The organism is Streptomyces sp. SD15 (genome assembly GCF_054462255.1).
Window position 1 is genome coordinate 1 of sequence record NZ_JBTLMO010000036.1, and the last position, 98,415, is coordinate 98,415.

Sequence of the window (98,415 nt, forward strand, 5' to 3'; positions counted from 1 at the left end):
TCGGCAACCGACGACAACGCCGCAGATCGGCGTGCCGGACCCCGCGTCTCCGGCATGATCCGCCGGACAGGCCCTAGCTGGCTAGATGTACTGATCACGAGCGGAGTGATGCGGCCGCCGTTCCGGTGCGGACGGCGGCACGCGCGTACCCCGGTTGGCATTCCGTCAGGTGAGCCAGCCGGTGGAGCTGTTCCCCGGGGGAAGGGAGGGGGGAAGGGCGCGGGGGCTCTGGGCCGAAACCCCGGGGGGCCTGGGGAGGAGACCGCCCGATGCGGGGTCCGTGTTGATGATCCATTCGAGTTCCCGCTGGAGCCTGCGGGCTTCGTTGCGGACCTGTAGCGGTATGTCCCCGCGTTCGGAGATCAGTTGGGCGTAGATCGGTGCGTCGTGCACGGGTGGCGCTTCTCCTCGGGTCTGGTGCCTTGCCCCTACGGTAAGGCCGCGGCGGCGCCGCGGTGGTCATCCTCCCAGTTCGGCCAGAACCGGAAGCACACGACCATGGAATGGCACCTTCCCCGCGATCCCCTTGCCCGCAGTCCCCTCCGGGCCCTCTCCCTATGAGGCGTTGCGGCTCGACGGGCCGAAGATCTCGATCTCGGCTATGGAGACCTGCTTGTCCGCGGCGGCACCGTAGGCCGAGCGGATGATGAATCGGACCGCGGTGGCGTCACCCGCGCGCCATGCGCGGCGCTGACCGCCGGCACTCTGGTCGAGCGTGATGAAGCGGGTGCTCGTCCTGCCGTTAGCGGTGGTGATGCGGACCTCTATGCGGTGCGGGAGCGCCGGTCACATCCGGATCCGACGGCGGGAGAGCAGGGCAACTGAGGCGGGTCTCCCGCCGACGGAGCACGTGTCGCGTCTCATGACGTGAGCCGCCCGTCCGGGGCGTGGAGCTCTGTCGGCGTTTCCCCTGGTCGGTTCATCCGGAACTCGTCCGCGTTGAGCACACCGGCGCCGCCGAGACGGAGTCGTGGCTGAGCTGTGGTTCAGCCCCGATGGGCACGCAGCGCGGCGAGGGCCCGGTCGGCGTGGGCGCTCATCCGGATTTCACTGCGCACGACCTCCAGGACCGTGCGGTCCTGGGCGAGCACGAAGGTGACCCGCTTGGTGGGGGCCAGGGAGAAGCCGCGCTTCACTCCGAACCGCTCCCGGACACTCCCGTCGGTGTCGGACAGCAGGGGGAATCCGAGGGTGTGACGCCCGGCGAACTCCTGCTGCCGGTCGACGGGATCGCCGCTGACGCCCACCGGCCGCGCGCCCGCGTCGGCGAACTCGGCCGCCAGATCACGGAAGTGACATGCCTCGGCCGTGCAGCCGGGGGTGAGAGCGGCGGGATAGAAGAACAGCACCACCGGTCCGGCCTCGAGCAGATCGGACAACTTCCGTTCCACGCCGGTCTCGTCCGGCAGGACGAAGTCCTCGACCTTGTCGCCCACATCCACACCACGTGTCATGACCGTCCCTCTCCACCCTTGGCGATACCCCGGGCCCACAGTACAAGGGGTACCTGCAGCGGCAGCCGCGCGAGGGCGGCGGTTCTGAGAGGCGCGGGACGGTGACGCCAGTCCACGGCCATCTGGACGTTGGCGGGAAACACCCCGACGAAGAACGCGGCCGTGGCGAGCGCGGACACCCGCCGGGTGCGGGGCAGCGCCACCCCGGCGGCCAGGGCCAGTTCGGCGACCCCGCTGCCGTACGTCCAGGCCCGGGGCGCCCCCGGCAGCGCCCGCGGAATGGTCGCGTCGAACTGCCGTGGCGACACGAAGTGAGCGACCCCCGCGGCGGCCAGCAGACCGGCGAGCAACAGGGGCGAGCGTTCCGACCGTGGCACGGTTCCTCCTCGAAGGGATCTGCCGCGCGATATTACTGGACAGTAGAAGGAAGGGGAGGGCGATGATCGGCGAAGAGGCTTGTCGGACCGGTGCATGACTCCGAACGGGCGACGCCCTCACCCGACTCGGTGAGCGGCCGCGGAGGCGGCGTACCACCGGCGCACACGCGGACGTTGTCCCGTCATGGACAGCACTCACACGGCCCGGCGGCGCCGTCCGGAACCCGACGTCGTGGGCCGGTCGTACGCGGAACTGACGGATGGACGACAGGGCCATCCGCCGATCTACGCCCAGTTGGTCGCGGAGTGGCACGCCAAGGGCCGGGTGATTCCGGAGCGCCGCGAGGTGTTCGAGGTGCTGTGGGCTTCCTTTGCCGCGTCCGGCCCGCTGGAAGGCGAGCTGTGGCCGGTGGACTCCTGGGCGGACGGCCCGCGGGTGGGACCCCCGGCTCAACCGTCGGGCCCCGAGCGGGAGCGAGTGGTGCGGGATCGCGAGCGCGCGGCACGGGATACGGAGGCCGGTCCCGTGCCCGCCATCCCGGTGCCCCGGGGCCTGCTGGGTTGGTGAACCGCGCCGCGCGGGCGGGGACGCTCACCGCTCGTGCAGGGGGGCCAGGACGGCGAGCGTTCCGTTGGCCTGTTGCAGTGCCAGCTCCAGGGTGGGGGCGGGGTGCAGGGCCCCGGTCCCATCGGGCGGAATGATCCATTCCAGGAACCGCGCCGCGCGGTACGGCGGTGGTACGGCGACCCATGAGCCCTTGCCGGCGCAGCGGAGCCCGGATCCGATCCAGTGGCTTCCCGGGTCCGGGGGCAGGAAGAAGCCCACTCTGCGGGCCGAGGTGTCCATCAATGTCGGCCCCGGCGCGTGCAGGGGGTCGTGCCACAGGATGTCCAGGGCGAGCAGTCCGAGGTGCTCGGGCACGCTGAGCACGTCCCAGAACCGCCCGGCCTCCATGAGTACGGTCCCCGGTCCCTGATCCCACTCCCGCTTGCACGTCCGAGGGTCCGAGGCGGCTGCGGCGAGCCACTCGACACCTCGCATCCACATCGCATTCGGCATGGCCAACTCCCGCACTTGGACGCCAACTCGGCGTGTTCATGCTGGTAGATATTTCTATCCGGCGGAAGGGGTGGCGTGGTCTGGCGTTTACCTCCAGGTCGTTCGATGATCGCCCCCGTGTTCGTGGGTGCCCTGATCAGCGATGCCGTGACGGATCGCCGTAGCGTCGGTGAAGCATGTCGGCGACATGGAAAACAAAATTGTTGACAATCTTGTTGGCTTAGATTTACGTTCGACAGGCACTCAATCAGGGAGGGCGCGATGCCGAAGGAAGCCCGTCCAGGCACCGGCGAGCAGGCCAAGCGGCATGTACTCGTGCGGCTGCGGCAGGCGATTCTGCGGGGCGAGATGGCACCGGCCCAGCGGCTGGTGGAGAACGAACTCGCCGAGCAGTTCGGTGTCACGCGGGCCAGCGTCCGGGCAGCGCTGATCGAGCTGGAATCGGAGGCACTGGTCGAGCGGATCCGCAACCGCGGCTCGCGGGTGCGGGTGGTGACGGTCGAGGAAGCGGTGGCCATCACCGAGTGCCGCATGGTCCTCGAGGGGCTGTGCGCGGCCAAGGCAGCCGTCGAGGCCAGTGAGGAGCAGCTCGACGAGCTGACCGACCTGGGCACCGCGATGTCGAAGGCCGTCGCCGGCGGCGAGCCGGTGCTCTACTCCGAGCTCAACCACGAACTGCACGACCGGATCAGGGAGATCTCCGGCCAGCAGGTCGCCGTCGAGTTGCTGGAGCGGCTCAACGGACAGCTGGTGCGCCATCGTTTCCAGCTCGCGCTGAGACCGGGTCGCCCCCAGCAGTCCCTGAGTGAGCACCTGGCCATGATCGAGACGATCAGGGCCAGGGACCCGCAGGCGGCCGAAGCGGCCGTCCGCACCCACCTCGCGGGTGTCATCGACGCACTGCGCGCCTGACGCCGCACGGGTGGGCCAACCGGCCTGTCCACCAAGGAGATGTGAGTAATGACGCACGGCAACGCGCCCGCTACCCCACGATCCACGCTCGTCGTCACCGCGCACGCCGGAGACTTCGTCTGGCGGGCCGGCGGAGCCATCGCCCTCGCCGCCTCCCGAGGGGAGAAGGTCACCATCGCGTGCCTGACCTTCGGCGAGCGCGGCGAGTCCGCCAAAGCGTGGCGCGAGGGCAAGAAGCTCGAGGAGATCAAGGCGATCCGCCGTGAGGAGGCCGAGAAGGCCGCCGCCACCCTCGGTGCCGAGGTCCGCTTCTTCGACGCCGGCGACTACCCGCTGATCGCCACGGCCGAGCTGACCGACAAACTCGTCGAGGTCTACCGCGACACCCAGCCCGACGTCGTTCTCACACACCCGACCGAGGACCCGTACAACGGCGACCACCCGGCTGCCAACCGGATGGCGCTGGAGGCCCGCGTGCTGGCCCAGGCCATCGGTTACCCCGGCCCGGGCGAGATCATCGGCGCCCCGCCGGTCTTCTTCTTCGAGCCGCACCAGCCCGAGATGAGCGGCTTCAAGCCCGAGGTCCTCCTCGACATCACCGATGTCTGGGAGGCCAAGCGCAAGGCGATGGAGTGCCTCGGCGCCCAGCAGCACCTGTGGGACTACTACACCGACCTTGCCGTCCGCCGCGGTGTTCAGCTCAAGCGCAACGCCGGACCCAACCTGGGCCTGGCGCACAAGACCATGGCCGAGGCGTACATGCGTCCCTACCCGCAGATCGCGAAGGAGCTGGCATGAGCGGCGTGATCGTCACCAACCCGCCGAAGGCGGACGCGAAGGACGTCGAGGCGCTGGCGGGCTTCGGCGTCGCCACCGTGAGCGAGGCGATGGGCCGCACCGGCCTGCTCGGCCCCGAGCTGCGCCCGATCCAGCAGGGCACCCGGGTCGCGGGTACCGCGGTCACGGTGCTGAGCTGGCCCGGCGACAACCTCATGATCCACGCTGCCGTCGAGCAGTGCGGCGAAGGCGACATCCTGGTGGTCACCACCACCTCGCCCTCCACCGACGGCATGTTCGGCGAGCTGTTCGCCACCGCGCTGCAGCGGCGCGGCGTGCGTGGCCTGATCACCGACGCGGGCATCCGGGACACCCAGGAGCTGCGCGAGATGGGCTTCCCCGCGTGGTCCCGGGCCGTCTCGGCGCAGGGCACCGTGAAGGCCACGGGCGGTTCGGTCAACGTGCCGATCGCCATCGACGGCCGGGTGATCCGCCCCGGCGACGTGATCCTCGCCGACGACGACGGTGTGGTGGTCGTCCCCCGCGAGAGCGCCCGCCGGACCGCCGAGACGTCCGAGGCCCGCGAGAACAAGGAGGCGCTTGCCCGCGCCGCCTTCATCGAGGGCCAGCTGGGTCTGGACCGGTACGGGCTGCGCGAGACGCTGGTACGCCTGGGCGTGACCTACCGGACGTACGACGAGTACGTGCGGGACGGAGCAAAGTCATGACCGGGTCCGTGGAGGTGCGCTGCATGCTCATGCGCGGCGGCACTTCCAAGGGCGCCTACTTCCTGGCCGAGGACCTGCCTGCCGACGCCGCCGCACGCGACGACCTGCTGCTGCGCGTCATGGGCAGCCCCGACCCGCGCCAGATCGACGGCCTGGGCGGGGCGCACCCGCTGACCAGCAAGGTGGCCGTGGTCTCGGCCGCGGACGATCCCGAGGCGGACGTCGACTACCTGTTCCTGCAGGTGGGCGTCGACCGGCCCGAGGTGTCCGACCGGCAGAACTGCGGCAACATCCTGGCCGGGGTCGGCCCCTTCGCCGTCGAACGCGGACTCGTGCCGCCCGGCGAGGGCGAGACATCCGTACGGATCCGCATGCTCAACACCGGGGAGCTCGCCGTCGCGACCTTCCCCACCCCCGGCGGGCGCGTCGACTACACCGGCTCCGCGGAGATCTCCGGCGTGCCGGGGACCGCCGCACCGGTGGTGATCGAGTTCCCGCAGGGTGCGAGCCCGCTGCTGCCCACCGGGAACGTCCGCGACATCGTGGCCGGTACGCCGGTGACCTGCGTGGACAACGGGATGCCGACCGTCCTGATCCCGGCCTTGGCCCTGAACGTCAAGGGTGACGAGGCCCCCAAGGACCTGGAGGAGAATCTGGCGCTCGCCGACCGTCTGAGGGAGATCAGGCTGGAGGCCGGCAAGCTGATGGGCCTCGGCGATGTCGAGGGCACCACCGTGCCCAAGCTCAGCCTGCTCGCCCCGCCCCGCAATGGCGGCGCCGTGATGACCCGCACCTTCATCCCGGTGCGCTGCCACACCTCCATCGGCGTCCTGGGCGCCGCGAGCGTGGCGGCCGGGCTGCGTATCCCCGGCAGCGTGGGGGAGGGGATCGCGGAGCTTCCCGTACAAAGTGACCGAATTCGCATCGAACATCCAAGCGGATTCATAGAAATCGACACTAGCGTCGACCCCGGCTCGGGCGAGACCGCACCGGTGGCTCGCTGCACCGCCGTGGTGCGTACCGCACGAAAGATCTTCGACGGCACCGTCTTCCCCCGGTCCGCCGACACCGCCCCCACGCCCGCACACGGCCGTTAAGGAGGAGCCGCTGATGACTCCGCCCCTTGGAGATATCGCCCACCTCGGGCACGTCGAACTGCTCACCCCGGACCTGGATGGCAGTCTCAAGTTCTTCACCGAGTACCTAGGTCTGACGGTCAACGGCCAAAGTGGCGACTCGGTCTATCTGCGGACCTGGGACGACTACGAGCACCACAGCCTCGTCCTGACCGCGCACGAGACCTCCGGCATACGCCGCACCGCGTTGCGCGCCTCCAGCGAGGAGGCTTTGCAGCGCAGGGTCAAGGAGCTGGAGGCCGCGGGCCACGACGGTCGCTGGACCGAGGGCGAGCCGGGCCTTGGCCCGCTGTATGTGACCACCGACCCCGACGGCCATGAGATCGCCCTGTACTGGGAGTCCGAGTGGTACGAGGCCCCGGACGCGCTCAAGCCGGGCCTGAAGAACCAGCCCCAGGCCAAGCCGGGTCACGGTGTGGGCGTACGTCGCCTGGACCACATCAACTACCTCGCCGCGGACGTCGCCGCCAACGCCGACTTCCATCAGCACCTCCTCGGTGCCCGCCCGACCGAGCAGGTCCAGCTGGACACCGGCAAGATCTCCGCGAAGTGGCTGACGTTCACGAACAAGTCGTACGACGTCGTCTATACCGAGGACTGGACGGGTTCGCGCGGACGCCTGCACCACATCGCGTTCGCGACCGACACCCGCGAGGACATCCTGCGCGCCGCCGATCTCGCCATCGACACCGGCGTGTTCATCGAGACCGGCCCGCACAAGCACGCCATCCAGCAGACGTTCTTCCTGTACGTCTACGAGCCGGGCGGCAACCGCATCGAACTGTGCAACCCGCTCACCCGCCTGGTGCTGGCCCCGGACTGGCCGCTGGTCACCTGGACGCAGGCCGAGCGTGCCAAGGGGCAGGCGTGGGGCCTGAAGACCATCGAGTCCTTCCACACCCACGGCACACCGCCTGTCTGCTGAATCGAGCCGAACCGGGGGGTGAGGGCACACAGCCAGGTGCCCTCACCCCCCTTGCTTTTACTGCGTCCGAGGCCGGTCCGCCGCTGTCCGATGCCTGAAGGTGGATTGTTGCTGAGATTGTTGACAAAAGTGTTGACACTCTCGGAACGGATCCTTAGCGTCTAGCGCACACCGGGTCAGCCGCACGAGCCGCGTCGACCCGCCCCCAAGCTCTCGGCTCCGCTCGAGCAGGGGGACCCCCAGAACTGATCCCCTCCAGGGACCGCCTTTCCTGGACGAGAGGAAAACAAAGATGTCCTCCTCCCCCTCCCTGTCAGCTCGCGGGAGCAGACTGGCCATTCTGGTCGTCGGTCTGTGCTGGCTGGCCGTGCTCTTCGACGGCCTCGACATGTTCATCTACGGCTCCGTGCTGCCCCACATGCTCGAGACGAAGGCGCTCGGCATCACCCCGGACCAGGCCGGAGACCTGGGCAGCTACGCCACCTTCGGCATGCTGATCGGCGCCCTCACCGCGGGGACGATCGCGGACCGGATCGGCCGCAAGAAGCTGATGGTCGCCTGCGTCACGCTCTTCTCGCTGGCCTCCGGCCTGTGTGCGATGTCCTCCAGCGTCGAGGTCTTCGGCCTCGGCCGGACCCTCGCCGGCATCGGCCTCGGCGGTCTGCTGCCCACCGCGATCAGCATGGTCTCCGATTACGCCCCGCGCGGCCGCGCGGCCCTCACCATCGGCATGCTGATGACCGCCCACCACGCCGGCGGCATCCTCTCCGCCTACGTGGCCAAGTGGCTGGTGGAGCCCGTCGGCTGGCGCGCCGCCTTCTGGGTCTGTGTGGTCCCGCTGCTCTTCGCCCCGGTGCTGGCCAAGTTCCTGCCCGAGTCGCTGAGCTTCCTGGTCGCCAAGGGCCGCACCGAGGAGGCCCGCGAGCTGGCCGAGCGCTACGAGGTCGAGCTGCCCGCCCAGGCAGGCAAGAAGGCCCCCGCCGACCGCTGGAACGCCCTCACCAACCTGTTCCGCGGCGGTGAGTGGATCCAGACCCTGCTGTACTGGCTGGCTTCCTTCGGCGGCCTGCTGCTCGTCTACGGCGTCGCCACCTGGCTGCCCACCCTGATGCGCAGCGAGGGCTACAACCTCGGCTCTGCCCTGACCTTCGTCGTCATCTTCAACCTCGGCGGCATCGTGGGCATGCTGGTCGCCGGCCGGGCCTCCGACCGCTTCGGCGCCCCGCGCATCTCGGCGATCTGGTTCGCGCTGACCGCCGCCGGAGTCTTCCTGCTCAGCGTCCACATGCCGCTGGCCGTCACCTTCGTCGTCGTCTTCTTCACCGGCGTGTTCCTCAACAGCGCCCAGACCATGATCTATGCGACGGTGTCGATCCGCTCCATCCCCGAGAACCGCGCCACCGCCGTCGGCTGGACCTCCGGCATGGGCCGCTTCGGCGCCGTGTTCGGCCCGTGGCTCGGCGGCCAGCTGCTCGCCGCCAACCAGGGCGACTGGGGCTTCACCGCCTTCGCGTTGGCCGGACTGTCCTCCATGGTCTTCATCGGCATCGCGGCCCTGCGGAGCTCCAAGCAGGCGCCGCGCAGCGCCGCCGAACAGGAGCTGATCAGCGTCCACTGACGGGCAGATCCGCGCCTGGTCGGGCAGTACCCCGACGCAGGGAGACGAGGACGAACGCCGGCCGCCGCAGGGGATGCGGTGGGCGGCGTTCGGCGTCATAAGCCACCCTCACGGAATCCGTCGGCGGGCTCGCGGGGTGCTCGAACTGTCGGTACAGGAGCCCTGGGAGGGCTGGTGAGGCGCTCGGGCGGCTCGCGGGGACTTTGCTCGCAAAGCCTTCGGGCGGGCTCTCGGGGGCGGGACGGCTGGTGATGCGCGCTGGGCCCTCGTGTCGGCGCGGGGCCCCTCGGTGCCGGATGCCCGCCCCGGTCGGGGCGCCGCGCCGTTGTCGCGTGCCGTTCGGCCCAGGGCGTGCGAGGCGCCGCCCGGCCCTGGCAGCCCTGGGGGAACTCATGCCGAACGCCCGGCCGTCACCGAGGACTGCCGGGCGCACGTATGCGTCAAAGGGCCGAGTACGCCTATGAGTTCACCCCATCTGGTCCTCGACCGAAAGGTGTTCCACCGTCTTGCCGGTTGCCGTGAACGTACGGGTCACATGGCCCGACGAATACACCCACAGGATGCGCAGCGGGCGGTCGCCGATGTTCCGGAACAGGTGAGGAATGGGGGACGGAACATACGTGGTGTCGAACTGCTCCAGTTTCGTCACCTCGCCGTCCACCACCACCTCCGCCTCGCCCTCGAGGATCGTCACGTGCTCGTCGCAGTTGTGCGAGTGCAACGGCGCCCCGGAACCGACCGGATACACGCTCATCCCACTGGTGATCCGGTTCTCCCCGGCCGCGGACAACGTGGTGACCAGCGGCGTCGTCACAACCGAGCCACCTCGGTCGAGCAGGGGCACGGACGCGGCCTTGATGATCGTGGTCATCCGGAAAATCCTCTCCAGCTTCACGGTGATACGCCGACCGACGTTAGGCCGTCCCCCGGCGAATGGGTGCCCTCCGGCGTGCAGCTTTACCTTGCACTCCGAGAGGGGTGAGCTTCGCGAACCCGGCTGTACCGTCGGCTGGCATCGCACGGCGTCCCGTTCCGTGCCCGAAACGCGGCGGAAAGAAAAGGCAGGTATCGGCCACATGAGGCTCCCCGTTCTCGCCGAAGAGGAAATGACTCCCCGCCAGCAGGAGTTGGCCGCCCGGATCGCCGGCCGCCGAGGCGCTGTCCGTGGCCCGTTCCGGGTCTGGCTGCACAGCCCGGAGATGTGTGAACGCGCCGAGTCCCTCGGTGCCTTCGCCCGCTTCGACTGCAGCCTTCCCAAGCACCTGCGCGAGCTCACCCTGCTGATGGCCGCGCGCAACTGGGACGCGCAGTACTCCTGGAACGTGCATGTGCACCAGGCGATCGAGGCCGGCATCCCGGAGGCCGCCGTCAAGGCCGTCGCCGAGAAGCGCGAGGCGGTCTTCGAGGACGAGGCGGACCAGGCCTTCTACCAGTTCTGCCGGGAGATCCTCGAGGAGCACTTCGTCTCCGACGACACTTTCGCCCGCGCGCTCGAGCACTTCGGCTCCAAGGGACTGGTCGACACCATCGGCGCGCTCGGCAACTTCACCATGCTCGGCATGTGCCTGAACACCTTCCAGGTGGACCTCCAGGCCGACCGCGAGCCCCCTTTCCCGGACATCCGCGGCTACGAGCGCGTCACGCCCGACGGGGACGGGCCGCGGCCGTGACGGCCACCAGGGACCGGAGCACGCAGGAAGGCACTGACGTGACCCCCATGAAACCCCCCGCGGCCGGCAGCACCGCCGGTACGCGGCCCGAAGCCGTGCTGCGCGTACGAGGCGTCACCAAGACCTTCGGCGGGGCGGCCGCGCTCAAGGGCGTGGATCTCGACCTGTACCCCGGCGAGATCCACGCGCTGATGGGCATGAACGGAGCCGGCAAGTCGACGCTGGTGCAGGTCCTCTCCGGGATCCACCAGCCCGACGCCGGCACCATCGAGGTCAACGGACACACACAGTCCGGGCTGACCGTGCGCAAGGCCCGCCGGCTCGGCATCGCCTCGGTTCCCCAGCGCCGCGAGTTGGCGATGGGCCTGACCGTGGCCGAGAACGTCATGCTGGGCGATCTGCCCACCCGGCGCGGCACCGTGCACTGGAAGGCGGTCAAGGACGAGGCGAACAGAGCGCTGTCCGACCTCGGCATCGACATCGACGTGGAGCGCGTCGCGGGCTCCCTCACCGTGGCCGAGCAGACCATGGTGGAGGTGGCCCGGGAGGTCCGGCGCGGCGGCCGGATCCTGATCCTCGACGAGCCGACCGCCTGTCTGAGCGCGGAGGCCGCGAACCAGATCAGGACGCTGGTGCGCACCCTGCGCGACGAGGGCGTCGCCGTCGTCTACATCTCGCACTACATCGACGAGGTCATGGCCGTCGCGGACCGCCTCACCGTGCTGCGGGACGGGAACGTGGTGACCTGCGTGTCGGCCACGGAGACCGACCCCGCGGGACTGGTCCGCAGCATGGTCGGCCGGGACGTGGTCTCGCATCGCCCCGAGCGCCCCGCGCCCAAGGACGAGAGGGGCCTCGCCGTACGCGGCCTCAGCCACGGCCGGGCCGTCCAGGACTTCACCGTCGAGGTGCGCAAGGGCGAGATCGTGGCCGTACTCGGGCCCGCGGGCGACGCCCAGTCACGCCTGTTCGACCTGCTCTCCGGACGGCAGCGCCCGGACGCCGGCGAACTGAGCGTCGACGGCCGGGCCGTTCCCTTCGGCCGGGTCCAGGCCTCGCTGGCCAGCGGTCTGCGCTGTGTCACGGGTGACCGCCGCACCCTGGGGCTCGTCCAGGGGATGTCCCTGGACGAGAACCTGATGCTGGCAGGCGACCGCTTCGCACGCCGCAGGCTGCACCGCCGTACCGAACTCGCCCGTCGTGCCGCGCCCCTGCGCGGCAGCTACGGCGTGGTCGCCCTCACCGGCAATCCGCCCGTGGGCGCGCTGTCCGGCGGCAACCAGCAGAAGGTCCTGCTGGGCAAGTGGCTGGAGACCGAGCCGGTCGCCTGCTTCCTCGAGGACCCCACCAACGGCGTGGACGTCGCGGCCATGGCCGACATCCACACCCTCGTCGACGACCTTGCCAACCGCGGCGTGGCCGTGCTGCTCGCCTCCTCGTCCGCCGAGGAGGTCATGCGCCTCGCCGATCGTGTCGTCGTCGTCAGCGGCGGCCGCATGATCGCCGAACACGCCATCACCGCCATCACCCGCGACGAGCTCGTCGCCACTGCACTCGGAGGTCAACCGCAGTGAGCCTCAAGACCCCCTCCGCCTCCACGGACGCCGTGGCCCGTCCGCCCGAGCGCACCTCGTCCCGGCTGACGGCCCAGGCCCTGCTGCGGATCCCGCACGGCGGGCTGATCGTCGTCCTCGTCCTGGTGTGCGTGTTCACCGCCCTCAACGCGGACTCCTTCACCAGCTCGCAGAACCTGCTCAACGTGCTGAGGCAGATCAGCGTGACCGCCGTCATCGCGGCCGGGCTGACCCTGCTGATGACCGCCGGCGGCATGGACTTCTCCATGGGCAGCAACGCGGCCGTCACCGTGTCGGTGGCCGCGCAACTGCTGTCGGGCGGCCATTCCACGCCCGTGACGGTGGTTCTCACCCTGCTCCTCGCCACCCTGATAGGCCTGGTCAACGGTCTGGTGGTGACCTTCACCAGGGTCGCTCCGTTCGTCGCCACCCTTGCCTCCGCGATGCTTCTCGACGGCGTCGCCCTGCTCGTCCTCAATGGCATGAGCATCACCATCGGCGACAAGATGTTCGCGCTCGGAAACTCCAAGTTCCTCGGCATTCCCTACCTGCTGATCGTGGCGCTCCTGGTCCTCGTCGTGATCGGCCTGGCCATGCGGTTCACCACCTTCGGTCGCGACGCGTTCGCGATGGGCGGCAACGAGCACGTCGCCCGGCTGAGCGGCATCAACGTCTCGGGGCGCAAGCTCGCCCTGTACGCCCTCGCCGGCGCGCTCGCCGGTCTGGCCGGGCTGATGCTGCTCTCCCGGCTCGGCGCCGCCGCCCCCAACACCGGTGGTCTGCAACTCCAGTTGACCGCCGTGGCCGCGGTGGTCATCGGCGGTACCTCGCTGGCCGGAGGCCAGGGAAGCATTCCCGGCACGATCCTCGGCGTGGTGCTGCTCGGAGTCGTCGCCAACGCCCTCAACCTCCTCCAGGTCAACAGCTACTACCAGTACGTCGTCACCGGCGGAGTGCTGCTGGTCGCCGCCATCGTCAACGAGTTCCAGCGGAAGTCCTCACCAGGCCATTGAGGTCGCATCCATACGTTCTGCAAACGCACCTTCTCTTCAAAGATGCAGGAAAGGCGTAATCCATGAAGTCCACAGCCCGCCCCCGCCGTACAGTCGCGGCCTCGCTCGTCGGCGCCGCCGCCCTGGTGCTCTCCGGCTGCGGCTCGGAGTCCGACGGTGCGGGCGCCGCCGGCTCCGTCTCCCTCGGATTCGTCAACGGCGCCAACACCCACTTCCACACCTGTCTGCTCAAGTCCGTCGAGCAGACGGCCAAGGCGCAGGGGGCCACGGTCTACACGGCCAACTCCAAGCAGGACGCCGGGACCGAGCTGTCCAACATCGAGGACATGATCGCGCGGAACGTGGACGCCCTGATCGTGCAGACCGTCAATGTCGACGCCCTCGAGGGCGACATAGCCAAGGCCAAGAGCGCGGGCATCCCGATCTATCTGACCTCCGTGGCCACGGACGACATGTCGGACGTCCTGGGCGTCGCCAAGGTCGACCTGAAGAAGCTCGGCAGCCTGGACGCCGGCTGGATCGAGAAGGACGCCGCCGGTAAGAACGTCAAGGTCGGCATCGTCGCCGGAGCCCCGGGCGCGGCCTCCGACCTGATGGTGGGCGGTTTCACCGACGCCCTGCCGTCGACCGCCAAGGTGGTCGCGAACCAGCCCGGCATGTTCAACCCCGCCAAGGCGCAGGACGTCGCCGAGAACATGATCCAGGCAAACCCCGACCTGGACTACGCCTTCGTCGCCAACGAGGAGATGGCCTTCGCCGTTCGCAAGGCGTTCGACGCGGCCGGCGCCAAGGATGTCAAGATCGTGACCGCCAATGGCACCGAGGACGGCCTGGTCGCGGTCAAGAACGGCAGCTTCTCCGCCACCGTCGCCAACTCGGCGATGACCATCGGTCAGACAGCGGTCAAGAACACGATCGGACTACTTGACAAGAACAAGGACGTTGACAAAATTGCCAACATTCCACTTGTCTTGGTCACCAAGGACAACGTGAGCGAGGCACCTCAATACTGCCCTGAGTAGCAGGGTCTGCTTGGGGAGGGGTGCCCGCCTCGCTGCGTTCTGAGCCGCCCGACCGCCGCAGGTAGTGCCGGAATGTCCTGATAGAGCCGCTATGAGGGCCTTCCGGTGCGGCGCGACCGCACGCCGAACCGTTTGTGAAACCCGTTCCGCGGGCGGATGCACCACCCGCACATCCCGTACGACCGGCACCGCCGCCGGGGCCCACCCCTGGTGAGGTGGGCCTCCGGAGGAATCATGGATCGTCTGCTCCTCATGCACAGCTTCGTCACCGTCGCACAGGCGGGCAGCTTCAGCGGAGCCGCCAAGAAGCTGGGCTCATCGGGCTCGCTGGTGTCACGACACGTCGCCGAGTTGGAACGGCAGGTGGGCGTCCGACTGGTCAACCGCACCGCCCGTTCGGTGAGCCTCACCGAACCCGGCCAGCGGTACGCCGAATTCGCCGCGCGCATACTCGAGGAAATCGACGCGGAGGACGCCGTACTGTCGCACCTCCACGACCGCGCCGAAGGATCGCTCAGCATCATCTGTCCCAAGTGGATAGGAAGTCTGGACCTCGGAGACGCGATCGCCGCGTTTTCCGCGGCACATCCGAAAATTCATGTCCGCTTCGAGCTGGGCGGCATGTCCGACCGCACCTACGATTTCCTGGACAGCGGATTCGACGTCGCCTTCCATACACGGGACCTGCGGGACTCCAGCGTCCGGCTCAAGAAGATCGCCTCGCTGCCCTTCGTGCTCTGCGCGTCGAAGGAGTACCTGGACCGGAAGGGCCCGCTCACCGAGCCGAACGGTCTCGCACACCACGACTGCCTCGTGCACGTCAACGACCCCGTCTGGCGCATCGGGCACGGACACGCCTCCACCCTGCACAAGATCCGTAACGTGGCGTTCTCGTCCAACTCCTACATCGCCCTGCAGAAGGCCGCCGTGCACGGCCTCGGTATCGGCCTGCTGCCGCAGCGGCCGGCGTACGACGACCTCATGTCCGGCGCGCTGCGGGTCCTGCTCCCCGAGCTCGCGGTGCCGGACCGCCCGCTCTACGCGATCTACGGCCCCGGTCAGGCCACCCCGAGGAAAGTCACCGTATTCCTCGACTTTCTCACCGAGTGGTTCTCGGGCAATCCCATTCCGGCGATGGATCGGTGATCTGACCCTGTCCGGTCAGGACCGTGAGCAAACGACCCAGAGCGCAACTAACGATTGCAATGCCTGCGCGACCAGGCTGTTGAGGCCGCCGAAGCCGCAAACCTACGATCGCGGGGAACCGGTGACCGCACGAGCACCGCAGGCGCGATCTGCGACTAGGGCCTGTCCGGCGGATCAGGTCGGAGGGAAGCAACGGCGCCTTGTCAGCGCACCAGACCCCGCGTCTCCGGCATGATCCGCCGGACAGGCCCTAAGCGAGGAATCCATGGGAATCCAGAGAATCGAATCGGTCACCTACACCATCGACGATCTCGACGAATGCGTCCGGTTCTTCGACGACTTCGGACTCTTCCTGCTGGAGCGGACCGACGAGCACGCGGTCTTCGAGACCCTCACCGGGCAGACCCTCCAGCTGGACACCGACCCCGGCCCGCTGCTGCCACCCCCGGTGGAAGCCGGCCCCACCTTGCGTGAGGTGGTCTGGGGAGTCGACACCCCGCAGGAGTTGGAGCGGCTGGTGACGGCGGTGGGCCGGGACCGTGAGGTCCGCGAGAGCGCCGACGGCGTCCACCACACCGTGGACGAGACCGGATTCGGGGTGGGACTCACCCTGGCCCGGCCGAAGTCCGCGGACGTCACACCCCGGCCCGCCAACGCGCTCGGCAGCGTGAACCGCTGGAACACCGGGCTGGAGCCCATCACCCGGATACGCCCGCTGCGCATGTGCCACGTGGCCCTCAACATCCTCAAGGAGGGGCGCAAGGAAGCCGTCGGGTTCTACGTGGACCGCCTCGGCTTCCGGCCGACCGACGTCGTCGAGCCCATGGGCGTGTTCATGCAGGCCCCGGGCGACGACGACCAGCACACCATCCTGCTGTGCCACCGCCCCGACCGGGCCGGCGTCAACCACATCGCCTACGAGGTCCCGGGCTTCGACGACGTGGTGGAGGGCGGCAACTACATGATCGACCACGGCTGGCGGGAGGCCCGCCGGCTCGGCCGCCACACCGTCGGCTCCAACGTCTTCCGCTTTCTGCACGCCCCGTGCGGCGGCCGCGTCGAGTACGCCGCCGACATGGACCGGGTCGACGACACCTACGAGACCCGTTTCCACGAGACCACCCCGCCGCACCACATCTGGGCGCTGCGCACCAACCGCGACCAGCAGGACGCCCCCGCCTCCTGACCCACCATTCAGCCAGCCTGAAAGGGCACCCATGAGCACCGACCACGGCTACCCCGCCGTCCGCATGTACATCGCGGGCGAGTGGTGCCAGGGCGGCACCGGACGTACCGCCCCGATCGTGAACCCGGCCACCGAGGAGGTGATCGGAGACGTACCGCTGGCCACCACCGACGACCTGGACCGCGCCCTCGACGCGACCGCCGAGGGATTCCGGACCTGGCGCGACACTCCGATCGCCCAGCGCACCGCCCTCCTGCACGCCGCCGCCGACCTGCTCACCGAGCGCAGCGCGGAGGTCGGCCGGATCATGACCCTGGAGCAGGGCAAGCCGCTCGCCGAGGCGACCGGAGAGGCCCGCCGGGTCGCGGACACCCTGCGCTGGCACGCCGACGACGCCCGGCGTGCGTACGGCCGCATCATCCCGTCCGCCCCCGGCACGCTGCTGTCCGTACGCCGCGAACCGGTGGGCCCCGTCGCCGCCTTCGTCCCGTGGAACTTCCCGGCGGGCGGGCCGATGCGGAAGATCTCCTCCGCGCTCGCCGCCGGCTGCTCCATCGTCATCAAGGCCTCGGAGGAGACTCCCGCCACCGCCGGCGCCCTGGTGCGCTGCTTCGCGGACGCGGGCCTCCCGGCCGGAGTACTCAACCTCGTCTTCGGCGAACCGGCCGAGGTCTCCGCCCACCTGATCGCCTCCCCGGTCATCCGCCTCGTCGCCTTCACCGGCTCGGTCCCCGTCGGCAAGCTGCTCGCCGCCGCCGCAGGGGAGGTCATGAAGCCCTCCCTGATGGAACTGGGCGGCCACGCTCCCGTGATCGTGTGCGCCGACGCCGACCCGGCGAAGGCCGCCCGTCGCGCCGCGCAGGCCAAGTTCGCCAACGCCGGGCAGGTGTGCACCTCGCCGAGCCGGTTCCTGGTCCACGAGAGCCTCGTCGAGGACTTCACCGCCGAGTTCGTGAAGGCGGCCGAAGCGGTCGTCGTCGGTGACGGCCTGGCCGAGGGCACCACCATGGGACCGCTCGCCAACGAGCGCCGGCTCCAGGCGATGCAGCGGCTGACCGCCGACGCCGTCCGCCGCGGAGCCACGGTGCGCACGGGCGGAGAACGCCTGGACCGCGCCGGTTACTTCTTCGCGCCGACCGTCTTCACCGACGTACCGGCGGACGCGGAGCTCCTGCACGAGGAACCGTTCGGCCCGATCGCGCCCATCGTGCCCTTCAGCGACGTCGACGCGGCGCTCGCGACCGCGAACGCGCTGCCGTACGGGCTGGCCGCGTACGGGTTCACCGAGTCCGCCGCCACCGCCGAGCACCTCGTGCGCGAGCTGGAGGCCGGGATCCTGTCCGTCAACCACTGCGGCGGCTCCGTCAGCGAGGCCCCCTCCGGCGGCGTCAAGGAGAGCGGCTACGGCAGGGAGGGCGGCCCCGAGGCCCTCGACGCGTACCTCATCACGAAGCGCGTCTCCCACCTGTTGGTGCCATGAGGTACACCCGCCTCTCGGTCGGCGGACGAGCGGTGTGGGGCCGCGTGGGGGAGGAGGACATCGAGCTGCTGTCCGAGTCCCCCCTCGATGGCGATCCCACGGTCATCGGCACGGTGCCGCGCGCCACCGCGACCTGGCTGCCCGTCGTCGTCCCGCCCGTGTTCTATGCCGTCGGCTTCAACTACCCGCGGCACATCGAGCACGCCGGCGCCGACGTCCCCACCCGCCCAGAGGTGGGCTACCGGGCCAACAACGCGCTGACCGGCCACCTTTCCCCCATCGTGAAGCCACAAGAGGGAGCGGGCCGGTTCGAGGCCGAGCCGGAACTCGTCGCGGTCATCGGCCGCACCCTGCGACACGCCACCCACGAGGAAGCCCGCAAGTCCGTCTTCGGCTGGACGATCGGCAACGACGTCAGCGCCCGCGCCTGGCAGCACCAGGACCGTACGTTCTGGCGCAGCAAGAACAGCGACACGTTCAAACCGATGGGGCCGTGGATCGAGACCGATGTGGACGCCCTGGCGCAGACGACCACGCTCCGCGTGAACGGGGAGGACCGCGCGTCGTTCCCGACCGGTGACATGGTCTTCGACCCCTTCGACTACATCGTCGAGATCACCAAGCACATCACCATGCACCCCGGCGACGTGCTGTGGATGGGCGCCGAATCCACCTGCCAGATCCAGGCGGGCGACACCGTCGACGTCGAGATCAGCGGTATCGGCGTGCTCTCCAACCCCGTACATCCAGAAGGGAACCACGCATGAGCAACGCACCCCGCTACATCCACCACGTCAACTTCCCCACCACCGACCCCGACCGGACCGCCGAGTGGTACACCAGGGTCTTCGGGATGAAGCGGATCATGCCGAAGTCGAACACCCGCGTGGTGCTGATGACCCGCGGCAACTTCGACCTGCACTTCACCCCTGTCGAGGAGATGGAGCGCATGGCGCCCTATCACTTCGCGGTCGAGGTCGACGACTGGGACGACTTCCTCGCCCACCTCAAGGAGCTGGGCATCCGGCACACCCGCCCGATCGAGCGCCCCGAGAACCAGTCCAAGTTCTGCTACATCCACGACCCCGACCACACCATGATCGAGCTGGTCTGGCACGGCAAGCGCCCCAACTGACCACGCGCCGACCGGAGTTCATTCCCAGCACCGCTAGGAGTTCATCCCCATGCCCATCGCCGACTCCGACGGCACCTCCCTCTACTACGAGCGCCACGGCAACGGTCCGGCGATCCTGTTCGTGCACGGCAGCGGCGGTCACCATGCCGCCTGGTGGCAGCAAGTGGCCGCGCTGCGCCAGGAGTTCACCGTCGTCACCGTGGACCTGCGCGGCTTCGGCAACTCCGACTCGTCGATGCCCGAGTTCGACGGGCAGGACTTCCCCGGCGACGTGGTCGCCGTGCTCGACCAGGAGGACCTGACCGACGTCATGCTCGTCGGCCAGTCCATCGGCTCCGTCGCCGCACTGCGAGCCGCCCTCCTGCGGCCCGAGCGCGTGTCCTCGGTCGCCCTCGGCCACTCCCTGGGCGGCATCAGCCACCCGGAGCTGAAGGAACTGGCCGCCGCGGACCGCGCCGAGGCCGTCAAGCTTCCGGTCATCGACCGGCTGCTCACCAAGGCGTTCCAGCAGGAGCGCGCCGACCTCACCTTCCTCTTCCAGCAGATGGGCACCTTCAACGTCGCGAAGATGGCCGACCTGCGCAACCTCGACACCAACGGCCCGTCCCTGGAGGACATCCAGGCCTCGGGCGTCAAGGTCGCCTTCCTGGCCGGGGAGAAGGACGCGGTGCTCAGCGTGAAGACCGTGACCCGCGCCCACGAACTGCTGCCCGGATCGCACCTGGAGATCGTCCCGGACGCCCCGCACTCCATGTACTGGGAGACGCCCCAGAAGTACAACGCGGCCGTCGCCCACCTGCGCCGCACCCTCACCGCACCGAAGGAAGCCGTATGAGCAGCCTCACCCTCGACGCCGCCGACGAGATCATCGACGCGGCCCTCAAGCGCGCCCACTCGCTGGGGAAGGCGGTGAGCGTCGCCGTGGTGGACGCGGGCGGCTTTGTCGTCAGCGTCCGCCGCTCGGACGGGGCACGTCCGCTCACCCCGGACATCGCCCGCGCCAAGGCGTACACCGCGGCCGTGATGCAGCGGCCCGGCAAGATGCTGAAGAAGTGGCAGGAGAGCCAGCCGGTGTTCTTCTCCCAGCTCTCCCAACTGCCCGGCGCGGCCCTGCCGATCATGGCCACCGAGGGCAGCGTCACGATCAAGAAGGACGGCGAGATCATCGGCGGTCTCGGCATCGCCGGCGGCACCGCGGACGAGGACCAGCAGGTCGCCGACGACGTCCTCGAATCCCTCGGCTACGAGCTGGAGTTCGCCGCCTGGGGCGTCGCGGGCAAGCCCGCCGGGGACACCGGAAAGGACGCCTGAGCCATGGCGGATACGTTCAACTACCGCATCGACCACCACGGCAGCCTGGTCCGCCCCTCCGAGCTCCTCGCCGCGCGGGCGGCGGGGGACCCCGAGGCCCTGCACGCGGCCGAGGTCAAAGCGGTCGAGGAGGCGGTGGTCCTGCAGCGCAGGCTGCGCTCCACGGTCGTCACCGACGGGGACTTCCCCCGCGAGGACTTCCGCGGCGCCGTCTTCGACGCGGTCTCCGGATTCCGCCGTACGGAGGAGGAAACCCCCGACGGCCTGACCCGCTGGGTGGCGGAGTCCCTGCCGAAGGCGAACGGCCCGCTGGTGGCCGACTGGGCCGGCCGGCTGTCCGAGCTGACGGTGATCGCCCCCAAGGTCTCCCTGCCGTCCCCGGCCTATCTGGCCGCCACCACCTTCGCACCCGAACTGGCCGCGTCGGGCGGCCCCGCCTCGGCCCGTGAACTCGGCGAAGCACTCGCGGAGATCATCCACGCGGAGATCGAACTGCTGGTCTCCCGCGGCGTGCGCCTGATCCAGCTGAACAACCCGCTCCTGCTCGGCCACATCGCCGCGGACCCGTCGGTCCCCGGCGTGCTCTCCTTCGAGGACGCGCTGGCCGTCGAGGCCTTGGCGGTACGACTGGACGAGCGCCCGGAGGGCGTACGGATCGGCGTCTCGCCCGGCTGGGCGGCCCCCGCCGCGGTGGACCGGGCCCGGGCCGAGCGCCTGTACGGCGAGGTCCCGGCGGACCGGTGGGTCCTGCCGTACGACCAGGGCACCGAGGCCGAACTCGATCTCCTCAAGGCCCTGCCCGAGGACCGGGACGTGTGCCTGGGCGTTGTGGACGCGACCGTGCCCGCACTCGAGGACATCGACACGGTGATGGCCCGGATCGACGCCGGTGCCGAGTTCAAGGACATCGAGGACATGGCCATCGCGCCGTCCCGCGGCTTCGCCGACTCGGCGGCCCGGCCACTGCTGAGCGCCGAGGACCAGCGCCGCAAGATGGTCCTGGTGGAGACCCTCGCCCGCTACTGCTGGGGCAACGAGTTCTGATCCAGGGCCGACGAAGAGCCGGGAAGCGCATCCGCGCTTCCCGGCAGGGCTTTCAGAGCACCTCGGCTTTCAGAGCACCTCGGCTCTCAGAGCACCTCTGCTCAGAGCACCTCGGCTCTCAGAGCACCTCGGCGAACGTCACGGTCCGCTCCGCCAGCAGCGGCAGCACGCACCCCACGATGAGCTCCGCGAAGTGATCCGTCGCCTTGTGCGCCTCGAAGCCGGCCCGGTCGGTGTACTGCTCGTAGAGCACGTACGAACCCGCCTGGTCGGCCTCGGCATGCACCTCGTAGGCGAGGTTCGCGGGCTCGGTCGGCGTGAGGTCACGCATCTTGAGCAGCGCTGCGCGCACGGTGGCCTCGTCGGCGGGTGCGCACCGGTAGTGGGCGACGACAGCGAACGCCATGTCTTTCCTCCGGATGGGTTGTGCGGTAGGGCCCGCCGATTCCAGCACGAATCCCCTGATGAGCGACCCGCGCGGAGCGAAAGCAATGTCTGCCCCCGCGGGGCTGGTCGCCCAGGTCCCTCTTCGTGTGTTGTCAGTCTGGCCCCCTGGCCGTCCCATCTGGTTGACCGCGGCCCGCACCGCGGCAGACGAGAGAAGTGATCTTCATGCGAACCCTGGAAGCGCTCTCCGGCGGAGAGTGGGTGGCGACGGGCGAGTGGATCGACGTCCACGACCCCTCCGACCTGCGCACCCCCGTCGCCCGCGTTCCCGCGCTGAGCGCCGCCGACGTCACCCGCGCCTACGACCACGCGGAGCGCGGCTTCGCCGTCTGGAAGCGCACCAGCCCCTTCGAGCGCGCCCGGATCATGACCGAGGCGGCCCGGCTGCTGCGCGAGCGCGTCGCGGACATCGCCGAGGACCTGGCCACCGAGATGGGCAAGACCCGCGCCGAGGCGACGGTGGAGACGGTCAAGGCCGCCGACTTCCTGGAGTACTACGCGGGCATCGCCCGCCAGGGCTACGGGACCCTGTTGCACGACGCCCGCCCCGACACCCGCACCAGCTTCCAGCGGGAGCCGATCGGCGTCGTCCTCGCGATCACCCCGTGGAACGACCCGCTGATCACCCCGGCCCGCAAGCTGGCTCCCTGCCTCGCGGCGGGCAACGCGGCGATCCTCAAGCCGGCCACCGACACCCCGCAGGCCGCCCTGCACTTCGCCCGCGCCCTGCACGACGCGGGCCTGCCGGCCGGTGTCCTCAACGTGGTCACCGGCCGGGGCTGGGAGATCTCCGAGGCGCTGATCTCCGACCCGCGCCTCGTCGCGCTCACCTTCACCGGCAGCAACGAGGTCGGCGAGGGGCTGCGCGCCCAGCTCGCCCACACCGGCGTCCGCTTCCAGGGCGAACTCGGCGGCAAGAACGCCACCGCCGTCCTCGCCGACGCCGACCTGAACGCCGCCGCCAAGGCCGTCGCCGCCGCCGGCTTCGCCCAGGCCGGGCAGCGCTGCACCGCGACCAGCCGGGTGATCGTCGAGCGGTCCGTGTACGAGGAGTTCACCCGGCTGCTGCTGGCCGAGGCCGCCGCGCTGCGGGTCGGCCCGGGTCTTGCCGAGGGCACCACGATGGGGCCGCTGGTGAGCGCCCGGCAGCGCGACAGCGTCCTGTCCGACGTCGAACGCGCCGTGAAGCAGGGCGCGACGGTCCTGGCCGGCGGCGACCAGCCGAAGGACCAGGCGCTCAGCCACGGCTGCTACGTCAACCCCACCGTGCTCGGCGAGGTGACCCCGAACATGGACATCTGGCGCGAGGAGGTGTTCGGCCCCGTCGTCGCCCTGTTCCCGGTGGACTCCTTCGAGGAGGCGGTCGACGCGGTCAACGACTCCGTCTTCGGCCTCGCCGCCGCCGTGTTCACCCGGGACCTCGGCGCCGCGTACCGCTTCGCCGACGAGGCCGAGTGCGGCCAGATCGCGGTGAACACCACCACCTCCGGCTGGGACGTCCACCACCCCTTCGGCGGCTTCCGGGACTCCGGATCGCCGTTCAAGGAGCAGGGCGAGGAAGCCCTGCGCTTCTACACCCGCGTCAAGACCGTCGCCGTCCACTTCGGCGCGTGACGCTCGCGCGAAGGGTCGCGCGAACGGTCGTGCGAACGCTCTCGCGAGCGGTCGCGCAAGGAAACTCGCAAGGAAAGGAGGATGCCGATGGCTGACGAGACGATCGGCATCGTCGGCGCCGGCATCGTGGGCCTGGCCACCGGCCGTGAGATCGCCCTGCGCCGCCCCGGCACCCGGGTCGTGGTGCTGGAGAAGGAGCGGGAGGTCGCCGTCCACCAGACGGGGCACAACTCGGGGGTGGTGCACGCCGGGATCTACTACAAGCCCGGCAGCCTCAAAGCCCGACTGTGCACCAAGGGCATGGCGATGATCCGCGAGTACTGCCAGGAGCGGAACCTGCCGTACGACGAGTGCGGCAAGCTGGTCGTGGCGGTGACCGACGACGAAGTGCTCCGTATGGAGGCGCTGTACGCCAACGCCCTGGAGAACGGGGTGCCCGGCGCTCGCAGGGTCTCGGCCGGTGAGATCCGCGAGATCGAGCCGTACGCCATGGGCCGGGCGGCCATCCACTCCCCGCGCACCGCCATCACCGACTACACCGCCATCGCCCAGTCCTTCGCCAAGGACATCGAGGAGTCCGGCGGCGAGGTGCGGCTCGGCTTCCCGGTCACTCGCGTCACCCGGCTCACCGGCGGCGGCATCGAAGTCGCCTCCGGGGCCGAGACCCTGAAGGTGGACCGTCTCGTGCTCTGCGCGGGACTGCACAGCGACAGCGTCGCCCAGCTCGCCGAAGACGGCTCCGATCCGCGGATCGTTCCGTTCCGCGGCGAGTACATGACGGTCGCCCAGGAGAAGGCACACATGGTGCGGGGCCTCATCTACCCCGTGCCCGACCCGCGCTACCCCTTCCTCGGCGTGCACTTCACCCGCCGAGTGAACGGGGAGGTGGAGGTCGGCCCCAACGCGGTGCTCGCCCTCTCCCGCGAGGGGTACCGCCTCACCGACATCGACCTGCGCGAACTCGGGCGCATCGCCGCCTTCCCCGGCATCTGGCACCTGGCGAGGCAGCACTGGCGCACCGGCATCAAGGAGATGCGCGGCTCGCTGTCGGTGCGGTCCTACATGAAGGCAGCCAAGGCGTACGTCCCCGACATCGACGCCTCGGACGTGGTGCGCGGCGGAGCCGGCGTACGCGCTCAGGCGCTCGGCAGGGACGGCTCGCTCGTGGACGACTTCGCCATCCATCGAGTGGGCGCGGTCACGGCCGTACGCAACGCGCCCTCGCCCGCCGCGACCTCGTCCATGGCGATCGCGGAACACATCGCCGACACCGTTTTCGACTCCGCCGCCGCAACCTGAAAATGCCCTGCGTGCAGCGCTGTTTCGCGCAACTAGTGCTTGCATCCCCAGGGCTCGGCAAGGGCGCACGGCCCGCCTAGCGTTCCTTTCGCACCACCGCAGACCACACCCCCCGACGAGAGAGAGCTCACGCCATGTTCGTTGTCGACACGCAGATCCACATCTGGCTGGAAGAGACCCCGGACCGTCCCTGGGTCCCGGGCGCCCGGGAGCGGATCCGCCTCAACGGCCACCGCGAGGAGGCCTTCTCCTACGAGGAGGCCCTGGAGCTGATGGACGAGGCCGGCGTCAACCGCGCGCTGATCCTGCCGCCGTCCTGGGAGGGCAACCGCATCGACTACGCCCTCGAGGCCTGCGAGGCGCACCCGGACCGCTTCGGCATCATGGCCCGCGTCCCCCAGGACAACGAGGTCGAGGGCACGGCCATGCTGAAGGACTTCGCCCAGAACCCGCACATCAAGGGCACCCGCCTCACCTTCCACCGGCCGCAGGACCGCAACTGGATGATCGACGGCACCAACGACTGGTACTGGCCGATCGCCGAGGAGCTCGGCGTCCCCACCATGGTCCACGCCCCGATCTGGAAGCGTGAGCTCGGCCAGATCGCCGCCAAGCACCCCGGTCTGAAGATCATCATCGACCACATGGGCATCATGGCCCGCTGCGTCGACGACGCGATCGGCTACTGGGTCCAGGAGACCGCCGACCTGGCCGTGCACCCCAACATCTACGTCAAGGTCTCGGCGCTCCCCGGCTACTCGACGCAGCCCTTCCCGAACAAGAACATCGAGAAGTACGTGCGCGAGATGGTCGACAAGATGGGCCCGCAGCGCTGCTTCTACGGCACCGACATCACCCGTCTGCTCGGCCACGGCATCACCTACACCGACACGATCGAGCAGTTCACCAAGCACTGGGACTTCACTCCCGAGGAGCTTGAGTGGATCATGGGCCGCGGCATCAGCGAGGTCCTGAACTGGCCGATCGAGGGCTGAGGAACCACCAGAGATGAGTGACAGCAAGAACACACCGGGCAGTGACGGCGGTGAGGCCCTCGTGTCGGCCTTCAACGCCGTCGGTGCCGACTACCTCTTCTGCTCGTCGGGGTCCGAATGGGCCCCGGTGTGGGAGTCCCTGGCCCGGCGTCACCGGGACGGTGACCCGGCGCCGGAGTACCTGGACCTCACCCACGAAACGGTGGCGGTCGGCATGGCCACCGGATACGGCCTGGTCAAGCGGCGCCCGCAGGGCGTGCTGCTGCACGCGGCCCCCGGGCTGCTGCAGGGCTCGATGGCGGTGCACGGCGCGCTCCTCGCCGGCGTCCCGATGGTGGTCACCTCCTCGGAGTCGAGCACCTACGGCGACGGCCCGGGGCAGGACCCCGGCGGTCAGTGGTACCGCAACCTGTCGATCGTGGGCGGCCCGCACAACATCGCGACCCCGTTCACCAAGTGGTCCAACGAGGCCGCCAGCGTCCACACCCTGCCCACGATGATCACCCGGGCGGCGGAGCTGTCCTGGCGGGCCCCCACCGGTCCGGCGTACCTCAACATCCCGCTGGAGATCCTCCTGGAGGAGTGGGACGGCCGCGAGGCCAAGCCCATCGTCCCGCCGGGCTCCACACACAGCTCACCCGAAGAGGTCGACCCCGTCGCCCAGATGATCCGCGAGGCCGTCAACCCCGTGATCGTCACCGAGACGGCGGGCCGCGAGGCGGGCGGCTTCGAAGCCCTCGTCGCCTTCGCCGAGGCGTGGAACATCCCGGTCGTCGAGCCCGACTCCGCGGTGTGCGGCAACTTCCCGCGCACCCACCCGCTGCACGCGGGCAGCGACATCGGCCCGTGGATGGACGAGGCGGACCTCATCCTTCTCGTCAACTGCCGCGTCCCGTTCTACCCGCCCAGCCGGCGCCCGTCCAAGGCGAAGATCGTGGTCATCGACGAGGTGCCCCAGCGCCCGCACGTCGTCTACCAAGTCCTGTTCGCGGACCGGTACTTGGAGGGAAACGTCGCCAACACCCTGCGCCAGCTCGCCAAGCGCGCCAAGGATCTCGACGGGGTCGCGGTGACCGCGCGGCGGGGAGCGCAGGAGGAGCGGCACGCCGACGAGCAGGCCGCGATCGCCGCGGCCGAGGCGAAGGCGGCGCGGGCCGACGGCATCGACCCCGTGCTCGTCGCCGCGACGCTGCGCGGGCTCCTCGACGGCTCGGACGCGATCGTCGTCGACGAGACCATCACGCACAGCCGGGTCGTCAAGCGCCATCTCCAACAGGACGCCCCCGACTCGTACTTCTACGTGCAGGGCGGACTCGGCCAGGGCATCGCGGTGGCGCTGGGCGTCAAACTCGCCGCCAAGGAGCGGCCCGTGGTCCTCACGATCGGCGACGGCGCGTTCACCTACAACCCGGTCCTCCCGTCGTACGACGCCGCCAAGGCGTACAACCTGCCGGTGCTGATCGTGGTCTTCAACAATCGCGTCTACAAGTCGATGAACCTCAACCACCGCAGGTTCTATCCCGAGGGCGCCGCCGCCGAGACCGGTGAGTGGCTCGGTACCGACCTGCACCGGCTGCCCCGACTCGCGCAGTTCGCCGAGCCGTTCGGCATGCACACCGAGACCGTCGACGCGCCGGACGGGCTCGCCCCCGCCCTGGAGCGTGCCCTCAAGGCCGTGGCGGAGGGCACCACCGCCGTCGTCGACGTTCTCGTCACCCGCTGACCCAGGAGGCACCCGCCACCATGACCGACACTCCAACGCCCAAGCCGGGCAAGGTACTTGTCCCAGCCGAGGAGCTGCGCACCTTCGCCGCGGCCCTCCTCGAGAAGGGCGGCCTCAGCCCCGAACACGCCCGCACCACCGCCGACGTGTTCGTCTGGGCCGCGCTGCGCGGCGTCGACTCCCACGGCACCGCGCGTGTCCCCGCCTACCTGGAACTGCTGGCCAAGGGCGTGGCCAACGCCAAGCCCGAAATCAAGGTCGAGTCCGGCACGTCCGCCGTCGCCGTCCTGGACGCCGACCGGGCGCCCGGACCGGTGGCCCTCACCGCGGCAGCGGAGGAAGCGGTGACCCGGGCCAGGGTGAGCGGTGTCGCCGCCGTGGGGGTGCGCCGCACCGTGCACACCGGCGCCATCGGCTACTACGTGTCGAAGATTGCCGAACAGGGCCTGGTCGGCATCGCCTTCGTCGCCGGGATGCCCAACATGGGCTACACCGGAGTCAAGGGTGCCGCCGTGGCCACCAGCCCGCTCGCCATCGCCGTGCCCGCCGAGAGCCACGCCCCGCTGCTGCTCGACATGGCCACCGCCACCATCGCCCTGGGCAAGATCCGCCAGGCGAAGGCGAGCGGCACCCCGCTGCCGGAGGGCGCCGCCGCCACCGAGGACGGCACCCCCACCACCGATCCTTCGCTGGCGGTCATGCCGCTGCCGTTGGGGGGTGCCAAGGGGTCCGGCATGTCGATCGCCTTCGAGCTGCTCACCAGCGTGCTGGTCGGGGCGCCGATCTTCGCCGCCTTCCACTCGGACGATCCCCAGGGCCGCAAGCACCGCCAGAACGCCCTGATCATCGCGATCGATCCGGCGGCCTTCGGGGACGCGGCCGGCTTCACCGCGGCCGTCGACGCCACGCTGAACACCCTCAAGGGGCTGCAGCCGGCGGACGGCGCGGCGGGCGTGTTCTATCCCGGCGAGCGCAGCGCCTCCGTGGCCGTGGAGCGTGCCGCGAAGGGCGTGCCGGTGGCGCCGAAGGTGTGGCGCGAACTGACGGAGAGCGCGGCCAAGCTGGGCGTCACACCGCCCGAAGCCCGACAGCGGGGCTGACAGGTCTCCATGAAGGGGGATGGAGGGACAGGTGGCGGGGCGCCCGAGGTATGACGGCCGCCCCGGCCGCCCAGTCCGCTCCGAAGCGCCCGCCGCCCACTCGACCGGCGCCCGGGAGCCCCGGCGTCGGGCAGCCTCGTCAACCGGCGCCGGGCGCCCCGGCGTCGACGGCCCGCCGCACCTGCCGGGCGATCAGGGCGTAGACCTCCCGGGCCTTGACGTCGTCGGTGCCGTCGTAACCGTGGTCCGCTTCGGTCACGTCGTAGTGCTGGACCAGCGCGCCCGCCCGCTGCAGGCGTCCGGCGTAGCGCTCGCCCTCCGCCTTGAGGAGGTCGAACTCCGCCGTGACCACCAGGGCCGGGGCGATGCCCTTGAGATCCGCGGTGTCCGACGGATGGGCGGGGGACACCAGCCGGTCGGCGCGCTCGCGCGGGTCGGGCACATACGAGGAGTCGAAGACCTCCGCCATCCAAGGGCGCAGCACCGGCTTGGGGATGGCGGCACGCTTGTCCTTGGCGCTCGTCACGAGGTCCAGCGGCGGGTAGTGGAGGACCTGCAGCGCGATCGAAGGTCCGCCTTCCTCGAGCGCCTGGCGGGCCACCGCCGCCGCGAGAGCGCCTCCGGCACTCTGGCCACCCACGGTGAGCCGGCTGCCGTCCCAGCCGTGCTCCCCGCCGTGCTCGGCGATCCACCGTACGACCTCGAAGGCCTGCCGCGTCGGTGCGGGGAACGGGTGTTGCGGGGCGACGACATAGTCCACATTGATCACGGCCACACCCGCCTCGGCGGCGAGGCAGCGGCACAGCGGATCGTCGATTTCCGTCAGGGGTATGACGTAGCCACCCCCATGGAAGTTGACGTGAACCGGCGGAGGTGCGCCCTCGGTCGCGGGCATGTACACCACGACCCGGGCCGGAGCGACCGAGGTGGGGACCGTCAGTTCGCGTGCGTCGCGGGGGAATTCCGGGAACCGGCCGTGCAACGAAGCCGCGGAGCCGCGGCCTTCGGCACGCCGGCTCGCGAACACGGTGAGTCGCTGGATCGACTTGGCTGCGAAGGCGGCCACGGACGGCCGGGCGAGGAGAGACATGCGGTTCCATTCGTCGAGCCGTGGCGCCCATCGACAGGATTCCTGTCAATTGGGTGGGGCGATGCTAGCACGGGCCGGTGAAGCCTCCTAGGTGATTGCCGAACCGGACAGGCGGCTTTCACCGCATGACGGCTCTCCAGTGATCTGCGTTCGGCACACTGAACCGCCCCGGGGCTGATGGAGGCTAGATTCTCTGAGAGGGTCGAGTCATGGCCCGTCCATCTTCTGCCCTGCCGAGCTTCGGGAGCGTGCGGTGCGCATGGTCGCGGAGGTCCGCCCCAACTACCCAACCGAGTGGGCCGGGATGAAGGCGGTCGCCGCGAAGCTGGGGATCGGTGCGGCGGAGAGGCGGGCTGCTCGCCGGCGGTGCCGTCGATGGCTTCGCGGAGGAGATCCGCGTGGCCGACGTGGCGGGTGTACTCCTCGATCACGTGCCAGAGGACGAACCGCACTTGGGTGTCGCCGAACTACGGGTTCGGCACGATGCGCGACGGGTCCTCGGTCACCTGCGCGAACACCTGCCGCGACTCCTCGCACGCCTTTAGGTAGTCCGCGTAAGCCTCGGTGGCCGGCGTAGGGTCCGACTCGTCGTACCACTCGTCACCGGAAGCAGTGACGTAAGTCCGATAAGGGAAGAACCGAGGCGTCGTACCTGCCGGCGTCCGCTGGAACCAGGCACGCTCGACCCCCTGCAGATGGCGCATGAGCCCCCAGCAGGGTCAACGCCGAGGAACGCACGGGCCGTTGCCGCAGTTGCGTGTCCGAGAGACCCTCGCACTTCCACAGGAAGGTCGTCCGGTGGTAGTCGAGGTTGCGCCGGGTGCAGCGTCGCTCGTGCCCGGCCGGTCGTTGGCCAAGCTCCGGTCTCCCCTTCCACTGTCTCTTGGATTGGAGGGGAGGCGCTCACTCCTCGTGAGGCCGAGGCGGGGCTGCCCGGCGGTGCGCCATGGGGCGGCGTGCCGACGCCGGCGTTCCCATGCCGGGGCTGGTTCATACGGCCGCGAGGGACACCTCGGTCGACTTGATCAGGGCGGTGGCGGAGGAACCAGCCCCCAGACCGAGATCGGTGACGGCACTTCGCGGACGTCCTTGGCCTGTTCCCGATGACTTCGCACGTGGAGTGTGGCGATTCTTGAACCTGGTCAAAAGGGCACTGAGCTGCGGGTTCCGCTGCAGGGCGACGGTCTGCCCGACCTGTTTTCAGACAGCCGTCACGTGGGAGCCGTCACGATCCATTCCCCCCTCGAACAGGGGCGGTGCACTGGTGCTTTGCGGCCGTGTCTTTTTGGTGGCGCAGGTGTTGACGTGACTCCGAATGGTGCTGGAATCTCTGTGAGCCGACGCCCCGAGCCATGCACCGTGGCCGACGGCCTTGGAGGACGGCGCCCAGAACCGATGACTATATGACCTGGGACGACGCGTCGGCTTGCAGATCCCGCGAAGGTGACTGAGCCTATGCGAGTTCCTTCCGCATCAACGTGCACATCGTTTCGTAGCGGCGCAACGATCCGTCAGGGGCTTGCTCGTCCCACGAGTCCGGCTGACGGTCGTACGCGACATAACCTAGCCTTTCGTATAGCGCACGTGCCCGGGGGTTACTTTCCTCCACAGCCAGCTCGGCCTGCCGCAGACCGCGGTTCCTGATCCGCAGTTCTGCGGCTTCAACAAGGAACGTGCCGATCCCACACGACTGCAATGCGGGGTGGACGGCCAGCTGCCACAAACTGCCGACGCCCTCCTTGACCTGGTAGTCGACGCCCCCCTTCGCCACAGGGATGTCCGTTGCAGGGCAGACCGCAAGGTAGTCGACCTCGCCGATCCGGGCACGTTCCAACTGCTTGGCGACGCCGGCCAGGTGGTGGTCAGACCCTGCCCACCCGCACGACGCCAGGTCCGCATGTACCAGATCACGGGCTGACAGCTTCAACACAACGTTGATCATCTTCAGTACCTCCGGCGAGCCAGCATCCACGCCGAACACACGGGGCGCAAAGCCGTTCCCTCAGCCCACACTCCTGGCTCACGGGCCCCGCTACTCAAGCAATCAGACGAACGCTGCTACGGAAAGCGAACGAAGCCAGCCGCGTGAGGCCACCGCGAATGGCCGGCAGCTGAGATGATCTTGCTGTGTCTGGTGTGATCACGGCGTCCGAGCCGTCCTGGACAGCCCCGTTCACCGGGCTCAGCCCGCGGCAGTTCGGCAAGCTGGTCGCCGCGCTGCGGCGCGAAGGTGCGGACCCGGTTCGCAAGGGTCGCCCGTGGAGCCTGCCGCTGCAGGACCGGGTCCTGCTGGTCACCGCGGCCGGTTGCAGCATCGCGACGGCGTCCTGCGGTGCGGGGAGCGCGCCGTATCCGTCGTCGTACGGAGTGGCAAGGCGGTGGGCGTAAGGACAGCCGGCGGCGAGACCGTCGGCGCGCAGCGCGACGTCCTCGCAGACGCATCGGCGCCGGCCCTGTACCGGGAGCTCGTGGGCGAGGAACACCTTCCGTCCCGCCTCTTGCGGGACCTGGAACGCTTCCAGTGGGGTTTCGCGACCTTCAGGTCGACTGGGCGCTGACCGGCCCGGTGCCGTGGACGGGGCCGCAAGCCTCCGGCGCGGGGACGGTCCACGTGGCCGACGGCATCGACGGCCTGACCCGGTTCGCCTCGCAGATCGCCATGGGACAGGTCCCCGACGAGCCGTTCGCCCTGTTCGGTCAGATGACCACGGCGGATCCCAGCCGCTCACCCGTCGGCACGGAATCGGCGTGGGCCTACACCCACGTCCCGCAGCACATCACCTCCGACGCCGGCCCCGACCGTGTCACCGGCCGCTGGGACGCCCGCGAACAGGAAACCATGGCGGACCGCATCGAGGCCCAGGTGGAACGGTTCGCGCCCGGCTTCTGTACACGTATCCTCGCCCGCCGGATCCTGGCCCCCACCACCCTCCAGGCCATGAACGAGAACCTCCACAACGGCGCCATCAACAACGGCACCACCGCCCTGCACCGACAGGCGATCTTCCGCCCCGTCCCCGGCACCGGCCGACCCGAGACCCCCCGTCAAGGGCCTCTACCTCGCCTCCGCGGCCGCCCACCCCGGCGGAGGAGTCCACGGAGCCCCCGGAGCCAACGCCGCCCGAGCCACGCTACGACCGTACGGACTGCACACCCTTCTCCACCGTGCCCAACGAATGTGAACCGCCCGACACAACATGCTCGACGCGTTCATCGTCCGGACGCGTCCGGTCCCCGCTCTGGTGCGCGTACTCCAGCATGCCGCCCGGTGACTGCCGCGCTTCCCGCAGCCCCTCGTCATCGGGGGAGGCGTCCGCGCGCCTGCTGTCACCGATCCCGGGGAGTCGGTGACAGCATGGCAGGCCGCGTAAGGCGATCACCAGTAGTGGCGTCGACCGGCGATGGCGTGTCCCATCCCGCCGAGGATCCACAGGATGGCTCCGACGACCAGCAGGATGACCCCGATGGTCCACAGGATGGATATCGAGGTGACGAAGCCGACGACGAGAAGAATGATGCCCAGGATGATCATGATCTCTCCATGGGGGAGTGGTGCCAATGCCCCTGCGAACGGGGAGAGACCGCAAGGGGGGTGGGCACGGGGGATGGTTGGACTCCTCCTTACTCCGTGCGGTGCGGTTTGTGGCCGGCGACCTGCAGGCGGACCTCGGTGGGCATGTGAGGGGAGCCGGTGGACCGACGGGCGGTTCGGAGGGGGCCTTCGCACAGGGCATCGAGGACGGTGCCGGGTGCCGCCTGAGAGGTGAGAACGAGTCCGACGCGGGTGCGAGGGTGGGCAGGGCGGCCAGTGATGCGTACGGCCGTATGCTCAACGCCTGGCAGGGCACTGGCTTCGGCGGCGATCGCGTCGCTGAGCGCGCGGTCGCGCAGTTCGACGCCTTCCTGCGGGGGTGTGCCGCCGACGGGCAGCGCTCCGGGGCGGCGTCGGCGCAGTTGGGCGAGCAGCCACCACAGGGCGAGCAGGGCGACGAGGGCGAGGGCGGCGATGACCGCGGGCCACCACCAGCCCTGGCTGCTCCAGCGGGCCCGGTCGGCGGCGCTGAGCAGGACGTCGTCCGGAGTGGTCAGGGGCCAGCCGACGGGCGGGACCAGATCGTGTCGCCGGTAGACGTCGAGCCCGGCGAAGAGGATCAGCAGACCGCCGCCGAGCAGTACCAGCCCGGCGAGGGCCAGCAGACTGCGGTTGACTACGGGACGCGGCGTCATGGTGCGGGCTCCGGTACTGGTGGTTTTCGGTCAGTCGGTGCGTCGCCGTACCCGTACGACGATGCGGGGAGGACGGGCGAGGGCGAGCTGGTCGCACTCGTCGTCGAGGACGGCGGTGAGGTCGTCCTTCACCTGTTGGGTGTCGCGGAAACGGACGTTCGCAAGGGCTTTGGCGCGGTGGCGCCGCACCCGGATGCGAGCCTTACTGACCCCGGGTACCCGCATGGCGGCGTCGCGCATCAGATCGGCGGCACCGTCTCGGTCCAGGGAGGCCCGCAGCCCGGGCGCGGGGGAGCGCAGGGGCAACCAGTGGCGCAGGCCCGGAGTGAGGGCCAGCAAGAGCAACCAGACGCCGACGGCGGCCGCCACAGCGGCTCCCGTGAGCATCCACACGTCGTCCACCGGGCGGCTGGCCAGTTCGCCGGCCAGGTGCCGGCGCCAGGCTGCCGCAGGGCGTCCCGCCCGTACGGCGACGACGTCGACCAGCGCCGCGCCCGCCGCCACGAGAATCACCAAGGCGACCAGCGCGGCCGGAAGGCGGCGCGCGGACCATGGCCGGTGTGTTTGGTGCCCTCTGTCATGTTCACCGGCCGTCAGGTTCGGTGGGGGCACGTCGTGTTCTGGCGGACCGGGTTCTGTCGGCTCCCTCGGCTCCTCTGGCTCCTTCGCCAATGGCACTGTGGCAGGGCGCGCGCGTGGCGCGGAGCTGCGGATGGGAGGGTCCGGGTCGGGTGTCATTCCGGTCCTCCTTCTTGCGTGGCGTGACCGGCGGCCCCGGCCGCGCGGCGGCTCACCGGACCCGTCCCTGGTTCGCGCCGGCGGCGGTCACCAGCCGCCGGACGGTGAGCGTGACCTCTCCCACCTTCAAACCGGTCAGTTGAGCCACCCGTTCGGCGACGTCTTGCCGTATCCGCTCGCAGGCCTGGGGGATGTCGGAGGGGTAGGGCAGGTCCATGGCCAGGTGCAGGCGCACCGATCCGGTACGGGTGGCCGCGGAGGCGGCGGGCGCCGCCGGTCCGTTGCGGTCGGGCGGTATGGCGGCGCGCCGGGACTGGGCCGTGCGTGCAGCTTGGGCGGCGATACGGGCGACCACCCTGTCCGGTATGACGGTGGCGCCCCGCTCGGCCGGGGGCGGTAGGCCGGCGGCCCGCGCCGGTGGGCTGGACCCTTCGCCGAGGGGCGGGGAACCGGGCCGGGTGTTCACCGCTGCCTCCGCCCATGGAGGTCGAGGTCGCCCTGCACGACGAGGCCGAGGATCAGCCCCGCCGTCCCCAGGACGAGAACGAGCAGGAATGCCCAGAAGCCGCCGAAGTAACCGGCGAAGCCCAGGGCCATGCCGGCCACGAGGCCCGTCGTCGCTGTGTTCATCATGCACTCACCCGTCTCGCGAGCGTCCCTTTCGCCGTGATCACCCGCTCATGCCCGAGGACGCGGCGGTGGTCACGACAGCGGTCACCTCACGCGGCCCTCGTCCGGTTCGGTCTGCTCCTCCTCGTCGGGGAGGTGGACGTCGTCGACGACGATGTTCACCTCGACGACCTCCAGCCCCGTCATCCGCTCCACGGCGCTGATCACGTTGGTGCGTACGCCGCCGGCGACGTCGACGATGGAGACGCCGTACTCGACGACGACGTCCAGGTCTACCGCGGCCTCGCGCTCGCCTACCTCGACCTTGACTCCGCGCGTGACGCCTCCGCCTGCGCCGGGGACGCGTTCCCGCATGGCGCCCAAGGCGCGGGCCATTCCTGCTCCCAGGCTGTGGATGCCCGGTACCTCACGGGCGGCCATGCCCGCGATCTTGGCCACCACGCCGTCTGCGATGGTGGTCTTCCCTCGTGTCTCGGCCGGAGTCCCGGCCCCGGTACGACCCTTCAGCGCGCTCACGCCCGCATCGGGCCGGCCGCCCCCGCCGACGCTGGTGATGTTGTCCGTCATGGCGGTCGCCTCGATCGTTCGGTAGGAGACACCTGCGTGGTGCCGACCAAAAGGTTGGACACACGTGGCGGCGCACTTCTCACACCCATCGAGTGTGACGTGCATCACATGTCTGTGTGGGGGTACACGCTCGTTCTGAGCCCTGTGCGGGAGTTGTCATGATCGAACGCACTGCTTCCCCACGGCTGGAATGCGACCTGCCGGACGGACTGCTGGCCGTACGGGCGGCCGAAGGAGACGAGGACTCCTTTGCCGTTCTCGTCCGACGGCACAGCCGGTCCCTCCTGAGCCTGGCCCGTTGCATGCTCGACAACCCCCAGGACGCCGAGGACGCTGTCCAGGACGCCTTCGTCAGCGCCTGGCGGCGACTTCCGGAATACCGTCATAGCGCAGAGTTCCGTACCTGGATGTACCGGATCACCGTCAACCGCTGCCTGACCATGCGCCGGCGCCGGCTGCCGCCCCTCTCCCTTAACACCGTCGTCGAACCCGCGGCGGGCGACGCGTGGAGCCAGCCCGCCCGGTCCGCCGAGCTGGACGCGGCCACCGCCGCCCTGACCCGCGCGCTCGCCGAGCTGGACGCCGGGCAGCGGATCTGCTGGATCCTGAGGGAAGTGCAGGGCCTGCCCTACAAGGAGATAGCCCACGAGACGCGGACCAGCGAGCCGACGGTGCGCGGCAGACTGTTCCGGGCACGCCGATCCCTGCAGGAGGCGCTGGGCCCATGGCGCTAGACGACCCGCACACGCGGCCTCCCGAACCGCCCGGAGCCGACGGGCCCCGCACCGGATCGGCCGCCGCCCACGTGCCCCCGGAGCCGGTCACCGTCACGGTCACCGTGACCCGTATCGCCGCCCCATACGACGCGTCATGAGCGCCGTGGGCGACGGCCCCGCGGACCGTCAGCAGAGCGTGGCCGACCCGGCACCCCTGCCGCGCTGGAAGGACTCGCTGCTCCCCTGGCTGGGCGGTCGTCCAGTTGGCGTGAGGCGTCCGGAACGCGGCGCCTGGCTCCTCGGGGATCAGCTGTCCGGGCCTGTTGTTGAGGACGAAGCTCCGGTGGTGCGTGAAACGCCGGCCGCTGGCTCGTCGCGGTGGATGTCGGTCGGACCGAGGCGACCGTCTCGGCTCCGGCCAGATCGGGTGGGAGGAAACTGGTGACCACTTTCCCTGCCCGATCCGGTCAGGGAGGCGCTGACCTGTTTCAGGGCCGTGCGGGTGGCCGAGAAGCCGGCGGCGGGGGAGAGGTATGAGGACTGTGGCTATGCGCTCGTGGCGGTCCTGACCTGTAGGTTTCCGTGACACCTCTTGACCACGTCGCCCAGCACGAACTCGACATCGGTAACGCCCGCGTGGGTGCCGATGGCGCGCTTGTGCTGGGTGGGTGACAGCTCGATCGCGGTCATGCGCGCACCGTGGGCACGGGCCAGGTGCACGGCGTGGTGGCCGGCCCCGGAGCCGATGTCCAGCACGCGTTGTCCGGCGATCTCACCGAGGATCTCGGCCCCGGGACCGACGCCCTCCCACGGAGTCCAGTTCAACTGCTCCGGGACGGGCGGCATGAACTGACGGTTCAGCTGGCGTTGGCCGTAGACGGTCCAGGCATCGGTGTTGAGGTCCTCAACAGACACGGAACTCCCCTAGGTGTTGGGCGGGTTGACTATTTGGTTCATGGGCTACGGGCCGGTCACGTGATAGTTCGGGCCCTGGTCGCGGCGCGCACGCTCGATAGCGTCGAGGCGGGCGAAGGGCACCTCGCCCATCAGCCGCTGCCACTCGTCAAGATCGTGGATGGCCCGCATGTCGTGCTCGGCCGGGTCGAGGCGGATCTGGCGCAGCTGGTCAGAGCCGAGCCGGCCGCCGTCGAAGATGAACCCGATCTTGCCCAGTGGCCAGCGGGGGCGGGGGTGGATGTAGTGCGTCAGCAGCAGGCGAGGTGCTCCCTGTCCGAGGTCGAGCCCGGTCTCCTCGGCCGCTTCGCGGCGTGCGGTCTCCAGCGGGTCTTCCCCGCCGTCGGTGTTGCCTCCGGGGAACTGCCACAACCTGCTGCCGCACACCGAGCGCAGCTGCACCGGCCGATCCTGCTCGTCGCGTACGTACAGGCAGCCGTACACCGTGTGGTGGGGCGCCGTCTGTACGTACTCCGTAGGCGTCATCGGCAGGGGATGGCCGGGCCGTCCCGGACGGTGGTCGAACTCGAACGCCAGGGGGCCGAGCGCTTCCTTGTCCGGCGGGTAGATGCGGTGGAGGTTGACGAGCTGCTCGGCGCGCGAGGCGTCAGGATCGATGCGTGCCGGCCCTCGACCTGCGCATGTCCTTCGGCGGCGTCAAGCAGAGCGGCATCGGGCGTGAGTTCGGCACGGCGGGCTTGAAGGAGTACGTGGAGGAGCACTCCATCCGCCTGCTGAAGTAGCGGCGTTGCCACCCCCGTCAGCCCTCCGCAGACGGCGGGCTGACGGGCAGCGATCGTCAGGCCGACTACCGGCCATCTCCACCAGGGCGACCGCGCTCCCGCAGCGAGCCGTAGGACGGCCGCGTCGTCGCGGTCAGTCCCTGAGCCGGTCGATCTGGCGGATCTTGTTGGTCGCATCCAGGGCGGCGACCTTGTAGGACTCGGCGAGCGTCGGGTAGTTGAACACCGCGTCGACCAGGTAGTCGACCGTGCCGCCACAGCCCATCACCGACTGACCGATGTGGATCAGCTCGGTGGCCCCGGTTCCGAAGCAGTGCACGCCGAGCAGTTTGCGGTCCTCCGGGGAGACCAACAGCTTGAGCATGCCGTGCGAGTCGCCGATGATCTGCCCCCGGGCCAGTTCGCGGTAGCGGGAGATACCGACCTCGAAGGGCACGCACGCCTCGGTGAGCTGGTCCTCGGTCCGCCCGATGAAGCTGATTTCCGGGATGGTGTAGATGCCGATCGGCTGGAGGTCGTGCATCGGGTGCACCGGCTCGCCGAAGGCGTGGTACGCCGCCGTACGCCCCTGCTCCATCGAGGTCGCCGCCAGTGCCGGGAAGCCGATGACGTCCCCGACGGCGTAGATGTGCGGCACCTCGGTGCGGTAGTGCTCGTCGACCTTGATGCGGCCGCGCGGGTCGGCGGACAAGCCGGCCTTGTCCAGGTCGAGTTCGTCGGTGAGGCCCTGCCGGCCCGCGGAGTACATCACGGCGTCCGCGGGGATCTTCTTGCCGCTCTCCAGGATGGTGAGGGTGCCCCGGGGATGACGTTCGACCGCGGCGACGGTCTCTCCGAAGCGGAAGGTGACTGCCAGGTCCCGCAGGTGGTACTTCAGCGACTCGATCACCTCGACATCGCAGAAGTCGAGCATCCCGGACCGCTTCTCGACCACCGTGATCTTGCTGCCGAGGGCGGCGAACATGGAGGCGTACTCCATGCCGATCACGCCGGCCCCGACGATGACCATGGAACGCGGCACCCGCTCGAGATTGAGCACGTTGTCCGAGTCCATGATCGTCCGTCCGTCGAACTCGACGGTCGCCGGCCGCGCCGGTCGGGTGCCGGTGGCGATGACGATGTGCTCGGCGCTCAACAGCCTTTCGTGGCCGTTCACTTCGGACAGGGCGACGGTGTGGTCGTCCACGAAGCGGCCGGTGCCGGCGAAGAGGGAGACGTGGTTGCGGGACAGCTGACTGCGGATGACGTCGACCTCGCGGCTGACCACGTGCTGGGTGCGCGCGGTCAGGTCGGCGACGGTGATGTCCTCCTTGAGGCGGTAGCTCTGACCGTACAGATCGCGCTGAGTGAGGCCGGTGAGATAGAGGACCGCCTCGCGCAGCGTCTTGGAGGGGATGGTCCCGGTGTGGATGGAGACCCCACCGACCATGTCGGGGCGGTCGACGACGGCGACCCGGCGGCCGAGCTTGGCCGCGGCGATGGCGGCCTTCTGGCCGCCCGGGCCGGAACCGATGACGAGCATGTCGAAGTCTGGCACCCTCCGGAGTCTGTCAGGCCGAAGTCCTCCCCCGAAAGGGTGAATTGGCAACGGTTGGCTCCGAACCGCCGCTCCCTGACTAACGGACAAGGCAGGGCCGCTTGCCGTCGAACTTCCAGCCGGGGACGAGGTAGCGCATCCCGATGGCGTCGTCACGCGCCCCCAACGCCTTCTCCCGGTAGAGCTCGTGGGCCGCGAGGAGCCGGTCCATGTCGAGTTGGACTCCCAGGCCGGGGGCGTCGGGGACAGCGATCTCGCCGTCGACGATGCGCGGCGGAGCGGTGGTGAGTCGCTCCAGGCCTTCCTGCCAGATCCAGTGCGTGTCCAGGGCGTTGTAGGCGCCCGGGGCCGCGGCCCCGCAGTGGGTCACCATGGCCAGTGAGATGTCGAAGTGATTGTTCGAGTGACAGCCCCAGGTCAGACCCATCGCCTCGCACAACTGAGCCACCCGCACCGAGCCCTGCATGGTCCAGAAGTGCGGATCGGCGAGCGGGATGGACACCGACTGCAGGGCCAGGGCGTGGGTCAACTGCCGCCAGTCGGTGGCGATCATGTTGGTCGCGGTCGGCAGACCCGTGGCGCGGCGGAACTCGGCCAGGATCTCCCGCCCGGAGTAGCCGCCTTCCGCCCCGCAGGGGTCCTCGGCATAGGCGAGCGTCCCGACCAGGGGCGTACACAGCTCGATCGCCTCGCGCAGCGACCACGCGCCGTTCGGATCGAGGGTGATCCGCGCCTCGGGGAAGCGGTCCTTCAGCGCCCGCACGGCTTGGACCTCCTCCACGCCCTCCAGGACACCCCCCTTGAGCTTGAAGTCGCGGAAGCCGTAGAGCTCGTAGGCGGCCTCGGCCTGCTGGACGATCGCCTCGGGGGTCAGGGCCTCCTCGTGCCGTATACGGTGCCAGTCCGCGGTCGCGTCGGGTTCACGGACGTACTCCAGGTCGGTGCGGTCGGGGTCACCGATGTAGAACAGATATCCGAGGAACCGTACGGAGGTCCGCTGCTGTCCGTCGCCCAGAAGCGCCGCGACGGGAACCTCGAGATGCTGCCCCAGGAGGTCGAGCAGCGCCGACTCGACGGCGGTGACGGCGTGGACGGTGGTCCGCAGGTCGAAGGTCTGGGCGCCGCGTCCGCCCGAGTCCCGGTCGGCGAAGCGGTCGCCGATCTCCCGCAGGACGCGCTTGTAGTCGCCCACCCTCGCCCCGAGGACGAGGGACTCGGCGTCCCGCAGCGTCCGGGCGATCGCCTCACCGCCCGGGACTTCGCCCAGACCGGTACGACCCTCGGAGTCCTTCAGTACGACCACGTTGCGGGTGAAGTAGGGGCCGTGCACGCCGGAGAGGTTCAGCTCCATGCTGTCCCGGCCGGCGACCGGGTAGACGGAGAACGCCGTGATGGTCGGCTGGCTCATGCTCTCGGCCTCCGCACTGAACCGTGTCATGGAATGCGTCCTCATATGTAGATGGTATCCATGTATGAAGATGGAGGCTAAGTTGGTGAACCGGTGAGGTCAACCAATGCGGGGCACGACGGCCCGAACGTCGTCCGTCCCATGGACATGGGAGGGGCCGTCGGCGCGCCGGTACGGGCCTGTAGGGAAAGTTGCGGTCGTCTCCGACATGCATGCGAACGTGGCGGCGCCGACCGCGGTCCTGGCGGAGACAGAAGAGGCCGACGTCGATCTGGTTGTCTCCTGCGGCGACCTGACCTGGGGCGCCGAACCGGACCGCAGGGTGGCGCTGATGACCGGGCTGCCGCGGGCCCTCTTCGTGCGGGGCAACGGTGAACGCGCGGTCAGGACGTGCGCCGCGGCCCCCGGCGGCCGAGCACCGCACGGGAGGCGCGGGTGCCGCGGCAGCACTTGGACACGAGTGTCGAGTTCGTAGCCGGCATCCCCTTCAGCGTGGTGGTGGACGTCATCGGCCTGGGGCCGGTGCGCTTCTGCCGCGGATCGCCGCGCAGCGACACGGAATTGGTCACGCCCGCCACTCCCGCCGAGCGCTTCGCCGCACTGGCGGCGGACGTCGAGGAGTAGGTGATCGCCACCGGGCACACCCACCTGCAGTTCGACCGCACCGTCGCCGGACGGCGCAGCGTCAATCCGGGAAGCGTGCGCTACCCAGGGCTTCCACAGCCATCAACCGGCTTACGACGCACCGCCTCGTTGCCGGCCCGAGCGTCAGCAATGTCTTGATCTGATATGCGACCTGTACGCTCTTGGTTCACGAGCTAGGTGACGACGGGGCTTAGGCGAACCGGGCGGGGTCTCCCGCTCCTCGGCGTACGACTTCGGGTTCCCCCTGAGAGAAGTCGACGACGGTTGTCGGTTCGGTGCCGCATTCACCGGAGTCGATGACCGCGTCCACCACGTGATCGAGTCGCTCCTTGATCTCCCATCCCTGGGTGAGCGGCTTCTCCTCGTCGGGGAGCAGCAGAGTGCTGGACAGCAACGGCTCGCCGAGTTCGGCGAGAAGTGCCTGGGCGACGACATGGTCGGGAATCCGGACCCCGACGGTTTTCTTCTTCGGGTGCAGCAACCTGCGCGGCGCCTCCTTCGTCGCCGGAAGAATGAACGTGTAACTGCCGGGCGTAGTGGCTTTGATCGCGCGAAACGCCGCGTTGTCGATCCGTACGAAATGGCCGAGCTGCGCGAAGTCCTGGCACATCAGTGTGAAGTGGTGCCGGTCGTCGAGCTGCCGAATCGAGCGGATCCGCTCGAGACTATCCCGGTTGCCGATCTGGCACCCGAGTGCGAAGCAGGAGTCGGTCGGATAGCTGACGAGACCTCCGGCACGGATCATCTCGGCCACCTGGCTGATGATGCGTTGCTGCGGGTTCTCCGGATGCACGTCGAAGTACTTGGCCATGCGCTGAGCTTAGATCCGCGGTGGTCTAGTTCCCTGTTCAGCTGCGTCGCGGGTCTGCCCTTTTGCAAGCACGGCCACCTTCGGCAGTACCCATGAACCTCTCCATAACGGACCTTAAAGTCTGCTTTGCGGGCCTCCTGTCGTCCCGACGACTTGGGTGCGGGCCGGTGAGCTCCCGTCTTCGGGGTGTTCGCGAAGGTCTTGGTTCTCATTAGCAAACCGTCCGTGCTGTTTTTTAATCGGGGGCCGGGTGGCGTACACCGATGAGGGGAGACGGCGTGGACATCGGGCTGCTGGGTGCACTGGATGTGAGGGAGAACGGGGTGTCGATCACTCCGAGCGCGCCGGAGCCCCGGCAGGTGCTGGCGCTGCACGCGGACCAAGTGGTTCCCCTGTCCGCGCTGGTCGAGGAGTTGTGGGGGGAGCCGTCGGCCAACTCCCCCTCGACGCCGCACGGATCGGATGCCATCTGCTGACCGGGGACGGCTGGAGGTTCCTGTGCGGCCCGTACTCCGTCGGATGTGCCTCCCTGGCCCCCCGGTTGCGCGGCGCACTCGAGGCAGCCACCCCGCACTGCCCCCCGCCGGAGACCGCCGCCGTCGCGGGCCTGAACGCGGCCCTCGGCCACCGCACGGCGACGGCCACCGCAGGCGAGGGCCTCGGGCTGCTGCCGGCCCTGCGCGCCGCGTTCGAGGAGACACCCGGCACCGAACTGATCGCCCCCGGCCCCATCCAGTCCGCCATCTTCGCCTTCCGCCACCACGAACTGCCCGCCGCGCTCATCCGCCGTCAACTCGCCGCCCGGGGCGTCATCGTGTGGAAGACCGTCGCGGAGGAAACCCCGCTCCACCTGCCCCCGCGCGGCACCGGCGGCGGTACCGCGCTGCGCGCATCCCTCCACCACGACAGCACCGCGCACGACATCGCCGCCTTCGGCCAGGCACTGAAGGACGTCGTCCGAGAGCAGCAGCCGCACTCCGCCCGCGCACACCCGGCCGCCCCCGCACGCTCGCAGGCCGCCCCCACGGCGGCCGACCCGCCCCGCCTTCGGGCGCCCGCCCGGCGGCGGCACCTCACCGTGTGCCAGTTACCGTGACTCCCACGGCCCCCGCGGCCCCGCCGCGCGCACCGTCCTGGACTGCTCCATCGGCACGTTGAGCAGCCCGCCGGTGCCGGGGGGAGACCGGTGATCGTGCACGCGGGCAGACGCAGACCGTGCCCTTCGAGGGTGTGAACGAGGCCACGCGCCCCAGCGCGGCGTCGTCGGCCGCCGTACCTCCGCAGCGCAAGGACGCGGGCGTGGACGCCGACCCGGGAGCGGCTCCTTCACCGGGAAATCCGGATCCAGTGCCCGGCATCAGCCAATGCCGCACCGGCCGCACCGGCTTCCCGCCCGTCACCCCCCTCCACCACCCACCACGGAACGGTGCCCGAACCCCGCCGTTCCGGGCCGCGCCGTCCGACGGGCGGCAATGCGCGGGCGCTCCTATGCTGGTGAGGTAGAGCCTTGAGGCCCGAGTCCGACGGCATGGCCGCGGCCTGCGGCCGGCCGCAATTCGCGCCCTGTCCGGCGATCCGGCCCCAAGCGACAGAGACATCCCCCGCGTACGCCGTCTGCCGGAGCCGGATGCTCGTGTCCCGCACGGCCTTGAGGACGGCATTGCCCGCGGGCGGACCCCATGCCCCGCCCCGCTCTCGCTCACGACGACCGCGCGGGCTTTGACCTCATGCGCTGGGAGTCGGTCCATGACGCATTCGTGCAGACGCAGACGCAGACGCAGGGGGGCCGCCACCGCGTTGGCGGTGGGCATGGTCATGGCGCCGGTCGCGAGCGGTACCGCCGTCGCGGCGCCCGTGTCCGTTCCCGCCGCGGGCACTGCCACCGAGCCGCCTCCGCCGTCCGACTCGACCGCGGACGGTTTTCGCACGCTCACGCCTGCCGTGACCCAGGAACTCGACGAGGCCGTCCGGCAGGTCATGCGGGAGGCGAACGTACCCGGGGTGACCGTCGGACTGTGGACACCCGGCCAGGGAAGCTACGTTCGGTCGTTCGGGGTCGCGGACAAGAGCAGCGGCCGGAAGATGTCGCCGGATCTGTACATGCGCATCGGCAGTGAGACCAAGACCTTCACCGTGACGGCGCTGCTGACGCTGGTCGACCAGGGCAAGGTGGGCCTGGACGATCCGATCGGCAAGTACGTCGACGGCGTGCCGGGCGGAGACAGGATCACGCTGCGCGAACTCGCCGGGATGCGCAGCGGGCTGTTCAACTACACCGAGGACTCGGGGTTCTTCACCGCCCTGACGTCCGACCCGCAGCGGCCGTTCACCCCGCAGCAGTTGCTCGACTACTCCTTCAAGCACCCCGTGCTCTTCCCGCCGGGCGAGAAGTTCGACTACTGCAACACCAACCTCATCCTGCTCGGTCTGGTCGTGGAGAAGATCAGCGGCCTGCCGATCGAGGACTACCTCCACAAGAACGTCCTCGCACCGGCCGGCCTGGACCACACCCTCTTCCCCACCGACGCGGAGTTCCCCACCCCGCACGCGCAGGGATACACGGACCAGACCGCGAGCGGGAAGGTCGAGGAGACGGCCGACTGGAACCCTTCCTGGGCCTGGGCGGCGGGCGCGACCATCTCCGACCTTCAGGATCTGCGGGTATGGGCACGCACGGTCGCCACCGGCATCCTGCCCAACGGCGACACCCTGATCAGTCCCGCCACCCAGAAGCAGCGGCTCATCACGCCTCCGACCACGATCCCGGGCGCCGGGTACGGTCTTGGCATTTTCAACGTCCAGGGCTGGATCGGGCACAACGGCTCCCTGCCCGGCTACGAATCCCTGACCATCTACCTTCCCTCGGCCCAGGCGACCCTCGTCGTCCTGCTGAACACCGACATCAACCACGACAACACCGAACCCAGCACACTCTTCGGCGACGCGATCACGAAGATCGTCACACCGCAGCACATCTTCAACCTGCCGGCACAGCCCGCGGCCCGTTGACTCGCACCGTCCGTGGTGACGTGAAGTGCCCCGGCCACACGGCGCGCTGGGGCATGCACAACGTCGATGACGTCGGCCCGCATCAACTGGCCGGCGAGAAGGATCGGGTCATTACGCTCGCCGATGCCCAGGCACGGACCTGGGGGTGCGTTACATCTACGACGAGCCGCACGGCATGCCCGGCAGCCTCGGGCAGGTGGCGGCGATGGTGTTGGCATTGGCGGACCTCCACGATGGGCAGCATGGTGACGGTGGCGGGGAGGCCGAGCTCCCGTGGTGTGGGGCCTGCAGGGGTGGGGATCTCGGTGTGCCGGTCCAGGAGCGCGTCGATGGCGGTTTGACCGTCGTCGACCGCGGCACGTTCATCTTCGGTCAACGGGATGGAAGCGAGCATGTGCTGCAAGTTCTCCTTGGCTTCGATGAGTTGGGCCTTGCTCGAGCCCTTGGGGGTGCAGAAGTCGCAGCGGGCGCAGGCCATCCGGTGCTGAGAGCAACATGAGCCCGCGTGGCCCGCATCGGGTCCCCGCTCTCCCGCTCGCACAAGTCCAGGTACTCCGCCAGCCCTCGGGCGTAGGCATCGATCGTCCTGGCCCAGCGAACCGATGAGGAGCTGGGTCCGGTTCGTGAGCGGGCCGCCGGTCTCCAGGCTGCAGCGGTATGAGGGCAAGGCCACCAAGCTGGGGGTGAGCGTGCGCACCGGTGGGTGCGGGCCTTCCTCCTCGACCGGGAGGCAAGTCTGGTGCGCGACGGCCCGGAGCGGGCGTCCGGCCGCAGCCGGCATGCGCTCATCACGTCCCTCAGAGAGGACACGATCGTCCGACGTTCGTCGGCGGATCACGAACTGATTGAGGTTCAGAGTCCTTGCGGGGACGGAACGTACAGTGATGACGGAATCAGTGACACAGACATGCCATGAACCATGGTCCGACAGGGGGCGTACGGTGGACCCGATCGTGCTGGCAGCAGGAACCGCACTCGTGGGCGCCATGGCCACGGACGTCTGGCAGCAGGCCCGGACCGCGACGGTCGACCTGTGGCGTCGGATACAGCCCGGGCGCGCCGACGGCATCGACGCCGAACTGGACAACCTCCGTGCTCAGGTGCTCGCGGCCCGGGAGGCCGGGGACGCGGACACCGAGCAGGCCCTGGCGGGTGCCTGGCGGCTGCGTCTGCAGGAACTCTTCCGCGACAACCCTGGTCTCGCCGCCGAGCTCCGACAACTGCTCGACGAGCATCTCACCCCGGCTCTCCCGGAGAACGAACAGGCCCAGGTCCGGTCGGTCGTCATGAGGGTCGAGGCGCGTGACAACTCCCGTGTGTACATGGCGGGCGGAGACCAGCACATCACGGGCGCATGAACACACCCTCCCGCGACCCGGACCCGACCCGTGTCGAGATCGAAGCGCACGCTCATGACAACGCCCAGGTCTACATCGCGGGAGGGAATCTCTACGTCACCCCGTCCGGCTCGGCGACCAGCGACGAGCATGGCCCTTCCGGGGGCACGGTCCATGCTCTCCGGGTGTTCGAAGGGCCGTCGCTCCTGCTCTGCGCCGGCGCGGCACTCGTCGTCGCGGCGCTGTCCGGTCGGGAGAATCCGAATGGCAGCCTCATAGGATTCGTACTGCTGCTGGCGGGCTTGGGCGTACTGACCATGGCGGTTGCTCTGACGCGGCGCCGCTACTGGCGCTGGCAGCAGATCCGGCTGCTGAACAGCCCCGCGCTCATGCGCCGTCATGACCGGCGGCTGGACCGCACAGCGCAGCAACTCGCCAGCGCCCTGCGCTCGCAGTGGGAGGCTGAGGAGAGGCTGCGCAAGGTGCAGCATCCCAGTCCGCTGCCGGTGCGATGGATCACTGAGGACCGGTTATCCGACCACTGGTCGAGCGTGCGCGGGGACGCCGGGTGCGACACGCCCTTGGACCTCTCGGGCGACTTCGCTTCCGTCGCTGAGACATACGCCCGGGTGCCTTCCGGCAGGCTGCTTTTGGTCGGTGGCCCGGGCGCCGGCAAGTCCGTACTCGCTCTGCGGTTCGCGCTGGACCAAGTCCGTCGGGCCAAGCCCGGCGACCGCATCCCGGTGATCCTTCCGCTGGCATCCTGGGATCCGATCGCCCAGGACCTGGAGTCCTGGGCGGCAGCGCGGCTGATGCTCGACCATTCCTGGCTGGCGACCCGCACCGCCCAGGGGACCACCCTCGCTGCCGAACTTCTGTGCACCGGAAGGCTGTTGCCGGTTCTCGACGGCTTCGATGAGATCCGTTCCGAGGCCCGCCCCGACGCCATTCGGCGACTGCGCGCTGCACTCGGACATGCGGACCCCATCGTCGTCACCAGCCGGGTCTACGAGTTCGACGCCGCCGTTGCCTCGGCAGGCTTCCTGCTGCCCGCCACCGCGGCTGTCCGCCTGCTGCCCCTGAGCCTGGACGAAGTGGCCGAACATCTGCGCCGAACCACGCGCAAGGTGGTCACCGGTGACCTGGTGTCCACCAAGTGGGACCGGGTGTTCGTCCCGCTGCGCGAGGGCGTCGGCGACGTACACGTCGAGCGGCTGCGAAACATCCTGACGACACCACTCATGGCCTCGCTGGCCCGCACCGCTTACAGCGAGACAGCTCGTGACCCGTCCGAACTCCTGGACGGCGTCGGTTTCCCCACCGAAGCGTCGATCGAGGACCACCTGCTGGACCAGCTCATCCCGGCGGTCTCCGACCAGCCGGAGCAGGCAACGCGGTGGCTGGTGTTCCTCGCTCAGCGGCTCGATGCCCTGGACACCCAGGACCTGGCGTGGTGGCAGCTCAGTCGGCCAGCTGCGGGCGTCCTGCGGACGCTGGGGGCGGCGTTGGCACTCGCCGCGTCCGTCACCGTCGTGCGGTGGCTGTTCGACGACACGGAGACTTCATGGATCTTCGGTCTGCCGGTGTGGATTCCGGTGGGGCTCATGGGCCTCCTGTCGGTGGCCGAAGTGGCGCTCGGGTCGCGCGGACAGCTGCCCTTGCCCCACCACTTCCAGCGCCCTGCATCGATCGGCCGCTTCCTGCTGGGTGCCATGGCAGGGTTCGCCTGGGTCCTGACGTGCAGCCTTTGGCTGATCGACGTCGGCGTCGTCCGGGTGCTGGTGCTGGTGCTCTACGCCGCTGCGCTGAGCTCCATGCTGCATCCCGCCGTCCCCCTGGCCGTCGGGCGCAGCCCAAGATGGGTGCTGCGCCAGGACCGCAGAGCGACTGTGGCCTCCCTCGGACTGGGAAACCTGTGGGCGGGAGGCGTCCCCTACCTGAGGGCCGCCGTGCCCATGCTGGCCCCCGTCGTCGCCCTGGCGACCTGGGAGTCCAACGCGGGGCACGGCGCCGTCGGCCCTGTCGACTGGGCTGTCACCATCGCCGTCTCGATCGCCGCGTTGGTGGTGTTCGCTGTGTGCGTCTCCGCCTGGGGTACCTTCACAGCGGCCAGAGTGCGGCCGTGGCTCGCCGGGCAACTCCCCTGGGACCTCATGGGTTTCCTCGAGGACGCGCACCGCCGCGGCATCCTGCGGCAATCGGGCGCGCACTACCAATTCCGGCACGCTCGGCTTCAGGAGCGGCTTGTCATCCGTGCCGGACATCGGCCATCCCTGACCCGGCCGGCACCAGCACGGCGACCGCGTAACCCACTCATGGCTGCTGCCGTTTCAAAGGTGCTGGTGTCGGGGCCCTCCCTGTTTCTCCTGCTCGTGGCCGGTACGACGTTGCCCGCCTTCAGCCAATCGCCGGGCGCCCCCGGGCCGCGTCTGTCGATCAGACCGGGCTGCGAACTACTTGACCGGAACACTCTCACGACCGTTCTCCCCGAACCGGAAATCATCGGCGAGCCGGACGGCGGCGACACGTGCTGGTGGGTCAACGAACGAACGATCCCGGACGAGTCGAACGTACAGCTCACAGCGCAGGCGCTCCAACCCTTCTTCCGGTACAACGCGGTGCAGTGGGCAGAGAAGAAGTTCGAGTCGGAATCCGCAACACTCTACGAACCTCGATACACCGGACACCCCGCAGGGCTGGGAGACGAAGCCACCACAGTGATCCAGCTCAAAAAGTCGCAGGCGATGACCGAGACCGTCGTACGCGTCGACAACGTTCTGATCTCCATCACCTGCGTGGTGGACGTCCCCCGGGGCGACGACGAAACGTTGGCGCGCCAGGCCCGTGCCACCGAGAACCTGGCGCGTGTCGCCGTAAGCAACCTCGGCCCATAGCCAGGCGATGACGCCCGCCGCGAGGGCATCCAGCTCGCCCTGATCCGTCTCGCCGCCTACCACGACAGCCACGACGTTCCCATCGACTACGCCCGACGAGGCCGCCTCGACCACACCGACCTGCTCGCCGCCAACCCGCTCGCCGACGGATGACTCGCCGGCCCAGGGACATGGCAAACGTAACGGCAGGACTCCTTTGAGGCAGCCGGGGTTGCGGTCTGCTCGGTGGCCGCCCGGCCGGTTGGCGTGGTCGAAGCGTGGTGCCCGCCGGGCCCACGGGATGTCACGCATCCGTCCCGCCCAGGGCGGGTGTCAACCCCGACCAGGGATTGGGTAGCTCGCCCGTCACCGGCCCGGCGACCGCCGCGCCGCGATCACGCGCGGTGCGGACGGCGAGCGGGACGAGCGCCTCGGGTACGCCGTACACGAGGTGGCAGAACCGCTCGGGCGGGTGCCGGATGGTCCACGCCGGTCTGCTGAACGCCGACACGTACGTGGACCAGTGGCCCTCGAAGGTGACGACCAGATCCGCGAGGCGGGCGTACCCCGGCGCCGGATGGACGCCCGGGTTCAGCACGACAGGAGCCGCGCCGAGCCGGCGGACGGTTCCCACCAGCCGTCTGCAGGCGGGCAGCGCGGCCGGGGCCGGGGACACCCGGTCGAGGAAGCAGCCGTGGGTCGCGTACCACTCCCGGTGCCGCACGACATCGGCCGCGATCTCGTCCGGGTCGCGCGCACCGTAGTCGGTGTCGACGTACCCGAGCAGCCGGGCGCCGGCCGCCCGCAGCGCGCCGGCCGCCGCGGTGAACGCCGGGTCGGGGCCCGGGCCCGGACCGTTGGCGGGGTTGAGCACGACCGCGTACGTACGGTCCGCCGCCGTGATCAGGCGGTGCCAGGCGCCCGGGTCCTCGCCCGGGTGGACGTACAGCGGAATCAGCAGGCTCACGACGCGCGGCCACCTTCCCCCTGCCGGGGGGCGGCATCCGTATCCGCGGTGGTGGCCGCCCACAGCGCGGCCAGCGATTCGTCGAGGGTCCGGGACGGACGCCAGCCCAGCGCGTCACCGGCGGCGGTGATGTCGGAGCACTGCCACGACACCTCCCCCGAGCGGGCGGATCCGCCGCTGTCCTCCTCGATCCGCCCCCGGAACCCGGCGATGTGCGCCAGGGCCCGCACCAGATCGCGCACCAGGACGGCCTTCCCGCCGCCGATGTTGAGGACGCGCGGCAGGGGCCCGGGCGCCGTCGCCGCGCACACCGCGGCCCGCGCCACGTCGCGTACGTCCACGAAGTCGCGGTACGCCGACAGGTCACCCAGCCCGATCACCGCGTCCGGGTCCCGGCCGGCCTCGCGCAGCAGCCCGGCGATCCGGCCGGGCAGCCCGGCCGACGGCGCCCCGGGCCCCACCGGGTTGCCCACCCGCAGCACCACCGCGTCCAGGCCGGAGGCGGTGACGGTGATCGTGCCGGCGAGCTTGGTGGCGCCGTACGGGGTGACGGGACGGGTGGCCGCCGACTCCGTCACGCTGGTGTCCGGGGTGCCCGGGCCGTACTCGGCGGCCGAGCCGAGATGGACGAGCCGCGCCGCGGGTGCTGCCTCGCGCAGCGCCGCGCACAGGACCGCGGGGCCACGGGAGTTGACCTCGGCGAGCGTCACGGCATCTCCGCCGGTCGAGCCGGCGCAGTTGATCACGGCGTCAGGCGCCGCCGACGCCAGTGCCTGTGCCAGCCGGTCCGTGCGGACGGTGGCGAGGTCGATGCCGAGCTCGGCGGCGGGCGAGCGGCCGCCGCCGAGCACCCGCACGCCCGGCGCGGCGTGCAACTGCTCGACGACGTGGCCGCCCAGATAGCCGGTGAAGCCCAGGACGAGAATGCGCATGCGAGGGTCAGGCTCCCTTGAGCAGCAGCGACTTGCGGGTGGTGAACTCGGCGTTGGCCCGGTCGTAGTCGTCCGGGCGTCCGATGTCGAGCCAGTACCCCTCGAAATCGTAGGCGTGCGGGGGATTTTGGGTCCGCAACAGGTCCAGCACGAGTTCGTCGAAGCCCAGCGGCAGGCCGGGGGTGTACCCGTCGAGCGTCGCCCGCGACAGCCCGTACACGCCCATCGAAACGCGGTAGTCCATGCTCGGCTTCTCGGTGAACGCGACGACCTTGCTCGCGTCGGTGGTCAGCACCCCGAAGTCGATGTGCACCTTGCGCGCGTACGTGGCGATCGTCAGCGGCGCGTCCGAACTCCGGTGCCGCAGGAGGACGTCGGCGAAGTCGAGGTCGGTGAGCACGTCCCCGTTCATCACGAGGAACGACTCCGGCAGCCGCTCACGCATGGTGAGCAACGGGCCCATGGTGCCCAGCGGGCTCTCCTCGGTGGAGTAGTCGACGGCCATACCCCATTGGGAGCCGTCGCCGACGTAGGCGCGGATGATCTCACCCAAGTGACCTATGGCGATGGTGCAGCGGGTGAAGCCGGCCGAGGCCAGCTGACGCAGCACTATCTCGAGGATGGCGTGCTGATCGCCGATGGGCACGAGCGGCTTGGGCAGCGCGGTGGTGTAGGGCCGCAGCCTCACGCCCTTGCCTCCCGCCAGGATCACTGCGTGCATGGGACTCCTCCTTCGTGGGATGTGCCGATATGGGGATGTGCCTACGGGGATGTGCCGGGACGGGGTCAGATGTTGTAGATGCCGGTCTTGTAGCGGGCGAGGTTGGCCGGGTCGCGGAAGAACTCCACGGTGTGCGCGAGACCCTGTTCCAGTGCGTGGGCGGGGCTCCAGCCGGTCGCCTCACCGAGCCGGGTCGCGTCAGCGACCAGCCGCATCACCTCCGAGCCCGCGGGCCGGATGCGCTGCGCGTCCTCGCGGACGTCGAGGGCGGCGTCCATCACCTTGCCGATCAGCGCGACCAGGTCGCCGACCGAGATCTCGCCGCCGGTACCGGCGTTGAAGGTCCGGCCCACGACCCGGTCGGCGGGCGCGGTGCCCACCGCGAGAAACGCCTGCGCGGTGTCCTTGACGTAGGTGAAGTCGCGGGTGGGGCGCAGGTCGCCGAGGGTGATGGTGCGCGTCCCCGCCGCGACCTGGCCGATGACGGTGGGGATGACCGCCCGCATCGACTGGCGCGGACCGAAGGTGTTGAACGGCCGTAGCGTCACCACAGGGGTGTCGAAACTGGCGTGGTAGCTGTCGGCCAGCCGGTCCCCGCCCGCCTTCGAAGCGGCGTACGGCGACTGGGTGTTGATGGGGTGGTCCTCGGTGATCGGCACGGTCTGCGCGGTGCCGTAGGTCTCGCTGGTCGAGGTGTGCACGAGGCGGGGGGTACCGAGGGCGCGTACCGCCTCCAGCACGTTGAGGGTGCCGGTGACGTTGGTGTCCACGTAGCTGTGCGGCGCCTGGTAGGAGTACGGGATGGCGATCAGGGCGGCCAGGTGGTAGACGCAGTCGGCGTCTTCGACGAGACCGCGCACGGAGCCGGGGTCCCTCACGTCACCGAGGACGATCTCGACGTGGTCGAGGACATCGGGATGCAGGGTCTCCAGCCAGCCGTAGGAGGAGAAGGAGTTGTACTGCGCCATGGCCCTCACCCGGTGCCCGGAGGCGACCAGCGCCTCGGTGAGGTGGGAGCCGATGAATCCCTCGGCTCCCGTGACGGCGGCGAGCGATGCGGAGGTCAAATCGCGGTCCTTCCGGTCGGTGGCGCGTGTGGCGTTGCGTGCGGTGTTGCGTGCGGTGCCGAGGCGTCCGGGGGCGGCCCGTGGGGGTCGCTGTCGTGCGGTGGTCGCCGGTGCGGTGCGATGCGGTGCGGTTTCGGGCGGGGCGCGGTTCCGTGCGACGGTGCGAGCGCGGTTCCGGGCGACGCGGGCGGGGGTGAGGCGTGTGGTGCCGGGCGGGGGAGAGGCGTGGGAGGGGCCGGGGCAACTGTGTGGTGCAAGGTCGGGGTTCAGGAGTGCGGTGCGGGACGTCCCAGCAGCCGCAGCGCCCACGCGGTGAGACACAGCGCGGCCGCGCCGCAACACAGCGACAGCACGTCGGCGCCCGGTGGTGGATGGAACACGGCGATCGCCGCGCCCCCGGCGGCGGCTGCCAGACACACCCCGGCCGGTGGCCAGGCCACCCCGAATGCCTGGAGCAGCAGCGCGATCCACAGCGTCGCCGCGAGCAGCAGCAGCGGGGCCGGCTCGGCGCCGGTGAGCAGCGCCGCGGGCAACAGCGGAAGGAGATAGGCCAGCAGACAGAGGCCGAGGATGCCGGCCGAACGCAGGAGGAAGGCGGCCGGTGTGGCGGTGGCCCGCAGCGCCGCCACCGACATCCCCCGGTATCGGTACAGCAGCCATTCGGCCGGCCCCATACTCACGGTCAGCACGATTACGGCGTACGGGTGCCGACTCCCCTCCAGCAGCACCAACACCCCCGCGGCCAGGCCGAACAGGCCGTACGGCAGGGACCGCAGCAGCGCGGGTCGGGCGACGTCCGGGACGGGGGAGGCCGTGAGCGTGGACCGCAAGGCCCAGCCGGCCGCCACGGCCGCTCCGAGCAGGGACAGCATCGGCAGTGCGGCCCGCAGCAGCGTGCCCGGCTCCCACCACGGCAGCACCACCGCACCGGCGATCACCGGGGTGAGCGCCGCCAGCAGCAGCCGCTCCCGGCCCAGCACCAGCAGCACACCGGCCGCCGCGAGATACGCCGACTGCGCGGCCGCGACCAGGGCCGCCGTGCCGGACTGGGCGAGCAGTGTCCCGGCACCCGTCGCCGCGACTGCGCCCAGCGGGGCGCCTTTGAGCAAGGTGCGGCCCGCCTCGCGTCGGCCGGTCGCCATCCGCAGATAGGCCCGGTGCCCGAGTGCCTGGCCCCAGGCCCAGGAGACGAGCCCGGCCACGACCAGCACGTCGGTGTCGGCCTGCGCGTCCCACAGCCGCCCGGTGAGCAGGTAGGCGAGTCCTGGCAGCGCGAACAGCGCACCGCGCAGTGCGCACCGCAGGTGATCCGGTCGCCAGGGGTCGACCGGCGGCGCGGGCTCGGGAAAGGTGCGCGGCACCCGCTCGTACAGCGCGGACGCGAGCGAGAACAGGTTCGGGTGTCCGTAGCGCTCCTGGATCACCTCGGCGGTCAGTCCCTCCGACTCCAGCAGCGCGGCCACCTCGTACGGGTGGACGGCCGGCCCGATGCCGTCGGCCAGTTCGGCGGCGAGCAGGTCGACCGCGTCCTGGTTCCCGCCGCTTCCCGGCGCGCGCGGTGCGGGGGAGCGGCCGCCGGCGAGTCGCAGGGAGAGCGTGTCGCCTTGTGCACCGCCGGGTTCGAGGGCCATCGGTCCGCTCATCCGGCCAGGCTCCTCGGCCTCGGGACCTGGGAGTCGCCCGCCGCCGCGAGTGCGGAGTCGGAGTCGGTGTCGGTGTCGGCAGCCCAGGGGTCGCGTGGGGTGCTCCGGCCGAGCGCCGGCAGCTCCAGGTAGATGGACCGGAAGGTGTCGACGGTCTGGCGCAGGGTGAACTGCTCGATGACCCGCAGTCGGGCCGCCTCGCCCATCGAGCGGCGGCGCCCGGGATCACCCAGCAGTTGAAGCGCGGCCGCGGCCATGGCGGCGGCGTCGCGCGGCGGCACGACGAGCCCGGTGTCGCCGACGGCCTCGCGTACGCCGCCCACGTCCGTGGAAACGGTCGCCCGCCCGCACGACATGGCCTCGATCAGGGTGAAAGGGAAGCCCTCGCTGATGCTGGAGAGCATCACCACGTTGCCCGCGGCGTAGGCGTCCTTGATGTCGTCGACCCGGCCCTCGAAGGTGACCGCGTCGGCGTGCCCGAGCTCGGCGGCCAGGGCCTGGCAGCGTTCCCGGTAGGCTTCGCCGCCGCGCGGTGTGCCGCCGAACAACCGCAGCCGCGCGCCGGGGAGTTCGGCCCGCACGAGGGCGAAGGCGCGGATGAGCGTCTCCAGGTCCTTGATCGGGTCGACCCGTCCGGCCCAGCTGAGGGTGGGCTGCTCGGGCTCGGGGCCGGCCGGCGGGAACGCGGCGGGGTCCACGCCGTTGTAGACGGTGCGTATCGACGTGGGGTCGGCGCCGCCCTGTTCCTCCCACAGCCGGTTGTAGCGGTTGCCCGGTGTGATCAGGGCGGCCCGCCGGTAGGTCTCCTCGGCCAGCAGCCGGAAGAAGCCCAGCACGACGGCCTTCACGGGCCAGCGGTAGGGGGCGGTGCGGTAGCCGAGGTAACGCTCGCGCAGATAGACGCCGTGCTCGGTCAGCAGCAGCGGTACGCCGTGCCGCTCCAGCGCGGCCAGGCCCGGCAGCGCGGCGACGCCGCCGCTGACCGCGTGCGCCACCCCGTGCTCCGGCGGCGGCGTCGCCAGCGGGCGCAGGGCATGCTCCAGCAGGGCGGTGGCGGTGATCGCGTCGTGCAGGGTCGGCCGGGCCTCACGCACGGCAAGGCCCGGGCGGTTCCACACGGCGGTGAGGATGCCGATCGCCCGGTCGCCGCGCAGGAAGGGACTCAGCAGCCCGTCGGCCGCGGCCGACGCCAGCGCGTACAGGGCGGCGGCGAACCGGTCCTCCGCGCAGGGGTCGAGCAGGGCGGTCAGGAACTGCTCGTAGGCGGAGGCCAGTTGGCTGCGGCGCCGCCCGCGGGGCGGGCGGCCTTGGGGCGCGGGCCCCCACATGGGGACCGCGGTGACGCGCGAGACGTGTTGGGGGATGTCCCACACGACCGGTTCGCGTCCGGTACCGGTGACGGCGATGACGTCGAAGGCGATGTCGGGCATCCCGCCGACGAGCTGGTCGCACCAGACGCTGACACCGCCGTGACTGTGCGGATACGTGCCTTCGGTGAGCAGGGTGACGCGCGTTGACTTGGGGCGTCGCGCGCCGTGGGGAACGGGCATCGATGTGCTCCACGGCCGGGGTATGGGGTGGTCGTGCCGGTTCCGGCCGCGGTGGGTGCGGCCGGAACCTTCGGTCGGTGCGCCGTTCAGCTGTCCGGGGTGTACGGAACCCGCTCCCTCACACCGGCCGGCACCCGGGTGGTCGGAGTGGTTGCGGTCGCCGTCTCCTCCGTGGTGACGCCGGCGGTCGCGGCCGTCGGCGTGCCGGACGACGGCAGGGTGAGCGTGAGTGGCTGCCCGGTCGGGGCGGCCCATCCGGACACTTCGCCGGCGTACGCGTCGCCGAAGCCGGCGCCGGCGCTCACGGTGCCGGCGGGCATGGTGGCCGTCACCGCGACGCCGTCGGGCGTCTGGACGGTCACCGTGTCGCCGACGTGGTAGGCGGTGACCTGACCGGCGGCGACCGCCGACTTCCAGGCGGCACGCCGCTGCAGCTCGGTGCCGATGTCCTTCATCCGCAGGTTCACCACGGGGGTGTTGTCCGCGAACAGGGCGGAGTACCCGTCGAGGATGCCGTCGAGGACCGGGTAGGCGATACGGTCCTCGGCCAGGTTCGACTGATGGATGAAGTGCGGCTTGGGATCGTTGGACAGGACGTGTCCGAGGCCGGTTCTCGTCTCCACCGGCACGATGTGGTCGGCGTAGCCCGTCGCGGTGCTCAGCGGCGCCGACAGGCAGGTGGAGGTGGCGGGGTTGTCCTCGCAGATGCCGCTGCCGCCCTGGGCGCGGCTGGTGTAGATCCAGTTGTACTCGTCGACCTGCTCGGCCGCCCGCCCGGCGTTGTAGAAGACGTTCATCGGATAGCGGGAGACGGTCGTCGAGGGGCCGACCTGACGCTGCACGGGGTCGCGGGAGTTGTCCGAGGCGAGCCACTGAACGTCGTTGTCGGCCAGCGCGAGCGCCAGGTTGGGGTTGTCCTCGGGCTGCTGCGGCGAGATCCTCAGGCCGGAGTGCTCGCCGGTCACCAACTCGTCGTTCTCCAGCGGGAGTCCGGCGGTCCGACCCCAGACGCGGTTGTTGGCGATCTCGTCGGAGATCTCGGTGCGGCTGACCCACGCGGTGGAGCCGTCCGCGTTGGTGGCGCACTTCCACGGCACCACGCTGACGTCCTGCACACAGCCGAGGAACGGGTGCGAGTACGTGTGGTTGACCCAGCGGAAGCTGTCGCGATCGGCGATGAACTGATCGGCGAGTTCGTCGACGCCGTCGTTGTCCTCGCGCTGGTTCACGCTGCCGGCGCCGTTGTACACCATGTCGAGGGTGACATGGTGTCTGCCCTGCCATTCGATGGCGTGGTCGACGTCGGCCGGGGTCATGCGGATCGGATTCGCCACGCCCTGGCCCGGGGGGCAGTCGATGTCGCCCGGCGTGCAGTTGAGTTCGGTGTCCCAGCGGTCGTCGGCCGCGAACACGTCGTCTACGTGTACCGCGAAGTAGTTGCGCGAGGCGCCGAGGTGCACGCCGTCGGTCATCCACTCCACGATGCCGCGCGCCAGCAGCCGGAACTGCTGTTGGTACTGGTTGTAGACGAACGTGACGACGAGCTCGCGCCGTCCGTCGTGCCGGTACTCGCCGACCAGCGAACCCCGGGTCGACTGCCCTGGGATCGGCGCGTCGACGTACGGGATGAAGTCCGCCCCCGCGACCGGTGTCGACAGATAGGCGTAACTCTCGCCCACATCAGGGGAGTTGTCCTCGAACGGCACGGCTCCGTCCAGATAGCCGAACGGCCCCGCCTGCCCGGCAGCGGTGACCTCGGCCTGAACACCGTCGACGCTGCCGGAGTAGCCGCCGTAGACCGGGTACTGGAGCCCGGCCTCGGGACGCGCGTAGGTGTAGGCGTCGACCTGCGGGATCGCGTACGTCTGCTCGTAGGCCGCCAGCGCCGCCATCTCGGCGGAGCCCGCGGCGAACGGGTTGTCGTTGGGCAGCACGACGGCCTGGAACTTGGCCCGCGGTGTGCCGTCCACCGTGTCCGCCAGGAAGCCGGCGTCGATCACGGGCCGGCCGGTCTGCTGCAGGTCGACCTCGGTGTATGGCGTGCCGGCCGTCTCCAGCTCGGCGGCGATGGCGTCGGTGGCCGGGCCGCCGTCGCTCACGATCAGGACTCGCAGGTCGATGCGCGTCGCGGCGTCCACGGCGTGTGCCGTGCCGGCCGGTAAGCCGAGCGAGACGATGAGCGCGCCCACGGTGAGCACGGTCGTGCGAATGGTCCGCTTCATGCGGTGAAGTCCCCTCCCCGGGCAGGGGTGAGTACTGCTCCTACGGAGCGGACGCACCCCCTGCGCGACGCCACCGCCCCCCTCAGACGTCGGTCGTCAAACGCATTCGTCGCGTCACATAGTGAGGTCTGTGTGTAGTTTTCGTGCGCCCGTTGCGAAACATGACGGAAAAGAGCAGGCGTCCAACTGGTGATCGCCGGAGCCGGAACGTCCATGTCGCGGCCGCCGGGGCGCACGCGGCGGGGCTTGCGGGAAGGCCCCTGCGCTGGCCCCGGGCCGGGGCGGAGCGCATGGACCGCTGACGCCCGCCGGTGCCGGAGCGCCAGCGGTCCAGACCACGGTGTCTTCCCGGCGCCTGATCGGTTTCAGGTCACCCTCACCCCGGACTGCGAGCGTGCCCAGGGTGGCCGGTCTGTGCGGACCGGTCGCCGCCTGTCTCTCGGGTCAGGAGCAGAGCACGCGGGTCTCGGGTGTGTAGAGGGGGCCGCCGCTGGTGCTCGTGCTGTCGCTGAACTCGGCGTAGAAGTACGAGTAGAAGCCGATGTTGCCGTTGCAGCCGGAGTCGGCGGCGACCTGCAGCGTGAGTGTGACGGTCCGGCTCTGGCCGGGCGGGATGGTGGCCCCGTAGTTGGCGCCGAGGTTGGCGGGACCGGTGCCGGAACACGCGACACTGCCGGCGGCCGTGGCCAGGCTGCAGCCGGTGAAGCTGTACCGCAGATCGGGCCGCTGGGTGGTCAGCCAGGTCGGCTCGATCGTCTGGTAGACGAACCAGACGTCGTAGGTCCTGTTGTTGGTGATCGTCATCGACAGGTTCACCGCGCCACCCGGCACAGTGGTGGCGCTGTCGGTGGCGAACGTCAGATCGGCCGGGCCCGGGTCGGCCGCACTCGCGGTGGGAGCCAGGCCGAACAGGGCGAGGACAAGGGCGAGGGTGGCGGTGAGGCCGAGGCGTCTCGTCTGTGTGGATCGCATGGCCCGGAAGGCTAGGCGCACCGCTACCGCCCCGTCTGCCCCACCCGGATCGCCGGTAACGGCGCCCGGCCGGAAGTGGATGTCCGGTGAAGAGGCTGTGGAGGCGCTGTCTCGGTCCGCGGTCGCCGGTATTCCTGCACGGCAGTGTCGAGCAGGGGGACCGGCGGGCCACGGCCGACGGTGCCGGACGGCTTCGCGGGCCGCCCCGGCGCTAATGGCGGATACAGGGTGCGCCGGCCGCCGCGGAACGATCACCGCCGAATGCGACGCGGTGACGTTACCGGCCGGGCCGTCCAGGTCTTGCCGACCCGGCCCGAGACGGCGGCGGCGCCTGCCTGTCACCGCAGCGGAGGCGGCCCGAGACGGCGGCGACGCTTGCGGCGGGGCGCGGGGCCGCCGACCGGGAACAGGGCATGCGATACCTTCTTCCCGGCCGCCGGGGACGCGGCCGTCCCGCCCCCGGGCCCGCCCCTCGCCGACGGCGCGCCCATCAGGTCGGCGGGTCACGGCAGTTGAACTGGCGGGCGGTGCAACGGCCTTTCCCCGCACCGTCGTTTCAAGTCGCTGCCGTCGGCCACACCGCTGCTGTTCACCACCCGTGGGCACGGAACAGGCATGCACTGTTGCCTCTTTGCTCCCCACGCTGTCCCGCGGTCCGCCGAAACCCTCGCACGTGCTCTGTTCAGGGCCCTGCCCGCTGCCGCCGCCCATCGCCGTACGGCCCACGCACCCACCCCCCGCGGCCCCGATGCCGTGTCTGCTGTCCATCTGGAGCTGGTCACGCTTGCTGAGGACCGGGCTGTTGTCACCTGGTACACCGGTGTGCCCGGGAGCGACGACGGGCTCGGGCGTATGCTCCCGGCCGTGACCGAGGGGGAAGTCGTCTACGGAACCCATCCCGCCCGTCTGAACCGCACCGCCGCCGAAGAAGGCCACACCGCCCACCACTATGTGGAGCTGACTGGTCTGGAGCCGGGGCAGACGTACTACTACCAGGCCCGCTCCCGGGGTTCGGCGGCCACCCCCACACCTCTGCACCTGGTGAAGGGCAACGCTGTGGGCACCTCCCTGCATGGATTCGGCTCGCGCGCCGGCCCGTACTCCTTCACCACGCCGCATCCTCCGCCAGGCCGTCATCTGCTGTCGATTGCGCTCTGCAACGACCTGCATCTGGGCGAGACCACCGCCGGTCGGGTGGCCGGTCTCCCGCTGCCGCGCGGCATCTCGCAGCCACCCGGCCTCGCGCCGTATCCGCAGATCATGGGCAGGGCGCTGGTCGAGGAGGCACGCCGACGCGGCGCGCACCACCTGCTGGCCGCCGGCGACATCTCGGCCGGCGGTGCGCCGTGGGACCTGAGGGAGGCCAAGCGGATCCTGGACGGGTTCGGCACGCACGGGCAGGACTACTTCGTTGTCCGCGGAAATCATGACCGGCCCACTGCCCGCACTCGCGGGGAGTGGGGCGACAGCTTCCGGGACGGCTTCTTTGCCGGCGGTTCACCCGCCTACTTTGCCCGTGATCTCGGCGGACTGCGGATCGTGGGACTGGACACGTACGAGAAGCGGGGCAACGGCGCCGGCCCCGGGGGACTCTCGCCCGACCAACTTGCTTGGCTCTGCACCCGGTTGAGGCAGGACAGGGACCAGCCCACGCTGGTCTTCGGGCATCATCCGCTCACCGTGCGCCACTCGCCGTTCCCGGTGACGGGCGGGCAGCGTCTCGACCGCCGCCAGGCCCGAGCCATTCTCGACGCCTACGCCTCCACGCCCGGCGTGTTCCTCCACCATGCCGGTCACACTCACCGAAACAAGCGCACCGTTCTCGCGCAGGCCCCCCACGTCGCACTGCAGGAGGTCGGCGCGGTGAAGGAGTACCCCGGCGGTTTCAGCCTGCTGCGGATCCACACGGGCGGATACGCCCTCAACTATTACAAGAGCAGCAGTCGGCCGGCCCGGGAGTGGAGTGAGCGCAGCCGGCGTGTGGTGGCGGGCTTGTGGCCGCAGTACGCCTTCGGTCCCTCCGTTCGTGACCGTAACAGTGTGGTGGTGCGCGATTTTTCCGGTGTTACTCCGTGGAGGTCGGTGCCTGCTTTCTGTGGCGTTGCGCAGGAGCGGTAGGCGGGTAATTCTCCTTGACGGAATGCTCGTTTCCCGATAATGAGAAAGAATGACGGAGGCGGCATTTCGGATAAGTGGGCTCGAATAACCGCATGTTGAATATCCCGTCACTGGGATGCGGTGGTGGGGGTGTGGGCGGCGTCGGCCGGGCGTTGGGTGCCGTGCGGGTGGGGCGGGATTGTGGAATTGGGCAGTTGGTGGGGGCTGGACCACGGGTTCGGGCTGTTCCAGGGCGGGCGGGGGGTGGGGGCCGCTGGATAGAATGCGGGTATGGGCGGGTGGCCTGTGGGTTCGGCTGCGCCGGGGCGTGTCTTCGAGGCTGGCTCCGGTGTGGGTGGTGGCCGTGGTGGACGCCCCGTTGCGGTGTCGGGGCGGGTGGGCGGTGTCTGCGGTGCGGCCGGTGGTTGCGGCGCGGCGGGTGCACGTTGGGGTGGTGTGTGATGGTTGCGGGGTCGGACGGGACGGGTGTGTATGCCGGGCGCGCGTCGGGTTTGATCGGGACGCAGATCGCGGGTTACCGGGTGGAGCGCGAGATCGGCCGTGGGGGTATGGCCGTGGTGTACTGCGCGAGGGATTTGCGCCTGGAGCGTATGGTCGCGCTGAAGCTGCTGGCTCCGGAGATGGCGCGTAATGATACTTTCCGTCGTCGTTTCACGCATGAGTCGCGGGTGGCTGCGGCGATCGATCATCCTCATATTGTGCCGATTTTCGAGGCCGGTGAGACGGATGGTGTTTTGTATATCGCCATGCGTTATGTCTCGGGGCTTGATTTGCGGGCTCTGCTCGACCGGGACGGGCCGTTGCCGGTGGAGACGGCATTGCGTATTGCCGGGCAGGTGGCGTCGGCGCTTGATGCGGCTCATGAACATGATTTGGTGCATCGGGATGTGAAGCCGGGGAATATTCTGGTGGCGCGGGGCACCGACAGCGATCATCCCGAGCATGTTTATCTCACGGATTTCGGGTTGACTAAGAAGTCGCTGTCATTGACGGGCTTCACGACGGTGGGGGAGTTCGTGGGCACGCTCGATTATGTGGCGCCGGAGCAGATTTCGGGTCGTCCGGTGGACGGCAGATGTGATCTGTACAGCCTTGCCTGTGTTGTGTACGAAACCCTCGCGGGCGGGCCGCCGTTCCAGCGGGATGAGGACATCGCGCTGCTGTGGGCGCATCAGTACGATCAGCCGCCTGCTCTGAGTGAGAGACGGCCGGGGACCGCGGCGGCGATGGACGACGTGCTGGCAAGGGCTCTGGCGAAGGTCCCCGAGGACCGTTACAGCTCGTGTTTGGAGTTTGTGGGAGCTTTGCGTGTTGCTGCGGGTGGGGGTGGGGGTGGGGGTGGGGATGGGGATTCGGGTGGTGGTGGGGAGGATGTGGGGTTGGCAGTTGGTCCGCCGGTGTGGGCCTGGCCGGTGTTCAGCATGTTTCTTGCGAGGAACCCTGGGCGTTCACGCCCGGGAGGAATCGCATCTTGAGGCAGCGTTGCACCGCTGTGTCGTAGCGGCGGAGCCGCCCGCTGATGCCCACGACCATGCCGACAGCGATGGCGGTGACAATGGTGACCACCTTGATCAGGCCCGAACGGTGCATCAACCGGCTGAAACTGGCGCGGTCTGGCACTGCGCACGGCCACACTCGCGCCGCCCTACCTGGGCGGCCTCCACATCGCAGCCATCCTCATGCGGTCCACCACGTGATCCATCAGACACTGCCGGCTAGCCGCGGTGGTCCGCCGGATCCCAGGCCCGGCTGCAGGAGCAGCACTCAAGCATGCCATGTCGCTGTGCGAGCGCGTCACGGTGCTCTCCAGCGGTGGGGTCATCGCAGGGGGCACGCCCGCCGAGGTGGTCGCCGCTCCCGAGGTGATCGAGGCGCATCTCGGGGATTCCGCGATGGCAGACGCTCCGCGACCGCAGCCGGCTCCGCGCCAGGCCCCCGCGGCTCCGCCCCAGGCCTCTGCCTCGGCCGAGGAACCTGCATCGAAGGAGGCAGCGCGGTGAGGACGATCCACTTCCGGCGAACGGCCGCCCCCGGCACCAGCACGCCGGCCGCACTCACCGTCGACGACCTGTCCGTGCACTACGGCGGGGTCCGCGCGGTCAGTTCGATCAGCTTCAGCGTGGAGCCCGGGGCCTCGGTGGGCATCATCGGCGCCAACGGCGCGGGCAAGACCTCCACCCTCAAGGCGCTGACGGGCCTGGTACCGCGCGGCGGCGGACGCATCACGCTGGGGGAGCGCGACCTGACCCGCCTGCGGGCCCGCGACACGGTGCGGCACGGCATCGGCTCCGTACCGGAGGGCCGGCATGTGTTCCCCGGCCTGACCGTGGAGAAGAACCTGCTGCTCGGCGCATATGCCCGCCGATGGGACGCCGAGACCCAGGCCACGCTGGCCGAGGTGCACGAACTCTTCCCGGTGCTGGGCGAGATGGGCCAGCGGCTGGCCGGCGCGCTCTCCGGCGGTCAGCAGCAGATGCTCTCCATCGGCCGCGCCCTGATGGCCAGGCCGCGCATCCTGCTGCTCGACGAACCGTCGATGGGGCTCTCGCCCAAGCTCGTCGGCGAGATCTTGAACGCGCTGAAACGGCTGCGTGAGGAGGGGCTGAGCCTGCTCCTCGTGGAGCAGAACGCCCAAACTCACCTTCGGCGCGACGAGTCACTGCCTGGTCATGGAGAACGGCAGCGTCGCCATGACCGGCACCTCCGAGGAGCTCAGCCGGGATACCCGGGTGCGCCAGATCTACCTCGGGCTGTGAACGATTCACGGAAGGGAGTGCGGCGATGGACCAGGACTCGTATCTCATCGGCCTGATCGGCTCCGGCATAGGCACGTCGCTCAGCCCCGCACCAGCGGGTGGTGTTGCTCGGCGCCGGAGGAGCCGGGGCGGCCGTCGCCCACGCGGTGCTTGCCCGCGGCGCCGAGTCTTCCAGGCCGCCGATGCCTTTCGGTTGTTCACCGGCAGGGAGCCGGACAGCGCACGGATGCTCGCCGATGCCGACCAGCTTGCCCACGCGGCCGAAGCCGAAGCGACGTGAGCCGACTCGACCGGAGGAAGACCGCATCGTCACAGTGTCCCTGCAGGATCGGGGCCCGGCGGCCAGCCAGGCGGCGCCCGCCCTTGAAGAGGCGGGCGCCGCTCGATGATGTGGGGACAGACCTGGCTATGACCCAACCGGGGCCTAACCGGTCAGGGTCGGGACGTAGGGCGACAAGGCCGGAGCGAGTTGTACGCCAGGGGCCAGGCCGAGGGCGACGAGGGCGTCCGGCAGGCCGCGGCCGACACGCGCCGCTTCCGTGGTGCCCGGGGCCGCCAGCTGACGGCAGCTGGCGGAGATGATGGCGAACAGGTGCTGCACCCGGCCGGGTCCACGGGGCAGCAGCTGGCCGTGGAAGTCCTCGTGGTGGGCGAGCACGAGGGCGGCAAGGCCGGCGACGTGGGCCGAGGCCGTGCCGGTGCCGTCGAGGGCCGCGTATCCGCCCTGCGGCGAGCACGCCAGGACTGCCACGCCGGGAGCGACCGCGTCGACCCCCGGGCCATAGCAGCTGAACGGCGCAGCGAACAGCCCTTCCGGTGTCAACTGCGGGCCCAGATGGGTGGCCTGGGACGTGTCCTGCGGGTACGAGCCGAAGACTCCCAGCGCGCCCACGGCGAACACGGTCGGCAGCGAGCCGGGGAAGGCGACCGGTCCGCCCGTGTCGCCCGTCGGAGCGACGCAGGCGACACCCGCCGCGTTGGCATCGGCAAGCTTGCGGGAGACCAGCGCCGACGCATACGGGGTCGCCACCCCGATGTGGGCGACGTCGACCTCGTGGTCGATGCAGTGATCCAGCGCGGCGATCAGGTCACTGAAGCAGCCGCCCGGCTGCACCTGACAGACCTCCAGCTCGGCGTCGACCGCGATGCCGATGACGCCCTTGCCGGTGTCCGCCCCGGCGATGATGCCCGCCGCGTGGGTGCCGGTGCCCACCTTGTCCTGGGCCCAGCCATCTTCCGTACCGCGGACGAAATCGAGTCCGGAGCGCGCGCGTTGTTTCAGATCGGGGTGCTCGGAGGCGACCCCCGAACCGATGACCGCGACCCTGACCCCGAAGGCACGGAACGTGGGGGGCAGCCGGTCCAGCCGCATGGCCCGCTGGCCCCAGCTGTACTGCTGCCTCTCGTCCAGCCCCGGGTACACCTGGTCCAGCGGTGTGAGGGCGACCAGGTTCTCCTCGGTCACCGACAGATCGGGACGGTTGATCCAGCGGTCCGCATAGCCTCCCGCGGGCCGGACGTAGAGGGACTGCACGGACTCCGCGGTCTCCGTGGCCAGCGTGACGGTCACCGTCCCGTCGGCACCGGTCAGGCCCGGCCACGGCCAGGACGCCCCGATCAGGAACACCCCCGCGCCGGCCAGCGGTTCGCCCTCCGGGCCGCACACGCGCAGCGAGATCTTCGTAGGTTCCGCGAGCGGCGTGACAAGCCCCGGGTCAAGGAGCGGAAGAATGCTCGCGGTCGGCGTAGCGATGGGTCCGGTTCCGGACAGAGGCAGGTCCGGCTCGATGTGTACGTGCAGCGATCGCATCGCCGGCACCTGGGACTCGGCTGCTTCGACAACCGCGATCTTCGGGCAGGAGGGGTGCAGCCCGGCCGATTGCAGCTTCTCCGACGGGTGGAGCCTGCGGATCACCCTGACCTCGGGCATCCGGTCCAGCCGGTCACACACCGTGTCCATGGTGAGCTCGGACACTCCCGGTGGGAGCAGATGCTGTGGCAGCGGCGTCACCATGTACCGCTCGCGGCGCGGTTGCACCAGGTGCGGTGACTGCGCGCCTTTCTCACGTGGCCCCGCTTGCCTGCCCTCGGGTTCGGACGAGCCCGCGCCCTCACCCTCGGACCCGCTCTCGTGGCTGTTTCCGGGCCTTTCCTTGACCATCACGTCCACCTTCACCACGCCTACGTCGTCTGAGTGCTTCTGATCCGGCGATGGGGCGGCTCGCGCTTCCACGGTGATGCGGTGTGCCCGGAAAACCGCTCCGGGCACACCGCATCGCGCCGCCCTCAGGTCAGCCGATACCGAACGGCTGGCCCATCTGGCCCATCTGGCCGAAGCCGGGCTGCTGGTACTGCTGGCCGTACGGCTGCTGGCCGAACCCGCCGCCCCACTGCTGACCCTGCTGACCCTGCTGACCCTGCTGACCCTGCATGCCCTGCTGGCTCTGCTGACCCTGCTGACCCTGCTGACCCTGCTGGCCCTGCTGGAGCAGCGCCATGATCGCGGTCGGCAGCGCCTGCTGCACGGACTGTTCCACGGCGTGCTGGATGCCTGCGTGCAGCGAGCGGTGCAGCGCGAGCGCCAGGTACGGGTGCGCCTGCTGGGCCATGCCCGGCTGCTGCTGGAGCTGCTGCTGGATCTGCTGGATCTGCTGGAACGTCTGCTGCACCTGCTGCGCGACCTGCTGGGCCGTCTGCTGGCACGCCTGCTGGATGGTCTGCTGGACCAGCTGGGCGATCTGCTGCGGGCCGGCCTGCTGCAGGGGTTGGGTACCGGTCATCACCGACATGAATGCTCCATTCGATGCCACCAAGGGGAAGCCGACGCAGGAATAGCGTCGGATTTGTCACATAGTGTGACGATCTCGAAGCTAGGTCAGCGCTGGTTCAGCCGCAATCGGACGACCGGCTCCTGGAGGATGAATCCCCGACCGATCGCCGACCATTACACGGTTGGCTGACGGCGCAGAAGCCTGCGCGACTGGCATCCAGCCGCATGATCACCGTCACCCGAGGGACCGGCCCTCGTCCAACGGGAATCCTGCCGCCAATTGAGTGGCGTCATCGACAGCCGCATGCCGTGGCCTGCAGACATCGACGCTCGGTTACAGGGCCGACATGACAATCGACCGCAAACGCCAGCGGCACTTCGAGAAGACGGTGGGGTTCGTGAGCCAGCCCTTTCAGGCCGCGTGAGGGCGCCCACGCTCCGGCGAGAGCGAGAGTGGGCCGGGCACCCTCTGCAGCGTTTCCCAGAAGGGAGTGCCCGGGTGATGAGTGCAACGGAAACCGTTCCGGGCCGAACCCAACCGGGCACGGATTCCGTCGGCGCCTGGTGGCCTGCTGGACGGGTTGAAGGTGGCTGCCGTCGTGCTGGACGCGGACGGGCGGATCGTGTTGGGGAGTCCGCAGGCCGAGGAGTTGTTCGGCTACAGCGCCGAGGAGGCCCTGGGCCAGTTGGCGGGTCGGCTCCTGGTTCACGAGCAGCACCTGGATCTGGTGATCGATTTGCCGGTGTCATCGAGCTGCCGACCGCGTGGGTGAGGTCGCACAGTACGATGCGGACCGCCTGGTGACCCAGTGTGTGAACCTCGGGCGCCGCCCTGACCCCCAGCGCACGCTCCTGCCCCAGCAGCCCCCGGACCGGCCCGGCCAGGAGATCGCCTACCGCTACCAGCCCGCCGGGGCCGCCAGCGAAGTCGGCGGCGACTGGTTCGACGTCATCCCTCTCACCGCAGACAAGGAATGGGCAGCGGCAACACCGCCGCCGCGACCATGGGCCAGCCGAGCAACGCCGCACGCGCGCTGGCCGACCTGGACCTCGACCCGGCCGAGGTCCTGCAACACCTCGACCACAGCATCACCGGCCTCGAACAGCCCATAGCCACCTGCCTGTACGCGTATACGACCCCCAGCGCGGCCGAAGGCCGTATCTCCCTCGCCGGTCACTTGCCGCCGGCCCTGTGGCGCTCCGGATGCGCGTCGGAACTGCTCGACCTGCCCACGTTGTCCCGGCGTAAATCAACCTCAATGAGGGACGGCTGGCTGACGCCCGCGCCGTCGGCGCGATGGCCGGCGGTGCCGGTTTCAATGGGCCGAGGGGTTTCGACGACGGCCGAGTTCAGCCGACACCCACAGGGGGTCCGGCGGACACCGCCCTCGCCTGATCTTCGCGCCTGCACCTCTTGCCCCGGGGCCCGTTGACATCCGCATCCTGAAGGAATAGGACGAAAGTTGCAAAGCTCGCAAAAGGGGGCGTTTTGAGATCTGTGTGGCTCCCAGGCCACCGTTGGCAGGACTCCTTAACTCTGCGCCACAGAAAGGAGGTGAAAGCATGAGCGACACCGAACAGGCACCCCAAGAACCCGAGGTGACCCCGTCCGAAGGCGAGGAGCCGGAAGCCGAGAGGGCGGACGCCGCAGAGGCCACGGAGGCGGAACCCTCCGCGGCCGGCGAGACCGCGGAACCCGAGGTGACCCCGTCCGACGAACAATCCGGAGCCGAGACAGGGACGGAGGATACGGAGGCACCGACGACCGCGGGTGAGGGGTCGTCCGAAGAGGGTTGAGGGTGGCCTTAACTTGGTAAAGTGATCGCTATCACGGACACCGACGGACGGTGCCCTTTCCGTACGGCCGGAGGAGAATGCGCCAGCTCCGGCATTCTCCTCCGGCTGCGTTTCGTTGGCCCTCGCCGCCCGCGCGCGACGGCCGCATGTGGGAACCGCACACCTAACCCACGTCCGCCGCGGCCCTGCCCGAGTGGGTCAGCGCCAAGGACGTGATCCTGGCGGGCGGACTTCGCCTCGTGGGTGATCTTGTCCAGTCCCTTCGTGTCAACGTCGCCCATGACAGGCGCCGAGCGGGCCGATGTGCGGATGGCGCGCCTTTTGCCGCCCATGCCGGTCTCGCGGCCTCGGCCTGGGAGCCGCAGGTGGACAGGTGTCTGGGCGACTTGGGCGGTGCGTCCACCGACGAAAGGCGAGTCAGAACGGCAGGGTCAGGAACCGGAGCCGCGACGGCTGCGCGGCGCGCGGTCATCTCGTGACGCGGAACAGGGGAGGGGACTGATGGCAACAGGCACGGTCAAGTGGTTCAACGCCGATAGCCGCTGTGATCGACCACAGAACCGCGCCAGCTGAGTGATTGATGTATGCCGGTTGGGTCCCGGTGGACGTGCCGCGGCAGGTCCGGCGCGGCTTCTCGCTACCGTCCAGGAAGGTCGGCCAAAGGGCCCCTGTCTTGTCCATGCACCCAATCACGAGGAGCTGACGTTCATGGCCGTGTGCGAGGTCTGCAACAACGACTACGAGATGGCGTTCGAGGTTCATGCCGCAGGAGCTGTCCACACCTTCGACAGCATCGAGTGCGCCGCCCAGCGGTTGGCACCGATCTGCGACAACTGCCAGTGCCGCATCCTCGGCCACGGCCTTCAGGCGGACGGACAATTTTTCTGTTGCGGGCATTGCGCACGCCAGAGGGGCTTTACACAACTCGTCGATCACGTCTGAGAAGCCACCCACAGGATCCCCCGCATTGCCGAGAACGAGGCCGCGGGAGCGAAGGGCAGAGTCTTCTTTCCTGATCCTCTGGTTCCTCCTAATTCACCCTCGCGCTCGCCCTGTACGACTACGTCCTGCGCGTGCTGCGCGAGTCCCCCGACGGAGTCCCGCCCCGGCGTGGTTACTCCCTCCCCCAGGAGCCCGAACCCGGCGAGGCCCTGCCGTCCCACGAAGAGGCGAAGAAAGCCGTCCGGGAAGCACTGAGCCCGCTACCGGACGACTCCGCCACCCTGCACCGCCGCTTCGCCCGGCTCGGTATCGGGGACCGCCACAAGCACCTGATCCGGTCCACCGTCTCCAACCTGCCGCCGCCGACCGGGCAGCATGACGCGGCCCGTTCGCTGGGTCGGCAGCTGACCCGGACCGGCACCACCGTGTCACTGACCTCGAGCGAGCCAGTCGGAGCGGGTTCGGCGGGCCGTGGCCGAGATGTGCGCCTGCCGATACAGCGCGTCGAACCCGTGGAAGCCGCCCGCCCAGACGTGGAGTTCGGCCTGTCCGCAGGCCGCCCAGATGCGGGTGGCGTAGTCGGCGTCCTCGTCGCGGAAGACTTCGGCGGAGCCGGTGTCGATGTAGGTGTTCGGCAGGCCCGAGAGGTCGTCTGCCAGCGCGGGTGAGACGTACTCGGACACCTCGTCGTCGGTGAGGTAGCCGAGGACACAGCGCCATCCGAACTCGTTCTCGCCCACAGGCGGGCGGTGCGATACATCCTCTTCCCCCTACGGTGGGCGAATGCCTGAACGAAATGATGAGGCTGAGCGGGTCACCGCCGCATGGCAGCAGCTGACCGGCTGGCTGCGGGTGCACGCCCCTACCTCGTATGCCTCCCTGCTACCGCCTGCTACGGAAGAAGAGATCCAGGCCGCCGAGGCCCACCTGATGCAGTACCTCGGGTACGGGCTGCCCGCAGAGCTGGCCGCTTTGTGGCGGCTGTGCGGCGGCGTGGAGCACCAGTACATCGAGGAGAACGAGGACGAGGGCGAGGTCGGCTCCGGGGCGTTTCTACCGGACGGGGTGCTGTTCACCCCGGCCGAGGCGGTGCGCCCGCGGCTTCCCGGGAGCGGCCAGCGCGACTACTGGGACGGGGCCCAGGTGGTTCCGTGGCTCACGCGGGACGAGGCCGGGCCCGAGTACGGCCAGTACGTGTCCGCGGCCGGTGTCGGCCATTGGTCGACGATGGCCGGGCCAGAGGTGTCCGAGCCGCGCTACCCGTCGATAGCCGCCTACCTGGAGACCGTCCACCGCACCCTGACTGTGGGGCCGGCCGACCTGATGGGCTCCGATGTTCCCGGCATCGTGTGGGGCTGCCTGGTGTGGGAGAACCCGGAGTATCCGGGTCTGGACGACGCTTTCGAGCACTGGACGCCCTGGCTCTGTACGTGAGTAGCGGTTCTCGCGTCGGACTTTCGTGGAGCAGATCGAGGGGCTGACGCGGTGATACGGGCGGTGGGCGGAGCGGCTCCGCGCGGACTTGGGTGTCATCGGGCTCGCTCTGGCGGGACGGGCTGCTGCCCGGCTGGCGGCCCGATCAGGTATCCGGGTGAGCCGGGCCTCCGGCTCACCGCCTGGGGCGCGTCGCGGGTCAGGTGCTGATGTCCGTGGGGGTTCCGGTGGGAAGCCAGCGGAAGCGGTTGCGGATGTCGGCCGGGGCCCGGGCGAGTTCGTCCTCGATGGCGTCGCGGCCTTCACGGAAGTGGTGCCATCCCTCGTAGTGGACGGGAATGGCAGTCAGCGGCAGCAGCAGGCGGCACAGTTCGACGGCCTGGGCGGCCGTCATGGTGTAGCGGATCGGGCCGGTGACGGGGAACCGCACACCGCCGAGGTGCAGCAGCGCGGTGCCCACGCGCATGCGCTGGGCCACCTGCCGGACGCCGTCGTAGAGGACGGTGTCCCCGGAGATCCACAGCACGCCGTGCCGCTGGCCTTCCCACTTCAGGGCGAACCCTGTCACCTGACCGGTCAACGGCCGTGACAGCGGCGGGCCGTGGCGGGCGGGGGTGGCGGTGATGTCGATCGTGGGGCGGTCCGGGGCGTGGAGGCGGGTGGTCTGCCAGGGGGTGAGACCGCGGGCCTTTTCGCTGAGGCGTCGGGCTGCGGCGGGGGTGGTGATTACGCTGCCTGCGGCCGGGAGCAGGGTGCGTCCGGTGGTGTCGAGGTTGTCGCCGTGGTGGTCGTGGCTGAGCAGGATGGCGTCGATCGGTGGCAGGTCGGTGGCGGCGAGAGCGGGACCGGTGAGCTTGCGGGAGGAGGTGCCCCAGCCGAAGGGGTAGGTGCGGCCAGGGGGATCGAACGTGGGGTCGGTCAGCAGCCGCCAACCGCCGATTTCGATCAGGGTGGTCGGGCCGCCGATGTGGGCGATGCGGACATCGCTCATGCAGGACTCCTTCCCGGCCCGGGACGGGCTGTTCTGTCCCGGGCCAAGTACTGGCGGGTGTGTGGGGTCAGGAGTGGCCGAGCGCCCAGTCGAGGGCGTAGTCGGCGACTTCTTCCCAGCCGTCCTGTGCCGGCAACAGGTGGGAGCGTCCTGGGTATTCGACGATCTCGGTCAGGGTGTCGGACTTGTAGTGCTTGGCGTTGGATCGCTGGATCTTCGGCGGCATCAGGTGGTCGTTCTCGCCGGCGATGAACAGCAGCGGCGCGCGGTTGTCGTTGTGGTAGTTGACGTAGGAGTCGGCGTGGCCGGGGTGGATGTTGGCCAGCGCGCTGCCCCAGAACACGTGGCCGGAGGCGGGAATGTGGTAGCGCTCGTACGTCGCCTTCGCCTGGTCTTCGGGGAAGGTGTTGGTGAAGGCGTAGCGCCACTGGTCGTAGGTGAAACCGACGGCCTTGTGCCGGTTGGCGGGGTTTTTCAGCACTGGGAACGTCGCTTTGACCTGTGACAGGGGGACGATGGCGACACCTTCGGTGGGGGCGGAGTTCATCGCGACTCCGCAGGCTCCGTAGCCGTGGTCCAGAAGGATCTGGGTGAACACCCCGCCCGCGGAGTGCCCCATGAGGATCGGCTGGGTGTCGAGGCCGTCGATCAGCTTCTCCAGGGAGGAGATGATCGCGGGGACGGTGAGCTGCTCGATGGGTGTGGGGTCGGCGTTGAGGGCCTCCACCTCCGCCTCGAAGCCGGGGTAGGCGGGTGCGAGGACCCGGAAGCCCTTGGCCTGGTAGTGGGCTATCCAGTGTTCCCAACTGCGGGGCGTGACCCAGAAGCCGTGGATGAGGACGATCGTGTCGGGTTTCACGGGTGTGCCCTTCAGCGGGTGGCGGCGTAGGCGGTCTTGATGACGTCGGCGGCGGCTTTCGGATGGGAGATCATGACGACGTGCGAGGAGCGGATCTCGGTCACCTTGCTGCCGGCGCGCTTGGCCATGAACCGCTGGGCGGCGGGTGGGATGACCTTGTCCTCGGTCGGGATCAGATACCAGGAGGGGATGGTTTTCCAGGCGGGTGCGCCGCTTGGGCCGCTGAGCCCCTCGACCGAGCCGGGGCGCTGGGTGGCCGCCATGACACGTGTCGCGGAGGCGGGCAGATCGGCCGCGAACACCGCCTGGAACTTCTCGGGCGCGATGTAGCCGTCGGTGCCCGGGGCGTTGCCGGGCAGCGGGTAGGGGCGCGGGATGAGAGCGGTACCCAGTTCGCTGCCGGGGAACTGCTGCGCCAGTTGCAGGGCGCTTTCGCCCTCGTCGGGCGCGAAGGCCCCCAGGTACACCAGGGCCTTGACGCCTGCGTGCCCGCGGGCCGCGTTGGTGATGACGATGCCGCCGTAGGAGTGGGCGGCCAGGATCACGGGGCCGGTGATGGTGTCCAGCACGCTGGAGATGTACACGGCGTCGCCCGCGGTGTCCCGCAGCGGGTTGGCCGGCGCGATCACCGGGAAGCCGCTTTTCTGCAGCAGCTCGATGGTCGCGTTGAAGCCGGAGGCGTCGGCGAACGCGCCGTGCACGAGGACGACCGTCGGCTTGGTTCCGCCGCCCGAGCGGGCAGTACCGGGGGAAGCGGCCGATGCGGGGGTGGCAGCGCCGACGAGTGTGGCGGCGCCGGCCGCGAGCACCCCGCCGAGGACGCGGCGGCGCGGATGATGACCGGGGTTCATGGTGTGACTCCTTCTGGTGTGGGCGGGCATGGCGGTACAGGGCCGTGCGGGGACGGCGTGCCGGGGCTCGGTGCGGCGTCGGCTCAGGAGTTGAGGAATTCCAGCAGGTCGGCGCCGAGTTGGTCCTTGTGGGTGTCGGTGATGCCGTGCGGGGCGCCCGGGTAGACCTTCAGCGTCGCGTTCTTGATGCGGGCGGCCGACGCCTTGCCACCGACGTCGAAGGGCACGACCTGGTCGTCGTCGCCGTGGATGACGAGCGTGGGCACGTCGATGGCGTCCAGGTCGGCGCGGAAGTCGGTGGCGGAGAAGGCCGCGATGCACTCGTAGGCGCCCCGGTGCCCGGCCTGCAGGCCCTGTCGCCAGAACGCCTCTCGGATGCCCTGGGAGACGTCGGCACCGGGGCGGTTGTTGCCGAAGAACGGCCCGTCGGCCAGATCGCGGTAGAGCTGCGAGCGGTCGGCGAGTGATCCGGCGCGGATCGCGTCGAAGATCTCGATCGGGACGCCGCCGGGGTTGTCGTCGGTCTTGAGCATGAAGGGCGGTACGGCGGAGACGAGCACGACCTGGGCGAGGCGGGCGGTGCCGTGGCGGCCGACGTAGCGGGCGACCTCGCCGCCGCCGGTGGAGAAGCCGACCAGGGTGGCGTCGCGCAGGTCGAGGTGGTCGATCAGGGCGGCGAGGTCGTCGGCGTAGGTGTTCATCTCGTTGCCGTTCCACGTCTGGGTGGAGCGGCCGTGGCCGCGCCGGTCGTGGGCGATGACGCGGTAGCCGTGGGTGGCCAGGAACAACTGCTGGGCTTCCCAGCTGTCGGAGTTCAGTGGCCAGCCGTGGCTGAGGACGACGGGGCGGCCCGTTCCCCAGTCCTTGTAGTAGATCTGGGCGCCGTCGGATGCGGTGACGAAGGGCATGGGCTTCTCCCGACCGAGGGGGATGGTTGCGACCGTCTGATGGTTTGCCCACCCGGTGGGCCGCCGCATCGCGTGCGGCACGTAGTGGGTGTGGTCACCCTCGTAGGGCCTGGGCGAGCCGGCGTCGGGAGGGCACGTCGAGCTTCCGGAACACCTTGCGCAGGTGGTAGTCGACCGTGTTGGCGCAGCCGACTCCCTCGGCATACAGCCGACGGCCCACGAAGGCCAACACCTCCAGGGAGTCCCGGTCGAGCCAGCAAGCATCGTCGACACAGCACAGCACCGGTCGCTGCTCGGCCTTGTCCGCGAGAAAGGCCAGTAGGGCAAGCCCTACCAGAAATCGGTCCGCGGGAGGTCCGTCCGCCAGCCCACAGGCAACGTGAAGCGCCTCGCGCTGGAGCGGAAACAGCGCGCTCCCTTCCGTCAGTTCGTCCTGGAACGGGATGAGCAGCCGTTGCAGGGCAGCGAACGCGAACCCTGCCTCAGCTTCGACTCCGGCCACACGCAGCACCCGAAGATCTGCCGCCTCGGCGATCGCGTAGTCGATCAGTGCACTCTTGCCGATCCCTGCGTCACCCTGCAGGAGCACAACACCACTCAGGCCCCGACGCAGGTCCGCAATCAGGAGATCCAGTTGTCCGCACTCATCGGACCGGCCTTGGAAGTTCACACCCAGCACCCCTCGCCGCCCATCGGGTGGCCAGGGCACCGCAGATCCCCGTCGTCCCGGACACCCGTAGTTGTGAAGCACTTGTGAGGGAGCGTGGCACGGGCACGACCAGGCCGCTTTACCCTGCCTGCCAGGGCCTGTCCTTTGGCTGCCAGGGCCTGCCCCCACGTACACGTGTTGCGTGCATACATCTTTGCCCGAAAAGCTTCACACGACGGACACTGGCGCCCTGGGCGGCGACCGGTCCGCCACCCGACAGGGGAGGCGCCGTGCTCGTCCTCGACACAAACGATCTTCCACTCGGCGACAGGATCGCAGCCTACGAAGCAGTGGCTGCCGGCGAAGGCGGCATCTCCTCCGTTCAGGAGGAGGAGCCCGAGGACACGGTCTGGAAACGACTCGAACTCTGGCACCTCGGCCCGGTAACGCTCTTCCACACCCAGGGCACAGGGATGCGCATCTCCCGCTCACTCCGGCAGGCGCGGCGCGATGCGATGGACACCGTCGCGATCAATATTCATCGCCAGGGAGCCGGCGGTTTCGCCTGGAGCGACCATCAGCAGCACATCGGCCCGAACAGCGCGACCATGCACCACATGCCTGCCGGGTACGAGTACTGGTGGTCCGGCCTAGGCAGCACGCTGGCCCTGATGTTCGACACCGAACGCCTCAGCCTGCCCGAAGAGACGATCCGCACGTCCATCCCGACGCTCGAACACAGCCCCATCGGACGGCTGCTGATCAACCACGTTCACGGCCTGCACCGCATCGCCGACCAGAACAACAGGGGCCCCGAAGCCGATGCCCTTGCCTCCGCCACCCTGGAACTCGTCCGAGCCTGGGTGGTGTCCGTCGCCGGCGACGACCCCACCCGCCGGGCAGTCGCAAGGGAAACCCTCCTCACCCGTGTCCTGGCCTACGCCCGCGCCCATCTGAGGGAACCCGACCTCACCCCTCAAAGGATTGCCTGGGCGCACAACACGTCCGTGCGGACGCTGTACCGGCTGTGCGAAGACGGCGGGCTCAGTCTTGAGAAGTGGATCATCCGCCGTCGGCTCGAGGGCGCCCGCAGCGATCTCGCAGCCCCCGGACACTCGCACCGCACCATCGACGCCATCGCCCGCGGCTGGGGCTTCACCAACCCCGCCTTCTTCTCCCGCCGCTTCCGCCAGACCTACGGCACCACCCCGAGCCAATGGCGGAGACTTTCCCAGCAGGGCCGCCTCCTGTCCCCGCCGGACGATCTGTGACCAGACTTCCCCTGCTGACAGCCGGGAAGGCGCCGACGACGTGCGCCTGGTGCATAGACCTGTGTCACGAAAGCCTCACCTGGCAGACACTGTCGCCTGGGAAGGCAGCATTCGATCCGCGAGCCCTCCGCGGAGCCCGCCGTGCTGGTCCTGGACGCCAACGACCTTCCTGCCGCCGACCGGGTTGCGGAGCCTCTGGTTCATCCCTGATGCGATGTACTGGCGGGCCTACCGCTCAGGCCGGGTGCGAACGACGCTGTGGTTGCCATACCCGGCTGGTTCTCCCCGTGTTGGGAGTTCAGGAGGCCCTGATGAGCCTCGCGGTGACGACATGGGAGTGGCATCACTCCGCGATCTCGGTCCGTTCCCACCACTCGTATATGGCCAGCTGACCTTCCGGAGAGTCCTCATGGCGTGGTGTGGCCTTGTAGTGCTCGTACCCGCCGAGGTACGGAATCTTTAGCTCTTGTCCGGGAGGAGTGATCGGCACTATCTGACCCATGAGATCGTCCGGGCCGCCCTCCAGACGTGCTTTGGAAGCCATATGTCCAGTTTTGCCACCGCGGGGTGTCTGACGCATCTTGGAGAGGCTCAGCCCTTGCTCGGCAGCCAGCGTGCGGAGGCGGGCTCTCCTTGCTCGCGCGCCAGGACTCGTACGGCATGGGCAGGAACCGCTCCACGAAGACCTCGCTGAGATGAATGGTCAAACCCACCACCATCATGCGTACGCCCCCCGGCACCCGCGACGTGACTGCGCCGCCGCACCGGCGCAGGAAGGAGCTTCGCGGTGGCGTCCGGATGGACGGGGGGAGATCATTGCTGCTGAGGGAACCAACCGCAGGGGAACCGAGGCATATGTCCATACGCGTGGCGGTTCTGGGAGCTACTGGCGGTCAGGGCGGTGCCGTGCTGCGCGCGCTCCAGGCCGGAGGGCACGAAGTGCGCGCGGTGGTCCGCGACCCCGACAGTGCCCGGGCGCGCGCCGTGCGCGTGCGCGGCGTGGAGGTGGTGCCCGGTGACCTCGGCGATGCCTCGTCCCTGCGGGCTGCGTTCACCGGAGTGGACGCAGCGTTCGCGGTCACCACGCCTTTCGAGGCCGGGCCGCAGGCGGAAGTCGAGCAAGGACGAGCCATCGTGGGCGCCGCCGTGCAGGCGGAGTTGCCGCACCTCGTACTTGCATCGGTGGCTTCGGCCGACCGGTCCACGGGCGTCCCGCACTTCGACAGCAAGCAGCGGATCGAGGAGATCCTCGCCCAGGAGGGCCCTGCGTGGACGGTGATCGCACCGACGTACTTCTTCGACAACCTCCTCGGTGATCTCCAGGGTCTTCGCGAAGGACGCCTGGAGCTTCCGCTTCCGCCGGACCGGCCACTGCAGCAGCTGGCCTACCAGGACCTCGGGGCGCTGGTGACGGCCGTGGTGTCCGACCGCGAGCGGCACGTCGGCCGCCGTATCGAGGCCGCGTCCGACGCACCAACCCCAGCGCAGATGGCCGCCGCCCTCCAGAGGGTGCTGCACCGCCCCGTCGAGCCCGTCCGGGTCCCTCTCGCCGCCGTTCACGAGCGCAGCGCCGACATGGGCGCGATGTGGGACTTCATCAACCGTGAGGGCTACAGCGTGGACATCGGCGCACTGCACCGCTCCTATCCGGATATCGCCTGGACCACCTTCGCCGCCTGGGCCGGCGACCTGGCAATCGGCAACCGTGGATCTGCTCTGTAGCAGGAGACTTACGTCCGTCCGAGCAGGTATCGGGGCGGGGCCGGTTGATCGGCCGGGAAGGCGGCCGGCCTTGTAGCAGGGCAGGGCGACGACCGATAAGCGCCGGCGGGAGCGTCCGCGGACGCGCACGATCGGCGTGTGACCACGCCGGGACCAGGCGCGGGTGGTGGGCGGCGTCATCGAGAACCCGGCCTCGTCTTCAAATACGAGCCAGACGTCGAGCGCCGCCGCGGTCATGCCACGTGCGGCCAGATCTCCTTCCCCCAGCCGGCCACCGCTTCCTCGGTGCGCTCGACGGCCCTGCGGGCCGGGAAATGGTGGTGGGTCGGAACACTGCCTTTTCACCAGTACTGCTCACCCACGACCAGGTCCGGCAGTACGCCCTGCTCGCGACCGCAGGCAAGCGCGACGACCCGCGATCGGTTTTGTACGTGGGGAGCTGACACCACTTGTCGCTCAGAGCGGGGAACGCACGGTTTCGCCGGAGGGTTCGACGGCGCCACCGAAGTTCAAGGTCGATCTGTACGCTGCGATCCGCCGTGATGCCCGGGCGGGGATGTCCTACCGGGCTCTGATGCACGAGCACGGTGTCGGATTCTGCCCGGTCAAAGCGGCGCTGGAGTCGGAGTGGCCGGAGCCCCGCCGACGGTCCGTCACTGCTCGTCGACGGCCTGGTGATCGTCGGCGCCGGTCTGGTTCCGGCTCTCGCCGGACGCCGCCAAACTCCCAAGTATGGCGAGCAGTTCGGCACTGCGGCTGCCCGGTTCGGCGTGGAAGACCTTGAGGATCAGGCCGTCGGTGCCGACGATGGCCAGCTTGCTGGCGTGCAGGTCGAGGTCGCCGACCTGCGGATGGCGCAGCCGGCTGACACGCGGCCGCTTGGGCTGCACGTCGTGACGGCCCCACAGACGGCGGAAGTGCTCACTGCGTACGGACAGCTCGCCCACGAGTTCCGCCAGGCGAGGATCGTCGACGTCGGGTCCGATGTTGGCCCGCAGGGCGGCGATCAGCGCCTTGGTCAGCTCCTCCCAGTCTCGTAGCAGTTCCCGTTCACTCTCGTCGAGGAGGAGGGCCCTCAGGAGGTTGACGCCGGGGGAGTAGTTCGGGGACAGGGCCGTGGCCAGCGCGTTGGCGGCGAGCACATCGGTGAACTTGTTCTCGACGTAGGCGGGGGTGCTCGGCCATCCGTCGATGAGCTGGAGGATGTCGGGCGGCACGGGCTCGGGTTTTCGTGAGGCCCGTCCACGGTCCGTGGAGCGGCCCGTCCGACGGGCTCGGGAGGGGCGCACCTGGGTCAGGCCGATCAGGTGCGCGGTGGCGTGGGCGTCCAGGTTCAGGACGTCGGCCAGGGCTTCGAGGACCTGGAGCGACGGGTTGCGGTCGCGGCCCTGCTCCAGGCGCAGGTAGTAGTCGGCGCTGATCCCGGCGAGCATCGCGACCTCCTCGCGACGCAGTCCCGGGACGCGCCTGAGCCCGCCGCCGCGGATTCCGGCGTCCTGGGGCCGGACCAGTGCCCGGCGGGCGCGCAGAAATTCGCCGAGGGCGTTCGTACCGTCCATGCTCCAACCCTAGGTCCGTATCGGCGCGGGTGCCTGTCCCTGTCACTCCCAGGAACAGCGGGGTACTGCCGAGCGCGGTCGATCGCGAGCAGAGTCGGTATCGGACAAGCTGTCCACGCAGGTACGCAACGGAAGGCACACCATGACCGACACCGTTCCGGGTGGAACTCTCACCCTCGCCGACGATCTGACCCTCAGCCGCATGGGATACGGAGCCATGCAGCTGGCGGGCCCGAACGTGTTCGGGCCGCCCAAGGACCGGGACGAGGCCGTCGCGGTGCTGCGGGAGGCCGTCGAGCGAGGCATCACTCACATCGACACCAGCGACTACTACGGGCCCGCCGTCGTCAACGAGATCATCAGGGAAGCCCTGCACCCCTACCCCGCAGATCTGCGCATCGTGACCAAGGTCGGTAGCCGTCGCGGCGACGACGGCAGCTGGAACGTCTCGCGGGACCCCGAGGACCTCAAGGCCCAGGTCCGCGAGAACCTCCAGCACCTCGGCGTGGACGCGCTCGACGTGGTGAACCTGCGCGTCGGCTCCAACGAGGGGGAAACGGACGAGGAGCCGCTCGGCGACCAGTTCAACGCGCTGGCCGAGCTGCAGAAGGAAGGTCTGATCCGCCACCTCGGACTCAGTGCCGTCTCCGATGCCCAGCTCACCGAGGCGCAGGCCATCGCCCCGGTCGTCACGATGCAGAACCTCTACAACCTGGCCAACCGCCAGGACGACGCCCCTCGTCGAGCGGTGCGAGGCACAGAACATCGCCTTCACCCCGTTCTTCCCCCTGGGCGGCTTTTCCCCGCTCCAGTCACAGACCCTGACCGACGTCGCCGCACGCCTGGACGCCTCACCCCAGCAGGTCGCTCTGGCCTGGCTGTTGCAGCGGTCGGCCACCATGGCCCTCATTCCGGGCACCTCCTCGCGCGCCCACCTGCGTGAGAACATCGCCGCCGCGGACCTGACGCTGCCGGCCGACGCGGTTGCGGCACTCGACACCATCGGCCGCTGACAAGGAAGCAAGGAACGTCCCAGCCTGCATCGACAACCCGTCTACGAGGGCTGCCGCCGACACCTGACGGTCAGGAGTCGAGCTGGCTTATGGCGTGGAGATGAGCGACAGCTGGGAGGACTCCTCGAGTACCGCCGACACAACCTTGGTGATGCGCTGGGAGATCTTCCAGCAGTCCGGGGTGCGCACAAGGGTGTCGTCGTAGAACCCGTGGAGGTTGAGGACCTGCTCGGGGTGTTCGCGGCCGGTCTGGATGTCGGCGTTGCAGCAGGCCGGCCGTACACCGGCGGATGTCGACCCTCAGACGGCCGCCAAGGTGATCGTCCAGGGAGGCGCTCAGGTCATCGCTCAGCAGGTGGCCAACAGCGACGGCAGCGACGATGCCCTCGTCGCCGGTGAACTGGCACGCGGCTACTGGTACGGCGTGTACCGCCGCCCCGGAGGCCGGACCGCCGACTGACGGCACCGCAGACTGACGGCACCGCCGTCCGCGGTCGTCGTCGGGCTGCCAAGCGGAGCTCGGTCACGGCCGGCGTGAGTACAGCCCGCTACAGCACAGCCTGCGGCATCGTCGAGCACTCCGCTATCCGGGCCATGAGACCTTCGAGCCGCGTAGAAGCGGCTGTGACCTTTCCTGGTTCGTCCTGCACGAACTCCTTTGTCACAACACGGTAGTTGTACGAGTCCAACGGAAACGCTGCCTGTCGTTCGGCTTCCGAGGTGGAGGCCGGGTGGTAGGCCCACTCGTCGATGGGCCCTGGGATCCTTGCCTGCAAGTACCGGCTCCAGCACCTCTACCGGGGCTGGCCAGCCTGGCGCCGACACCTCCGCCAGGCCCCTGGGCAGTGTGAGCAAATCACGGGGGGACCGATTCACGCGCTGATTGAGCGTGCACAGTCAACTCCATACGAGTAGGCCGTGATGCGGCGGTTCGGCTCGCCCGGCCATATCCCAGGGGCTGAACCAGTGCCTCACCCGGGTTCGACCCACGTCCCGCCCCGGGGGCAGTTGTCGACACCACCATTCCCTAGGTGGCCCTTGGCTCCCAAGGGGCCGACCATATGATCAGGGCCGATGGAGAGGGCCATACGGATAACTCTGAGAAGGGCAACCATTCGGTGTTCGACGGCATCAAGATCGCTTTTCTTGATGATCGACCAGCACACTCCAGGACTCTTTCTGGGCGATTTCTACGCGGTCGAAACGTGTCGGTTCTCCGACCAGATGACGGGGCCGGCGGAACGGCTTCAAAGATTCGCCCGAAGGAATCAAGAATTGAGGCGCCATGAAGCATGCAGAGACTGAGGAACGGCCATCCGGCCAGTCACCGCCTGAGGTTCCGCAGGTGGAATTCACCCTCAACGTCAACGGTACGTCCCACCGGCTCCGGCTCGATGCGCGCGTCACGCTGCTTGATGCGCTGCGTGATCACCTGGGCCTGACCGGGGCCAAGAAGGGGTGCGACCAGGGCGCGTGCGGAGCGTGCACAGTGATGGTCGACGGGAGGCGAGTGGTGTCGTGTCTCGCGCTGGCCGCGCAGTACGAGGGGCGCGAGATCACCACCGTGGAATCGCTGTCGGTCGACGGCGAGTTGCACCCCATGCAGGCGGCCTTCGCCCGGCATGACGCGTTCCAGTGCGGTTACTGCACGCCGGGGCAGATCATGTCCGCGGTCTGCCTCATCGCCGAGGGACGTGCGAACTCCGAGGACGAGATCCGCGAGTTCATGAGCGGCAACATCTGTCGCTGTGGCGCTTACCCGAACATTCGCGCGGCGATTCGCGAAGTGGCAGCGGAAGGTTGACCATGTACCCCTTCGAGTATGCCCGGGCCACGGACGCCGACCAGGCCGTGGCCGTGGTCAGCGCTGATCCGCACACGTCGTTCCTCGCCGGCGGCACCACACAGCTGGACCTCATGAAGGACGGGGTTCTCCACCCCGAACGGCTCATCGACATCACCCGCCTGCCCCTCGGGGGCATCACGCACACCGACTCGGCGATCCGGGTCGGCGCGTTGACGACGATGGAGGAGCTGGCCGCCGATCCCGTCGTAAGAGAGCGGCTGCCGTTCGTCCGAGAAGCCCTTCTGCTCGGCGCCTCGACGCAACTGCGCAACATGGCCACCATCGGCGGCAACCTGCTGCAGCGAGCCAGGTGCCGCTACTTCAGAGACCCCGCCGTCGCTGCCTGCAACAAGCGCAAGCCCGGATCGGGGTGCGCCGCCATCACGGGCATCCAGCGGATGCACGCCATCCTCGGCACCAGCGACCACTGCATCGCCCTGCACGCCTCCGATGTCGCGGTACCTCTGACAGCACTCGACGCGATCGTCCACGTTCTGGGGGCGAGTGGTGCGCGTAGCATCCCGCTGACCGAGTTCTACCTCCCGCCGGGCGACACGCCTCACGTGGAGAACGTGCTGCAGCACGGTGAGCTGATCACCGCGGTCGAGATCCCGCTGCTCCCGCCGAGCGCGCGCTCCCACTATCTCAAGGTGCGGGACCGGATGTCGTATGAGTTCGCGCTGACCTCGGCCGGCGTGGCTCTCGTGATGGAGAACGGCACCGTTCAAGAGCCACGGGTGGCGCTGGGCGGGGTCGGCACCATCCCCTGGCGCTCCTGGGACGCGGAGGACGTTCTGCGTGGAGCCCGGGCGAATACCGACACCTTCCGCGCGGCGGCGGAGGCAGCCATCGAGGGCGCCAGGCCGCTGCCTGGGACCGCATTCAAGGTGGAGTTGGCCAAGCGCACGCTGGTGCGCACTCTCGAGACCGTTGCAGGAGCGCCGTCATGACCACTCGCGAAGCCGGCAGGGTCGTCGGTGCGGGCCTGGACCGCGTCGACGCCCCGCTGAAGGTGACCGGATCGGCTCAGTACCCCAACGACTTCTCTTTTTCCGGCATGGTGCACGCGGCCTTGGTGGGGAGCACCATCGCCGCGGGGCGGATCCGTCGTATCGACGTGTCACAGGCCCAGGCCGCGGCGGGGGTACTGAGGGTCATCACTCATCTGAACGCGCCGAAGCTGGAGCGCGGCCCGATGACTCTGCTGGGTGGGTCGCCTCCGGCTCCGCTGCAGGACGACCGCATCCTGCACTACGGTCAGCACATCGCGATCGTGGTGGCCGAGAGCGCGGAGCAGGCCCGGCACGCTGCACGGCTGGTCCACGTCGAGTACGAGCCGGCCAAGGCCGTCCTCGACGTGGACGACCCCCGGGCCGAGATCCTCGACAACCCCTGGGGGCTGGACACCGAGCATGGTGACGTGGGCGCAGGATTCGCCCAGGCGGACGTTGTCATCGAGGGGACCTACACCACTCCCGACAACACCAACAACCCGCTCGGTCTCATGGCCACCATCGCGTCCTGGCACGGCGATTCGCTCACGGTGCACGACTCCACGCAGTGGCCGCACAACGTGCGTACCACGCTCGCCACGGTCTTCAAGATCCCCGAGAGCGGCATCCGGGTCCTGGCCCCGTTCGTCGGTGGCGGCTTCGGCGCCGGACTGCGGGTGTGGTCGCACGTCGTCCTCACCGTGCTGGCGGCCCGCGAGGTCAACCGCTCGGTCAAGCTGGTCCTGACCCGGCCCGAGATGTTCACCTCCGTGGGGCACCGGCCCAACAGCGTCCAGCAGATCAAGATCGGCGCCACCCGTGACGGAGGCCTCGTCGCCATCGAACATCACGGCATGTCGTCCGTGGCGATGGAGGACGACGACTACGAACCGGTCTCCCACGGTTCCGCCGTTTCCTACGCCTGCCCCAACGTGCTGACCCGCGACCGGCAGGCGCGCCTGAACATCCCCTGCCCGGGATCCATGCGCGCCCCGGCCGAAGGCCAGGGCAACTTCGCCCTCGAGTCCGCGATCGACGAAGTTGCCTACGCCCTGGGCATGGACCCCCTCGAGATCCGCCTGCGCAACTACGCGGAGGAGCACCCGATCCTTGGCCGGCCCTGGTCGAGCAAGGCATTGCGGGAGTGCTACGTCCAGGGCGCCGAGCGGTTCGGCTGGTCGCGGCGCCGACAGGAGCCGGGCTCCATGCGTGATGGGCGCTGGCTCGTCGGCTACGGCCTGGCCGGCGTCTCCTACCCGTTCTACCAAGTGCCGTGCCAGGCCCGCGCTTCCGTGCGCCGCGATGGCTCGGCGTACGTGCGCAGTGCCGCCACCGACATCGGGACCGGCACCTACACGGTCATGACCCAGCTGGCGGCCGAGCTTCTGGGGCTCGACGTCACCCGGGTGCGTTTCGACCTCGGCGACTCCGACATGCCCTACTCACCCCAGGCCGGCGGCTCCGGTCTCACCGGGGCCCTCGGCAACGCCGTCCACGCCGCCTGCGGGCGCCTGGTGCAGGAATTCCTCGACGTGGTGCGCGACGATGCCGATTCCCCACTGCGCGGGGCCGCGCTCGATGACGTGATGGTTACTGACGGGCGTGTTCACCGCGTCGGTGATTCGGGGCAGGGAGAGTCCTACGTCGACATCCTGGCCCGTCACGGCCTGGAAGAACTCAGCGCCGACGGCAGGAGCATCCCGCCGCAGGCCGAGGAGCTGGGTCTGGCCATCGCCGGTGCCTTCGGCGCCAAGTTCGTCGACGTACGTATCGATCCGGAATTGGGCCTGCTGCGTGTGGCACGGGTGGTCTCCGCCATCGACGGCGGGCGCATCCTCAATGAGAAGACCGCCACCAGCCAGATTGTCGGCGGCACAGTGGGCGGCATCAGCCAGGCCATGTTCGAGGAGACGGCCACCGACCAGGGAACCGGGCGCGTCGCCAACGCCACCTTCGGGGACTACCTGATGCCGGTCAACGCGGATGTTCCCGACATGGAGGTGCTCTTCGTCGGCGAACCCGACCGCGCAACCGCGGTAGGAACCAAGGGAGTCGGGGAAGTCGGCCTCGTCGGTCTGGCAGCGGCCATCGGCAACGCCGTCCACCACGCCACGGGACGTCGCATTCGCTCCCTGCCCATCACCATTGACCAGTTGTTCTGACGTCCACGGCAAGCGTGGTGACGAGTCGGCTCTGCCGGGAGTACGGAGGACCTCCGTGGCCCACCGCCGCGGAGGTCCTGTGACCTACCCCCGTTGCCGGTGTCAGGCCATGAGCTTGAACGGAGAACCTAGGAGCTGGCCTCCGTGATCGCGAAGAACACGGATCGCGTGGACGTGCTCATCAATAACGCCGGCCGTCCGGTAGCGCCACGGCGGCAGGTCAGCCGCGACAGCCACGAGGTCACTCTGCAGACGATGTGGGCCCGTCGGTCAGCCCGGTGGGCCGGACAGTACGTAGACGAGAGGGCGACCGGTCCAGCCGAACCCCATCGCCCTCGACCCCGATGTCCGGCACCGACTTGCCGAAAGCACATTCCGCATCCTGGGGCGCTCCGGTACGCATGCGTGAGACACCGCCACAGACTCGAGTCCGCCTGGATTTGCCATGCAGCGACTGGAGCGTGAGGTGAAGAACCCAGGCTCAAGAGCTGCCGCCGCTGAGTGGCGGATGACTGCATTGCGCCCTCATCCGCGACCATCCCTTCGTTCGCCGGCGCCCCGCCGCGCCGCCGTAGGTTCGGTCTCCCGTGGCTGTGTGGAGGGTGCGGTGTACGAGCTGTGCCAGCAGGCGCTGCAAGACGGCGAACCCGTCCTGCAACGTTTCGGCTACAGCGATGAGGATGCCTTCGCTGCCGATGGTTGTCGTGTGGTGGATGTTCAGCGGGCTCCCGACGTTGCCGTGGTCGCCCGAGCTGATGGCGAGCCCGTGCGGGGCGAGTGTCTGGGCGACCTGGGCCCAGCGGGCACCCGCCTCGACACGGACCAGACGGGAGCCGCGGTCGAGGACGTCGACCCGGTGCAGCGCGCTCAGGTCGATGACGAGCCCGCCTTCGTTGGTGCCGCTGCCGGACAGGCCGTGGCCGCCGCTGCGGACCGCCACCCGAAGCCCCGTCTCCCGTGCGAGCCGCAGCGCCGCCGCGACGTCGCCCGCGGACTCGGGCAGGACGACGGCGGCCGGGCGCCCCACGGTGGTGTAGGTGGAGCGGAGCAGCCGGTAGCGCCGGTCGTCGGGCGTGACCACCTTCCCGGCCAGCTCGGCCGGCACGGTGGAGAGGGTGGCGTTCATCGCCCGCTCCGGACGGCGTCGACGCGCTCGCGCACCGCGGGCACGACCTCGTCGGCGAAGAGTGCAAGCTGCCGCTCGGGGTCGGTGGCGGGCCAGAAGACGAAGGTGTCGAAGCCGAGTTCCACGGCCCACTCGGTGAGGGTGTCCACCCACCGTCGCACATCGCCGACGAGCCCGGGTCCGTCCCGGTGCTCGCCGATCACGTTGTAGACGCGGCGCAGCGTCCTCGGGTCGCGGCCTGCGTCGGTGGCCGCCTCGTCGATGATCCGCTGACGTGAGGGCACCTCCTGCGGCGGGACATAGATGTTCAGCGGAGAGATCCAGCCGTCGGCCATCCGGCCGGTGACCGCGAGCATCCTGGGCGTCGCCCGCCCTGACCGACTGGTGGTCAGGTGATTGCGACCGTCGGCTGCCATTCGCAGAAGGCTCCATTGCGGAGCTGACGAAGACGGTAACGGAGTGATAGGGCTTGTTATGTCCCCCCACCCAGTACTCAGGTGAGGAGACAGTCCTGCTCGCCTCGATTCCCCACCCACGGCCCTCGCGGTGTTCCTTCGCGCCGGCATCTGCCGCGTCAGTGCGGGACCCTTCCTGCCGTCAGCCCTTCGCCGTCCTGAAATTCGATCAGCACCCCACTGTCGGTGAGATAGATCCAACACTCAGGAGAGCGCTCCAGCACTGCCTCCGCATGGCTTGCCACCAGGGCAGCCTCCAGCGCAACGGACGGCACCGCAAGATTGCCCCAGAACACGACCGCGAGTTCGTTCGCCCCGGCATAGGTGACCACCAGCCTGCGCAGTTGACCTGCATCGAACGCCTCACACCGCTCGATCACCTCGGCCCCGTGCCAGTCCAGCCGAGTCGATCCCACTGCTCCGAAGCGCCCCAGACTCAGTGCAGCGAAGGTACGGTCCTCGTGGAACGACAGCACCATCGCCGATTCACCAACGACTTCCAGTAGCGCCACGATCTCCCCTGAGTGCGTTCCGTACATCTCGCCAGCGCTCAAAACGGTCCCCGACGTGCCCTCAATGGTGTTTCGCCTGTTCAGTGACAGTGGCCATCAGAAATTCGACTGGCCACCAACAGTTCAGCAGGCTACGCCCTCGGAAGACGGGCGTCTGCGAACGCCAGGGGGTCCCAGTCCTCGCCGACCGCGCCTACATGGGAGCCGGCCCGCGGGGGACGACACCCCTCAGACGCCCGACAGGCCGCGACCTCACGCCAACCCAGCGAACGGTCAACCGCGCTCTCGGCGGCACGGGCACCGGTGGAGCGGGGTGTGGCCCGCCTGAAGACCCGCCAGGACCTTCGCCGAGGTCAACCCGGGACTGAAGGTCCTCAAGGTCGAGGTCCCTTCCGCTCCGGAGTTGGAGTCGCCCCAGGAGCTCAACGGCTGCGAGGCGGAGCGGCTGCGGCGGCTGAACATCGCCGCGGGTACATCCGTGCGCTTCGAGCCGGGCGACGAGTGCTGCGTCGAGCTGGTGGAGATCCAGGGGGATCGACAGGTCAAGGGACTGTGCGAGGTCGGGAGGCCCGTTGTACGACGGCGCCAAGGTCCTTGGGCCCCTGCCCGGCGGCAGCGGCGACTGCGCGGAGGGCGGTGTCACCTTCTTCCAACCGCCGCCGGAGGTCCTCAAGGGGTTCAGAGGCAACGTGTACTGAGCGCACCACCACCCTCCGGAGTCCACAGCGGACGCGAACGTGGTCGTGGGCGCGCTGATCAGGGCGCGCGGTTCGAGGTCGTGGCGTATGCGGGAATCGGTGACGCCGACCCCGGCCCACGGTACGCACCCGGGGCCGCGGCCGGGGTCATCGCTCGGGACTGTCGACGACGACGGAGTCCGGGGATCGAGAGATCAAAAGATCAGGCGACCAGCGGGATGTCGTCCGACGGCAGACCGAGACCGGCGCGGCCGACGCGGCGGGCGAGCGGTTCGGGCATGCTGTTGCAGACGTGCGTCCACATGGTGGCGGCGTCCCGGAAGTAGCGCTGCATGCGCTCGCCGTCACGCGCGTACCGGGAGCCCGCCGTACGGAACAGGATGCCCTGCAGCGCCTCCCAGGCCATGCGCCCGGCGGTGAGGTGGACGAGCGCGAGCCGGTCGTCCACGGCGGTGGTGAAGGGGGCCCGGCCCGACACGTTGTCGGCAGCGGCCTCCATCCAGTCGTTGGCGGTGGCGCGCATCGCGGCGTCCGCCGTGCGGATCGCGGCCAGCGCCTCGCCGAGGTGGCGCTGGTAGTCGTCGAGGTCGGCGCGGGTACGGCTGGGGTCCACGACGAGCCGCCGTTCGGAGATGATCCGGGCGAACTCGTCGGCGGCCGCGTACGCGGTTCCGATCATCAGGGCGGCCATCTCGCCTTGGAAGAAGCTGGCCGGGCGCCCTGCGTACATCGCTTGGCCGTGCAGCTCCGAGCCGACCGTACCGCCCTCGACGGACAGGTCGAGCAGGTTCCCCTCCAGAGTGTGGTGGTTGGGGATGCGGGCCTGGTCGAAGCGGAGGCTGTTGGAGCCGCTGCCACGCAGGCCGAGGGTGCCGTACCAGTCGTCGAGCAGCGTCCAGGAGGAGCGCGGTGCCACGAACAGCACGAATCCCGGCCGGTCGCCCGGGTTCTCGGGTGCGCGGAACGTGTGTGCGAGGTAGTGGGTGGCGTACGGGGAGCCGGAGGAGTAGGACCAGGTACCGTCGAGCACGGTGTGTCCGTCACCGTCGGGCAGGGCCATCCCGACGGGAGCCACGGTGCTGGAGGCCCGGAAGTCGCCGTCGTCGCCGAAGAGTTCGTCCTGAGTCTTCTCTCCGAAGAACGAGGCGACCTGCAGGACATGGGTGGCGGAGAGCGAAAAGGCCCAGCCGGTGGACGGGCAGCCGCGCGTGATCTCGGTCACGACGCGGTAGAAGGTCGCCGCGTCGAACTCGTAGCCGCCGTACCTGCGCGGTTGCAGAGTCCGGTAGAAACCGGCCTGCAGGAAGTCCTCGTGGGTGTTCTTCGGGTAGACGGTCAACTGCTCGGTTTCCGCCTGTCGTTCGAGCAGCGTGGACCGCATCGCCACGGCCCTCTCGATCAGTTCGCGTTGGGTGAGATCCGGTTCGGGAACGGCTATCACGAGGACTCCTTGCGGGTGGGACTGTCCGTGCGTGCGGAAATACGTGTCTCACGCACGCGCATTTATCAAGCATTATCACCGGAATATGCCAAGTAAGTTCATCCTTCAACCAGTTGACGCGCCGATCCGACTACTCGTGAGTTCCGGTGATCGCTCGTAGATCGGAGTGATGTCGTACTGGATGACCTCGTCCCTGTCGTCCACGGCCCGGCAGATCTTGTCCTAGACGAGGTCGCGCTGGTAGGGGGAGTTGGGGGGTGTTCGCCTGGGTCACGAGGTTGTGTTTGCCGCGTGTCCCACACCTGCGCCGCCGAGGCACCTGGACCGGGGGGCCATCGCCGTCGGTGTCGGCTCACCACTCGTCGGGGACGCGGCCGACGGCGGCGACCTGGACCAACTCCGCGCTCGCGCGGCCGTGTTCCGCAAGGTGGCCGCAGGGGAGACGCCGTGACGACTCCGGCCGGCCAGGCCCCGCCCCAAGTGGTGACCTTCGGCAAGACGATGGCAGCGCTCCGGGCACACGGCGCGCTGCGGCTCGGCGGGAGCCTCGGCCTGTCCGTTGGGGGGAGCCGAGTCACTGCTGAGACCTTCAGCTGCGGGTAAGACGCGGTGGAGGTCCAATTTCTGATGTGCGAGGCGAGCGAGGCAGGGTCCAGACTCTCGCCATTCCCGGATGTCACGATCCGAGGCCAGGCAAAGTCCCACCGGGCAGAGATGCAGCGTCAGGTCGGATCTGCCCCGGGACAATCGCCTTTCGCACCGGGCTGCCGAGGGCTAGTGTTCGGGTGCAGCAAGTGACCCACGAGGAGCTAAGACATGGTCGGTCGTCCGAGCGCGCGTTGACGTCGTAGGCCGTGATCGGCCTGTCATCGCGTGCTGTCCTTGATGTTGCGGCACAGCGAGCCTCCCCCCGCTTGAACCGTAAGTGCGCCTGTCGTGCGCCAGGTGGCGGGCCTCGTCGTCGGCAATCCAAGGGATCCCCGTGCCGTCCGCTTCCTCCGCCGTATCCGATTCCGGTCGACCTGTTCCGTCAAGCCTGTGGCGGGACGACGACTTCCGCAGACTCTGGGTGGGTCAGACGTCCTCCCAACTCGGCGAACATGCAAGTCTGGTGGTTCTGCCGCTCTTCGCCGTCCTGACGCTCAACGCCGGTGCCGGCCAGTTGGGGGTCCTCCGCGCGGTAGGGCAGGCGCCGACCCTGTTGCTCTCGCTCTTCGTCGGCGCGTGGGTGGACAGGTGGCGGGCCCGCACGGTGATGGTGCTGACGGACGTCGGCCGGACGCTGGCCCTGGGTGCCGCCGCCGTGGCCGGCTTCCTCGGTTGGCTCGGCCTGCCGGCGCTGCTCGTGGTCGCCTGCGTCGTCGGGACCCTGTCCGTGTTCTTCGACGTGGCCTACCAGGCTTCTGTCGTACGGCTGGTGAAACGCGATCAGTTGGTGCGGGGCAACAGCGCGCTCGAGGGCAGCCGGTCCGCGGCGCAGATCGGCGGTCCCGCCCTCGGTGGCGCGTTGGTGTCACTGTTGTCGGCGCCGATCGCTGCCGCCTCCAGCGCGCTGTTCTTCGCGATGTCGTTCCTGTCGATCCGACGGATCCGTCGGGTCGAATCGATCCCGGAGCACTCGGAACGTCCCCCTCGGGTATGGCGGCGGATCCATGAGGGCCTCCGCTTTGTCGTTGGCGAAACTTCGCTGCGAACTGTGTGCCTTGCCTCGGTCGTCTTCCAGTTCTCCTTCGCGGCCGTGATGACCGTCTATCTGCTCTTCCTGCCGCGGGAACTGCACCTGTCGGGCACCGCCGTCGGGCTGGCGCTCGCGGCGACGGGGCCGGGCGCGCTCCTGGGCTCGATGCTGGCCGCCCGCCTGCCGAGCCGGTTCGGTTATGGCGCGGTGCTCGTGTTCGCAGCGGCACTCGGCGACGGCGCGTTCCTGTGTGTGCCCGCGCTGCACGGCTCCTCTGCGGTGACGGTTCCCGCGCTCCTTGCGGTCAACTTCGTGTTCGGTACTGGCGGCCAGTTGGTGAATGTCACGGTCATGGCTGTCCGGCAGGCCGTCACTCCGGACGGGATGCAAGGCCGCGCGGCCGCGACGATCACATTTGTCGGCATGGGGCTGACCCCGCTCGGCTCGCTGCTCGGCGGTTTTCTCGCGGAGGAGTGGGGGTTGCGCACCAGCCTCCTGGTGACGGCCGCAGGCATGATGCTGTCCCCAGTGTTGATGGCTTTGTCCCCGCTCGCTCGTCTAGGACGGGAGCTTCCTACCCCCAGAGGTTCTCGTCGTCGCGTCGAAGGCTGCCCAGCATTCAGTCCGGTTCGTACTGAGCCAGACGGCGTCGAAGTTCCAGGTTCTCGCCATGGGCCGCCTCCAGGGCCGTCCGGAGCCGGGTGATCTCCTCGCGGTGGGCCTGCTGCTGTTGTGAAAGGCGTGCGCTCAGCGCGCGCACGGCCGCTGAGGTCGACGACGGCGCCTCGGCATCGGCCCGGCGCGTGCCGGACCGTCGTCCCCACTCCGGTGCCGTTGGGGGCGTCCCGAGGAGAGCGGGGGACGGTGCCGCTCCCGGGGCGGTGGACGTCGCCGAGACGGTGGGCGGCGTCTGCACGCGCTTGGACCGGGGCACCCCCCACCCCGCCAAGCGCATCCCCCAGCGGGCGCGCCTGGGAGGGCCCCAGGGAAGATCAGCGCCCAGGCGGTGCCCGCCGAAGCCGCGTACAAGGCCTCGCACGAAGGACACAATTGTCACAGGGACTTGAGCCGGGTGCGCAGGAGGCAGAACTCGTCGCCCTCGGGGTCGGCCAGGACGTGCCAGCTTTCGGTGCCGGTCTGGCCCATGTCGACGGGCCCTGCGCCGAGAGCGAGCAGTCGTTCCAGCTCAGCATCCTGGTCGCGGTCGGTGGCGTTGACATCGATGTGCAGCCGGAGCTTTCCCGTCCGGGGGTCACTGGTCGGGCTGAAGACGAGGGTGGGCTGCGGGCCGCCGAAACCGGCGTCGGGCGGGCCGATCTCGATGCTTCCGTCGCCCTCCCGATCGAGCTCGACGTAGCCGAGGACGTCGCCCCCTGTTGCGCCTTCGGTCATCCGGGTCCGGCGTCCGCTCGACGCAACCCTGCTCGGCCAGTTCGTTGACCGCCGCCACGACGTCGCTGCGGTCCATGCTGCACCGGCGACCGAGCGCGGCCTGGCTGGCCACCCCGAACTCGTCCAGCGCGGCCAGGATCCGGTAGTGGTACCCGCGCGCGCCCACCTCGCCGAAGCCGTCGGACGCCAGTGACCCTCACCACGGCGGGTCATCGGTAACTGCGACGCATGGACCGAGCGCTTGACAGGGTGCAGGACGACCTATTGGGACCGCTTTCAGCCGAGGCAGGCAGACCTTGACCCGCCTGCTCAGTCGACTGCCCACGCACCACCAACGGGCCTAGATCCACTTTCAAACAGACCCCTGGTCGTCGGCGTGGTACGTGTCGGCCGGTGCGGCTCAGCCCAGATAGAACTCCTTGCGGGCGGCCACGAACGCTTCGACCGATCGGGCAGGTATGCCCGTGACGCGCTGTACGTCGTCCGTCGCGCGGTCGTAGCGATTCTCGCGGTGCAGTCGGGCCATGGTGGCGATGTGCTCCTCGGTGTGCGGCGGCAGGCCCACCTTGGCGAGGACCTCTGCCCGCCACTGCTCCAGCGGCACGTCCACATAGGACACCGGGGACCCCAACGCCCGTGAGAACTCCTCGGCCATCTCCGTCATATCGACCGAGCGCGGGCCCGTGAGTTCGTAAACGTGTCCGATGTGCCGGGCAGGGTCGCGCAGCACGGTGGCTGCCACTCGGGCGACATCCTCCACAGCGATCGGCGAAGTGCGCCCAGTGCCGAACGGCAGCGCGATCGTGCCGCTCTCCTGGATCGACCGTGCTGCCAGCACGGTGAACAGCGGGTTGTCCAGGAACGACGTCGGCCTGATGTGTACCACCGGCAGGCCCGACCAGTTCAGTACCTGCTCCGCCAGCCAGTGCAGGCGCTGCTGGTGCGACTCCGTGGTGCTTGTGGCGGTCATCTGCGACACCGTCATCTGGGACATGCTCACCAGGGCGTCCAGGTTTCCGTGCTCGCGCGCCACGCTGGCCACCACGGTCGCGGCCAGCAGATGGTCCGGCGACACGGGCATGGCGAAGTACATCCTGCCGACGCCCTCCAGCGCGGCCGCGATGCTCTCGGGCCGGGTCAGATCGCCGAGGACCACCTCCGCGCCGAGCCCACGCAGCTCGGCCGCACGATCGTCGTCGCGGCGCACCATCGCACGCACGGGCACGCCCTGCGCACGCAGTTGCTCCAGGACCCTGCGGCCCACATCACCGGCGTTGCCCAGGAGAACAAGGTTGCTGGCGACCATCGATCGCATCCTTAGCTGAGTGGGAGCGTGATTACACGGGTACGCCCGCGCCGAGTGGTTCGTCCCATCATCCTAGAAGGATCAGCAGCCCATAGCATTACGTAAGAGGGCAACGCTGGTCATGGCCGGCGCACCGCCTATCGGCCACCGGAGTCACCATGCCTTATGACAATCTGGTCATCGTTCTCGCGGTAGGCGCCGGCGTCCCGTTCCTTCTCGCCATGGTTGCGAGTCCCCCTCCCGGGCCCCGTCCTCGAGATCGTGGCCGGCGTGATCGTTGGTCCGGCGGTGCTGAATCTGGTGCAGCCGGACGCCACCGTTCAGGCGTTGTCGATCATTGGACTGAGCTTCCTGCTGTTCCTCGCCGGGCTCGAGATCGATTTCCAGCAACTGCACGGCCCACGGGCGCGACTCGTCGCCATCGGTCTGGCGGGCAGGATTGTGCTGGCCGCGATTGTTGGCTGGTTTGCTGGACTTCGCCGAGCTGGTCGAGAGCCCACTGCTGATCGACACCGCGCTGGTGGCAACGTCCTTGGGGCTTTTGGTCCCGATCCTGAAGGACGCCGACGCAATCGACCCGGCCAGCCGGCCAACTGACCGTCGGTGGAGCCTCTGCAGGTGAGATTGGTGCTGTGCTGCTGCTGTCGATGTTCTTCTCCGAGCATGCTTCGGGCCCGGCCTCCAGGCTGCTTCTGTTAGCGCGGTCGGACTTTTTCCGCCTCGCGTCTTTCGGCCAAGGCGGATTGGCCCGCCCAACGGAGGGCAGGGCACAGTCGGTGACACCTGGGCCAGCGCATGAGACATCGTGGCGGCGAGGACGCCGATCCTGCTGCGTGGTGCTCACGCAACTTGGATGACGGTCTTGCCGACTGTTCCCTTCTTCGCGCGGAACGCCTCCGGGGCACGGTCCAGAGGATGGACGGCACCCACCAACGGGCGCAGCCGGCCCTCCCGGTGCCTGCCGATGATCTCCAGGAGGTGATCACGGTTGGGTTCGACGATGAAATACATGGCCCGACCGTCCTTGGGCTGCACGGTCGGGGGTTGGGCGATGGTCACCAGGGTGCCGCCGGGCCTGAGCACGGCGGCAGAGCGGTCGAGTACCTCCCCGCCGATGGCGTCGAAGACGAGGTCGACGCGACCTGCCGCCTCCTCCCACGCCGGTTGTCCGAGGTCGAGGAAAACCTCTGCGCCGAGCTCCAGCACCCGGTCCCGGCTCCCCTCGCGCCCTGTCCCGAGCACGCGCGCACCGGCATCACGGGCAAGCTGTGTCGCGGCCATTCCCACACCCCCGCCCGCTCCGTGCACCAGCACGCTCTGCCCAGCCTCCAGCATTCCGTGTATGAAGAGGCCCTGCCAGGCGGTGAGGCCCGGCATCGGCAGAGCCGCCGCCTGCACGTGGTCGATTCCCGCGGGCAGCGGCGCCAGATTGCGCGCCTCCACCGCCGTGTACTCCGCGAGAGTGCCGTCCCGGTTCCAGTCGGTCAGCCCGACGACACGCTGACCGACCGACAGCCCGGTCGTGCCGACCGCTACCTCGGCGACCTCACCCGACAGCTCGTGTCCCGGAATGACGGGCGCTCGGTCCCTGCCGCCCCGGTCGACCCAAGTGGCCGGCCAGGCCAGCTCATCCGGGGTGAAGCAGGCCGCACGCACCCTTACGACGACGTCGCCCTCGCCCGCGTACGGGTACGGTGTCTCCTCCACTACCAGGCTGTCCACGGCCGCATCACGATCGTGGGTTCGTACGGCCTTCATCGCCCCTCCTTCCGGCAGCGAGCGAGTGCCCCTACTGTTTCAGGATGACGGCGTGGTGCCCTCGGGGCGATCCGGGGCGACGCACCTCCGATCTGGCCGTCTCAGGTGCACCCAGCACCTGAGAACCGGGGCTTGGAAACGCACGCGCATCATGCACAAGCTGTGACCGGGAAGGCTCATGGGTTAAGGCGGCCAAATCGGTCGGCAGAGGGTAGTCCCGGCCCGTCAACCGCTACGTTGGCGGTCCGACCGGAGAAGATGCGCCCGCGCCGCCCCGCTGCTGAAGGTGGCTTTGCCGGGCGCCGCCTTGCGTCTGCCAAGGAGAAGAAGTCGGTCTGCCGCAGGCGGACCCCGACGACCCGGCTGCGCGAACCCGTCACGGGAACGCTCCGGGCACCGAGAGTGCCGCACGCGTGTCGGCGGACCCCCGAAATCCCCGTCCCCTTCGCCGAAGCGACCTGCGGCAACGACGGGCGGAGTGAAGCAGTCGCACATCCTCGGCGCAGCGGGAGTGCTGCCCCAGGTCGCAGCGCTTCACTGCACCTGCCTCGACGGCACCCTGCACCGAGAGCCTCACTCTCGAACAGACGCGCAGCTCCGTTCCTTGTGAAATCGGATATTGCGGATAAACAGTCGATCGAGTGGCTGTCTGGGACCACGGTTGCCGGCAAGGGCGTCCTCGGTTACTGGGAGGAGCGACGGAGCCGGCTGACGCGGCGGCTCGGCCGCCTGGCGCTCGGCAGACAGGACCGTTCGACCGCGCCGGGCGTCTGATGTACCGCACAACCGGATGGCTGATGCTGCTCCGCCGAGCACCACAGGCTTCCTCCACCTGGGTCGCTGGCCCAACTGGCCAGCCGGCACGACCTGGTGGCCACGTTTGCACACCCATACCAAGACTATTGATCGGAGCAGTCGGGTGCCGAACATCACCAAGACAAACAGCGTGCGATACCTGAGCGCAGCTGTCGGAGTAGTTGTGACCCTCGTCGGCGGTGCAGCGCTCGCGCCGTCGGCGTCGGCCGACGTGTCCGCCGCGAAGCACCGTGCGGAGACCTTCCAGCTGGTCGGCAAGCAGACCTCGGCCGGAGAAGTCGATCTGGGCGAACCGGGCGTCAGTGTGGGTGACCAGCGGGTTGTGCACGAGGATCTCTACCGTGACGGCAAGGAGGTGGGCGATCACAGCGCGGTCTGCACCTTCACCCAGGTCAGTCCGGCCGCCTTCCAGTGAGCCGTTTCCCACCTGAGGCGGCTGCCCACGAGTTGGACGACCCAGTGAAACAGCGAAGCTCCTGGTAGACGGT

94 protein-coding genes and 14 pseudogenes are annotated in these 98,415 nt (G+C 69.4%); 60 read left to right on the plus strand and 48 right to left on the minus strand.

Translation table 11 applies throughout. The annotated features are described in order from the left end of the window. Positions 1 to 165: 165 nt before the first annotated feature. From ACX28W_RS29785 to ACX28W_RS29795, 3 genes are all read right to left on the minus strand, one after another. Entirely contained in the window at positions 166 to 393 is a 228-nt protein-coding gene (locus ACX28W_RS29785) for a hypothetical protein (RefSeq protein ID WP_362077031.1), read from the minus strand. Between the two features lie 593 nt (positions 394 to 986). Beyond that, on the minus strand, positions 987 to 1,454 hold the full coding sequence (locus ACX28W_RS29790) for a peroxiredoxin (RefSeq protein ID WP_459002829.1): 468 nt from the start codon (positions 1,452 to 1,454) through the stop codon (positions 987 to 989). Then, on the minus strand, positions 1,451 to 1,831 hold the full coding sequence (locus ACX28W_RS29795; RefSeq protein ID WP_459002830.1) for a DoxX family protein: 381 nt from the start codon (positions 1,829 to 1,831) through the stop codon (positions 1,451 to 1,453). Before ACX28W_RS29795 ends, ACX28W_RS29790 begins: the two co-directional genes overlap by 4 nt. A gap of 184 nt (positions 1,832 to 2,015) precedes the next feature. Between ACX28W_RS29795 and ACX28W_RS29800 the strand changes: the two genes are divergently transcribed. Next, positions 2,016 to 2,399, plus strand: a complete 384-nt coding sequence (locus tag ACX28W_RS29800; protein ID WP_459002831.1) for a hypothetical protein — start codon at positions 2,016 to 2,018, stop codon at positions 2,397 to 2,399. A gap of 24 nt (positions 2,400 to 2,423) precedes the next feature. Here the strand turns inward: ACX28W_RS29800 and ACX28W_RS29805 are convergent, their stop codons facing one another. Continuing rightward, positions 2,424 to 2,891 carry a hypothetical protein gene (locus tag ACX28W_RS29805; protein WP_459002832.1) on the minus strand — a complete coding sequence of 156 codons (468 nt, stop codon included), beginning with the start codon at positions 2,889 to 2,891 and terminating at the stop codon, positions 2,424 to 2,426. A 261-nt stretch (positions 2,892 to 3,152) separates the two neighbouring features. Here ACX28W_RS29805 and ACX28W_RS29810 point away from each other — a divergent pair, with 261 nt between their 5' ends. The 6 genes from ACX28W_RS29810 to ACX28W_RS29835 all read left to right on the plus strand — a co-directional run bounded on the left by ACX28W_RS29810 (position 3,153) and on the right by ACX28W_RS29835 (position 8,987). Then, a complete protein-coding gene (locus ACX28W_RS29810; protein ID WP_459002833.1) occupies positions 3,153 to 3,803 on the plus strand; it encodes a GntR family transcriptional regulator in 651 nt (216 codons plus the stop codon). A 48-nt stretch (positions 3,804 to 3,851) separates the two neighbouring features. After that, positions 3,852 to 4,601, plus strand: coding sequence for a PIG-L deacetylase family protein (locus ACX28W_RS29815; RefSeq protein WP_459002834.1), 750 nt, complete (start codon positions 3,852 to 3,854; stop codon positions 4,599 to 4,601). Next, positions 4,598 to 5,308, plus strand: a complete 711-nt coding sequence (locus tag ACX28W_RS29820; RefSeq protein ID WP_459002836.1) for a 4-carboxy-4-hydroxy-2-oxoadipate aldolase/oxaloacetate decarboxylase — start codon at positions 4,598 to 4,600, stop codon at positions 5,306 to 5,308. The genes ACX28W_RS29815 and ACX28W_RS29820 overlap by 4 nt, the downstream gene beginning before the upstream one ends. Beyond that, complete coding sequence (locus ACX28W_RS29825) at positions 5,305 to 6,405, plus strand: 4-oxalomesaconate tautomerase (protein ID WP_459002837.1); 1,101 nt, start codon at positions 5,305 to 5,307, stop codon at positions 6,403 to 6,405. The genes ACX28W_RS29820 and ACX28W_RS29825 overlap by 4 nt, the downstream gene beginning before the upstream one ends. Before the next feature lie 13 nt (positions 6,406 to 6,418). Next, on the plus strand, positions 6,419 to 7,369 hold the full coding sequence (locus ACX28W_RS29830; RefSeq protein ID WP_459002839.1) for a catechol 2,3-dioxygenase: 951 nt from the start codon (positions 6,419 to 6,421) through the stop codon (positions 7,367 to 7,369). Between the two features lie 292 nt (positions 7,370 to 7,661). Next, entirely contained in the window at positions 7,662 to 8,987 is a 1,326-nt protein-coding gene (locus tag ACX28W_RS29835) for an MFS transporter (RefSeq protein WP_459002840.1), read from the plus strand. Positions 8,988 to 9,453: 466 nt separating this feature from the next. Here ACX28W_RS29835 and ACX28W_RS29840 read toward each other — a convergent pair whose 3' ends face one another. Further along, entirely contained in the window at positions 9,454 to 9,858 is a 405-nt protein-coding gene (locus ACX28W_RS29840) for a cupin domain-containing protein (protein WP_459002841.1), read from the minus strand. 235 nt (positions 9,859 to 10,093) lie between these two features. Here ACX28W_RS29840 and ACX28W_RS29845 point away from each other — a divergent pair, with 235 nt between their 5' ends. The 12 genes from ACX28W_RS29845 (at position 10,094) to ACX28W_RS29900 (ending at position 21,568) form a co-directional block, all read left to right on the plus strand. Beyond that, positions 10,094 to 10,657 carry a carboxymuconolactone decarboxylase family protein gene (locus ACX28W_RS29845; protein ID WP_459002945.1) on the plus strand — a complete coding sequence of 188 codons (564 nt, stop codon included), beginning with the start codon at positions 10,094 to 10,096 and terminating at the stop codon, positions 10,655 to 10,657. A gap of 47 nt (positions 10,658 to 10,704) precedes the next feature. Continuing rightward, the gene (locus tag ACX28W_RS29850; protein WP_459002843.1) at positions 10,705 to 12,231 is read left to right on the plus strand and encodes a sugar ABC transporter ATP-binding protein; all 1,527 of its coding nucleotides are present in this window, start codon (positions 10,705 to 10,707) and stop codon (positions 12,229 to 12,231) included. Further along, positions 12,228 to 13,244 (plus strand): ABC transporter permease, encoded by a 1,017-nt coding sequence (locus ACX28W_RS29855; protein WP_459002844.1) that lies wholly within the window; start codon positions 12,228 to 12,230, stop codon positions 13,242 to 13,244. Before ACX28W_RS29850 ends, ACX28W_RS29855 begins: the two co-directional genes overlap by 4 nt. Positions 13,245 to 13,306: 62 nt before the next feature. Further along, a complete protein-coding gene (locus tag ACX28W_RS29860) occupies positions 13,307 to 14,266 on the plus strand; it encodes a sugar ABC transporter substrate-binding protein (protein WP_459002846.1) in 960 nt (319 codons plus the stop codon). Positions 14,267 to 14,500: 234 nt separating this feature from the next. Beyond that, positions 14,501 to 15,412 carry a LysR family transcriptional regulator gene (locus ACX28W_RS29865; protein WP_362076986.1) on the plus strand — a complete coding sequence of 304 codons (912 nt, stop codon included), beginning with the start codon at positions 14,501 to 14,503 and terminating at the stop codon, positions 15,410 to 15,412. A gap of 265 nt (positions 15,413 to 15,677) precedes the next feature. Further along, the gene (locus ACX28W_RS29870) at positions 15,678 to 16,598 is read left to right on the plus strand and encodes a VOC family protein (RefSeq protein WP_459002847.1); all 921 of its coding nucleotides are present in this window, start codon (positions 15,678 to 15,680) and stop codon (positions 16,596 to 16,598) included. Positions 16,599 to 16,629: 31 nt separating this feature from the next. Continuing rightward, positions 16,630 to 18,078: an NAD-dependent succinate-semialdehyde dehydrogenase gene (locus ACX28W_RS29875; RefSeq protein ID WP_459002848.1), complete on the plus strand. Its 1,449-nt coding sequence runs from the start codon at positions 16,630 to 16,632 to the stop codon at positions 18,076 to 18,078. Continuing rightward, positions 18,075 to 18,845 carry a fumarylacetoacetate hydrolase family protein gene (locus tag ACX28W_RS29880; RefSeq protein WP_459002849.1) on the plus strand — a complete coding sequence of 257 codons (771 nt, stop codon included), beginning with the start codon at positions 18,075 to 18,077 and terminating at the stop codon, positions 18,843 to 18,845. The genes ACX28W_RS29875 and ACX28W_RS29880 overlap by 4 nt, the downstream gene beginning before the upstream one ends. Next, positions 18,842 to 19,213 (plus strand): VOC family protein, encoded by a 372-nt coding sequence (locus ACX28W_RS29885; RefSeq protein WP_362076974.1) that lies wholly within the window; start codon positions 18,842 to 18,844, stop codon positions 19,211 to 19,213. Before ACX28W_RS29880 ends, ACX28W_RS29885 begins: the two co-directional genes overlap by 4 nt. 49 nt (positions 19,214 to 19,262) lie before the next feature. Further along, positions 19,263 to 20,048 (plus strand): alpha/beta fold hydrolase, encoded by a 786-nt coding sequence (locus ACX28W_RS29890; protein ID WP_459002851.1) that lies wholly within the window; start codon positions 19,263 to 19,265, stop codon positions 20,046 to 20,048. Then, positions 20,045 to 20,524, plus strand: coding sequence for a GlcG/HbpS family heme-binding protein (locus ACX28W_RS29895; RefSeq protein WP_362076968.1), 480 nt, complete (start codon positions 20,045 to 20,047; stop codon positions 20,522 to 20,524). Before ACX28W_RS29890 ends, ACX28W_RS29895 begins: the two co-directional genes overlap by 4 nt. A gap of 3 nt (positions 20,525 to 20,527) precedes the next feature. Beyond that, positions 20,528 to 21,568: a methionine synthase II (cobalamin-independent)-like protein gene (locus tag ACX28W_RS29900; protein ID WP_459002852.1), complete on the plus strand. Its 1,041-nt coding sequence runs from the start codon at positions 20,528 to 20,530 to the stop codon at positions 21,566 to 21,568. Between the two features lie 118 nt (positions 21,569 to 21,686). Here the strand turns inward: ACX28W_RS29900 and ACX28W_RS29905 are convergent, their stop codons facing one another. After that, positions 21,687 to 21,974: a putative quinol monooxygenase gene (locus ACX28W_RS29905; protein ID WP_459002854.1), complete on the minus strand. Its 288-nt coding sequence runs from the start codon at positions 21,972 to 21,974 to the stop codon at positions 21,687 to 21,689. Positions 21,975 to 22,180: 206 nt separating this feature from the next. On the opposite strand from ACX28W_RS29905, the gene ACX28W_RS29910 reads away from it, so the two are divergent. From ACX28W_RS29910 to ACX28W_RS29930, 5 genes are all read left to right on the plus strand, one after another. Further along, positions 22,181 to 23,629 carry an aldehyde dehydrogenase family protein gene (locus tag ACX28W_RS29910; protein WP_459002855.1) on the plus strand — a complete coding sequence of 483 codons (1,449 nt, stop codon included), beginning with the start codon at positions 22,181 to 22,183 and terminating at the stop codon, positions 23,627 to 23,629. 87 nt (positions 23,630 to 23,716) lie between these two features. Beyond that, on the plus strand, positions 23,717 to 24,928 hold the full coding sequence (gene lhgO, locus ACX28W_RS29915) for an L-2-hydroxyglutarate oxidase (protein WP_459002856.1): 1,212 nt from the start codon (positions 23,717 to 23,719) through the stop codon (positions 24,926 to 24,928). 134 nt (positions 24,929 to 25,062) lie between these two features. Then, positions 25,063 to 25,923: an amidohydrolase family protein gene (locus ACX28W_RS29920; RefSeq protein WP_459002857.1), complete on the plus strand. Its 861-nt coding sequence runs from the start codon at positions 25,063 to 25,065 to the stop codon at positions 25,921 to 25,923. Between the two features lie 13 nt (positions 25,924 to 25,936). Further along, complete coding sequence (locus ACX28W_RS29925; RefSeq protein WP_459002858.1) at positions 25,937 to 27,646, plus strand: thiamine pyrophosphate-dependent enzyme; 1,710 nt, start codon at positions 25,937 to 25,939, stop codon at positions 27,644 to 27,646. A 20-nt stretch (positions 27,647 to 27,666) separates the two neighbouring features. After that, positions 27,667 to 28,746 (plus strand): Ldh family oxidoreductase, encoded by a 1,080-nt coding sequence (locus ACX28W_RS29930; protein WP_459002859.1) that lies wholly within the window; start codon positions 27,667 to 27,669, stop codon positions 28,744 to 28,746. 139 nt (positions 28,747 to 28,885) lie between these two features. Here the strand turns inward: ACX28W_RS29930 and ACX28W_RS29935 are convergent, their stop codons facing one another. The 3 genes and pseudogenes from ACX28W_RS29935 to ACX28W_RS29945 all read right to left on the minus strand — a co-directional run bounded on the left by ACX28W_RS29935 (position 28,886) and on the right by ACX28W_RS29945 (position 31,778). Continuing rightward, positions 28,886 to 29,836 carry an alpha/beta hydrolase fold domain-containing protein gene (locus tag ACX28W_RS29935; RefSeq protein ID WP_459002860.1) on the minus strand — a complete coding sequence of 317 codons (951 nt, stop codon included), beginning with the start codon at positions 29,834 to 29,836 and terminating at the stop codon, positions 28,886 to 28,888. Positions 29,837 to 30,192: 356 nt separating this feature from the next. Next, a pseudogene (locus ACX28W_RS29940) lies at positions 30,193 to 30,646 on the minus strand (DinB family protein); the annotation flags it as partial. Positions 30,647 to 31,289: 643 nt separating this feature from the next. After that, positions 31,290 to 31,778 (minus strand): GNAT family N-acetyltransferase, encoded by a 489-nt coding sequence (locus tag ACX28W_RS29945; protein ID WP_459002862.1) that lies wholly within the window; start codon positions 31,776 to 31,778, stop codon positions 31,290 to 31,292. A 185-nt stretch (positions 31,779 to 31,963) separates the two neighbouring features. On the opposite strand from ACX28W_RS29945, the pseudogene ACX28W_RS29950 reads away from it, so the two are divergent. Continuing rightward, positions 31,964 to 32,137 (plus strand): annotated as a pseudogene (locus ACX28W_RS29950) (IS5/IS1182 family transposase); the annotation flags it as partial. Then, a pseudogene (locus tag ACX28W_RS29955) lies at positions 32,086 to 33,018 on the plus strand (phytoene desaturase family protein); the annotation flags it as partial. The pseudogenes ACX28W_RS29950 and ACX28W_RS29955, both read left to right, overlap by 52 nt. Before the next feature lie 194 nt (positions 33,019 to 33,212). Here the strand turns inward: ACX28W_RS29955 and ACX28W_RS29960 are convergent. From ACX28W_RS29960 to ACX28W_RS29985, 6 genes are all read right to left on the minus strand, one after another. Further along, positions 33,213 to 33,368: a DUF6131 family protein gene (locus ACX28W_RS29960; RefSeq protein WP_459002864.1), complete on the minus strand. Its 156-nt coding sequence runs from the start codon at positions 33,366 to 33,368 to the stop codon at positions 33,213 to 33,215. An 89-nt stretch (positions 33,369 to 33,457) separates the two neighbouring features. Beyond that, on the minus strand, positions 33,458 to 34,063 hold the full coding sequence (locus tag ACX28W_RS29965; RefSeq protein WP_459002866.1) for an alkaline shock response membrane anchor protein AmaP: 606 nt from the start codon (positions 34,061 to 34,063) through the stop codon (positions 33,458 to 33,460). A gap of 30 nt (positions 34,064 to 34,093) precedes the next feature. Next, complete coding sequence (locus ACX28W_RS29970; protein ID WP_459002947.1) at positions 34,094 to 34,576, minus strand: DUF6286 domain-containing protein; 483 nt, start codon at positions 34,574 to 34,576, stop codon at positions 34,094 to 34,096. 277 nt (positions 34,577 to 34,853) lie between these two features. Beyond that, complete coding sequence (locus ACX28W_RS29975; RefSeq protein WP_459002867.1) at positions 34,854 to 35,267, minus strand: Asp23/Gls24 family envelope stress response protein; 414 nt, start codon at positions 35,265 to 35,267, stop codon at positions 34,854 to 34,856. After that, complete coding sequence (locus ACX28W_RS29980; RefSeq protein ID WP_459002869.1) at positions 35,264 to 35,434, minus strand: hypothetical protein; 171 nt, start codon at positions 35,432 to 35,434, stop codon at positions 35,264 to 35,266. Before ACX28W_RS29980 ends, ACX28W_RS29975 begins: the two co-directional genes overlap by 4 nt. A gap of 81 nt (positions 35,435 to 35,515) precedes the next feature. Beyond that, on the minus strand, positions 35,516 to 35,998 hold the full coding sequence (locus ACX28W_RS29985) for an Asp23/Gls24 family envelope stress response protein (RefSeq protein WP_459002871.1): 483 nt from the start codon (positions 35,996 to 35,998) through the stop codon (positions 35,516 to 35,518). Positions 35,999 to 36,156: 158 nt separating this feature from the next. On the opposite strand from ACX28W_RS29985, the gene ACX28W_RS29990 reads away from it, so the two are divergent. After that, positions 36,157 to 36,732, plus strand: coding sequence for an RNA polymerase sigma factor (locus ACX28W_RS29990; protein WP_459002872.1), 576 nt, complete (start codon positions 36,157 to 36,159; stop codon positions 36,730 to 36,732). Then, on the plus strand, positions 36,723 to 36,872 hold the full coding sequence (locus ACX28W_RS29995) for a hypothetical protein (RefSeq protein WP_459002874.1): 150 nt from the start codon (positions 36,723 to 36,725) through the stop codon (positions 36,870 to 36,872). The genes ACX28W_RS29990 and ACX28W_RS29995 overlap by 10 nt, the downstream gene beginning before the upstream one ends. Before the next feature lie 388 nt (positions 36,873 to 37,260). Here the strand turns inward: ACX28W_RS29995 and ACX28W_RS30000 are convergent, their stop codons facing one another. Together ACX28W_RS30000 and ACX28W_RS30005 are read right to left on the minus strand one after the other, a co-directional pair. Then, the gene (locus tag ACX28W_RS30000; protein WP_459002875.1) at positions 37,261 to 37,629 is read right to left on the minus strand and encodes an SAM-dependent methyltransferase; all 369 of its coding nucleotides are present in this window, start codon (positions 37,627 to 37,629) and stop codon (positions 37,261 to 37,263) included. Positions 37,630 to 37,674: 45 nt separating this feature from the next. Next, entirely contained in the window at positions 37,675 to 38,154 is a 480-nt protein-coding gene (locus tag ACX28W_RS30005) for an NUDIX domain-containing protein (RefSeq protein WP_459002877.1), read from the minus strand. A 134-nt stretch (positions 38,155 to 38,288) separates the two neighbouring features. Between ACX28W_RS30005 and ACX28W_RS30010 the strand changes: the two genes are divergently transcribed. Further along, entirely contained in the window at positions 38,289 to 38,411 is a 123-nt protein-coding gene (locus ACX28W_RS30010; protein ID WP_459002879.1) for an aldehyde dehydrogenase family protein, read from the plus strand. A gap of 133 nt (positions 38,412 to 38,544) precedes the next feature. Here ACX28W_RS30010 and sthA read toward each other — a convergent pair whose 3' ends face one another. Together sthA and ACX28W_RS30020 are read right to left on the minus strand one after the other, a co-directional pair. Then, a complete protein-coding gene (gene sthA / locus ACX28W_RS30015; protein WP_459002880.1) occupies positions 38,545 to 39,948 on the minus strand; it encodes a Si-specific NAD(P)(+) transhydrogenase in 1,404 nt (467 codons plus the stop codon). A gap of 79 nt (positions 39,949 to 40,027) precedes the next feature. Beyond that, positions 40,028 to 41,356 carry an enolase C-terminal domain-like protein gene (locus tag ACX28W_RS30020; RefSeq protein ID WP_459002948.1) on the minus strand — a complete coding sequence of 443 codons (1,329 nt, stop codon included), beginning with the start codon at positions 41,354 to 41,356 and terminating at the stop codon, positions 40,028 to 40,030. Positions 41,357 to 41,462: 106 nt separating this feature from the next. On the opposite strand from ACX28W_RS30020, the gene ACX28W_RS30025 reads away from it, so the two are divergent. After that, a complete protein-coding gene (locus ACX28W_RS30025) occupies positions 41,463 to 41,831 on the plus strand; it encodes a metallophosphoesterase family protein (RefSeq protein ID WP_459002881.1) in 369 nt (122 codons plus the stop codon). Beyond that, positions 41,792 to 41,980, plus strand: coding sequence for a hypothetical protein (locus tag ACX28W_RS30030; protein WP_459002950.1), 189 nt, complete (start codon positions 41,792 to 41,794; stop codon positions 41,978 to 41,980). Before ACX28W_RS30025 ends, ACX28W_RS30030 begins: the two co-directional genes overlap by 40 nt. 211 nt (positions 41,981 to 42,191) lie before the next feature. On the opposite strand, the gene ACX28W_RS30035 is transcribed toward ACX28W_RS30030, so the two are convergent. Further along, entirely contained in the window at positions 42,192 to 42,812 is a 621-nt protein-coding gene (locus ACX28W_RS30035; RefSeq protein ID WP_459002882.1) for an L-threonylcarbamoyladenylate synthase, read from the minus strand. Positions 42,813 to 43,075: 263 nt separating this feature from the next. On the opposite strand from ACX28W_RS30035, the gene ACX28W_RS30040 reads away from it, so the two are divergent. From ACX28W_RS30040 to ACX28W_RS30050, 3 genes are all read left to right on the plus strand, one after another. Further along, a complete protein-coding gene (locus tag ACX28W_RS30040; RefSeq protein WP_459002952.1) occupies positions 43,076 to 43,288 on the plus strand; it encodes an AfsR/SARP family transcriptional regulator in 213 nt (70 codons plus the stop codon). Continuing rightward, positions 43,228 to 43,908, plus strand: coding sequence for an aminotransferase class V-fold PLP-dependent enzyme (locus ACX28W_RS30045; RefSeq protein ID WP_459002883.1), 681 nt, complete (start codon positions 43,228 to 43,230; stop codon positions 43,906 to 43,908). Before ACX28W_RS30040 ends, ACX28W_RS30045 begins: the two co-directional genes overlap by 61 nt. Before the next feature lie 650 nt (positions 43,909 to 44,558). Beyond that, on the plus strand, positions 44,559 to 45,821 hold the full coding sequence (locus tag ACX28W_RS30050; protein ID WP_459002884.1) for a serine hydrolase domain-containing protein: 1,263 nt from the start codon (positions 44,559 to 44,561) through the stop codon (positions 45,819 to 45,821). 82 nt (positions 45,822 to 45,903) lie between these two features. Here the strand turns inward: ACX28W_RS30050 and ACX28W_RS30055 are convergent, their stop codons facing one another. Next, positions 45,904 to 46,215, minus strand: coding sequence for a hypothetical protein (locus tag ACX28W_RS30055; RefSeq protein ID WP_459002885.1), 312 nt, complete (start codon positions 46,213 to 46,215; stop codon positions 45,904 to 45,906). 559 nt (positions 46,216 to 46,774) lie between these two features. Here ACX28W_RS30055 and ACX28W_RS30060 point away from each other — a divergent pair. Next, positions 46,775 to 47,179 carry a hypothetical protein gene (locus tag ACX28W_RS30060; RefSeq protein ID WP_459002886.1) on the plus strand — a complete coding sequence of 135 codons (405 nt, stop codon included), beginning with the start codon at positions 46,775 to 46,777 and terminating at the stop codon, positions 47,177 to 47,179. Further along, positions 47,176 to 50,052, plus strand: a complete 2,877-nt coding sequence (locus ACX28W_RS30065; RefSeq protein WP_459002887.1) for an NACHT domain-containing protein — start codon at positions 47,176 to 47,178, stop codon at positions 50,050 to 50,052. The genes ACX28W_RS30060 and ACX28W_RS30065 overlap by 4 nt, the downstream gene beginning before the upstream one ends. Positions 50,053 to 50,335: 283 nt before the next feature. On the opposite strand, the gene ACX28W_RS30070 is transcribed toward ACX28W_RS30065, so the two are convergent. The 8 genes from ACX28W_RS30070 to ACX28W_RS30105 form a co-directional block, all read right to left on the minus strand. After that, positions 50,336 to 50,998 (minus strand): spherulation-specific family 4 protein, encoded by a 663-nt coding sequence (locus ACX28W_RS30070; protein ID WP_459002888.1) that lies wholly within the window; start codon positions 50,996 to 50,998, stop codon positions 50,336 to 50,338. Then, entirely contained in the window at positions 50,995 to 51,930 is a 936-nt protein-coding gene (locus tag ACX28W_RS30075) for an NAD-dependent epimerase/dehydratase family protein (RefSeq protein ID WP_459002889.1), read from the minus strand. The genes ACX28W_RS30070 and ACX28W_RS30075 overlap by 4 nt, the downstream gene beginning before the upstream one ends. Before the next feature lie 7 nt (positions 51,931 to 51,937). Beyond that, a complete protein-coding gene (locus ACX28W_RS30080; RefSeq protein ID WP_459002890.1) occupies positions 51,938 to 52,651 on the minus strand; it encodes a nucleotidyltransferase family protein in 714 nt (237 codons plus the stop codon). Positions 52,652 to 52,716: 65 nt separating this feature from the next. Continuing rightward, positions 52,717 to 53,718, minus strand: a complete 1,002-nt coding sequence (locus ACX28W_RS30085; protein ID WP_459002891.1) for an SDR family NAD(P)-dependent oxidoreductase — start codon at positions 53,716 to 53,718, stop codon at positions 52,717 to 52,719. A 266-nt stretch (positions 53,719 to 53,984) separates the two neighbouring features. Continuing rightward, complete coding sequence (locus ACX28W_RS30090) at positions 53,985 to 55,361, minus strand: hypothetical protein (RefSeq protein WP_459002892.1); 1,377 nt, start codon at positions 55,359 to 55,361, stop codon at positions 53,985 to 53,987. Continuing rightward, a complete protein-coding gene (gene pelF / locus ACX28W_RS30095; RefSeq protein ID WP_459002893.1) occupies positions 55,358 to 56,911 on the minus strand; it encodes a GT4 family glycosyltransferase PelF in 1,554 nt (517 codons plus the stop codon). The genes ACX28W_RS30090 and pelF overlap by 4 nt, the downstream gene beginning before the upstream one ends. 86 nt (positions 56,912 to 56,997) lie before the next feature. After that, positions 56,998 to 59,133 carry a hypothetical protein gene (locus ACX28W_RS30100; protein WP_459002895.1) on the minus strand — a complete coding sequence of 712 codons (2,136 nt, stop codon included), beginning with the start codon at positions 59,131 to 59,133 and terminating at the stop codon, positions 56,998 to 57,000. Positions 59,134 to 59,577: 444 nt separating this feature from the next. Next, positions 59,578 to 60,105: a hypothetical protein gene (locus ACX28W_RS30105; protein WP_459002896.1), complete on the minus strand. Its 528-nt coding sequence runs from the start codon at positions 60,103 to 60,105 to the stop codon at positions 59,578 to 59,580. Positions 60,106 to 60,720: 615 nt separating this feature from the next. Between ACX28W_RS30105 and ACX28W_RS30110 the strand changes: the two genes are divergently transcribed. The 4 genes and pseudogenes from ACX28W_RS30110 to ACX28W_RS30125 form a co-directional block, all read left to right on the plus strand. Beyond that, positions 60,721 to 62,223 carry a purple acid phosphatase family protein gene (locus tag ACX28W_RS30110; RefSeq protein WP_459002898.1) on the plus strand — a complete coding sequence of 501 codons (1,503 nt, stop codon included), beginning with the start codon at positions 60,721 to 60,723 and terminating at the stop codon, positions 62,221 to 62,223. Positions 62,224 to 62,663: 440 nt separating this feature from the next. After that, on the plus strand, positions 62,664 to 63,698 hold the full coding sequence (locus ACX28W_RS30115; RefSeq protein ID WP_459002900.1) for a serine/threonine-protein kinase: 1,035 nt from the start codon (positions 62,664 to 62,666) through the stop codon (positions 63,696 to 63,698). Positions 63,699 to 64,219: 521 nt separating this feature from the next. Next, the gene (locus ACX28W_RS30120; RefSeq protein WP_459002902.1) at positions 64,220 to 65,035 is read left to right on the plus strand and encodes an ABC transporter ATP-binding protein; all 816 of its coding nucleotides are present in this window, start codon (positions 64,220 to 64,222) and stop codon (positions 65,033 to 65,035) included. A 110-nt stretch (positions 65,036 to 65,145) separates the two neighbouring features. Further along, positions 65,146 to 65,259 (plus strand): annotated as a pseudogene (locus tag ACX28W_RS30125) (shikimate dehydrogenase); the annotation flags it as partial. A 144-nt stretch (positions 65,260 to 65,403) separates the two neighbouring features. Here ACX28W_RS30125 and ACX28W_RS30130 read toward each other — a convergent pair. Together ACX28W_RS30130 and ACX28W_RS30135 are read right to left on the minus strand one after the other, a co-directional pair. Next, positions 65,404 to 67,140 (minus strand): S8 family serine peptidase, encoded by a 1,737-nt coding sequence (locus ACX28W_RS30130; RefSeq protein ID WP_459002903.1) that lies wholly within the window; start codon positions 67,138 to 67,140, stop codon positions 65,404 to 65,406. Positions 67,141 to 67,270: 130 nt separating this feature from the next. After that, entirely contained in the window at positions 67,271 to 67,759 is a 489-nt protein-coding gene (locus ACX28W_RS30135; RefSeq protein ID WP_459002905.1) for a hypothetical protein, read from the minus strand. Between the two features lie 496 nt (positions 67,760 to 68,255). On the opposite strand from ACX28W_RS30135, the gene ACX28W_RS30140 reads away from it, so the two are divergent. The 4 genes and pseudogenes from ACX28W_RS30140 (at position 68,256) to ACX28W_RS30155 (ending at position 70,488) form a co-directional block, all read left to right on the plus strand. Continuing rightward, complete coding sequence (locus tag ACX28W_RS30140; protein ID WP_459002906.1) at positions 68,256 to 68,522, plus strand: PAS domain-containing protein; 267 nt, start codon at positions 68,256 to 68,258, stop codon at positions 68,520 to 68,522. A 67-nt stretch (positions 68,523 to 68,589) separates the two neighbouring features. Further along, positions 68,590 to 68,984: pseudogene (locus ACX28W_RS30145) on the plus strand (PP2C family protein-serine/threonine phosphatase); the annotation flags it as partial. A 328-nt stretch (positions 68,985 to 69,312) separates the two neighbouring features. Continuing rightward, positions 69,313 to 69,546 carry a hypothetical protein gene (locus ACX28W_RS30150; protein ID WP_459002908.1) on the plus strand — a complete coding sequence of 78 codons (234 nt, stop codon included), beginning with the start codon at positions 69,313 to 69,315 and terminating at the stop codon, positions 69,544 to 69,546. 708 nt (positions 69,547 to 70,254) lie between these two features. Continuing rightward, a complete protein-coding gene (locus ACX28W_RS30155; protein ID WP_459002909.1) occupies positions 70,255 to 70,488 on the plus strand; it encodes a hypothetical protein in 234 nt (77 codons plus the stop codon). 428 nt (positions 70,489 to 70,916) lie between these two features. Here the strand turns inward: ACX28W_RS30155 and ACX28W_RS30160 are convergent. Then, positions 70,917 to 71,219 (minus strand): annotated as a pseudogene (locus tag ACX28W_RS30160) (alpha/beta hydrolase); the annotation flags it as partial. Between the two features lie 52 nt (positions 71,220 to 71,271). On the opposite strand from ACX28W_RS30160, the gene ACX28W_RS30165 reads away from it, so the two are divergent. Then, positions 71,272 to 71,922, plus strand: a complete 651-nt coding sequence (locus ACX28W_RS30165; protein ID WP_459002911.1) for an SMI1/KNR4 family protein — start codon at positions 71,272 to 71,274, stop codon at positions 71,920 to 71,922. Between the two features lie 199 nt (positions 71,923 to 72,121). Here the strand turns inward: ACX28W_RS30165 and ACX28W_RS30170 are convergent, their stop codons facing one another. From ACX28W_RS30170 to ACX28W_RS30190, 5 genes are all read right to left on the minus strand, one after another. Further along, entirely contained in the window at positions 72,122 to 72,913 is a 792-nt protein-coding gene (locus tag ACX28W_RS30170; RefSeq protein ID WP_459002912.1) for an MBL fold metallo-hydrolase, read from the minus strand. Positions 72,914 to 72,980: 67 nt separating this feature from the next. Further along, the gene (locus ACX28W_RS30175) at positions 72,981 to 73,772 is read right to left on the minus strand and encodes an alpha/beta hydrolase (protein WP_459002913.1); all 792 of its coding nucleotides are present in this window, start codon (positions 73,770 to 73,772) and stop codon (positions 72,981 to 72,983) included. 11 nt (positions 73,773 to 73,783) lie between these two features. Beyond that, positions 73,784 to 74,623 (minus strand): alpha/beta fold hydrolase, encoded by an 840-nt coding sequence (locus tag ACX28W_RS30180; RefSeq protein WP_459002915.1) that lies wholly within the window; start codon positions 74,621 to 74,623, stop codon positions 73,784 to 73,786. Between the two features lie 83 nt (positions 74,624 to 74,706). Then, positions 74,707 to 75,531 carry an alpha/beta fold hydrolase gene (locus ACX28W_RS30185; RefSeq protein WP_459002917.1) on the minus strand — a complete coding sequence of 275 codons (825 nt, stop codon included), beginning with the start codon at positions 75,529 to 75,531 and terminating at the stop codon, positions 74,707 to 74,709. Between the two features lie 94 nt (positions 75,532 to 75,625). Then, entirely contained in the window at positions 75,626 to 76,201 is a 576-nt protein-coding gene (locus ACX28W_RS30190) for an ATP-binding protein (RefSeq protein WP_459002918.1), read from the minus strand. Positions 76,202 to 76,530: 329 nt separating this feature from the next. On the opposite strand from ACX28W_RS30190, the gene ACX28W_RS30195 reads away from it, so the two are divergent. After that, positions 76,531 to 77,451: a helix-turn-helix domain-containing protein gene (locus ACX28W_RS30195; protein ID WP_459002919.1), complete on the plus strand. Its 921-nt coding sequence runs from the start codon at positions 76,531 to 76,533 to the stop codon at positions 77,449 to 77,451. Positions 77,452 to 77,794: 343 nt separating this feature from the next. Here the strand turns inward: ACX28W_RS30195 and ACX28W_RS30200 are convergent, their stop codons facing one another. Then, positions 77,795 to 77,995 (minus strand): DUF5988 family protein, encoded by a 201-nt coding sequence (locus tag ACX28W_RS30200; RefSeq protein ID WP_459002920.1) that lies wholly within the window; start codon positions 77,993 to 77,995, stop codon positions 77,795 to 77,797. A gap of 311 nt (positions 77,996 to 78,306) precedes the next feature. Between ACX28W_RS30200 and ACX28W_RS30205 the strand changes: the two genes are divergently transcribed. Next, positions 78,307 to 79,173 carry an NmrA/HSCARG family protein gene (locus ACX28W_RS30205; protein WP_459002922.1) on the plus strand — a complete coding sequence of 289 codons (867 nt, stop codon included), beginning with the start codon at positions 78,307 to 78,309 and terminating at the stop codon, positions 79,171 to 79,173. Between the two features lie 4 nt (positions 79,174 to 79,177). Here the strand turns inward: ACX28W_RS30205 and ACX28W_RS30210 are convergent. Continuing rightward, positions 79,178 to 79,484: pseudogene (locus ACX28W_RS30210) on the minus strand (IS630 family transposase); the annotation flags it as partial. Positions 79,485 to 79,826: 342 nt separating this feature from the next. Then, the gene (locus ACX28W_RS30215) at positions 79,827 to 80,732 is read right to left on the minus strand and encodes a helix-turn-helix domain-containing protein (protein WP_459002923.1); all 906 of its coding nucleotides are present in this window, start codon (positions 80,730 to 80,732) and stop codon (positions 79,827 to 79,829) included. 142 nt (positions 80,733 to 80,874) lie between these two features. On the opposite strand from ACX28W_RS30215, the pseudogene ACX28W_RS30220 reads away from it, so the two are divergent. The 6 genes and pseudogenes from ACX28W_RS30220 to ACX28W_RS30245 form a co-directional block, all read left to right on the plus strand. After that, positions 80,875 to 81,745 (plus strand): annotated as a pseudogene (locus ACX28W_RS30220) (oxidoreductase). A gap of 253 nt (positions 81,746 to 81,998) precedes the next feature. Beyond that, positions 81,999 to 82,205: a hypothetical protein gene (locus tag ACX28W_RS30225; protein ID WP_459002925.1), complete on the plus strand. Its 207-nt coding sequence runs from the start codon at positions 81,999 to 82,001 to the stop codon at positions 82,203 to 82,205. 825 nt (positions 82,206 to 83,030) lie between these two features. Further along, on the plus strand, positions 83,031 to 83,549 hold the full coding sequence (locus ACX28W_RS30230; RefSeq protein ID WP_459002926.1) for a (2Fe-2S)-binding protein: 519 nt from the start codon (positions 83,031 to 83,033) through the stop codon (positions 83,547 to 83,549). Between the two features lie 2 nt (positions 83,550 to 83,551). Beyond that, on the plus strand, positions 83,552 to 84,541 hold the full coding sequence (locus ACX28W_RS30235; protein ID WP_459002927.1) for an FAD binding domain-containing protein: 990 nt from the start codon (positions 83,552 to 83,554) through the stop codon (positions 84,539 to 84,541). Further along, complete coding sequence (locus tag ACX28W_RS30240; RefSeq protein ID WP_459002929.1) at positions 84,538 to 86,745, plus strand: xanthine dehydrogenase family protein molybdopterin-binding subunit; 2,208 nt, start codon at positions 84,538 to 84,540, stop codon at positions 86,743 to 86,745. The genes ACX28W_RS30235 and ACX28W_RS30240 overlap by 4 nt, the downstream gene beginning before the upstream one ends. Before the next feature lie 568 nt (positions 86,746 to 87,313). Next, positions 87,314 to 87,440: pseudogene (locus ACX28W_RS30245) on the plus strand (XdhC family protein); the annotation flags it as partial. A 95-nt stretch (positions 87,441 to 87,535) separates the two neighbouring features. On the opposite strand, the pseudogene ACX28W_RS30250 reads toward ACX28W_RS30245, so the two are convergent. The 3 genes and pseudogenes from ACX28W_RS30250 to ACX28W_RS30260 all read right to left on the minus strand — a co-directional run. Further along, positions 87,536 to 87,871, minus strand: a pseudogene (locus tag ACX28W_RS30250) (FAD-binding oxidoreductase); the annotation flags it as partial. Then, positions 87,868 to 88,287 (minus strand): hypothetical protein, encoded by a 420-nt coding sequence (locus tag ACX28W_RS30255; RefSeq protein ID WP_459002931.1) that lies wholly within the window; start codon positions 88,285 to 88,287, stop codon positions 87,868 to 87,870. The pseudogene ACX28W_RS30250 and the gene ACX28W_RS30255, both read right to left, overlap by 4 nt. Positions 88,288 to 88,445: 158 nt before the next feature. After that, entirely contained in the window at positions 88,446 to 88,838 is a 393-nt protein-coding gene (locus ACX28W_RS30260; RefSeq protein WP_459002932.1) for a hypothetical protein, read from the minus strand. 152 nt (positions 88,839 to 88,990) lie between these two features. Between ACX28W_RS30260 and ACX28W_RS30265 the strand changes: the two are divergent. The 3 genes and pseudogenes from ACX28W_RS30265 to ACX28W_RS30275 form a co-directional block, all read left to right on the plus strand. Further along, positions 88,991 to 89,195, plus strand: a pseudogene (locus ACX28W_RS30265) (transposase family protein); the annotation flags it as partial. Positions 89,196 to 89,280: 85 nt separating this feature from the next. Beyond that, positions 89,281 to 89,391 (plus strand): annotated as a pseudogene (locus ACX28W_RS30270) (urease subunit beta); the annotation flags it as partial. 19 nt (positions 89,392 to 89,410) lie between these two features. After that, entirely contained in the window at positions 89,411 to 89,536 is a 126-nt protein-coding gene (locus ACX28W_RS30275; RefSeq protein WP_459002954.1) for a hypothetical protein, read from the plus strand. A gap of 202 nt (positions 89,537 to 89,738) precedes the next feature. Here ACX28W_RS30275 and ACX28W_RS30280 read toward each other — a convergent pair whose 3' ends face one another. Further along, positions 89,739 to 90,977, minus strand: coding sequence for an acyl-CoA dehydrogenase family protein (locus tag ACX28W_RS30280; RefSeq protein ID WP_459002934.1), 1,239 nt, complete (start codon positions 90,975 to 90,977; stop codon positions 89,739 to 89,741). A 316-nt stretch (positions 90,978 to 91,293) separates the two neighbouring features. On the opposite strand from ACX28W_RS30280, the pseudogene ACX28W_RS30285 reads away from it, so the two are divergent. Then, a pseudogene (locus ACX28W_RS30285) lies at positions 91,294 to 91,428 on the plus strand (bifunctional 4-hydroxy-2-oxoglutarate aldolase/2-dehydro-3-deoxy-phosphogluconate aldolase); the annotation flags it as partial. Positions 91,429 to 91,959: 531 nt separating this feature from the next. Next, positions 91,960 to 93,360 carry an MFS transporter gene (locus tag ACX28W_RS30290; protein ID WP_459002935.1) on the plus strand — a complete coding sequence of 467 codons (1,401 nt, stop codon included), beginning with the start codon at positions 91,960 to 91,962 and terminating at the stop codon, positions 93,358 to 93,360. 348 nt (positions 93,361 to 93,708) lie between these two features. Here the strand turns inward: ACX28W_RS30290 and ACX28W_RS30295 are convergent, their stop codons facing one another. From ACX28W_RS30295 to ACX28W_RS30305, 3 genes and pseudogenes are all read right to left on the minus strand, one after another. Further along, positions 93,709 to 94,047, minus strand: a complete 339-nt coding sequence (locus ACX28W_RS30295) for a VOC family protein (protein ID WP_459002937.1) — start codon at positions 94,045 to 94,047, stop codon at positions 93,709 to 93,711. Positions 94,048 to 94,093: 46 nt separating this feature from the next. Further along, a pseudogene (locus ACX28W_RS30300) lies at positions 94,094 to 94,213 on the minus strand (MarR family transcriptional regulator); the annotation flags it as partial. Between the two features lie 234 nt (positions 94,214 to 94,447). After that, complete coding sequence (locus ACX28W_RS30305; RefSeq protein WP_459002939.1) at positions 94,448 to 95,353, minus strand: NmrA family NAD(P)-binding protein; 906 nt, start codon at positions 95,351 to 95,353, stop codon at positions 94,448 to 94,450. Positions 95,354 to 95,578: 225 nt separating this feature from the next. On the opposite strand from ACX28W_RS30305, the gene ACX28W_RS30310 reads away from it, so the two are divergent. Continuing rightward, positions 95,579 to 95,950 carry a cation:proton antiporter domain-containing protein gene (locus ACX28W_RS30310; RefSeq protein ID WP_459002941.1) on the plus strand — a complete coding sequence of 124 codons (372 nt, stop codon included), beginning with the start codon at positions 95,579 to 95,581 and terminating at the stop codon, positions 95,948 to 95,950. A 243-nt stretch (positions 95,951 to 96,193) separates the two neighbouring features. Here the strand turns inward: ACX28W_RS30310 and ACX28W_RS30315 are convergent, their stop codons facing one another. Next, complete coding sequence (locus ACX28W_RS30315) at positions 96,194 to 97,111, minus strand: NADP-dependent oxidoreductase (protein WP_459002943.1); 918 nt, start codon at positions 97,109 to 97,111, stop codon at positions 96,194 to 96,196. 979 nt (positions 97,112 to 98,090) lie between these two features. On the opposite strand from ACX28W_RS30315, the gene ACX28W_RS30320 reads away from it, so the two are divergent. Further along, the gene (locus tag ACX28W_RS30320; protein ID WP_459002944.1) at positions 98,091 to 98,342 is read left to right on the plus strand and encodes a hypothetical protein; all 252 of its coding nucleotides are present in this window, start codon (positions 98,091 to 98,093) and stop codon (positions 98,340 to 98,342) included. Positions 98,343 to 98,415 lie beyond the last annotated feature (73 nt).

What these genes read in the sequence shown, in the direction of transcription:
- ACX28W_RS30235 (WP_459002927.1), top strand. Translation starts at nt 83,552, where the DNA reads ATGTACCCCTTCGAGTATGCCCGGGCCACGGACGCCGACCAGGCCGTG.
- ACX28W_RS29870 (WP_459002847.1), top strand. Translation starts at nt 15,678, where the DNA reads ATGGGAATCCAGAGAATCGAATCGGTCACCTACACCATCGACGATCTC.
- ACX28W_RS29860 (WP_459002846.1), top strand. Translation starts at nt 13,307, where the DNA reads ATGAAGTCCACAGCCCGCCCCCGCCGTACAGTCGCGGCCTCGCTCGTC.
- ACX28W_RS29790 (WP_459002829.1), bottom strand. Translation starts at nt 1,454, where the DNA reads ATGACACGTGGTGTGGATGTGGGCGACAAGGTCGAGGACTTCGTCCTG.
- ACX28W_RS29995 (WP_459002874.1), top strand. Translation starts at nt 36,723, where the DNA reads ATGGCGCTAGACGACCCGCACACGCGGCCTCCCGAACCGCCCGGAGCC.
- ACX28W_RS30105 (WP_459002896.1), bottom strand. Translation starts at nt 60,105, where the DNA reads ATGCGATCCACACAGACGAGACGCCTCGGCCTCACCGCCACCCTCGCC.
- ACX28W_RS30080 (WP_459002890.1), bottom strand. Translation starts at nt 52,651, where the DNA reads ATGCACGCAGTGATCCTGGCGGGAGGCAAGGGCGTGAGGCTGCGGCCC.
- ACX28W_RS30090 (WP_459002892.1), bottom strand. Translation starts at nt 55,361, where the DNA reads ATGAGCGGACCGATGGCCCTCGAACCCGGCGGTGCACAAGGCGACACG.
- ACX28W_RS29805 (WP_459002832.1), bottom strand. Translation starts at nt 2,891, where the DNA reads ATGCCGAATGCGATGTGGATGCGAGGTGTCGAGTGGCTCGCCGCAGCC.
- ACX28W_RS30130 (WP_459002903.1), bottom strand. Translation starts at nt 67,140, where the DNA reads ATGGTCAAGGAAAGGCCCGGAAACAGCCACGAGAGCGGGTCCGAGGGT.
- ACX28W_RS30170 (WP_459002912.1), bottom strand. Translation starts at nt 72,913, where the DNA reads ATGAGCGATGTCCGCATCGCCCACATCGGCGGCCCGACCACCCTGATC.
- ACX28W_RS29835 (WP_459002840.1), top strand. Translation starts at nt 7,662, where the DNA reads ATGTCCTCCTCCCCCTCCCTGTCAGCTCGCGGGAGCAGACTGGCCATT.
- ACX28W_RS29930 (WP_459002859.1), top strand. Translation starts at nt 27,667, where the DNA reads ATGACCGACACTCCAACGCCCAAGCCGGGCAAGGTACTTGTCCCAGCC.
- ACX28W_RS29820 (WP_459002836.1), top strand. Translation starts at nt 4,598, where the DNA reads ATGAGCGGCGTGATCGTCACCAACCCGCCGAAGGCGGACGCGAAGGAC.
- ACX28W_RS30050 (WP_459002884.1), top strand. Translation starts at nt 44,559, where the DNA reads ATGACGCATTCGTGCAGACGCAGACGCAGACGCAGGGGGGCCGCCACC.
- ACX28W_RS29980 (WP_459002869.1), bottom strand. Translation starts at nt 35,434, where the DNA reads ATGATGAACACAGCGACGACGGGCCTCGTGGCCGGCATGGCCCTGGGC.
- ACX28W_RS29965 (WP_459002866.1), bottom strand. Translation starts at nt 34,063, where the DNA reads ATGACGCCGCGTCCCGTAGTCAACCGCAGTCTGCTGGCCCTCGCCGGG.
- ACX28W_RS30230 (WP_459002926.1), top strand. Translation starts at nt 83,031, where the DNA reads ATGAAGCATGCAGAGACTGAGGAACGGCCATCCGGCCAGTCACCGCCT.
- ACX28W_RS30115 (WP_459002900.1), top strand. Translation starts at nt 62,664, where the DNA reads ATGGTTGCGGGGTCGGACGGGACGGGTGTGTATGCCGGGCGCGCGTCG.
- ACX28W_RS29890 (WP_459002851.1), top strand. Translation starts at nt 19,263, where the DNA reads ATGCCCATCGCCGACTCCGACGGCACCTCCCTCTACTACGAGCGCCAC.
- ACX28W_RS29925 (WP_459002858.1), top strand. Translation starts at nt 25,937, where the DNA reads ATGAGTGACAGCAAGAACACACCGGGCAGTGACGGCGGTGAGGCCCTC.
- ACX28W_RS30040 (WP_459002952.1), top strand. Translation starts at nt 43,076, where the DNA reads ATGAGGGGAGACGGCGTGGACATCGGGCTGCTGGGTGCACTGGATGTG.
- ACX28W_RS30025 (WP_459002881.1), top strand. Translation starts at nt 41,463, where the DNA reads ATGCGGGGCACGACGGCCCGAACGTCGTCCGTCCCATGGACATGGGAG.
- ACX28W_RS30305 (WP_459002939.1), bottom strand. Translation starts at nt 95,353, where the DNA reads ATGGTCGCCAGCAACCTTGTTCTCCTGGGCAACGCCGGTGATGTGGGC.
- ACX28W_RS29830 (WP_459002839.1), top strand. Translation starts at nt 6,419, where the DNA reads ATGACTCCGCCCCTTGGAGATATCGCCCACCTCGGGCACGTCGAACTG.
- ACX28W_RS29850 (WP_459002843.1), top strand. Translation starts at nt 10,705, where the DNA reads ATGAAACCCCCCGCGGCCGGCAGCACCGCCGGTACGCGGCCCGAAGCC.
- ACX28W_RS29905 (WP_459002854.1), bottom strand. Translation starts at nt 21,974, where the DNA reads ATGGCGTTCGCTGTCGTCGCCCACTACCGGTGCGCACCCGCCGACGAG.
- ACX28W_RS30100 (WP_459002895.1), bottom strand. Translation starts at nt 59,133, where the DNA reads ATGAAGCGGACCATTCGCACGACCGTGCTCACCGTGGGCGCGCTCATC.
- ACX28W_RS29935 (WP_459002860.1), bottom strand. Translation starts at nt 29,836, where the DNA reads ATGTCTCTCCTCGCCCGGCCGTCCGTGGCCGCCTTCGCAGCCAAGTCG.
- ACX28W_RS30215 (WP_459002923.1), bottom strand. Translation starts at nt 80,732, where the DNA reads ATGGACGGTACGAACGCCCTCGGCGAATTTCTGCGCGCCCGCCGGGCA.
- ACX28W_RS30180 (WP_459002915.1), bottom strand. Translation starts at nt 74,623, where the DNA reads ATGAACCCCGGTCATCATCCGCGCCGCCGCGTCCTCGGCGGGGTGCTC.
- ACX28W_RS30150 (WP_459002908.1), top strand. Translation starts at nt 69,313, where the DNA reads ATGAGCGACACCGAACAGGCACCCCAAGAACCCGAGGTGACCCCGTCC.
- ACX28W_RS30200 (WP_459002920.1), bottom strand. Translation starts at nt 77,995, where the DNA reads ATGGCTTCCAAAGCACGTCTGGAGGGCGGCCCGGACGATCTCATGGGT.
- ACX28W_RS30020 (WP_459002948.1), bottom strand. Translation starts at nt 41,356, where the DNA reads ATGAGCCAGCCGACCATCACGGCGTTCTCCGTCTACCCGGTCGCCGGC.
- ACX28W_RS29900 (WP_459002852.1), top strand. Translation starts at nt 20,528, where the DNA reads ATGGCGGATACGTTCAACTACCGCATCGACCACCACGGCAGCCTGGTC.
- ACX28W_RS30155 (WP_459002909.1), top strand. Translation starts at nt 70,255, where the DNA reads ATGGCCGTGTGCGAGGTCTGCAACAACGACTACGAGATGGCGTTCGAG.
- ACX28W_RS30185 (WP_459002917.1), bottom strand. Translation starts at nt 75,531, where the DNA reads ATGCCCTTCGTCACCGCATCCGACGGCGCCCAGATCTACTACAAGGAC.
- ACX28W_RS29815 (WP_459002834.1), top strand. Translation starts at nt 3,852, where the DNA reads ATGACGCACGGCAACGCGCCCGCTACCCCACGATCCACGCTCGTCGTC.
- ACX28W_RS30205 (WP_459002922.1), top strand. Translation starts at nt 78,307, where the DNA reads ATGTCCATACGCGTGGCGGTTCTGGGAGCTACTGGCGGTCAGGGCGGT.
- lhgO (WP_459002856.1), top strand. Translation starts at nt 23,717, where the DNA reads ATGGCTGACGAGACGATCGGCATCGTCGGCGCCGGCATCGTGGGCCTG.
- ACX28W_RS30315 (WP_459002943.1), bottom strand. Translation starts at nt 97,111, where the DNA reads ATGAAGGCCGTACGAACCCACGATCGTGATGCGGCCGTGGACAGCCTG.
- ACX28W_RS29800 (WP_459002831.1), top strand. Translation starts at nt 2,016, where the DNA reads ATGGACAGCACTCACACGGCCCGGCGGCGCCGTCCGGAACCCGACGTC.
- ACX28W_RS29840 (WP_459002841.1), bottom strand. Translation starts at nt 9,858, where the DNA reads ATGACCACGATCATCAAGGCCGCGTCCGTGCCCCTGCTCGACCGAGGT.
- ACX28W_RS29885 (WP_362076974.1), top strand. Translation starts at nt 18,842, where the DNA reads ATGAGCAACGCACCCCGCTACATCCACCACGTCAACTTCCCCACCACC.
- ACX28W_RS30035 (WP_459002882.1), bottom strand. Translation starts at nt 42,812, where the DNA reads ATGGCCAAGTACTTCGACGTGCATCCGGAGAACCCGCAGCAACGCATC.
- ACX28W_RS30295 (WP_459002937.1), bottom strand. Translation starts at nt 94,047, where the DNA reads ATGACCGAAGGCGCAACAGGGGGCGACGTCCTCGGCTACGTCGAGCTC.
- ACX28W_RS29960 (WP_459002864.1), bottom strand. Translation starts at nt 33,368, where the DNA reads ATGATCATCCTGGGCATCATTCTTCTCGTCGTCGGCTTCGTCACCTCG.
- ACX28W_RS29865 (WP_362076986.1), top strand. Translation starts at nt 14,501, where the DNA reads ATGGATCGTCTGCTCCTCATGCACAGCTTCGTCACCGTCGCACAGGCG.
- ACX28W_RS29945 (WP_459002862.1), bottom strand. Translation starts at nt 31,778, where the DNA reads ATGATCAACGTTGTGTTGAAGCTGTCAGCCCGTGATCTGGTACATGCG.
- ACX28W_RS30255 (WP_459002931.1), bottom strand. Translation starts at nt 88,287, where the DNA reads ATGGCAGCCGACGGTCGCAATCACCTGACCACCAGTCGGTCAGGGCGG.
- ACX28W_RS30165 (WP_459002911.1), top strand. Translation starts at nt 71,272, where the DNA reads ATGCCTGAACGAAATGATGAGGCTGAGCGGGTCACCGCCGCATGGCAG.
- ACX28W_RS29985 (WP_459002871.1), bottom strand. Translation starts at nt 35,998, where the DNA reads ATGACGGACAACATCACCAGCGTCGGCGGGGGCGGCCGGCCCGATGCG.
- ACX28W_RS30225 (WP_459002925.1), top strand. Translation starts at nt 81,999, where the DNA reads ATGTCGGCGTTGCAGCAGGCCGGCCGTACACCGGCGGATGTCGACCCT.
- ACX28W_RS29990 (WP_459002872.1), top strand. Translation starts at nt 36,157, where the DNA reads ATGATCGAACGCACTGCTTCCCCACGGCTGGAATGCGACCTGCCGGAC.
- ACX28W_RS30135 (WP_459002905.1), bottom strand. Translation starts at nt 67,759, where the DNA reads ATGACCGGTACCCAACCCCTGCAGCAGGCCGGCCCGCAGCAGATCGCC.
- ACX28W_RS29875 (WP_459002848.1), top strand. Translation starts at nt 16,630, where the DNA reads ATGAGCACCGACCACGGCTACCCCGCCGTCCGCATGTACATCGCGGGC.
- ACX28W_RS29825 (WP_459002837.1), top strand. Translation starts at nt 5,305, where the DNA reads ATGACCGGGTCCGTGGAGGTGCGCTGCATGCTCATGCGCGGCGGCACT.
- ACX28W_RS29845 (WP_459002945.1), top strand. Translation starts at nt 10,094, where the DNA reads ATGACTCCCCGCCAGCAGGAGTTGGCCGCCCGGATCGCCGGCCGCCGA.
- ACX28W_RS29920 (WP_459002857.1), top strand. Translation starts at nt 25,063, where the DNA reads ATGTTCGTTGTCGACACGCAGATCCACATCTGGCTGGAAGAGACCCCG.
- ACX28W_RS29880 (WP_459002849.1), top strand. Translation starts at nt 18,075, where the DNA reads ATGAGGTACACCCGCCTCTCGGTCGGCGGACGAGCGGTGTGGGGCCGC.
- ACX28W_RS30110 (WP_459002898.1), top strand. Translation starts at nt 60,721, where the DNA reads ATGCACTGTTGCCTCTTTGCTCCCCACGCTGTCCCGCGGTCCGCCGAA.
- ACX28W_RS30075 (WP_459002889.1), bottom strand. Translation starts at nt 51,930, where the DNA reads ATGCGCATTCTCGTCCTGGGCTTCACCGGCTATCTGGGCGGCCACGTC.
- pelF (WP_459002893.1), bottom strand. Translation starts at nt 56,911, where the DNA reads ATGCCCGTTCCCCACGGCGCGCGACGCCCCAAGTCAACGCGCGTCACC.
- ACX28W_RS30055 (WP_459002885.1), bottom strand. Translation starts at nt 46,215, where the DNA reads ATGCTCGCTTCCATCCCGTTGACCGAAGATGAACGTGCCGCGGTCGAC.
- ACX28W_RS29895 (WP_362076968.1), top strand. Translation starts at nt 20,045, where the DNA reads ATGAGCAGCCTCACCCTCGACGCCGCCGACGAGATCATCGACGCGGCC.
- ACX28W_RS30240 (WP_459002929.1), top strand. Translation starts at nt 84,538, where the DNA reads ATGACCACTCGCGAAGCCGGCAGGGTCGTCGGTGCGGGCCTGGACCGC.
- ACX28W_RS30065 (WP_459002887.1), top strand. Translation starts at nt 47,176, where the DNA reads ATGAACACACCCTCCCGCGACCCGGACCCGACCCGTGTCGAGATCGAA.
- ACX28W_RS29910 (WP_459002855.1), top strand. Translation starts at nt 22,181, where the DNA reads ATGCGAACCCTGGAAGCGCTCTCCGGCGGAGAGTGGGTGGCGACGGGC.
- ACX28W_RS30005 (WP_459002877.1), bottom strand. Translation starts at nt 38,154, where the DNA reads ATGACGCCTACGGAGTACGTACAGACGGCGCCCCACCACACGGTGTAC.
- ACX28W_RS29810 (WP_459002833.1), top strand. Translation starts at nt 3,153, where the DNA reads ATGCCGAAGGAAGCCCGTCCAGGCACCGGCGAGCAGGCCAAGCGGCAT.